This window comes from Candidatus Sarcina troglodytae (genome assembly GCF_015708635.1).
GTDB lineage: Bacteria > Bacillota > Clostridia > Clostridiales > Clostridiaceae > Sarcina > Sarcina ventriculi.
This window is the reverse complement of sequence record NZ_CP051754.1, coordinates 1,614,802-1,730,144: the sequence shown is the minus strand read 5'-3', so window position 1 is coordinate 1,730,144 and position 115,343 is coordinate 1,614,802. Positions and strand designations below refer to the sequence as shown.

Below are 115,343 nucleotides of genomic sequence, written 5' to 3'. Positions count from 1 at the left end.
TAATATAAACTGTAAACAATACAGAATAAACTGTGATAAAGAGAAGTAGAAATAGGAAGAGTTTTAAGAGAGAAAAACCCATAGGCTGTAAGGTTTTTTATACTTGATATTTTGAAGTAGCTTTTGAGTTTCTTTAGTGAAAAATAAAAAAGTAGCTAAAGACGGCATTTATTAGAGTCGTTATTAGTTTAAGAGCCTTTAAGTATTTTAAGGGAAAAAAGGTGGTACCGCGAATCTTCGTCCTTTTATGGAGGAGGTTTTTTTTATTTTATTTGGAAATATGATAAATTTAAGGAGGAAATAACAAAATGGAAGATAAAAATATCTCTACAACTTATAACCCAAAAGAATTTGAAGAAAGATTATATAATGTTTGGCAAGAAAAAAAATACTTTACTCCAAAAGTTGATAAGAGTAAAAAACCTTATACAATAATAATGCCACCACCAAATATAACTGGAAAACTTCATTTAGGGCATGCGCTTGACAATACTTTACAAGATATGCTTATAAGATTTAAGAGAATGCAAGGATATTGTACTTTATGGCTTCCAGGGGAAGACCATGCATCTATTGCAACAGAAGTTAAAGTTGAAAATGAACTTTTAAAACAAGGTCTTAATAAAAAGGAAATGGGAAGAGAAGCATTCTTAGAAAAAGTTTGGGAATGGACAGATGAGTATAGAGAAAAAATTAGAGAACAACTTAAAAAAGTTGGAGTTTCTGCTGATTTTACAAGAGAAGCTTTCACTATGGATGAAAATTTAAGCAAAGCTGTAAAGCATGTATTTGTTAAACTTTATAATGAAGGGCTTATATATCAAGGAAACAGAATAACTAACTGGTGTCCTAAGTGTCAAACAGCTCTATCTGATGCTGAAATTGAATATGCAGAAAAAGAAGGAAGCTTCTGGCATATAAAATATCCAGTTGTAGGTTCTGATGAATTTTTAGAAATTGCAACAACTAGACCAGAAACTCTTTTAGGGGATACTGCTGTTGCTGTAAATCCTAATGATGAAAGATATAAACACTTAGTTGGTAAAATGTTAAAATTACCTTTAACAGATAGAGAAATACCAGTTGTAGCTGATGATTATGTTGATTTAGAATTTGGAACTGGTGCAGTTAAAATAACACCTGCTCATGACCCTAATGATTTCCAAGTAGGTTTAAGACATAACTTAAAACAAATAAGAATTATGGATGATGCTGGAGTTATAAATGAATTAGGTGGAAAATATCAAGGGTTGGATAGATATGAGGCAAGAAAGGCTATGGTTGCTGATTTAGAGGCTCAAGGTTTACTTGTTAAAATAAAACCTCATACACATAACGTTGGAACTCATGATAGATGCGGAACTGTTATAGAACCTATAATATCAAAACAATGGTATGTAAAAATGGATTCTTTAGCAAAACCAGCCATAGAAGTTGTTAAAAATAAAAAAACTAAGTTTGTTCCTGAAAGATTTGAAAAGACATATTTTAACTGGATGGAAAACATTCAAGATTGGTGTATATCAAGACAATTATGGTGGGGACATAGAATACCTGTTTACTACTGTCAAGATTGTGGTGAAATAATGGTATCTGAACATGATGTAACTACATGTACAAAATGTGGTTCAAGCAAAATAGAACAAGAAACAGATGTTTTAGATACTTGGTTTAGTTCTGCACTATGGCCATTTTCAACTCTTGGTTGGCCAGATAAAACAGAGGATTTAGAGTATTTTTATCCAACATCAACATTAGTTACTGGATATGATATTATATTCTTCTGGGTTGCAAGAATGATTTTCTCAGGAATACACAACATGGGAGAAACTCCATTTGACACTGTATTAATTCATGGTATTATAAGAGATTCTCAAGGAAGAAAAATGAGTAAATCTTTAGGAAATGGTGTAGACCCACTAGAAGTTATAGATGAATATGGTGCAGATGCTTTAAGATTTATGTTAGTTACTGGAAATGCACCAGGAAATGATATAAGATATATCCCTGAAAGAGTAGAAGCTGCTAGAAACTTTGCAAATAAGATTTGGAATGCTTCAAGATTTGTTATGATGAACTTAGATAGAGATATCATGAACCAATATATAGATGTTAAAGATTATAGCTTAGCTGATAAATGGATTTTATCAAGAATGAATGGTTTGGTAAAAGAAGTTACTGAAAACATGGAAAAATATGAACTTGGAATAGCGCTTCAAAAGGTTCATGATTTCCTTTGGACAGAATTCTGTGATTATTATATAGAACTTGTTAAACCAGTTTTATATGGAGAAGATGAAAAATCTAAGGGAATAGTATTTAATGTTTTATATAAAGTTTTAAATACAGGACTTAAGCTTTTACACCCAGTAATGCCATTTATAACAGAGGAAATATATACTCACTTAAGCACAGAAACTGAATCAATAACTATAGCTTCTTGGCCAGAATATGATGAAAGCTTAGTAAATGAAAAATCTGAAAAAGATATGGAATTTATAATGGAAGCTATAAAGGCTTTAAGAAATCTAAGAGCTTCAATGAATGTTCCACCATCTAGAAAAGCTAAAATAATAGCTTATATTTCAGAAGAGGCTAAAGATGCGTTTATAAATGGTGCAGCATATTTAGAGAAGTTAGCTTCAGCATCTGAAGTAACATTTATAGATAATAAAGATAATTTAGCTGAAAATTTGGTTTCAGTAGTTGTTAAAGGTGGAGAATTATTCTTACCACTTTTAGACCTTGTAGATAGAGAAAAAGAATTAGATAGATTAAATAAAGAAAAAGATAAACTAGAAAAAGAGATAGATAGAGTAGAGAAAAAACTTTCAAATGAAAAGTTTGTAAGTAAGGCACCGGAAGCTGTTGTAAATGAAGAAAAAGCTAAAGGTGAAAAATATAAAGAAATGTTAAATGCTGTTCTAGAAAGAATAAGTGCTTTAAAATAAGTAGTTAAATATTAAAAAATACTTCCCTACATCTTTTAAAGATGTGGGGAAATTTTATAGGAGGAATTCTATGAATTACAATGAGGCTATGGAATATATTGAAAATACAGCTAAGTTTGGAATGAATCTGGGTTTAGAGAGAATTTTAAAAATACTTGAGTATTTAGATAACCCTCAAGATAAAATAAAGTGTATTCATGTAGGTGGAACTAATGGAAAAGGATCAACTACTGCTATGATATCCTCGATTTTAATAGAAGAGGGTTATAAGGTAGGCATGTATACATCCCCTTATTTAGAGGAGTTTGAAGAAAGAATTCAAGTAAATGGAGAAAATATAAAAAAGCAAGAATTAGCGTCTATAATAACAGAGATTAAAAGTGCTATATCAAAGGTTGATGTTATAAAGTTTGGAACTCCAACACAATTTGAAATAATAACAGCTTTAATGTTTTATTATTTTGCTAAAGAAGAAGTAGATTATGCGGTAGTTGAAGTTGGTCTTGGAGGAAGATTGGATGCAACAAATGTTATAAATCCAGTTTTAGTTGTTTTAACTTCTATAAGCTTAGATCATATGAACATACTTGGAAATACATTAAAAGAAATTGCAAGTGAAAAGGTAGAAATTATAAAAAAGGATTGTACAGTTATATCATACCCTCAACAAGAAGAAACCTTAAATGTTATAAGGTCTAAGTGTGAGGAATTAAATAATAAATTAATAGTAGTTAAAAAAGAAGATATAAAACAAGTTGTTATAGATAAAAATAATTTTACTCAAAAAATAACAGCGGATATTTTAAATGAAACTTATAGTGTAGAATTATCCCTTATAGGAGAGCATCAGATATTAAATTGTATAGTTTGTTTAAATGCTATAAAAGAGTTAAAAAACAAAGGGGTAATTATTAAAGATTCTTCAATAAATAGAGGATTATCAAATGTTAAATGGATTGGAAGAATGGAAGTATTAAAAAAGAATCCATTAGTTGTTATAGATGGTGCACACAATATAGATGGCATAGAAAAATTAAGAGTTAGTGTAGATAAGTATTTAAATTATAATAGACTTATTTTAATAGTTGGAATCTTAGGTGATAAAGAAGTTAGTAAGATGTTAAATGTTATAACAGATAAAGCAAGCTATGTAATAGTTACAGAACCACATAATTATAGAGCAGAATCGTCTAGTGTTTTATATGAAAAGGTTAAGGAAAAGGGAATTGAGTGTTTTGATATAGAAGATTATGAAGAGGCTTATAAAAAAGCATTATCTTTAGGGAATGATGATGATTTAATATTAGTTTGTGGTTCTTTATATATGATTGGAGATATGAGAAAAATTATAAGAAAGTGCAAATCTTGTACTTAGAAAAAGAAAAGATAAGAAGAGGAGGCTTCTTATCTTTTTTTATTACCATATTTTAAATCATATTCTTTTATTATAGATTGCATATTATGAGTGCTTGGCGTATAAAGTTTATCATTAAATATAAAATCTTTTAAGGCTTTAGATGTTTCTTTTTTATCAAAAAGTAAAACCCAACCCTTAGATGGATATAATCTTTCTTTAGAAATAGAATTTATAGGAATTTGAAGTTGCTCTATCGAAGAATTTTTAGAATAAATGGTTAACGTAGTTAAAAAATAATTTATTGCACTAGTTATGTTTATGTTAGTTTTTATATAGGGGAATAAATCTTTTACAAGTTGTACTGTTTTAAAAGGAGATAAAGTTTTTATTTTAGCTAAAATTAAATTAATTAGATTTCTTTGCCTTGTAGTTCGTTCATATTCGCCATCTCCGACTTTTCTGATTCTTGCATAAGATAAAGCTTGATAGCTATTTAGAGTATATTCTCCAGAAGATAAGATTAAATCTGATGTATTTCCACCACTATCTAAAATAAATTTATTAAGTTCTGAAACTTCATAATCTTTAATATTTACTGTTATCCCGCCTATAGTGTCGATGATTTTTCTAAAACTGTTAAAATCAATAATAATATAATTATTGATTTTTATTCCAAAGTTATTCTCTATTGTTTCAATGGTTTTTAAAGGGCCACCATATGCAAAGGAATGATTTAGTTTTTCTTCTCCATGATTATCAATATTAACCAACATATCTCTTAGGAGTGATGTGATTTTTAGTTTTTTGTTAACATTATCTATAGTAAGAATCATTATAGAATCAGCTCTAGATGTTGTATCATAAAATCTAGCATCACTGCTTAGTAAAAGAATATTTGAAATTCCTGAAACTTCTGTAAAGGGGATTAAATCTTTATTATTTTGAACATCATAAGTATCTGAAACTACGTCATATTTAGATAAATTGTTTAAATTTAAAAAAAATAAAAAAGATATAAGTAGAAATGTAAAAAAAATTAATATAGAAGAAGCTTTTGTTTTTATATTGAATTTTTTCATATGTAAAACTCCTTAGACAATAATTATAAAATTATATATTAATATTGTTTTTAAAGAGTAAAAAAAATATACATAAACCTCCTAAAATAAAAAGGAGGTATGTATTTAAGAATTTATTAAAGCTGTTATTATTTTATTATATATTTCAGAAGAATTCTCTTTCCATTTGTTACATAAAAATTTAGCTTCTTCTTTAGATGGAACGCTTATTGTGAAATCTATGATTAAAAAATCATTTTCTTTTGCTTTTAGATTTACCAAAAATGAATTGTTATTATCTATAGTGTAATCAGAGAAAATGCTAAATTCTTTTTTTATGCTTTCTCTTTTATTATTTACGCAGTTATCTATATATTTTAATTTATTTGCTGAAATTCTATCTTTAAACAGGGATAAAACTCTATCTCCTTTTTTAGTAAGTAGAATAACTTCCTTAGAATCTTTATTTTCGTATCTAAGGAAATCAGAATTTATAAGTTCTGAAATATATTGTTGTAACATAAAATAATTTATGAAACTATTTTCTAATACAATATCAGTTAATTGAGTATTAGAAATAGGATATTTTATAGATTTTATTATGTGTAAAAGTAGCAGTTTGTTCTCCGCTAACTCTAAAGTATTATCATTCATTTTTACTCAGCCTCCATAGATACTTTTGAATAATACTCATATTATAGCATATAACTTTTACTATAATAAAGATATTTGTATTTTAGATGGGAGTAAATATGATATTTATAAGAAAAAATAAAATAATAAATATTTTACTTTTGCTTTTGGTAATTGGATTTTATACAATTTTCAAGTCAGATATAGGAATTTTTAATAGTGATATAAAATCAATGCCAATTTATAAAGTAGATACAGATAGTAAAAATATTTCTATAACCTTTGATATTAATTGGTGCGATGAAGATTATTTATATGATATTTTAGATGTTTTAGATAAGCATAATGTAAAAGCAACATTTTTTATAATGGGAAAGTGGGTTATTTATCCTGAGGGGAATTTAGAAAAGTTACAGGAAATTTATAATAGAGGTCATGAAATTGGAAATCATAGTTATATTCATCCTAACTTTACGAATATAGATGAGCAAAGAATAAAAAATGAAATTCAAAAAACTGAAGATATAATAAATGAAGCCATAGGGATAAAAACTAATCTTTTTAGATTTCCAAGTGGAGCTTTTAATGAAAGTGCTGTAAATATTGTAGAGGGGTTAGGATATATACCAATTCATTGGAGTTCTGATAGTGTTGATTGGAAAAATACAAGCTTAGATATAGAATATAACAGGGTGTTAAAGAGTATAGAGCAGGGAGGTATAATGCTTTTTCATAATAATGGAAAATATACTGCTCAAAATTTAGATAAACTAATTCCAAAGCTTAAATCAGATGGTTATAATTTTGTGAAAGTGGGAGAATTAATTTATAACAATAATTACATTATAGATGAAAACGGAATACAAAGAAATAAATAAAATAAATTATATAAATATCTTGAAAAGGTTGATTAAAATGTATTATAATGGAAACAGTAATCGATTTGTATTGCAATAGATAATAATAAAAAACACTTAATTTAATCTTATTTTAAACACTAATGGGGAGAGGGGTTTAAGTTAAAATGGAAAATTTAATGAAAAATAATTCAATTCATTTAGAAGGGACTTTATTATCAAAGTTAGAGTTTAGTCATGAAATGTATGGGGAAAAATTCTATACTTTTGATTTAGAGGTTATGAGACTTAGCGATTCAAAAGATATATTAAGCATAACAGTTTCAGATAGATTAATAACTAATATGAGTTTAGAAATTGGAACAGAAATAATAGTAGAGGGTCAACTTAGAAGTTATAATAAATTTGTAGATGGTAGTAATAAACTTATACTTACTGTATTTGCAAGGGATATAAAGCCATGTGAGGAAAAAAGCAAAAATCCAAATGAGATTTTCTTAGATGGATATATATGTAAAGAACCTATATATAGAACTACACCATTTGGTAGAGAAATTGCTGATGTATTATTAGCTGTAAATAGAGCATATAATAAATCAGATTATATACCTACAATTGCTTGGGGAAGAAATTCTAGATTTTGTCAAACTCTAGAGGTTGGAGATAATATAAGAATATGGGGAAGACTTCAAAGTAGAGAATATCAAAAGAAAGTTTCAGATAATGAAATAGTTAAAAAAATTGCTTATGAAGTTTCAATATCTAAAATGGAAAGAGTGGTAGAACAACAAGAGCAAGAAATAGAAAATAATGAATTTGTAATTAGTTAAGTAAAAAAAGCTGTAGTATATAATATATACTACAGCTTTATGTATTAAATCTATTTTCTTAAATCATCAAGGATTTCTGTTTTTCCTTTTGTTTTATCATCAACAGATTTAATTATTTTAGCTGGTGTTCCTGCAACTACAACTCCTGCTGGTACATCTTCAACAACAACAGAACCTGCTGCAACAACAGAACCCTTTCCTATTCTAACACCTTCTAATATAACAGCGTTAGCACCTATTAAAACATCATCTTCTATGATACATGGGCTTTTGCTAGGTGGTTCTAAAACTCCAGCAACAACTGCTCCAGCACCTAAGTGAACTCTTTTACCAAGTTGTCCTCTAGCACCTACAACAGCATTCATATCAACCATAGTGCTTTCACCAATTTCAGCACCTATGTTTATAACGGCTCCCATCATTATAACGGCGTTTTTACCGATAGAAACTCTATCTCTTATTATAGAACCTGGTTCTATTCTAGCATCAAATTTTAATAAATCTAACATTGGTATAGCTGAATTTCTTCTATCATTTTCTAATCTAAAGCTTTCTATTTTAGATTTGTTAGAATTTAAAAAATCTAAAATTACATCGCTTTCGCCAAATAAAACATAAGAATTGTTGCTTCCGTACCATTCTATGTTTTTTAAATCATCTTCAGAAAAAGCTCCTTTAAGATAAACTTTTACTGGAGTAGATTTTTTTACTTCTTTAATGAATCTTGCGATTTCATATGGGTCAGTGAAATTATAATCCATAAAACTTACATCCTTTCAAAAACATAATACAAAATTATTATAAACAAAAATAAACATCAATAAAAGAGTAAATATAAGAAAGGTGAAAAGTTTTTGCGAAAGTTTGGCAAAATAATGTTCAAAATAAATTTAATACTGTAAAATATTATTTAAGGAGGGGATAGTGATGGGAAATTTAGAGAAGGGATATACTCAAATCTATACTGGAAATGGAAAAGGAAAAACAACAGCAGCTATGGGTCTTGGATTTAGAGCTTGTGGAGATGGAATGATTGTTCATGTTGTACAATTTTTAAAGTCTTTTAATACAGGAGAATTAAATTCTGCTAAGATTTTAGGAGAAAATTTTAAGATATATAGGTTTGAAACTCCAAAAGGTTTTACTTGGCAGCTTAGTGATGAAGAAAAAAAATTATTGCAAGAAGAAATTAAAAAAGAATATGATTTTGCTATGGAGGAGTTGTTAGGTAGAAGGTGTGATGTCTTAATATTAGATGAAATAATGGGAGTATTAAATGCAGGATTCATAAAAGAAGAAGATGTATTAAGACTTATGGATTTAAAGCCAAGTGATATGGAGCTTATTTTAACGGGAAGAAATGTTCCAGAAAAAATTTTAGAAAAGGCTGATTTAGTTACTGAGATGAAAGAAATAAAGCATTACTATAAACAAGGCGTTAATGCTAGGAAAGGAATTGAGTTTTAAAATGAATAAAAGTGTTGAAGCAATTGAAATATCAGGAATAAGAAAGTTTTTTAATAAAGTTTCTAAATATCCAAATGCAATTTCTCTAACTTTAGGTCAACCAGATTTTGATGTACCATCTAGGGTTAAGAATGCGATAATAAAAGCGGTGGAAGATGGAAAATCTAAATATACAGCTAATGCTGGTATAGTGGAACTTAGAGAAGAAATATCAAAATTTTTAAGGACTTTAGATATAAATTATGATAAAGATGAAATCATGATAACAGTGGGTGGAAGCGAGGCTCTTTTTTCTGTACTTATGGGGATTTTAAATAAAGGGGATAAAGTTTTAGTGCCATCTATAGGTTATCCAGCTTATGAGAGTATTACAAAAATGCTAGAAGGGGAAACTGTAGTTTATAACTTAAATGACGATTTTACAATAAATATTAATAGTTTAAAAGAAGGAATAAAAAATGGAGCAAAAGTTTTAATACTTTCGTATCCAAGTAACCCAACAGGGGCTTTGCTTAGCAAGGAAGATAGAGATTCATTACATAAAATTATAAAGAAAAATGATGTTACAGTAATAACAGATGAAATATATTCATCTTTATGTTTTGAGGATAATTATTATTCAGTTGCACAGTATAACGATATAAAAGATAAAATAATATATGTAAGCGGTTTTTCAAAAATGTTTTCCATGACAGGCTTAAGACTTGGGTATGTTGCGTGTAATAAAAAGTTTTTAAATGAATTTATAAAGGTTCATCAATATGGAGTATCTTGTGCACCTTCAATAGTTCAATGGGGAGCATTAGAAGGGTTAAAATATTGTTTAGATGATGTTGAAAATATGAAAAACTCTTTTAAAGAAAGAATGGAATACGTATATTTTGAACTTGTAAAAATGGGATTTCATGTTGTAAAACCTAAGGGAGCATTTTATATTTTACCTAGTATAAAAAAATTTAATATGACATCAGAAGAATTTTGTGACAGATTGTTAAGTGAGGGCGGAGTTGCTTGTGTTCCTGGAAGTGCTTTTGGAAATGGTGGAGAAGGATATATTAGAATTTCATATTGTTATAGTAAAGAGTCTTTAGAAAAAGCTCTTAAAGCTATCAAACAATTTGTAGATACCTTATAATAAAAAAGCATACTAAACAAAAAGATATAGCTTTAAAAAATTCTATAAAGCTATATCTTTTTTTGTTATATTTTATATTAAAGTTCTATATTCAAAACATCATCCATTGAATATTTTCCTGCTTTAGATACATTAGCCATATATTCGCAAGCTTTAAGAGAACCTATTGCAAAAACTTCTCTTGAAATAGCTTTGTGATTGATTTCTATAACTTCACCATCACCTGCAAATATAACTTCATGATCACCTATTATTCCGCCGCCTCTTACGGTATTAACACAAATTTCATTTTTCTCTCTTTTACCATAGCCTTCTCTTCCATAAATAAGCTTTGTTTCTTCATCTAAAGAATCTTGAATGGTATGAGCTAAATATAGTGCTGTTCCACTTGGAGAATCAACCTTTTGATTGTGATGTCTTTCCACTAATTCTATATCAAAATCTTTATATAAAACAGGGGCTATTTTCTTTAAAACTAGGTTTATTAAATTTACACCTATGCTCATATTAGCTGATTTAAATAAAGGTATTTCTTTAGAAGTTTTATCTATAAATTCTAAATCTTCTTTAGAGTAACCAGTAGAGCAAAGAACTAGAGGTTTTTTTGTTTTCTTAGAAAATTCAATTAATCCTTTAAGGGCATCTGCTCTTGAAAAATCAAGTAAAACATCATAAGAAACATTACATTCATCTAAAGTTTTAAAGATTGGATAATCCCTTTGAACTTCTGTAAAAGAATCTATACCAGCTACTATTTCTATATCTTTAAATTTAGTTTTTGCTAAGTTTGTTATAGTTGCTCCCATTTTTCCAGAACAACCATTTAAAATAACTTTAACCATTATATATTCGCCTCCTTTTTTATTTTAATTATTTTATAAGGTTATGATTTTTTAATTCTTGTTTTAAGACTTGTAAATGAGAAGGTTCCATATCGCATAAAGGAAGTCTTAAAGATCCACACTTAAATCCCATTAAGTTTGCGGCTGTTTTAACTGGAATTGGATTTGTTTCAATAAATAATGAATTAGCAAGACTTAAATATTTAAGTTGAATATCTAAAGATTCTTTAGTTTTACCATCAAAATATAATTTGCACATATCATGTGTTTCTTTAGGAATTACATTTGCTAAAACAGATATAACCCCAGCTCCTCCAAGAGATAAAATAGGAAGGATTTGATCATCATTTCCAGAATAAATATCAAAATGTGTATCTTTACAAAGAGCAGCCATCTCAGCTACTTGAGATAGGTTTCCGCTAGCTTCTTTTATAGCTACAATATTTTTAAACTGCATTAATTCTTTTAAAATGCTAGGTGTTATATTCATTCCTGTTCTAGATGGAACATTATATAATATTATTGGTATGTTTACGGAATCATTAACTGCTTTAAAATGTTCTATTAGTCCTCTATTTGATGTTTTATTATAGTATGGTGTTATAACTAAAACTCCATCAACCCCAACACTTTCACACCAAGTACTCATTTCTATTGCAGCCTTTGTATTGTTTGAACCAGAACCTGCGATAACAGGTATTCTTTTATTTACTGTGTCAACTGTAAATTTTATGGCTTCCTTTCTTTCATCTAAAGTCATAGTAGAAGCTTCACCAGTTGTTCCACAAATTAATATAGCATCAGTTTTGTTCTCTATGTGCCATTCTAATATTTTTTTAAGTTCAGCAAAATTAATTCCATTTTGATCAAAGGGTGTTAATAAAGCTACACAAGAGCCTTTAAAAATTGACATAAGTTTTTCCTCCGTATCTTTTATTTAATCATAAGCTCTGCAATTTGAATTGCATTAAGTGCTGCACCTTTTCTTATATTGTCAGCAACTACCCAAATATTAAGACCGTTATCAACACTAAAATCTCTTCTAATTCTTCCAACAAATACTTCATCATGACCTGAGAATTCTAAAGGTGTAGGATATTTAAGATTAGCTGTATCATCATAAACTACAAGTCCTTTAGAAGAATTAAATAAAGAGAATATGTCTTGAAGTTCAAAAGGAGTATTAAGTTCTATATTTATACTTTCGCTATGAGCATTTAAAACTGGTACTCTAGCTGTTGTTGCAGTTATTTTTAAAGTAGAATCATGAAGTATTTTTTTTGTTTCTTCAATCATTTTAATTTCTTCTTTTGTATATCCATTATCTAAAAATACATCAATATGTGGTAGAATATTTCCAGCTATAGGATATGGGAATTTTTTAGGGGCAACCCCTTGTAAGCCTTCTTCTAAGTCTTTAATACCTTGAATACCAGCTCCTGATACTGCTTGATAAGTAGAGTAAACTATTCTTTTTATTCCATATTTATCATGAAGTGGTTTTAAAGCAACCATGGCTTGAATAGTAGAACAGTTTGGATTAGCTATTATTCCATTGTGCCATTTTATATCTTCTGGATTTACCTCTGGAACTACTAAAGGAACTTTAGGGTCCATTCTCCATGCACTACTATTATCTATAACAATTGCACCTTCTTTTGCAAACGTAGGTGCAAATTTTAAACTTGTATCCCCACCTGCTGAAAATAGTGCAAAATCAATCTTCTTATTCTTTATATTTTCCTCACAAAGCTCTTCAACTATAAAATCTTGTCCTTTAAATTTCATTATTTTACCTTGAGATTTTTTAGAAGCAAACAGAATTAATTCTTTTATTGGAAAATTCCTTTCTTCAAGTATTTCTAAAAATTTTCTTCCAACATTTCCTGTTGCCCCAACTACTGCTACGTTATACACTTTGTTACCTCCAGTTATTATAATTTTTAATATAAATGTGTTTTATTAATATTAAATAATGCTTAAATTAAAAGTACATATTATTAATATATAATACTATTATATATTAACTATAGTGCAATTTATATTTAATTATCAAGTATATATTAAATATTTTATATAAAAATGCTATTTAGTTTTAATCTTTGAGAATAATATGTAACTAAAATTCAAATAATATATATTATTTGAATTAATAGTCAGGAGAGAAATATATGAGTAAAACACCATTAAAGAAAATAATAAAAAGTAAACTAAAGAAGCATAAAAAATTAACAGAAGCTGAGATTCTTAGAGAAAGAATGAAATATGAAATTGCACAAGAGCTTGGACTTAGTGAAAAAGTAAATGCTTTAGGATGGGGAGGACTTACAGCTGAAGAAACGGGAAGAATAGGTGGAATAATGACTAAAAGAAAAAAAGAAAGAAAAATACCAAGTAATGATGAAATACTAGGTAGAAAGAAACCCATTGACTAATAAATAAAAACTCTATAAGATTTATTTATAGAAAAATAGACTTTAGGAGTATACTTATGGAAAGTTATAAAATGATGGCTACGGTTTATGATGAACTTATAAGAGAAGATGTAAACTATGAATCTATAGCAGAGTATATTTTAGGTCTTTGTAATAAGTTTAACATAAGTTTTAGCAGTTATTTAGATTTAGCCTGTGGAACATGTAACGTAGGTTCTTATATAGGAAAAAAATTTAAAGAAAACTATTTTGTGGATTTATCTTCTGATATGCTTATAGAAGCTGACAAAAAATTAAGAGAATGTCGAATAAAAGGAAAGATAGTTTGTCAAGATATGAGTGACTTAAATTTAAATAAAACTTTTGATTTAATTACTTGTGTTTTAGATTCAACTAACTACGTTTTAGATGAGAATGATTTAACCAATTATTTTAGAGGAGTTTATAATCATTTAAAGGATGATGGATTATTTGTTTTTGATATAAATTCTTATTATAAAATATCTGAAATTTTAGGAAATAATATATATAGCTATAATAGTGATGATATATTTTATGTTTGGGAAAATATTTTCGAGGATGAAATTGTAGAGATGAATTTAAGTTTTTTTATAAAACAGCAAAATGGTCTATATAAAAGATTTGATGAGGTTCATGAAGAAAGAGGTTACAAAGATGAATTTATTGAAGAAATTTTAAGAAAAATAGGGTTTAATTTTATAGAAAAATTTGATGGATATTCAAATCTTAAAGCCACTAATAAAAGTGAAAGAATAACTTATATAGTTAGAAAGTAGGAGGAATTTTTATGGGTGATAAAATAGTAAGAGCAACAGCAAAAGATGGAATGATAAGAATAATAGCAGCAGAAACTAGTGAATTAGTTAATGAAGGTGTGAAAGTACATGGGTGTACGCCAACAGCAGCTGCTGCACTTGGAAGAATGCTTACAGCTGGTGTTATGATGGGAGCTATGTTAAAATCAGAAAAAGAAGTTGTAACTCTTAAAATAAATGGCGGAGGAGAGGCTAAGGGAGTAATAGTTACAGCCTACTCAGATTGTACTGTAAAAGGGTATATAGGAAATCCAACAGTTGATTTGCCTCTAAACCCTGAAAATGGAAAATTGAATGTGGGAAAGGCTATTGGTAAAGATGGTACCTTAATGGTAATAAAGGATTTAGGACTTAAAGAACCATATGTAGGACAAGCTCCTATCTTTAGTGGAGAAATAGCAGAGGATTTATCATATTATTTTACGGTATCAGAACAAGTTCCATCAGCTGTAGCACTTGGAGTTTTGGTTGACAGAGATTATTCAATAAAGGTTGCTGGCGGTTTTATTATACAATTAATGCCAGGTGCAGATGAACTTTTAGGAGACCTTATAACTTACAGATTAGAAGAGTTTACATCAGTTACAGGAGAGCTTGCAAAAGGGAAGACTATGGTTCAAATATTAGAGGATATATTTGATGGTATGGATTTAAAAATAAATAATGATACAGAAATTCCAAAGTATAAATGTGATTGTTCAAGAAGTAAGGTTGAAAGAGCATTAATTAGTATAGGGTATAAAGATTTAAAAGAGTTATATGATGATGGTAAGACAGAAGAATTGAAATGCCAATTTTGTAATAAGGCTTATGAGTTTACTCATGAAAATATAGGAGAACTTTTAAAAATAGCAACTCAAACTAAGAAAAATTAATATACTTTTAGAAATATTATAAAAAATATATTGACAAATAAATTTTTAATTTATATAATAATAAATATCTTCAACAAATAGAAGATATTTAGGCTCGATAGCTCAGTCGGTAGAGCAGAGGACTGAAAATCCTCGTGTCACTGGTTCGATTCCAGTTCGAGCCACCATTTTTGCGGAAGTGACTCAATGGTAGAGTGTCACCTTGCCAAGGTGAAAGTTGCGGGTTCGAGTCCCGTCTTCCGCTCCAAAAAGTATGGCGCTATAGCCAAGTGGTAAGGCAGAGGTCTGCAAAACCTTTATTCCCCAGTTCAAATCTGGGTGGCGCCTCCAAATAAAACCTGTGAGATAATTCTTACAGGTTTTTTGTATTAACTTATAAAAATAAATATGAGAAAGAGAGGGGTAATTTACAAAAAAATTGTTTAAATAAATTTAACGATTGAATTTGTAATAATATATTATGAAATTAGAAAAAATAGAAAAAATAACGAACTTTAAATATTTAAACTTATATAAATTAAAATTAAAAAATAAAAAAGGAAACCAAAAAGATTATTTTGTTGCAAGTAGGCGTGATAAGGAAGATTTAACTTGTGTGACAAAGGATCATAATAAAGCTGATGGTGTTATGATAATTCCAATAACTAAAGAAAATGAATTTGTTATAATAAAGCAGTATAGACCTGCAATAGATGGATTTATATATGAATTCCCAGCTGGTCTTGTAGATGAGGGTGAAACAGTAGAGGAAGCAAGTAGGAGAGAACTTTTTGAAGAAACGGGTTTAGAGTGTGTGGCTTTTGAATATTTAATAAAACCAAGTTATACATCAGTTGGCATGTCAGATGAAAATGTGGCGATTGTAAAAATGCTTGTAGAGGGAATTCCAACTTCAGAAAACACAGAAGAAGATGAGGAGATAGAAATATTAAAAATTCCTGTTAAAGACTTTAAAAAATTTGCTAAAGATAATATTGTTTCAATAAAAGTTGCGATGGTAGCTGCTTTTATTGATGGTATATAGATGAGAAAGGATGTGATTGTTCACATCCTTTTAATTTTATAGTATAAATATTTATTTTTAATTTTATCAAAATAAGGAAAATTATAAAAATGTAGTTAATTGAAAAAAGAATATATATTTATATGCTAGAGGGGTAACATTTATTACTTACTTGAGTAAAATAATACTATAATTATTGTTAAAATAAGGTTAAAATACTTCCTCTGTCTACAAGAGGTTTTTTAGATAGAAATATAGGCTTAACATCATGCTTTATCAAAAATTTTTCAATTTCTTTTCCGTATGGATGAAGATCATAATTTCCGAAAAAAGCTATTTTATTTTCACATAAAAGCCCACAAGTGCCACCAATAAATCCATAGTTTAAATAGGGTAATGATATATCTTTTGCTGATATACCTAAAACATCTATTGGATATTTTTTAAGTTCATTATATATTCCAACATCTGAAGTTATAATAGCATTATTGCTTATAACAGCACAGGAGCATTTGGTATATCCTTGTTTTACATTTATTAAATTTTTTTCTTTAACGCTATTTAATAGGTATTCATCTGTGTATTTTAAATTATGAATAAAAAAGTCTTTTAAATTTACTGCATTTAAAGAAATATCATAAGGATAAGTGTTTTTTAAATTTGTTTTTGCTTTTACTAGGTTTAAATTAAATTTGTTTAAAGAAGCATAGGATTTTAAATTTTTAAAGAGTTCTTCATGAGCTATTAATGTGTTATTAGACAGTATATTAAGTTGTATATCAGGATGTCCATCTATTGCTTTATATAAATTTTTAGATGGCAAAACTTTTATAATATCAAGGTTTTCAAGTGATAAGTTACTAATTTCTTCTTTAGAAATTCTATAATCTACAAAACATTTATTCATGGTCATTCTCCTATATAATTAATTATAAAAATAGTTTACTAAATATTTAAGCATTTTGTCGATTATTAAAATATTATTTTTGAATATTAGAAAAGTTTTAATACATACTAAAGGTAGAAAGGAGTGAGAGGATGCTTTTAATGAAGTTAGCTTATGAAGGTGAAGAAGCTTTTATGGATAATATACAAGAGATTAGAGAACTCTTAAAAAGTAAAGGAATAATTATTGGAATATCGGAAAGTATCGAGAAAAATACTCACTTCGTTAAAATTTTTTGCGATGATAAGGATTATAATGAAAAATTACAAAATAATATCTATTTATATATAAGTAATCTTATATATAAAACAATAATGGAAAATTTCAGAAGAAAGGAAATGCTAGAATATTTAACAGAAAATTATTTTTTCTTAAATCATGAAGAAATCATAGATATTGATAATGAAATAAATAAAATTGTATTTCAAAAAAATATTATAATGGATGAAACTTCAGTCTATTGTTTAAATAGAATTAATTCAATTGTTGAAAATATAAAAGCCTTTCTTAAAGAAACAGGTTATATAAATATAAATGGATTTATAAGATTTAGAATGAAGGCTATGATAGATACAATAGAGGAAATTATAGATAAAATTGTAGATAAATATATGGTTGAAAAAGAGTATAATGAGTTTATTAAGCTTTTAAAATATTTTGTAGATGTGCAAGAATGTAAAATAGAAGAAATAGATTTAAGAATTTTGAATAATGGATTGTATGAAATAAAAAATGGTTTAGGAGAAGATGTATTTAAAGAATTTTTAAATGAAATAAAAGATAATGCTGATGAAAATACCATAAATATAGAGGATGTCATTATAAGTGGATTAATAACTAATGCACCTAGAAAGATAAAAATTTTTAACGAAGTAAAATGCAATAATAAAGAATTTTTAAGGACAATAAAGAATGTTTTTGGTGAGAGAGTTGAGGTTTATTAATAATATAACTTAAAATAACAAAATTGTTTGACACAACTTATAACTTGTGATAGAATTTTATTCGTTAAGAAGAAACAGCCGTTTCTCACCTTTCAGCTTCGGTTAGTTGGGTTATTGAATTGTTTATTACGTTAAGTGTTGTAATAATAGAGGACGGCTTATGCCGTCCTTTTATTTTATAGAAGAGCAGTATTAGAAAAATCTATTAATGCTAAGAATCGTAAAGTTTGAGAGGAGGATATCACTATGCCAAAAATGAAAACTCATAGAGGTGCAGCAAAAAGATTTAAGAAAACAGGTTCAGGAAAGTTAAAGAGAGCTAAAGCTTTCAAAAGCCATATATTAACTAAGAAAAGTCAAAAGAGAAAAAGAAATTTAAGAAAAGCTGGATATGTTTCAGTAACTCAAGAAAAAACAATGAAAAAATTATTACCATACCTATAATTTATAATAAAACAGGAGGTCTAGAAAATGGCAAGAGTTAAAAGAGCGGTAAATTCTCGTAAGAATCATAAAAAAGTATTAAAACTTGCAAAAGGTTATTACGGTGGAAAAAGTAAGTTATTTAAAACTGCTAACGAATCAGTAATAAGAGCATTAAGAAATGCTTACGTAGGAAGAAGATTAAAGAAGAGAGATTATAGAAGATTATGGATAGCTAGAATAAATGCAGCTACAAGAATGAATGGTCTTTCATATTCAAAATTTATGAATGGAATAAAATTAGCAGGTGTTGATATAAATAGAAAAATGCTTTCTGAAATAGCTATAAATGATGCTAAAGCATTTGCGGATTTAGTTGAATTAGCTAAGAAAAATTTAAATGCTTAATTTTATTTAAATAATGCGGAGAAATCCGCATTATTTTTTTAGGTTTATCTTCATAAATATTACATAAATTCATTTTAAATATATTTATTTTAATATAAATTATTTTATTAAAATAATGTTAAAATAATATAAAAAAGTATTTATTGTGATATAATTATTTTATTATAATTTTGGAGGAACTTATGTATATCAATGTAAGTAGAAAGATAAAATTAAGTGCAGTACAAATATTGGCTATAGGTTTTTTATCTTTAATAATAATTGGTGGAATCATATTAAGTTTGCCTATATCATCAGCTAGTGGGACAGGTACTAACATTATAGATGGTTTTTTTACATCAACTTCAGCTGTTTGTGTAACTGGGCTTATAACATTAGATACTGCTACTCACTGGAATTATTTTGGAAAAACAGTTATAATAATTTTAATACAAATAGGTGGTTTAGGATTTATGTCTTTTACTACTTTATTTGCGTTAATACTTAAAAAAAAGATAACATTAAGGGAAAGATTGGTTCTTCAAGAAGCTATGAATACCTTTGGAATACAAGGGTTAGTCAGGCTTATGAGATATATATTAATTTTTACTTTTTCTATAGAGTTTATGGGAGCTTTACTTTATGCAACTCAGTTTGTACCTCAATTTGGAGTTTTAAAGGGTATATATTATAGTATATTTGCATCTATATCAGCTTTTTGCAATGCAGGATTTGATTTGATGGGGAATTTTTCAAGTATAACAAGTTATGCGACTAATATTACCATATTATTAAATACATCAGCTCTTATAATAATAGGAGGATTAGGGTTTGCAGTTTGGTCTGAACTTTATAGTTTTAAAAATTTAAAAAAGCTATCCCTGCATACTAAGATTGTATTATTAACAACTTTCATATTGATTGTATGTGGAATGGTTTTTATATTTTTATTTGAATATAATAATGCCAAAACTATAGGTAATATGTCTATAATAGACAAATTAACCAATTCTTTTTTTGCATCAGTGACTACTAGAACAGCAGGGCTTAATTCAATACCATTAAATGATATGACTGGAGCAAGTAAATTTTTAACTATTATATTTATGTTTATAGGAGGATCACCAGGATCTACAGCAGGTGGAATAAAGACATCAACTTTAGCTATAATAGTACTTATTATTATTGCCATTATAAAGGGAAGAGAAGATACCGAAGTTTATGGAAAGAGGATATCAAAAGATACTGTACAAAAAGCAATTCTTGTATTCATGCTTGGAATTTTTATAGTTTTAGTGGTAACTTTGATTTTAACAATTACAGAGAAAGCTTCTCTTGAATCATTAATATTTGAAGCGGTATCAGCATTTGGAACAGTTGGTTTAACACTTGGAGTAACTCCACATTTAAGTATAATAGGAAAAATAGTTATAATGATAACTATGTATTTAGGAAGAGTGGGCCCTATGACAGTTGTGCTTGCTATTACAAGAAAAAAAAGGAAAAGAGATTATAGATATCCTGAAGATAAAATATTAATAGGTTAGGGGTGTATTTTTTGGCTAAAAAACAATTTGTTATAATAGGACTTGGAAGATTTGGAGCATCAATTGCAAAGACTTTATATGCTCTTGGAAATGATGTTTTGGCTATAGATAAGAAGGAAGATTTAGTTCAAGAAATTTCAGATAGTGTAACTCATGCTATACAAATGGATGCGACAGATGAAAGTGCTCTTAGGACTTTAGGAATAAGGAATTTTGAAGTCGCAGTAGTTACAATAGGGGATAATATACAATCTAGTATAATGGCGACACTTTTAGTTAAGGAACTTGGAGTTAAATATATAATTGCTAAAGGAAATAGTGATATACATGCTAAGGTTCTTTATAAAATAGGAGCTGATAGAGTAATACTTCCAGAGAAAGATATGGGTGTTAGGGTTGCACATAATTTAGTTTCGTCTAATATTTTAGATTATATAGAATTGTCTCCAGATTACAGTATAATAGAAATAGATAGTCCAAATGAATGGTGTAATAAAACTATGAAGGAGCTTAATTTAAGAAGCAAATATGGAATAAATGTTATAGCTATTAAGAGAAATCATGATGTTAATATCTCGCCATATGCAGATGATCAAATACAACAGGGAGATATTATAGTAGCTATAGGTTTATCTGAAGATTTAAATAGGTTAGAATTTAAAATATCATCAAAATAATAAAAAGTTTAAGGCTCTAAAATCATTATATTTAATGGCTTAGAGCTTTATTATTTTTGTTATTAAAAATGTGATATAATTTTTTTATATGAAGAAAAGAGGAGAAAAAGTTGATAATTATAGAAAGTAAGAGCAATTCTTTATTTAAAAATTTAAAAAAATTAAAAGATAAAAAAAAATATAGAGATGAAAAAAAACAATACATAATAGAAGGATTTAGGTTTGTAAAGGAGGCTATAAAAAGTAACACCTGTTTAGAATGTGTAATATTTACGGAAGATTTTTATAAAAAAGAAAAAGAATTTATAGATTCTTTAGAAAAGTTAAATATAAAATTAGTAATAATGACAAAAATTTTATTAGATGAAATATGTGATACTGAAAATCCACAAGGAATAATTGCTGTAGCAGAATTTAAAGATAGTGTTTTAAATTTAGGAAATATGATAATACTTATAGATAAGGTTCAAGATCCTGGAAATATGGGTACAATTATAAGGACAGCACATGCTGTTGGGGCTTCTAGCATTATAATAACTAAAGGAACAGTGGATATTTATAATGATAAAGTTTTAAGATCATCTATGGGTTCTATATTTTATATACCAATTATTGAGGATTATAATTTAGATTTAGTTAAAAAATTAAAAAATCAAGGATATAGACTTTTAGTAAGTTCACTTCAAGGAGAAAATAATTTTTTTGAAGAAGATTTAAAAGGTAAGCTTATAATAGCGGTTGGAAATGAGGGAAATGGAGTAAGTGATGAAGTTTATAATATTTCTGATGTAAAAGTTAAAATACCCATGCCTGGAAATAGCGAATCATTAAATGTAGCTATTGCAACATCTGTTATGATGTATGAAAAGTTAAGACAAGATAGTATAAAGTAGTAATATAGGTTAAAAATAATATTAAAATATGATAAATACTTGTAATATTATATATGTATTAGTATAATATTAAAATGAATAACAACTAAAATTAAAAATTAAGCGTTGATAAAGAGAGTAACTATGAAAATCTTTTTAGGGAGAGGAAACCTAGACTGGAAGTTTTCTTAAAGAAAGTTATAGTGAAGTTCACTTTGGAGCTCTAGCTGTGAAATTTAAATTTAAGGAAATTTAACAAAAGTAGTAGCTAGCGGATTAAGCCGTTATTTAAATTAAGAGAACAAAAGATATATAAACTTAAAATAAATGTTTTTTGTTAATTAGGGTGGTAACACGGAAAAAACCCCGTCCCTTTTGAGGATGGGGTTTTTTATGTGCTTTTTTTAAATCTACTAATTTTTAAAAGGTTGTTGATTCTAACAAAAAATGTGTATGGTGACCTTTTAAAAAGATTTTTTAAAAATCTACAATAGATAAAGGTGGGTGAGACACACATGACAGAGATTTATGAAAATATAGTAGTTGCTGTATTTGTTGGTGGACTTGTTGCAGCATATATAGCTAATACTATAAGACTTCGTAAAATGGGAGAATAAATAAAAAATATAATAATTTTTATATAAAATATGAAAGGAGCTTAATTTATGCAAGAGCAATTAAAAAATATAGAAAATATTGCATTAGAAGAGTTAAAATTAGCTAAAGATAGTACAACTGTAGAAAATATAAGAGTTAAGTACTTAGGGAAAAAAGGTGAATTAACAACTATTTTAAGAAGTATGGGAGGACTTTCAAAAGAAGAAAGACCTATCATGGGTAAACTTGTTAATGAAGTTAAGGCAACTTTAGAGGCTAAACTTGAAGAAGTGTTAACTCAAATTAAAATCAAAGAAAAAAATGAAAAATTAGCACATGAAGTAATTGATATTTCAATTCCAGGAACTAAAAATCTTGTAGGTAAAAGACACCCATTAGAATTAACATTAGATAGTATGAAAGAAATATTTGTGTCTATGGGCTTTACAATAGAGGAAGGACCAGAAGTTGAAAAAGATTATTATAATTTTGAAGCTTTAAATATTCCTAAAAATCACCCAGCTAGAAGTGAACAAGATACATTCTATATAAATGATAATATAGTTTTAAGAACTCAAACATCTCCAGTTCAAGCTAGAGTTATGGAAAAGCAAGAGCCTCCAATAAAGATGATATCTCCAGGTAAGGTATTTAGATCAGATGCAGTTGATGCAACTCATTCACCAATATTCTATCAAATGGAAGGATTAGTTATAGATAAAGGAATAACTTTTGCAGATCTTAAAGGAACACTAGAATTGTTTGCTAAGAAGATGTTTGGAGACAAGGTTAAAACTAAGTTTAGACCGCATCATTTCCCTTTTACAGAGCCATCTGCTGAAATGGATGCAACTTGCTTTGTATGTAATGGAAAAGGCTGTAGAGTTTGTAAGGGAGAAGGGTGGATTGAAATATTAGGTTGTGGAATGGTTCATCCTGATGTTTTAAGAAATTGTGGAATTGACCCAGAGGTTTATAGTGGATTTGCCTTTGGATTTGGTGTTGATAGAATGGTTATGCTTAAATATGGCATAGATGATATTAGATTATTATATGAAAGTGATATGAGATTTTTAAATCAATTTTAAAATATAGGAGGATAGTTTATGAAAGTACCATTTAATTGGCTTAAGGATTATGTTGATATAGATATAGATGCAAAAGGTTTAGGGGATAGATTAACCCTTTCAGGTTCAAAGGTTGAGGGAGTTGAAATTGCAGGTGATACAATACAAAACGTTGTAACTTGTAAATTCGTTGAAATAGAAAAGCATCCAGATGCTGAAAGATTAAGTGTTTGTCAAGTTGATATAGGTAAGGAAGAATTATTACAAATTGTAACAGCTGCAACTAATATGAAAGTTGGAGATATAGTTCCTGTTGCACTTCATAAATCAACTTTAGCAGACGGAACAGAAATTAAAAAAGGTAAGTTAAGAGGCGTAATGTCTAATGGTATGTTTTGTTCTGAAGAAGAATTGGGAATAGCAGGAGATGAACCAGTTCATGGTCTTATGATATTACCTCCTGATACTAAGGTTGGTATATGTATAAAAGAAGCTTTAGGGCTTAATAAGGCTATACTAGATTTTGAAATAACTTCAAATAGACCAGATTGCTTAAGTATAGTTGGTATGGCAAGAGAAACTGCTGCAACTTTAGGAACAAGTTATAAGATGCCAAATTTAAATTATACAGTTAAATCATCTGACAATATAAATAATATATTAAAAGTTGAAGTTAAAGATGATTTGTGTAGAAGATACATGGTAAGAGGAGTTAAAAATGTAAAAATAGCACCATCACCTAAATGGATGCAAGAAAAACTATTTGATGCTGGGGTAAGACCAATAAACAATATAGTAGATATAACAAATTACGTTATGTTAGAACTTGGTCAACCAATGCATGCTTTTGATAAAAGACAAATATCTTCAGGAAAAATAGTTGTTGAAAGAGCAAAAGATGGTGAAAAGTTTGTAACTTTAGATGAAGTTGAAAGAAATTTAAATAGTGATTTTTTATGTATTAAAGATGGAGAGAGTATAGTTGCTTTAGCAGGAATTATGGGTGGTTTAGATTCAGGCATAAAAGATGATACAACAGAGATTATATTTGAATCAGCAAATTTTGATGGAACTAATGTTAGAGTAAATTCTAAAAAATTAGGTTTAAGAACTGAAAGTTCATCAAGATTTGAAAAAGATATAGACCCAAATCTTGCAGCTCTTGCAATAGATAGAGCTTGTGCTTTAATTGAAGAGCTAGATTGTGGAGAAATAATAGATGGAACTATTGATATTTATAATAAAAGAAAGGAACAACATACACTAACTGTTGATTCTGTATGGGTAAATAAATTTTTAGGAACTAATTTATCTAAGGAAGAAATGAAAAGATGTTTAGATAGCCTAGACCTAAAGACAAACATAAATGGCGATAATCTTGTTATAGATGTTCCAACGTTTAGAATAGATATAAATATAAAAGAAGATATAGCAGAAGAAATAGTTAGAATATATGGATATAATAATGTTCCTGCTACTATAATAAAAACTGTAACGGAAAGAGAGCCTAAAAATAAAAAACAAATATTAGATGACTTAGTAGCAAATATTATGATAGCTTCAGGATTAAATCAATCTATTAGTTACTCTTTTATAAGTCCTAAAACTTTCGATAAAATAAATTTATCTAATGATAGTTATTTAAGGAATGTAGTTAAGATTAAAAATCCTTTAGGAGAAGACTATAGTGTAATGAGAACAACCACTCTTCCTTCAATGATGGAATCTTTAGCAAGAAACTATTCAAGGAATAATGACTTAGTTAGATTATTTGAGATAGGTAAAACATATATTCCAGATGAGGATGAAAATAATCTTCCAACTGAAAAAAATATTTTAACAATAGGTATTTATGGAGAAGCAGATTATTATGCATTAAAGGGAGTAGTTGAGAACTTGTTTGATGCTTTAGGAATAAAGAGTGCATCCTTTAAGAGAATGAGTGAAAATCCAAGTTACCACCCAGGAAAAACTGCTGAAATTGTTATAGGAAGAAATTCTTTAGGAATTTTAGGAGAAATACATCCAGATGTTGCTGAAAATTACGGAGTAGAGGTTGATTGTTATGTGGCAGAGCTTGATTTAGATAGAATATACGAATTTGCTAAGACAGTGAAATCATATAAACCACTTCCAAAATTCCCAGCAGTAACTAGAGATATAGCTCTTTTAGTTGATGATGTTATTTTAGTTCAAGAGATAGAAAATGTTATAAAAAAATCAGGTGGAAATTTAGTTGAATCTGTAAAATTATTTGATATCTACAAAGGAGCACAAATACCAGAAGGTAAAAAGAGCATAGCTTATGCAATTATATATAGAGATCCAAGTAAAACTTTAACAGATAAAGATGTAAATAAAGTTCATGATAAAATTTTAAAATCATTAGAGCAAAAATTAAATGCACAACTTAGATAATATTAAGAGAGGGGAAACTTTAAGTTTCCCCTTTTTTCTTGTTTAAAAGCCATAGTTCACAAAGAATTATGCCTATGGTAAAATAAAGATAGTACATTTTGATAAGAGGAGTTATTAATAATTATGGTTACAAGTGTTCATGTTACAATTAATGGTTTTGAATATAATCTAAAGGGTAAAGAGAGTGAAGAATATTTAAAGCACGTTGCAAGTTTTGTAGAGGGTAAAGTTCAAGAGATAATGTCTAAAAATAAAAGTCTTACTATGGTAGGGGCTGTAACCTTAGCGGCTGTAAACATAGCGGATGAGTCTTTTAAGGGAAATAAAGAATATAATGATATTTTAGCAGAACTTGAGGAAATAGAAAGAGAAAACAAGAAGTTAAAAGAAGAGTTAGAAGAAGTAACTGAAAAATATAATAAAACAAATAGAAATTCTCCTGAATATTTAGAGGAACAAAGAAAACATGAGCTTATGAAAAAAGAATTAGAAACTCTAAAGGAAGAATTTAATAAGGCTAGTCAGCTTATATCAGAGTATGAAGTTAAGGATAAACAAAGTGAAATAACGAGAAAAGATTTAGTAGAGCTTAAAGAGGAATATAGAAAAGCTAAAGAAGTTGTCTTAAAATGTGAAAATAAAGAAAAAGAATACATAAGAATTAAAACAGAGCTTTCTGATTTTAAAGATAAATGTGAAAAATTAAATGAAAGGGTATTAGAGTTTGAGGAAAAGGAAAAATTAAATGAAATAACTAGAAATGATTATTTGCAACTCAAAGAGAGATATGGAAAATCAAATAAAATAATACTCGATTATCAAACAAAACAGAGGGAAGCTAATAAAAAGCTTGTAGAATTAAAAGATAGATACGCAAAGGCTAATAAGCTTATGGCAGAGTATGTAACAAAAGAAAAACAGGCAGAGATAACTAAAAAAGATTTAGCTAACTTGAAGGAAGAATATAAAAAACTTAATAATCGTGTAAGCGAATATGAAATAAAGGAAAAAGAAAATGAAGCTATAAAAGGTGAACTTGAAGCTTTAAAGGAACAACAGTTAAAAAATAATAAACTTATAGCAGATTATGAAGCTAAAAGTAAAAAGAAAGATATGATGCTTGGACAATTAAATAAGCTTAAAGAGGATTTAAAAAAATCTCAAGATTCAATAAATGAGTATAAAGAAAAAGAAAAGAAAATGGACGAACTTTTGATTCAAATTGATTTGTTAAAAGAAGAAAACAAAAAATCAAATAAGATTATAGAAGAATTAAAGGAAAAAGAGTTAGAGTTTAAAGAGGTTAAGGACGATTTAGATAAAGCTCAAAAGGAATATGAAGAGATAAGTAAAAAAGTATCAGAATATCAAATTAAGGAAAAAGAACATGACGTGGTTACTAAGGAGCTTGTAGATTTAAAAGAAGAATTTAAAAAAGCTCAAAGAACTATATCAAAATATGAAAACCAAGAAAAAGAGCATGATGGATTAGAAAACGAGGTTTTAGTTTTAAGAGAAGATATTGAAAATGCTAAAATGTTAATAAAAGAATATAAACTTAAAGAAGAAAAACAAGAAAATTTAGCTTATAAGTTACAAGAATTAAAGGAAAAATATGAAGATTCTAAATATCTTATAGAAGATTTGAGAAAAAAAGAGGCTGATTTTAATTCATTAAAGTTTGAAGTAAAAGATTTAGATGTTAAATATAAGGAAGCTAATGCGATAATAGCAAGATATGAGAGTCAAGAAAAAGAAAATGAATATATAAGATTAGAAGTTTCAAAATTAAGAGAAGATTATAATAGAGCCAAAAATGAAATAATAGCATATAAAAATGAAGAGGAACAAAGAAAAAGTATTGATAAAGAACTTAAGCTTTTAAAAGAAGAAAAAGAGAAATATGATGAATTAGAGAGAAAATCAAAAAATCTTACAAATGAATTGCAAAGATTAAATGAAAGATATAATATAGCTAATAAAATGGTTGAGGAGTATAGGATAAAAGAAAAACAAGAAGAGAGAAACAACAAAGTTTTAGATGAAACTAGAAACAATTATGAAAAAAAGAAAAAAGAAAATAATAAATTAAGACAAGAATTACAGGAAACAACAAATAGGTATAAAAATATTTCTAAAGAATTACAAAGACTAAAGGATAAGAATAAACGTGTAGTTAAAGATAATAACAACTTCAAAGTGTCTAATATAGATAAAAAGCAATTTGAAGATAAGGTTGATACTTTAGAAAAAGAGCTTTTGAGACAAAAAGAAATAAATAAAGGGTTGAAGTTTGACCTTCAAAGTAAAAGATATAGGGTATTAGACTTAGAAAGAAAAATTTTAAATTCTAAAGTAGAGATTATTAAAGATGCAAGATATGAAAATGCTCTTCTTTCAGAAAAAAAGATAATTGAAGAATTGAATAAAAATAAGGATGCTTTAAAATAAAAAAAGTAATTAAATGATTAAAAAATTACTTAAGGGATAGTTCATTATCCTTAAGTAATTTTTTTTTAAAAGGTACTTTTATGGAATAATTTTAGATATGAGGTGAAGGTATGAAAAAGCTTTATTATGAAAATCCATATATTAATGAATATAAAACTGAGATAATAGATATTAAGGAAAAAAATGAAAAATATCATGTGATTTTAGAGGAAACTATATTTTTCCCAGGAGGGGGAGGACAATTAAAAGATATTGGTTTTATAGAAAACCAGCAAGTTATTGATGTCTATGAAGAAAATGGTGTAGTTTATCACGTTGTTGATAAGAAGCCTGCAAAAATACATAAGGTTTCCTGTAAGATAGATTGGGAGCATAGATTTTGTGGAATGCAGCAACATTTAGCGCAACATGTTTTATCTGGATGTTTTTTTACCTTATTTAATAAAAATACATTTGGATTCCACTTAGGAAAGAGTGTATCTACTGTGGATATAGAAGGTCCTTTAACTCAGGAGGATATAAGAAAAGCTGAAAAGTTAGCTAATGATATTATATTTAAGAATTTAAAAGTTAACTGTTTTTTTCCAAGCAAGCAGGAACTTAAGAAATTAAAGCTAAGGAGAGCTCTTCCAAAAACTAATGAGAAAATAAGAGTGGTTGAAATAGATGATTTGGATATAAATGCTTGTTGTGGTGTTCATCCTTTACAAACTATAGAACTTCAAATGATAAAAATTAAGGGATTTGAAAAACATAAGCAAGGTTATAGAATAGAATTTTTAGCAGGAAAAAGGGCTATAGATGATTCTTTTAAAAATGATGATTTTATAAAAGATGTATGCTCTTATTTAAAAAGTGGAGAGCAAGATGTTATAAATAGCATAAAAAAATTATCTCAAAATTTCAAGGAGTTGACTAATGAAAACAAAAGATTAGTTGATGAAATAGGAGAATTTAAAGTGCGTGAAATGTTAGATAATTCCTATAAAATAGATGGTGTAACTATTGTGAAAAATATAGAATCTGATATAGAGGTTAAAAAGGCAAGTGCAATAGTTAAAAAACTTGTGGCAAATGAAAAAGTAATAGTTTTGTATGCGGTTAAAACAGATGAAAGAGTAAATATGATTTTTGCTTCATCTAAAGATATAAAAAATATAAATATGGGAGAAGTATTAAAAGATTCTATAAGTTTAGTAGACGGAAAAGGTGGAGGAAGCAAAATATTAGCACAAGGTGCAGGAAAAAATAATGGAAATTTAGAAGCTACATTAGATTATGCCGTAAGAAAGATAGAGAATTTTATATAGGGTAAAATAGCCATAGTGTATATTATGGCTATTTATATTTTATTTGTGTATAATATTTATTAGTTTATAAAAAATATACAATCTAAAATTGCATTTTAGGGGAGATAAATAAATGGAAAAAATAGAATTACTAGCTCCAGCAGGTAGTATGGATAGTTTAATTGCTGCTGTTGCAAAGGGAGCAGATGCTATATATTTAGGAGGAAGCAAGTTTTCAGCAAGAGCTTATGCTTCTAACTTTGATAATGAAGAAATGGAAAAGGCAGTAGATTATTGTCACGAATATGGCATAACTGTTTATGTAACAGTTAATACACTTTTAAAAGAAAATGAATTGCAAGAAGCAATAGATTATGTAGGATTTTTATATAAAATAGGTGTGGATGCTTTAATAATTCAAGATACAGGTCTTGTAAATAAAATAAGAGAAGAATATCCAGATTTTGAGATTCATGCATCAACTCAGCTTAGTATACATAATGGAGAGGGAGCATTATTTTTTAGGGATAATGGTTTTTTAAGAATAGTTTTATCTAGAGAACTTACTTTAGAGGAAATAAGACATATATCAAAAGATCTTAACATAGAAACTGAGATATTTGTTCATGGTGCTCTTTGTGTTAGCTATTCAGGACAATGTTTAATGAGTAGTTTAATAGGGGGAAGAAGCGGAAATAGAGGTAGATGTGCCCAAAGTTGCAGACTTCCATATACTCTAATTAGGGAATCTGATGGTAAAGAGATTAAAGGATATTTATTAAGTCCTAAGGATACTTGTATGATAGAAAATGTGGAGGATTTAATAAAGGCAGGAACAAGTTCTTTAAAAGTTGAAGGAAGAATGAAAAGACCTGAATATGTTGCTGGAGTAACTGAAAGTTATAGAGAAGCTATTGATAATGTATATAATAAAATAGATAAATCTCAGGAAAATAACAAGAAAAAACTTCTTAGACTTTTTAACAGAGAGGGTTTTGCAACTGCATATCTTTATAAAAATACAGGGCATGATATGATGGCTTATAAAAATCCTAAAAATACCGGTGTGTTCTTAGGAGAAGTGTTAAAGTCAGGAGAAATACTTTTAAGTGAAGATATAGCTCTTCAAGATGGTGTGACAAATGGTAATGATGGATTTACTGTAAATAAAATATTCTTAAATGGAAATGAAGTGAAAAAGGCTAAAAAGGGAAGTAAAGTTAAAGTTCTTCCAAGAAAATATAAGGCAAGTGATAAGTTATTTAAGACATTAGATAGTGAACTTTTAAATCAACTTAAAGGAGCTTATGAAAATAAATTTGAGAGAAAGATATTATTAGATGGAAAATGTACTTTTAAAGTTGGTTATCCTATCAAGCTTAGTGTTTCATATAATGGAAAAGTTTATGAAAAACAGGGTGATATAGTAGAGTCTGCTGTAAATAAACCTATTCTTAAGGAAAAGGTAGAAGATAATTTAAAAAAATCTGGAGATATAGCTTATAAGATAAATAATATTACCTTTTTAGAGTTTGAAGATGGATTTATAAGGGTATCAGCAATAAATAATTTAAGAAGAGAATTATTAGAAGAAATAAGATCATTTGAAGTTTTAAAGTTTAAGAGAAATGAGAGAAGAAAAGAATTTAGTTGTATAAAAGATATGGACAGAGATATTCCAGGGCTTTTAATAAACATAAATACGTATGAACAATTAAGGGCAGTTAAAGAAAAAAAAGTCGAGGCTGTATCTTTAGATATATTTGGAAAAAACAAAGGTGCTTTGAATAAAGAATCTTTGAAAGAATTACAAGATTTTAATGGAAGAGTATATTTAAAAATACCAACTATAATTAAAGAGGAATTTGAAATTATATGTAATTTAATAAATGAGAATTTAGAAAATGTAGAAGGTATAATTACAGCTAATGCAGGAATAATAAATAGATTTAAAGATAAAACAAAAATAGTTGGGGATTATAAACTTAATATATTTAATTCAAATTCTTTAAAATTTTATAATAAGCATATAGCAGCTTCATGTGTAAGTGTAGAATTGAACAGAAAAGAGATAAATTCTATGGTTAAAAAATACAATGAAGGAACGCAATTTTTAATTTATGGTAAAATAGAAGCGATGGTAAGCGAATATTGTCCAATAGGAAGTACTTTTGGAGGGAAAAATACTTTAAATGCATGTAGCAATGAATGTACAAGGAGTACCTTTATATTAAAAGATAGAGTAGGGCAAAATAATACTATAAAAACAGATATATTTTGTAGATCTCATATATTTAATACTGTTGCGATTAATTTAATTTCAGAAATAGAAGATATTAAGAGTATGGGAATAGAAAATTTTAGAATAGATTTAATTGATGAAAGTTATGAAGAGTCATTAAATGTTATAGACGCTGTAAAAAATAAAAAAAGATTAGTAGGAAATTATACTAAAGGTCATTATAGAAGAGGCGTTGAGTAAGAGAAAAGGGGAATAAAAAAGTTTTATGAATGATAAAGTTTTAAGAGTTTTAGAATTTACAAAGATAAAAAATGAATTAAAACAATATGCAATAACAAAATCAGCAAAAGATATGGTTTTGAATCTTAAGCCTTATGAATCTTTTTATGATGTAGTTGAGCATCTTGAAGAAACTAATGAGGCATTAGAGTTAATTACTAAAAAAGGTAATCCTCCTTTTGAAGGATTTTATGATATTAAGGATGGAATAGTTAGAGCCGAAAAGGGCGGAGTATTAAATGCTGGAACTCTTTTGAAGATAGGAAATATGCTAAGGGTTTCAAGAAGAATGTCTGAATTTTTAAATAGAAAAGAAGAAGAGGAATCTTATAAAATATTAGAAGATTTAGCGATTGGATTAGTTAGCATAAAAGGGCTTGAGAATTCAATTTCTAATGCAATAATTGGAGAAGATGAAATTTCTGATAAAGCAAGTAGTACATTATATGGTATAAGAAAAAGTTTAAAAGAAAAAAATTCATCTGTAAGAGAAAAAGTAAATGCAATAGTTAGAAGTAATTCACAATACTTACAGGATAATCTGTATACAATGAGAGGGGATAGATATGTTATCCCTGTAAAAGCAGAATACAAGTCTCAAGTGCCAGGTCTTGTTCATGACCAAAGTTCAACTGGTGCAACTCTTTTTATAGAACCTATGAGCATTGTTAATTTAAACAATGAAATAAAAGAGCTTATGTTAAAGGAAAGGGAAGAAATTAATAGAATATTAGGGGTTTTATCTAAGGCAGTTTATGAGAATATAACAGAAATAAGCAATAACTTTAACATTTTAGTTGAGTTTGATTTTATTTTTGCAAAAGCTAAATATGGAAGTTTTATAAATGGTACTATGCCAAATGTTAATGATAAAGGAATAATAGATATTATACAAGGAAGACATCCTTTAATAGATAGAGAAAAAGTAGTATCTTCTGATATATATTTAGGAAGAGATTTTACAAGTCTAATAGTTACAGGGCCAAATACAGGTGGTAAAACAGTAACTTTAAAAACTGCTGGTCTTATTGAACTTATGGGGCTTTCAGGACTTTTAATACCTGCTATGGAGAACTCAACTATAAGCTTTTTTAAGGAGATATTTGCAGATATAGGTGATGAACAAAGTATAGAACAAAGTTTATCAACATTTTCATCTCATATGAAAAATATAGTTGAAATAATGGCAGTTGCAAATGATGAAAGTTTTGTATTATTTGATGAATTAGGTGCGGGAACTGACCCAACAGAAGGTGCAGCTCTTGCTATATCAATTTTAGAAAACTTAAGAAAAAGAGGAACAAAGTTATTAGCAACAACACATTATAGTGAACTTAAAGGTTATGCATTAAAGACTACAAATGTAGAAAATGCTTCTGTTGAATTTGATGTAGAAACTTTAAGACCAACTTATAGACTTTTAATAGGAGTGCCAGGAAAATCTAATGCCTTTGAGATATCTAAGAGGCTAGGACTTCCTGACTATGTAATAAAAGATGCGAAGGAATCTATAGATAGTGAATCTATAAAATTTGAAGATTTAATACAATCACTTCAAGATAAAAGAATAAGAGCTGAAAAAGATGCAAGAGAAAATCAAATACTAAGAAGAGAAGCTAAGGCTTTAAGAGATAAGTATAAGGAAAAACTAGATAGAATAGAGGTAGTTAGAGAAAATGCTTATTCAGAGGCAAGAAGAGAGGCTAAAGAAATTCTAAGAAATGCAAAAGAAGAATCAGATGCAATTCTTAAAAATATGAGAGAGATGGAGAGATTAGGGATAACTAGTGATGCAAGAAGGAGGTTAGAAGAGGAGAGAAGTAAGCTTAGAGATAAGATAAATAATGCTGAAAGCTTTCTTCAAAAAAAAGTAAATGATAATAAAGGAGAGGCAATAGATAATATTACTCTAGGTATGGAAGCTATGCTACCTTCGTTAAATCAAAAGGTCATAATTCTCTCAAGACCAGATGCTAAAGGAATGGTTCAAGTCCAGGCTGGAATTATGAAAATAAATGTTAAAGCAGAAGAATTGAGAAAAATAAAACAAACAAAAGAAGAGAAAAAAATTAAAAAAAGAGAAGCAAAGCTTAATGTTAAAGTTGTTCCAACATCTATTGATTTAAGGGGAATGGATTCAGAGGAGGCTTGTTATGCAGCTGATAAATATTTAGATGATGCATATGTTGGAGGTCTTGGGGAGGTTACTTTAGTTCATGGTAAAGGAACGGGAGTACTTAGGAAAGCAATAAATGAAATGTTGAGAAAACATCCTCATGTAAAAAGTCATAGACTTGGAGAATATGGAGAAGGTGGAACAGGAGTTACTGTTGTTATATTAAAATAATGTGGGAAGTCAATATAAGACAGGATATATTATTATAATAAAGCTAAGTAATATCATTAAAATATAAAAAAAGAATCCTAATGAATAAGATTTTAAGTAGAAATAGAGAACTATAAATTTGACTTATAATTCTCTATTTTTATTTTAGCAAAAACTTTTTTTAGTTCTAGATTCTTTCAAGAATGAAGGGATTATTATAACTAGAGCTATTATGCTTAAAATTAAATATGTATAACCAAATATTGATATTCCAGTATATACACTTAAATATCCTGTGAATAAATTTAATATACTGGAAAAAATAGTTGGTATAACAACAACCTCAAATAAAAATGCAGTTGATTGTTGCTTTGTAGGAACTAATTCAGCAATTAAATTATTTTGTACTGGCATCATAATTCCAACTACTACTCCATGAACAAGCATTAAAAGTAATAAGAACATATAGTTAGGTATTGAAGCCATAAAGTACCATCTAAAACATAGAATAACCAAAGCTGTAAATGTAGCTAAGTAACTTTTTTTAGCGAATGGAAGTTTGTGAAATATAAATAAAAATACTATTTCCATAACAACCATAATAAATGGTACTGTACTTATCAAGCTAGTAGGACAACTAAGCTTTTCAAGAATAACTTGTATAGAATAATTACTTGTAGAATTACAAGTCGCCATTATTACATTTGTTGCAAATAATTGTATTAAAAATGGCTTGTTTTTTAGCAAACTAAAAAGAATTTCTTTTGCATTAATATCGTTTTTTTGTGCTTTTAAATTATTTTTTATTTGCTCTTCATTTTCTCCAGTTGTAAGCTCTGGAATAAATTGAAGTATAATAACTGTTGACAGCATTATAAAGCCACATATAAGAAGGGCGCCTGTTGTTCCCCATAAATCGATAAATACTGGAGAAATAAGACCAGAGATAGCATACCCTATAGCTCCCCATACACGAACTTTACCAAAAGGATAGCCTGTTTTCTTTTCAATAGCTAGTAGATATTCAGACATTAAACTAGTACTTGGGGCATAAAGACAGCTTCCGGCAATGGCTATTATAAAGAATAACCAAAAATTATTAGTAAATACTAGAATAATGATAGTAAGAGCGTTAGCTATGGTTACAAGTTTAGTTAGATGGATAAGTCTTTTAGATTTATCAATAATTTTTCCCCACAAAGGTGATACTGCTAACATTACAAGAGGAGGTATACTAGATATTAATGATATTTCATCTGTTGAAAAACCTTTAACAGAACTTAGAAAAACAACAAATATACCATAATAAATACCACCAGCTAATAAGTATATAAATAAATTACTAGAGTATAGACCTATTATTTTTTTATCTTTTGCATTCATTAATCCGTCCCTTTCTTTTGTACTTAATAGTATAAATATATTACTTGTATATTTTAAGACATTTATTATGTTAATAAGTTAATTATTTATTAAGATTTTGTATATAATTAATTTTAGTATAATAGTTCATAAATTAATTATGTTAGTAATATATGTTTACTTATTAAAATATAAAAAAATAATTCGTATAGACAAAATATAGTATTAGTGATAAAATTTATTTATGAAAACGAATACTCAAGTTGTGTGAAAGAGAATTAGAGTTAAGCACAAGAAAATATTTCTTGACTTAACTTTTTTTTCTTTTTTATAAAAAATAAAAGGGGGAAGTTTATGCTAGAAAAGTTTATGGCAGAGCTTATAGGAACCATGATACTTATTCTTTTAGGAGATGGGGTAGTTGCCAATGTAGTTCTTAAAAAAAACAAGGGAGAAGGTTCGGGATGGATTGTTATAACTACGGGATGGGCTTTAGCTGTTGCTATTCCAGTTTTCTTATTTGCAAACGTGAGTGGTGCACAGTTTAATCCGGCAGTCACAATAGCTTTAGCAGTAACAGGAAGTCTTCCATGGAATGAAGTATTAGTATATATAGGAGCTCAATTAATAGGGGCTTTTATAGGTGCAGTTTTAGTATTCGTATCATATTACAAGCATTTTGAAGAGACAGAAGATAAGGATTCAAAACTTGGAACATTCTGCACAATACCAGCGATAAGAAGTAAAAAATGGAATTTTATAACTGAGTTTATAGGAACATTTATACTTATGTTTGTTATAGTAGGTCTTGGAAAAGTGGACATGGTAAATGGTATATCACCTATTGCAGTAGGATTTTTAATATGGGTCATAGGTTTATCTTTAGGTGGTCCAACTGGTTATGCAATAAATCCAGCTAGAGATTTAGCACCAAGATTTGCACATTTTATTCTTCCTATACCAAATAAAAGAGATTCAGATTGGAGCTATGCTTGGATTCCAATAATTGCACCAATATTAGGAGGAATATGCGGAGCGATATTTTATTTACTACTATTTAAATAAATAATTTTTGAATTTATTAAAATTACAGTATTAAAGTCTTTATGAAAATAATTACAAGGAGTTGGAGTTATGGTTGAATTAAAAAATATATTAGAAGAAAGTCCAATAGTAGCAGCAGTTAAAAATGTTGAACAATTAGATAAGGCATTAAAAACAGATGTTAATGTTATATTTGTTCTCTTTGGAGATATTTTAAATTTAAACGAAATAAGTGAGAAGATATATAAGAGCAACAAAGTAGGGATAATTCATATAGACTTGGTAGAGGGATTAACAAATAAAGAGGTATCTTTAAGATATTTAAAAAAGAATACTAAATTTAAAGGTATAATAAGTACAAAATCTCAAACTATAAAAGCAGCAAAAAAATTGGGCTTTTATGCTATACAAAGAGCTTTTATTTTAGACAGTTTATCTCTTGCAAATACTAAAACTCATTTAGTTGATGAGTGTGATGCGATAGAAATGTTGCCAGGACTTTTGTTTAAAGTTATAAAAGATTTATCCAAAACATTAAATAAACCTTTAATAGTTGGGGGGTTAATATCTGATAAAGAAGATGTTATGGAAGCTTTAAAATCAGGTGCAACATGTATATCAGCTACAAAAGAGGAATTATGGAGTATATAATTAAAAGGTATGTATAAAAAGATAAGGCAACTTTTAAAAAATATTGATTAAGATATAGAGGTGAGTGTTTTATGAAAAAATATATAGTAGCGTTAGATCAAGGTACAACAAGTTCAAGAGCAATAATTTTTGATAAAGAGCAAAACATTATAGGGATGAGTCAAAAGGAGTTTACACAAATATATCCTAAAGAAGGTTGGGTTGAACACGATCCTATGGAGATTTGGGCAACTGAGTATAGTGTACTTCAAGAAGTTTTGGCAAAATCTAATATAACCCAAGAAGATATTGCAGCAATTGGAATTACAAATCAAAGAGAAACTACGATAGTTTGGGATAAAAATACTGGGAAACCAGTTTATAATGCTATAGTTTGGCAATGTAGAAGAACAGCTCACATTTGTAATGAATTAAAAAAGCAGGGTTTAGAACAATATATAAAAGATACAACTGGATTAGTAATTGATGCTTATTTTTCAGCAACAAAAATAAAATGGATATTAGATAATGTAGAAGGTGCAAGAGAAAAGGCAAATAGAGGAGAACTTTTATTTGGAACAGTTGATTCATGGCTTGTTTGGAAGTTAACTAATGGAAAGGTTCATATAACGGATTATACAAATGCAAGTAGAACAATGCTTTATAATATAAAAGAATTAAAATGGGATGAAAAAATGTTAGAAATTTTGGATATACCAAAAAGTATGTTACCCGAGGTTAGAAATTCTTCAGAAGTGTATGGGTATGCAAATTTAGGGGTAAAAGGTGGTGTTAGAGTTCCAATAGCAGGAATAGCAGGTGATCAACAAGCAGCTCTTTTTGGACAAGCAGCTTTTAATAAAGGTGATGTAAAAAATACTTATGGTACAGGTTGCTTTCTTCTTATGAACACGGGAGAAAAGATGGTAAAGAGTAAAAATGGATTAGTCACAACGATTGCAATTGGAATGGATAATAAAGTACAATATGCTCTTGAAGGGTCTGTTTTTGTAGGTGGTGCAGTTGTACAATGGCTTAGAGATGAACTTGAAATGATATCAGATTCATCAGATACGGATTATTTTGCAACTAAAGTGGAAGATAATGGTGGAGTTTATGTGGTTCCAGCTTTTGTTGGACTTGGAGCACCTTATTGGGATATGTATGCTAGAGGTACTATAGTTGGTTTAACAAGAGGAACAAATAAGAATCATATAATAAGAGCAGCACTTGAATCCATAGCATATCAAACTAAAGATGTTTTAGATGCAATGGTTGATGAAGTTAAGGAAGATATAAAATGTATAAAAGTTGATGGTGGGGCTAGTAAAAATAAATTTTTAATGCAATTCCAGTCAGATATAGTTGGTAAAAAAGTAATAAGACCTATAATAACTGAAACAACAGCACTAGGGGCAGCATATCTTGCTGGTCTTGCGGTAGGATTTTGGAAGGATAAAGATGAAATATCTAAATTTTGGTATTCATCAGAAGAGTTTAATCCAAATTTAGATGAAGAAAAGAGGGAGAAGTACTGTAAGGGGTGGAAAAAAGCAGTATATAGATCAAAAGATTGGATAGAAGAGGAATAAAACTAGATTATTAACATAAAATATGATATAATATAAATAAGTTAATAGGTTAGTTTAATTGTGCAAGAGAAAGAGAGTCAAGCACAAAAAGGCATTTAAATATGCTTTTTTGGGTTTGGCTTTTTTTGTTTTTCTGTATATTAGTGTATATTCTGATATGGATAATAAATAATTAAGGGAGAGATGGATATGTATGATGTAGTAATTATTGGAGCTGGAATTATTGGAGCTTCTATATTTAGAGAATTAACAAAATATGATTTAAGTGTTTTAACGGTGGAAAAAGAAAATGATGTGTGTATGGGTTCATCTAAAGCAAATTCAGCAATAGTTCATGCTGGGTATGATCCAAAACCTAATACTTTAATGGCTAAGTATAATGTAGAAGGAAATAAAATGTTTGACAAACTTTGTAGTGATTTATCTGTTCCTTTTAAAAGAAATGGTTCACTTATAGTAGCTTTTAGTGATGAAGAGTTAGAATCTTTAAATAAACTTTATAAGAGAGGAATAGAAAATAAAGTTGAAGGATTAAAAATTTTAGACAAGCAGGAAACTTTAAATTTAGAACCTAATCTTAAAGATGATGTGAAAGGAGCGCTTTTAGCCCCAACAGGAGGAATTGTAGGTGTTTATGAACTTACAATAGCTAGTGTTGAAAATGCACTATGCAATGGGGGAGAATTAAAGTTAAATTCTAAGGTTATTAATATAGAAAAAAATAAAAATTTTGAAATAACTCTAGAGTCAGGTGAGATTATAGAAAGTAAATTTGTAATAAATGCTGCTGGGGTTTATGCAGATGATATTCATAATATGATTTCTGAAGAAACATTTTCGATAGTTCCAAGAAAAGGGCAATATTATGTTCTTGATAAAAGTCAAGGTGAATTGTTTAAAAGGACTATATTTCAGTGTCCTACTAAACTTGGCAAAGGAATTTTAGTGACACCAACGGTACATGGAAACCTTTTAGTTGGTCCTGATGCTACGGATAATATGGATAAAGATAGTGTAAGTACGGAATCAGTTAACTTAGATTTAGTTAGAGAAACATCTTTAAAAACTACAAACAGAGTAAATTTTAGAGAAAGTATAAGAAATTTTTCTGGACTTAGAGCAGTTTCAAATAGAGATGATTTTATAGTTGAAGAATGTAAAGATGTATCAGGATTTTTTGATGTAGCAGGGATAAAATCGCCAGGACTTACATCAGCACCAGCAATTGCTATAGATATTATCAAAATGCTAGAGGATAGTGGATTGCAATTAAATAAAAAAGAGAATTTTAATGAAAAGAGAGAACAAGTAAATTTTATGGAACTTTCAAGTGAAGAGAAGGATGCACTTATAAAAAAAGACAGTAGATATGGAAGAATAATATGCAGGTGTGAAAATATAACTGAAGGAGAAATTGTGGATAGTATAAATAGAACACTTGGTGCTACAACAATAGATGGAGTAAAGAGAAGGTGTAGACCAGGGTGTGGAAGATGTCAAGGAGGATTTTGTGGACCTAGAGTACAGGAAATAATAGCTAGAGAAAAAAATATGAAGCTTGAAGATGTAATGTTAGATGCAAAGAATTCTTATGTTTTAGTGGGAAAAACAAAATAGGAGGTATAGGTTTATGAAATATGATTTAGTAGTGGTAGGTGGAGGACCTGCAGGTCTTGCAGCGGCTTATGAAGCTTATAATAATGGGATAGAAAATGTATTGATTATAGAAAGAGATAAGGAACTTGGTGGAATATTAAACCAATGTATTCATAATGGATTTGGACTTCATACGTTTAAAGAAGAACTTACAGGTCCTGAGTATGCTCAAAGATTTATAGATATGGTTAAAGATACAAATATAGAAATTAAATTAGATACTATGGTTTTAGATATAGAAGATAAAACTATTCATGCTGTAAATTCAAAGGATGGTTATATACAGGTAGAGGCTAAAGCTATAGTTTTGGCTATGGGTTGTAGAGAAAGAACAAGAGGAGCAATAGCTATGCCAGGAGATAGAGTATCTGGAATATTTACAGCAGGTGCAGCTCAAAGATTTATAAATATGGAAGGATATATGGTTGGAAAAAGAGTTGTTATTTTAGGTTCAGGAGATATTGGACTTATAATGGCAAGAAGAATGACATTAGAAGGAGCAAAGGTAGAAGCTGTAGTTGAACTTATGCCGTATTCTAATGGCTTAAATAGGAATATAGTTCAGTGTTTAAACGACTATAATATACCTCTTTATTTATCACATACAGTAGTAAATGTACAGGGAAATGGCAGATTAGAGAAAGTTACAATTGCAAAGGTTGATGAAAATAGAAAACCTATAGAGGGTACAGAAAAAGAATTTGATGTAGACACACTTTTATTATCTGTTGGATTAATTCCTGAAAATGAATTATCAAAAAATGCTGGGGTTATATTGGATAAAAGAACTAATGGACTTATAGTTTCTGAAAATATGGAAACATCAAAAAACGGAATATTTGCTTGTGGAAATGTTGTACATGTTCATGACTTAGTTGATTTTGTTACAGAAGAGGCTAAAAGAGCTGGTAAAAATGCAGCGAAGTATATAAAGGGGAAAAATAGACAAGGAAGAGTCATAGAAGTTAAAAATGGTAAAAATATAAATTATACAGTTCCACAAAAAATATATGTAAATAATTTAGATGAAAATATAAATGTATTTATGAGAGTTTCTAATGTGTTTACAAATAAAATAATAGTTGTACGTGACGAAGAAAAGGTTTTACAAAGATTTAAAAGAGCACATTTAGCACCGGCTGAGATGGAGAGAATATTAATACTTAAAGATAATTTAAAAGAAGTTAATGGAAATATTGAAATTTCTTTAGAGGATGGTGAATAAATATGGAGAGAGAATTAATATGTATAGTTTGTCCTAAAGGATGTCACTTAAAGGTAGATATAAATAATGAAAATGTAACAGGAAATGGTTGTAAAAGAGGCTTTATATATGGCTTAAATGAAGTTAAAGAACCTAAAAGAATAGTAACTTCAACAGTAAAAATATATGGGGTTAGTGGTAAGGTTGTTCCTGTTAAAACTGAAAAGGAAATTCCAAAAGATAAAATATTTGATATAATGAAGGAAATAAACAAAGTAGAGATTAGACTTCCTATAAAGGTTGGACAAGTAATAATAGAAAATATTTTAGAAACCCAAGTTAATATAATAGCTACAAAATCAATAACTTAAAATGAATTAAAGGGCTTTAAAGCCCTTTTTATGTGTCTTTAATCATTGACAAAGAATTTTAGTAGTGATAAATTTTACTTAAAAACTATTAAGGAGAAGATTGAATGTTTGATAAAAAATTTGAAACAATACATGTAGATGATTTAGATGAAATAATAAATGATATAGAATTAATAGATATTAGAGAAACATATGAATATAGAGCAGGGCATATTAAGGGAGCTAAGAATATTCCAATGTCAGAGCTTTTAAAAGATACGGGGAATTATTTAAAAAAAGATAAAGAATATCATATAATATGTCAAGGTGGATCAAGAAGTAAGATGGCTTGTGATAAGTTAGCACAAGATGGGTTTAAAGTTGTTGATGTAGCTGGAGGAACTGCTTCGTATTTAGGCTCTTTAGAAGTTTAAGATAATCAATTGTAATTTTAAATGAATAATAAGAAGCTGTTATAAGATAATTTTATAACAGCTTTTTATTAAATATTATTTTTCAGTTTTTTCATTTTCTAAAGTTGTTGCAACTTCTTTATTTAAATTAACATTTGAATTTTTAGAATTTAATACTCTAAATACCTTAGTGTTAATAATTCCAGCAGCGAATAAAAGGACTGCAATTCCTAAATAAGTAGCAACATAACTACATAATTGAATAATTAAACTAGGAACTAGGGAGTTGAAAACAGTATCGTATGGATAACCACTTGCTAAGTAAGTACTAAATTGGTTAACAAATATCATTAAGTAATCAACTAATGATATTATTCCAACTATAGCAACAATAATTCCTATAATATATAAGAATATTGAACTTTTAGGAGTAACTTTTTTTTTCTTTACTAGTGCTTTTGATTTTGACTTTTTGGTTTTATTAGCCATAGTATTACCTCTTTTTCTTAAATATTTTATAATTATTATAATTACCAGTAAAAAATAATTTTTTATTTAAAGTTATATTTTACTATGTAAATATAACACTAGTATGTGACAGTTTAGTGTTAAAATTGTATTTAAAATGAAATAAATATTTTAAAAAGAATGATTGGTAAAATATAAATGTAGGGAATTTTATATAATGACATCGTAATTATTATATGATATAATTTTAATGGTGATTATATTATATTTTTAAAAGTTAAGTAATTAACAATGATAATGAAAATGGTGAAGAATAAATATAAATTCTAAATATTTTTTAATTATTTATATTAATGTATTAATGCGAATATTTAAGTATATTGTTGCTTATTGTTTGTAATATTATGTATTTATATATTAAACTTATATTGAATTTGGAGTTTTATATTGTTAGGCTTATTGGAGGTACAGGTACGGATGAAAACTTTGATTATCAACGACAAGAAAATAGGATTTGAAGAAGGAAGAACCATATTACAAGTGGCTACAGCAAATGGTATACACATACCATCTCTTTGTTGTCTTGAAGATTGTAAAAATGGTGGGCAATGTGGAATTTGTGTAGTTGAAATAGAAGGGCAAGATAGATTAGCAAGATCCTGTTGTATAAAAGCTAAAGAAGGAATGGTAATTAAAACTGACAGTGAAAGGGTTCAAAATGAAGTAAAGTTTTTAATGACTAAACTTTTAGATAATCATGAATTCAAATGTGGTCAATGTAGAAGAAAAGAAGATTGTGAATTTTTAAAGCTTGTTATAAAGACTAAAGCTAGAGCATCAAAACCTTTTATAGTAAAGGATAAGTCAGAATATGTAGATAGTAGAAGTAAATCAATAGTTTTAGATAAAAGTAAATGTGTAAATTGTGGTAGATGTGTTGCAGCATGTAGAACAAAGTCTGGAACAAAGGTTATGAAATTCCATAAAGAAGATGGAAGAAGAATTGTAGGTCCAGATGAACTTAAGTGTTTTGATGATACTAATTGTATTTTATGTGGACAATGTATAATAGCGTGTCCAGTGGATGCCCTATCAGAAAAACCTCATATAGATAGAGTTAAGGAAGCTTTAGCTGATGAAAATAAACATGTTATAGTGGCTATAGCACCTTCTGTTAGAACAGCATTAGGTGAAAGATTAAAAATGGGTTATGGAGTAGATGTAACAGGAAAAACTTATGCAGTTTTAAGAAAGTTAGGCTTTGATAAGGTGTTTGATATAAATTTTGGTGCTGATATGACAATAATGGAAGAAGCAACAGAGCTTGTTGAAAGAATAAAAAAAGGTGGACCATTTCCAATGTTTACATCATGTTGCTCAGGTTGGGTGAGACAAGCTAGAAATTATTTCCCAGAGTTTTTAGAAAATTTATCTTCAGCTAAATCACCACAACAAGAATTTGGTGCAGCAAGTAAATCATATTATGCGACAATTTCTGGTATAAATCCTGAGAATATATTTACTGTAACTGTTATGCCATGTGTTGCTAAAAAATATGAAGCTGATATGCCTGAGATGCAAAATGATGGATTTAGAAATATAGATGCAGTAATAACAACAAGAGAATTAGCATTAATGATTAAAAATAATAAAATAGATTTTGCTAATTTGGAGGATGAAGAGGCAGATCCAGCTATGGGTGAATATACTGGTGCTGGAACTATTTTTGGAGCAACTGGTGGAGTTATGGAAGCTGCTTTAAGATCAGCTAAGGATTTTGTTGAAGGAACTGATTTAGATAAGATAGATTATAGAGAAGTAAGAGGATTAGAAGGAATAAAAGAGGCAACAGTTAATATTGATGGAAATAATTATAATGTTGCTGTAATAAATGGTGCAGCTAATGTATTTAAATTTATGGAAAGTGATGCTTTAAGTAAAAAGCAATATCATTTTATAGAAGTCATGGCATGTCCTGGTGGTTGTGTAAATGGAGGTGGACAACCTCATTTAAATGCTCATGATAGAAAGCATATGAATATAAAAACAGTTAGAGCATCAGTTCTTTATAATCAAGATAAAAATTTAGAGTATAGAAAATCTCATAAGAATAGAGCATTATTGAAGATGTATGAAACGTATATGGGCGAACCAGGATGTGGAAAAGCTCATGAGTTATTACACTTTAAATATACAAAATAATTTAAGTACAAATAGAGATAAAAAAGATACCTTGATTAAGGTATCTTTTTTTGAAACTAGATAGCAGAGGCTAAAAACTGACCAAGGATTACTCCTCCAAGGCTTAAGAATAAATTAAGTGCAGCATTTAGTGATCCAAGACCAATACTACCTGCTGAAAATAATGATATTGTTTCATAAGAAAATGTTGAAAATGTAGTAAGTCCACCCATAATACCAGTTGTTATAAATAGTTTAGCATTTGGTGATACAGTTCCTTTTAGGCTTAATGTCATTACAAATCCTATTAATATAGCACCTAATATATTTACTATTAGTGTGCCATAAGGAAAGGCACTCCCAAAAAGTTTAACTGCGTAGTTAGATATAATATATCTAGAGGCAGCACCTAAAAATCCTCCACATCCGACTAATAGTATTAAGTATAATTTTTGCATTTATTATTCCTCCTCTGTAATTATGTAGAAAATAAAAAAACTCCTACACAAAATATTTTATCGATAATTAAATAAAATATTTTGTGTAGGAGTCATTAGCTTTAAAATAAAGCGGTTTAGGGTTAACTCCATAACCCATTAAATTATACGCTTATATGATACTATGCTTATCAATTTATGTCAATAGAATTATATTGATATGTAATTATGATGGATTTGATAATAATTTTACCAATATATTTTATAAGAAATATAATACAATTTAACTATAATATACTTATTTATGAAATTTATAAACAAATTATAAATTTTCAATAAAACGTGATTAATATCACAGTTTGAAAGATTCTTGTATGATACCATCTAGTGGTAAAAGTTAATTTTTAAACAATAAAGTTAAAAAAATAACAAAATATAAAAGAAATGGAGGAAAATAATGAGTAATTATAATTTAAGAGGAAGCTCAACTAGAGGTCTTGTAGGAACGACTTTAGGGTTTTTTGTAGGATTTGCAGCAGTAGCTCTTTATGGTTCAACTGCAACTGTTTTTAAAGGTGTATTTCAAGATTTAAATCCTATATTATTGGCATTATTAGTAGCTGCACCTAATTTATCTGGTGCCCTTCTTAGAATTCCTTTTGGGGCTTGGGTTGATACAACAGGTGGAAAAAAACCATTTATAGTATTATTTATATTATCAATTATAGGAATGTCAGGCTTATATATTCTAGTTGCTTTCTTTGGAGATAGTTTGGGTAATTATTATTCATTATTATTTATATTTGGTATATTATCAGGATGCGGTATAGCAACATTCTCAGTAGGAGCTAGTCAAACATCATATTGGTTCCCTAAAAGTAAGCAAGGTGTAGCGTTAGGCGCTTATGCTGGATTTGGTAACTTAGCTCCAGGAATATTTTCTCTTATTTTACCTATAATAGCATTACCATTATTAGGATTATCAGGATCTTATTTAGCATGGTTAATATTTTTAATATTAGGTACAATAGCATATTGTTTTGTAGCAGAGAATGCTTGGTATTTTCAATTAATAAAAAAAGGTGTATCAAAGGAAAAAGCTAAGGAAATAGCTAATAAAGAATACGGTCAAGAGTTATTTCCAAATGATAAAGTAAGTGAAAGTTTAGTAACATCAGCAAAAACATGGAAAACATGGGCTTTAGTTATAATATATTTTGCAACTTTTGGAGGATTTTTAGCTTTAACAAGTTGGTTCCCAACTTATTGGACAAGTTTCTTTGGAACAAAAACAATTACAGCAGGTGTACTGACTGCAATGTATTCACTTTTAACTTCACTTATAAGAGTATATGGTGGAAAACTAGCAGATAAAAAAGGTGGAGAAAAGGTTACAATAATAGCATTAGTTATTGCACTTATTGGAGCAATCTTTATGACATTTGCAGGTTCTATAGGATTTGCAATAGTAGGTGTTGTAATTTTAGCTATAGGAATGGGTATTGCCAATGGTGGAGTATTTAAAATAGTTCCAAATGCTGTTCCACATGCTGTAGGAGGAGCTACAGGATGGATTGGAGGTCTTGGAGCATTAGGTGGATTTATAATACCAATTGTGATGGCAAGTTTTGTGTCAGGAACTGAAGGATATTCAACAGGATTCTCTGTGTTTATAGTTCTTATGGTTATATCTATTATAATAGTAGGTGTTTTAAGCAAGGGAAAGAAAAAAGCATAGATTATATGAATTAATAAGTATTAAAAAGGTAGTATCAATTTACTTTGATACTACCTTTTTATATTGAAATATAATTATTTCTAATGTTTATATGTATTTTTTTCCCATATAGAATATCCATCTATATCAGAAGCTAATTTTTTCATAACAGTTTTCCAATTCTCTTTATATTCATAACCTAAAGAGTTAAAGATAGCATTCATTTTTTTATTTTGTACTTTTGTTAATTCGTTAGCAAGTTTAGTTCCAGAAGAGGTTAGACGAAGTTCTTTTATTCTTTGGTCTTTTTCAGATTTAGAGCTTTCGACAAGATTCATATCAATAAGTTGTTTTAAAGGGGTTTGAAGGGCTTGCTTGCTTATATCTAAAAGTTTTAAAAGTTTATTAACACTAATTCCAGGAAATTTATTTATAAAAAATAAAATCCTATGATGAGTTCTTTGTATTTTATATTTTTCTAAAATTCTATCTGGTTCACTTGTGAATGTTTTATATCCATAATAGAATAAAACTAATAAATCATCTAAATCATTATTATTCATTATTTTCTCCTAAAATTCGCATAATAAATAATTATTAAAAGTAATATAGCCCCACTTATATATGATAAATGGGGTTTATAAATTTTACAACTATTTTTGTTATTTTATATTTTAATATTGATTTTGCTTAGAAAATTTCTCTGATAAATTCTTTAATAATTTTGGTGCGTCCATTTTTCCCATAACTACTTCAACTAATACAAGTTTATCTTTTATGTTATTTATTTTGTTTAAAACAGTATCTAATTCTTTAGCACTTGTAACTTTAAATGATACACTTTTAGAAGAACCATTAAATACTTGAGGAAGTGATTTATAATCCCACATATTTATATCATTATAGTGCCTATTTGCTCCATGTATATATCTTTCAACAGTATATCCATCATTATTTATAATAAACAAAATAGGGTTTAAGTTGTTGTATAGTATAGTTGATAATTCTTGCGCAGTCAATTGGAATGATCCATCGCCTATTAAGAGAATATTACGGCGAGTTTTATCAGCTATTTGAGTTCCAAGTAGTGCACCTAAGGTGTATCCAATTGAACCCCAAAGAGGTTGTCCAACAAACATACAATTTTCCTTAAGATTTAATGTACAAGCTCCAAAAAATGAAGTTCCTTGTTCAGCCAATAGTACATCATTAGGTTTAATAAAATTATTAATCTTATTAAAGAAAGATTTTTGAGTTAAGATTTCACTAGAATTTAATTCGTCACAAGGAATATCTTCTTCGATATTAATATTTTCCTTTTTAAAATTTCTAGATGTAACATTAGATGCTAATTTTGTTAATATGTCTTTCATGTAAATATTACTAAAGGTTTTATTATCAAGAGTTGAAAATAGTGGATGAATATTTATTATATCAATATCGTTTAGATTATGAATGAAGCTAAATCCAGCAGTAATTGAATCTGTAAGTTTTACTCCAATAAGTATAAAGCAATCAGCTTTTTCAACTATAGATTTTATGTAATCATTGCTTAAAGTTCCATTGTATGTTCCGATAAATTGGGAATGAGTTTCATCTATAACTCCTTTTCCAAGTCCTAGAGAGGCAACAGGTAAACCTGATTTTTCAACAAAATTTAAAAGTTCATTATTTAGACCATATCTATTAACTTCAAAATCAGTTAAAATCATAGGAAATTTAGCATTATTAATTTTATTAAGTAAGTTTTCAGTGAATTTTTCTAGAGTTTTTTTATCGCTTTCAAATTTGCTAAGAGAAAGTGGAGAATCATTATCTAAAATTTCAGCACCACTAATGTCGATAGGAAGACCTATATAAACTGGCTTTTTTTCATAATAACATTTGCAAAGAATAGAATCTATCTCTTTAGAAGCTTTATCTAGGTCATCTAATATACAAGTTCCAACAGTAACTTGTTTAAAGGCTTCAGAAAAATTATTAAATATTCCTTCACCTAGAGTGTGATGAACTAGTTTTTTATTATTTATAACTGTAGTAGAAGGCATTCCGACAATTTTTATAACAGGAACATGTTCTGCATAAGAACCTGCTATTCCATTTATGGCACTAAGTTCTCCTACACCAAAAGTTGTAACTAATGCTCCCATTCCATTTATTCTTGCATAACCATCAGCTGCATAAGAAGCGTTTAATTCGTTACAATTTCCTATCCAATTTAGGTTTTCAGCATCATCTATTTGATCTAAAAATAGAAGATTATAATCACCTGGGACACCAAAGACATCTTTAATTCCTAATTCTTTTAATCTTTTTATTAAATAATTTCCAACTGTTATTTTTTTTGTCATATTAACACCCCATTTTGTAGTTTTATGCGTTAACTTATCTTATATGCAATAAAAATAAGTTTAAATTTCATATTTTATATATTGGACAAAATTTAATTCAGTTTAAATTATAGCAATATCGATTATAATAGTCAACAATGTTGACCTAAAAATTATAATTACTATTTGAATAAAATAAAGGTTTTGTATAAAATATTTTTATGTAATAAAAATTAAAAGGAAGTGAAAAAGATGGGTCTTTTTTATAAACAAAAACAAGATAAATTCTTAGATTTTGAGAGTTTATCTGGGGATGATATGATATATATTGTTTTAAAAAAATTAGTAGCAGAGGGAAAGTTTAATGAGGGAGAAAATTTTCTTTTTGAAGAAGCTAAAAAAAATATTACACCAAGAGTTTTTAATATAGGAACTTGGTTTTATGAAACATTAAATGAGAAAGAAGATGAAGAATTATTAAAAGCAAATTTCACAAGAGAAGAAATAGAAGATGGCTTAAAAGATTTTAAAAAAATCTTTAAAGCCATGAATAAGTAAAAAGTTATTTAAGTTTTCCATCAACTGAAACAATAGATACTTTTAATGGGATATTTTTAGTGCTGTTTTCTATGGCTTTTTTCACTACATTAACCATGTTAGCACAGCATGGAACTTCCATTCGTAGAACTGTTATAGATTTTATAGCATTTTTAGTAAGTATTTCTGTAAGTTTTTCAGAATAATCAACTGCATCTAATTTAGGGCAGCCAATAAGAGTAACTTTACCCTTTATAAATTCATTATGTATGTTAGCATAAGCATATGCTGTACAATCAGCTGCGATTAAAAGATCGCAATTATCAAATTTGGGGTTTACAGTTCCTATAAGTTTAATTTGTATTGGCCATTGCATAAGAGTTGTGCTTTCAGATGGATTGTTTAGTTTATTATTCATTAATGACAAATTATTGTTCATAATTAGTACTCCTTTTTTTAGTTTTTATATTTAATCAATGTAATTTCTATTTAACATGAGTTAATTATAAAACTTAAAAAAAAAAAAAACGGTAATTTAAGTTACCATTTAATTTAAGGGGTATCTAAAATAAATGTTGATTTTAGAGAGATTGAATTAAATATTAAACTATTTTATTCTTTCTAAAATCAGCATTTTATAAAAGATAAATATATTTTAAAGAAGTTTAATGTTATTTTGTGAGCATTTTTCTAAAGTGAAATCGTCCCAGACAGTTGCTTGAACTTCTCCGATATGTGCTTTTCTTAAGAAAAACATGCATATTCTAGATTGTCCAATGCCTCCACCTAATGTTTGAGGTAGCTTATCATTTAAAAGAAGACTGTGAAATTCAAGATTAGCTCTATCCTCACAATTAGCTTTTTTTAATTGAGATAAAAGAGTGCTTTTATCTACTCTTATTCCCATAGATGATAGTTCAAAAGCTTTGTCTAAAACTGGATAATAAAAAAGAATATCTCCATTTAAATTCCAATCATCATAATCAGGGCTTCTATCATCATGCTTATAACCAGATGTTAGAGTGTCTCCAATACCTATTAAAAATACAGCTTTTTTTTCTCTACAAATAGCATTTTCTCGTTCTTTAGGTGATAAATTAGGATACATATTATAAAGTTCTTCAGTGGTTATGAATGTTATTTCTTCTGGCAATATTTTTTCTATATGTGGATAAAGTGTAGCTACATAATTTTCTGTATCTTTAAAAACTTTATATATAGCTTTAACGCTATCTTTTAAATAAGATAAATTTCTATCTTCGTTAGTTATTATTTTTTCCCAATCCCATTGATCAACGTATATTGAGTGTAGGTTATCTAAATCTTCATCACGTCTTATAGCGTTCATATCTGTATATAAGCCTTCATATGTTTTAAAATCATATCTTTTAAGCGCAAGTCTTTTCCACTTAGCTAAAGAATGGACTATTTCAACATCACCTTTTGTAGCCTTAATATCAAATAAAACAGGGCGTTCTACACCGTTTAAATTGTCATTAAGCCCAGAACCGTATGGTAAAAATAGTGGAGCTGATACTCTAGTTAAATTTAAAGCTTTAGATAAAGAATTTTCAAAAAAATCTTTAACCTTTTTTATTGCGATTTCTGTTTCTTTTAATGATAAAGTTTGTACATAACTATCAGGAATAAATACTTTTGATGTTGTTTGTTGTTTCATAAATTATCTCCTTTAAAATGTTTAATTATTAAATCTTAAATATATTTTTATATTCTATTTATTGCAAATATAACAATAATTATGCTTTTACAATATTATTTTATGTGGAAATTAAAAAAGACCTATTCATCCTATATAATAGGACGAAAGGTCTAAAAGTTTTCCGCGGTACCACCTAAAATTAGCTAAAAAGCTCTCTTAAACAATATTGAATAAAATGTAATTTTCAATATCTCTCTTTTTTAACGGTAAGACACCGTCTAAGCCTACTATCTAATGGAGAGATTTCGGTTAGAAATTCAAGGATGTTCTTCATAAAAGTTGCCTTTATGAGGCTTACACCATCCCTCATTCGCTTAAAAGGTTTATAACTTAAATTACTCTTCCTATCAATATTTTTACGTTTTAAAATTATTATATACAATATATCTTTAATAAATAAATTTGTCAATAAATTTTATAATATTAATTTTCAAAAATAATAATAATAAATAGAAGTACCAAACCTATAATACATGAAATTATCCCTAAATAAATGCCTTGAGGAACAAATTTAAGTAAAATATTTTGTGTTCCCTTTTGAAGACGAATTTCAGTTAAGTAATTGAAATTATAAGTTTTTACTTGTTTTCCGTTAATATAAGCTTTCCAGCTAGTATCATAAGGAATTGATAAAAATAAAGCTTGATTATCATTTGATACAGTTACATTTCCGCTAACTGTGGTATTAGTAACTTTTAAGTTTTGAATTTCTTGTTTTTTTAGCGTTGATATTGTTTTGTTAAATGTTTCTAAATTAAGACCATATAATTCTATGCTATCAAGATTAAAATCTACATCTTGATTAAAGTCTATGGCAAGTGTCATTTCCTGACCTTTTTTTAGATATCCAAGGTCTAAAACACTCCTGCAAAAGAAACTACCATAATCACCTAGATATTTATTGTTAGCATAAACATATGATGTTAATTTATCTGAGTTTGGAATATTTAAATAAAATTCTCCGCTGTAAGGAGCTGTATATTTTATTATAATGTTGCTTGATTTATTAGGATTTATATCCGTAACCATTTTATCATTATATTTAGCTAGATTATTCAGTTCAAGTGAATAATTAGTAATAGGTGACATATAATTTATAAAGTTAGGATTTGAAAGATTTATTCCTTCAAAAGCATTTAAAAGTATATTATCATTTTCTAAATAATTATTAGTAAAGGTTAGGCTATTATTTAATGTATAATCGCTTACCACAAAACCTAAAGAAAGAGCATAAGGATTTTCATTTATAACTCCAACTGGGCTATTTAGTTTTATGTAAGATGACCCTAAATAATCATTAGATAAAACATATTTCATATTTAAAACAGAATCTAATAAAAGATTACTATTCCAGTGCATAAGTGTTGTATATGAGTTATCATTTTGAACACCAAAATCATTTGTTAGAAATTTGTTTAATCCTTGATTAGAAAAAGTTGTGCTTATAGATAAACCATTTGCATTAAGAGCCATACCTGTATTTAAATCAGTAGTATTTGTAGTTGTTCTAAAAAATTCATTATTATTTAGATTATTTAAATAAGAAACATCATCTCTGTACTTAATTAAATCACTGTAAGTGTCGCTTTTATAAGAGCCAACTTCCCTATGTACATCAACTAAGTAGCATCTACAAGCTATAGTAGTTTCACATAAAACAGCAACAAATATAAGAGCTGAAATTATAATTATATCAGGTTTTGATAAATGGTTCTTGTTTTTATAAAGCAACAATAAAAACATATATATAATTATAAAAACAATATTTATAAGAATTATCAAGCTGTCATCATATATAAAAAATATACCAATGAGCATGCTAAGCAATATTGCACAAGATATAATGATAACTTTATTTGTTGTATATTCTATATTTATAAAAGCTTTGTACGCTATAATTAAGACCACAAAAGAAAATATAAACGAGTACCTAAACATATACCAAACAGGACTATTAAAACAATGCCAAGCAAAATTTATAATAGGCGTAGAAAAACTAAGTATAAATATAGCTAGTATTATAAAGTAAGTTAATTTTTCTTTATAAGATATTTTTTTATTTAAGAAAAATGGTATTACTAAAATAAGGGGGATAAGCCCACAATAAATATTAGGAGCACCAAAGGATATTTCATCATAAGTTCCTAAAAATAACTTTTCGGCAAATGTACTAAATCTAAAGGTATTTATAATAGGATTAGATTCAAGTCCTCCACCATTTTTAAGAGAAAAGTAAGCAGGTATTAATAAAATACAGGATATAAGTGCAGCTATTATTGCTCCTAACATAAATTTAAAAAAGTATCTAAGAAAATTCTTAAAACCTTTTTTAGATGTATCGTCTCTATTTATGTATATAGCTATAAAATATATGAAAGTAAAAATTCCTATCATATAAGATAAGTAAAAATTGGATATAAACATTATTGTTAAGAAAATAATAAAGAATCTAATTTTTTTAGTTTCTATGATTTTATGTACTCCAATTAAAATTAATGGCATAAAAATGAGTCCATCAAGCCACATAATGTTTAAAAAATATACTATTACATAGCACATAAGTGAATACATAACTGCAAACATGACAGTAAATATGTTTATATTTTTATGTACATATTTTATGTAAAGAGAGAAAGTTAATCCTTCAAAAGCTATCTTTACAAGAGTCATAACCAATAATGCAGTAGACATCATGCTACTTGGAAATAAAAGTACAATTAATGAAAATGGACTTGCTAAAAAGTAAGCAAAATTTCCTACAAAGCTTTGGCCGAGACCTATTTTCCATGTATAAAATATTTGAACAAAATTACCAGTTCTAAACATATCCTGATAACCAGTATAAAACTTAGCATATATTTTATACATATCGCCAACTAAAATACTTTCTTTACCTAAAGGGCCTATATTAGCAAAAGATAAGGCAATAAAAAGTATAATAGGAGGAATAACGAAGCTTAATAATAAATAAAGTTTTGTGTTTTTATTATTAACCATGTTTTAATCCTTTCAAGAATAATTAAATTTTTATAATAAACTATCTTTAAATTATACTTATTTATCAATAAAATTGCAAAAGAGTATGGAAAAATTCATCGAATTTTAAGAAAGAATATAAACTTATTTCATTATTAAAATTTATATAATATGTTAATAATTACAAATAATTTAGTTTGAAATTGTAGGTTAATATAATATGAGAAAAAATGTTATAAAGGTCATAAATTTTAAAAGTAAAGTTAGAAAAAAGCTATTTAAAATAGTGGCTATAATTACTTTAATATATTTTTTATTTTTTACTGTCTTTACTATAATGAGAAGAGAAGAAAAAGTGCTTTGGCTTAGAAATTGTTATTTTGCTCATAGAGGACTTTTTAACAATGATGATTTACCTGAAAATTCTATTAAAGCTTTTAAAAATGCGATAAAAAATGGTTTCGCAATAGAATTAGATGTTCAGTTTACAAAGGACAAAAAGGTTATCGTGTTTCATGATTATACATTAGAAAGACTTACAAAAGATTTAAGAAAAATAGAAGATGTAACATATGAGGAATTAGAAAGTTTAGATCTTTTAAATAGTAAGGAAAAAATCCCACTTTTAGAAGAAGTTCTAAATATAGTAAATGGAGATGTTCCTCTTTTGATTGAAATAAAAAATTGCAGTAATATTTTAGAACTTGGAGCGAGTGTAGCTGATTTGCTTGAAAATTATAATGGAAAATATGCTATACAATCTTTTGATACATGCGTGTTAAAATGGTTTAAAGAAAATAAGGGATGTAATGTATTAACAGGGCAATTAATAGGAAAGTACACAGGGATAGAAACGTTTAGACATTGTGAGAATTTAGTTTTGGATTTTAAAAAATTTTTTTTAGAATACAAGGTGGATTTCTTATCTATAGATAGTTATGATGTAGATAATTTAGCGATAAAAATATTTAGAATTCTAAGAGTTCCTATATTGTCTTGGACAATAAGAAATAATGATGAATTAGAAAATATAAAGGATTTGGCAGATGGATATATATTTGACAGTTTTGTTCCTGTAAATAATTAGATAGAAATTTGGAATGGAGATTATTTTATTAGTAAAATAACACCATATTTAAAGTGAATTTCATGATAAAAATTATTATCAATTAAATGTTATGATAAAATATAATTAAAAAATTTTATAAGTTTATAAATAAAATATTTTTTAGTGAATAGTACATTATATTTTAGGAGAATTAAGATGAAATTATTAAAAAAAGATATGACTTGGCTTTTAAATGGATATTTTGCGCATAGGGGATTATTTAATAAAGAATTTCCTGAAAATTCTATGGAAGCTTTTGATAATGCAATAAAATACGGATATGGAATAGAGCTTGATGTCCAATTTTCAAAGGATAAAAAATTAGTTGTTTTTCATGATGATAATTTAAAACGTGTTACGGGAGATAATAGGAATGTATGTGATGTAGAGTATAGAGAACTAAAAACTTTAAAACTTAGTAATACAGAAAAAACTATTCCGCTTTTTGAAGATGTTTTAAAAAAAATAGATGGAAAGGTACCATTAATAGTCGAAATTAAGCATGGAAATCAAAATGAAAAATTAGCAGAGGAAACATTTTTGCTTTTAAAAAAATATAAGGGTAAATATGCTATACAATCCTTTGATCCATTTATATTGAATTGGTATGTTAAAAATCAACCACAAATTATAAGGGGACAATTGTCTGCAAGTCCAAAAAATTATCTAGGATTTAAAGGATATGAAAAATTTATTTTAGCAAATCTTTTACTTGATTTTAAGAGTAAACCAGATTATATTTCTTATGAATTAAAAGGATTGCCTAATTTTATGGTATCATTTAGTAAAAAAATTTTTAAAACTCCTATACTTGTTTGGACTATTAAAAATGAAAATGAGCTTAGTAAGGCTAAGATATGTGCAGATGGTTATATATTTGATAGCTTTGTTCCTAGAAAATAGAATATATGGATTGCAAAAATAAATTACAATCCATATAGTGTAAAAAATTATTGCATAGAGTTGTTATTAGTTTGGCTAGTTATAGAATTTTCATTTTTATTTAATGAAAAGTTGTTGTCACTATGTGTAGCTGTAGGTTGTTGATGTTGGTTTGGCATAGAAGTATTTTTTATATTGTTAGTTATTGAATTATTATATTGATTTTCTTTTGAATTAAAGATTTTTTTTACTTCATTAGTAAAATCTTTAACTCCTTCGGCAGTATTACTACTAAATTCTTTAATTCCTTCTGTAATATCATGCTTAGCGGCAGAGGCACCGTTTTTTATGTGTGTCATAGCGTTAGCTGTATTATTTTTAATATTTTGAGCTGAGTTTTGCATTTGATTTTTTATTAACCTAGAGCTATCTTTTATATCTTGTTTCATGTTGTTTAGATTATTTTTTATTTCATTCATATTGTTTTTTTTCATAATTTTAAACACCCCTAAACTTATATTTTTATTTCAATGCTTATTTAAATAAACTAGAAACATTTGTTAGAAAATATAAAACTTATTTAAGATATTTAAGCATTGTGTAATAATATTTTGTGTTTATTGTATTTTTATATTCTATATAGACATAAATTTTAAGAGGTGATAATGGATGTTTTTAGTAAGTGCTTGTCTTTTAGGGATTAATTGCAAATATAATGGTGGCAATAATAAAAATAAGAAGGTTATAGAATTTTTAAAGAATAAAAAATTTATTATGGTATGCCCTGAGGAATTAGCTGGTTTAGGCACTCCAAGAATTCCTTGTGAGTTAATTCAAAAAGAGAATGGAGATATTGAAATAATAAATAAAGAAGGTAAAAATTTAACAAAAAAATTTTTAAATGGTGCTAATGAAGTATTAAAGATAGCAAAAAGTAATAATGTAAAAAAGGCTATTTTAAAAGCAAAAAGTCCTTCTTGTGGAAATGGTTTAATATATGATGGTTCCTTTACATCTACGTTAGTAGTAGGGGATGGTATAACTACTAAACTTTTAAAAGAAAATAATATAGAAGTGTTTACAGAAGATGAAATTTAAGGAATGATTAAAAATGAAAATTATGAGTTTTATAAATAGAAAAAACTAAAATTATAATTAAATTTGATATAATAAGATTAATATTTAATAGTTTAGGAGTGGTATTAAAAATGAAAGAAGAACAAATAAAAAAAGCAAGAGAATTATATAATGGAACTTGTAGAGTATGCAAAGTTTGTAATGGAGTAGCTTGTGCAGGTGAGGTTCCAGGAGTTGGTGGAAAAGGAACAGGAGATTCTTTTAAGGAAAATGTGAAGGCATTAAATGATATAAAAATAAATATGAGAGTTATACATAACGCTAAAAATCCAAATACTGAAACAGAATTGTTTGGGAAAAAAATGAGTGTACCAATATTTGCAGCTCCAATAACTGCGACATCCCTTAATATGGGAGGAATAGTTTCGGAAGAGGAATATATAACATCTGTTATTGAAGGATGTTTGGATTGTGGGATTTATCCAATGGTTGGAGATACAGCCATAGATGAATGTTTAGTTACGAATTTAGAGATATTAAAGCAACATAATGGACAAGGTATAGTATTTATTAAGCCAAGAAAAAATAATGTTATAATTGAAAAGATAAATATGTCCCAAAAAGCCAATGTTTTTGCTATGGGAATTGATATAGATGGTGCAGGTCTTTTAACTATGGCACTTCATGGGAAAGATGTAGAACCTAAAACTGTTGAAGAACTTAAAGAGCTTAAGGCAAGTACTAATGTTCCATTTATATTAAAAGGAATAATGACAGTAGAAGATGCTAAGTTTGCAGTAGAAGCTGGAATGGATGCTATTGTTGTGTCAAATCATGGAGGACGTGTTTTAGATCAAACACCTGGAACAGTTGAAGTTTTGCCTAAAATAGCTAGAGAGGTAAAAGGGAAAATTAAGATTTTAGTAGATGGGGGAATTAGAAGTGGAGTGGATGTATTAAAATGCTTAGCACTTGGAGCTGATGGCGTTTTAATAGGACGACCTTTTGTAACAGCAGCATTTGCAAATGGAAAAAAAGGGGTAAAAGAATATGTAGACTCACTTCAAAATGAATTGAAATCAGCTATGATACTTACAGGATGCAATACAATTTCTGAGATAGATGAAAAAGTTATATATATAAAATAGTAAAAATAAAAGATTAATTACAGTCTTATTTTGAGATGTAATTAATCTTTTTATGTTTTATAAATTATTATTAGTAGTCCATGTAGAATAAGGAATTTTATAATTATTTTCTTTATTTTCTTTGACGTATTTATAAAAGTTATCCAAAAATTCAGCACGCTCTTTAAGGTTTGTTAAATCTGCTCCGCCTTTTTTTATTTGATATTCTAATATTTCTTTTAATGATAAATTACCATCATTATTCATAATTTGATAAAGAACCATAAATTGGGTTGTTCTACCTATTCCGTGAGCACAATGAAAGTGAATATGTAAATTTTTCGGTTTATCTTTTATAAGTCTAACAAAATTATCAACTATTTCTAAAGATGGAATACCTTCATCTTTAACAGGAAGTCTTAGATAAGTAGAGTTGGAGTTTGTTATTAAAGTTTCTTCATCAAATACGGTTTTAGATTTTATGATTTTATATATTTCGCCAGTTTTTTTATAGATAGTAACATTAGTGTTGATAGGTACAGAGGATAAGAGGATTTTTTCATTCTTTAAAACATTTGTAGTATTTAATCCAGAATTTAGAACATCTGAATTGCCAAAATAACTAAAAGCTAGGTTATTTATAAAGCCATGAGATTCCTGTCTTAAATCCACAAATAAAATATCTTTAGCATTAATATCTTTTATTATGTGATTAACTTGTTTAGGGTTAAATTGGGCACTTCCTGATATATTTAAATTTTTTATGTTTCTATAATTAGCAGGTAAACTTTTTTTAGAATCAGTATCTATTATCTTTAAAGGTTCAGATATATTATTCGTTTTAGCAAATGTAATATTGGAAAAGCAAGAAAAAAATGTTGATATTATTATAAAGGTAGATAAGTATTTTAAAAATTTTTTCATAATATTCTCCTATATAGTTTAGTATTATTGTTAGTTTTTCTTATAATGCTTTTAGATATACAAATTGTATGATTTATTAAGAATTATTTTATAAATAATATGAATTAAAATATATTTGAGATAGCTAACAAAAACAATATTATATTTTGTTTTAAATATTTAAATATAGAAAAATATGGTTTTATGTAGTATTATTATAAATAAAGATATGTTTTGGGGGGAGTGAATTATGGTGTATTTAGAAAAATATTTAATTTTTTTAATACCAATAATTATTATTATAGCTTTGATTTTAGCTACATGGAAGAAAGCTCCACAGGATAAAGCTATAGTAGTAACTGGGTTAAAGAGAAGGGTTATAAGTGGAAGAGGAGGAATTGTGATTCCGTTTTTTGAGCAATGCGATAGAATATCATTAGAAAATATGAAAGTTGAAGTTAAAACTCATGAATCATTAGATAAAAATGGTGTTCCTATTGATACAGATGGTGTTGCAATAATTAAAGTAAAATCGGATACAGAAGGTGTCCTTTCAGCTGTAGAGCAATTTAATACAGGTAGAGAAAAGGAAACCATAGAAGTGATTAAAGAGACTGTTCAAGATGTTTTAGAAGGAAAACTTAGAGAGATAGTTTCAAAAATGTCTATTGAGGAAATTTATAAGGATAGAGAGATGTTTGCAAATGAGGTAGAGGATGTTGCTAAATCAGATCTTCAAAAAATGGGTCTTGAAATTAAAACATTTACTATTAGAGATATAGATGATACAAAGGGATATTTAACAGCACTTGGAGCAAAGCAAATAGCAGAGGTTAAGAAAAATGCATCAATTGCAGAAGCAGAAGCAAGACGTGAAGAGATGGAAAAAACTGCAGAAGCTAAAAAAAGAGGAACAGAAGCTCAACTTAAAGCAGAAACTGAAATTGCAAGAGCTACTAAAGAAAAAGAATTAAAGATTCAAAGTTACAAAGAAGAAGAAAAAAAGGCACAAGCAAAAGCTGATTTCGCTTATGAAGTTGAGAAAAATACTGTTCAAAAACAAGTTATAGAGGCTCTTAAAAATGCTGAGCTTTTTGAAGAACAAAGGCAAACAGAAATAGCTAAGCAACAAGCAATTAAAAAGGAAAGAGAGCTTGAAGCAAATATTAAAAAAGTTGCAGAAGCAGAAAAATATAAGGAAGAGCAAGAGGCAGATGCTGACAGATATAAGCTTATAAAACAAGCAGAGGCGGAGGCAGAATCAATAAAGATAAAAGGATTAGCAGAGGCTGAAGCTATAAGGTTAAAAGGTGAAGCAACAGCAGATGCTATGAAAGCAGAAGCCAGTGCCATGAAAGAAAAGGCAGAAGCATATAAAATGTATGGTGAGGCAGCTATAGTTCAAATGTTAGCAGATAAGTTGCCTGAGGTTGCAAAATATATTTCAGAACCAATAGGTAAAACTGAAAAAATGATAATTATTGATAATGGAGGAGATGGAGGAGCATCAAAGATAACTAAAAATGTTACTAGTATAATATCAGAAATTCCAGAAGTTATAAATTCATTAACTGGAATAGATATGATTGACATAGTTAAAAATTTGAAAAATAATAATGTGGAAAATAGTATTGATGCAAAGGACAACATAGATTGTAAAGAAGAGATTTAAATAAAATTATAAGATAATGTAAGTTAGTTACTATTTTAGTATTAGATTAATTTTAGAAGGGTCTAGAGTTTATATAGATATTTATGAAAGTGATAAAAATATAGAACTAACTTAAAAAAATATAGCAAAAGAAGAAATAAAGTTTAATTCTAAAGATACAATGGAGCGATTTGTAAGAGGAGATAAATCAAGAAATGCAGAGGGTACAGGTCTTGGTCTTGCAATAGCAAAGAGTTTTATCGAAGTTCAAGGTGGAACTTTTAATATAGTGTTAGACGGAGATTTATTTAAAGTTACAATAAAATTTAATAAATAATTTTATAAAGTAAAAGCTATGTTTTAATTATGATTATTTAAAGCATAGCTTTTTATAATGTTAATCAAATAATTTCCCTTCAATATATTTATCTATTATTTTTCTAGCAATAGTAAATTTAGGTGGTAAAACAGGTAAATTATTTTTATCAAACCAAGCAGCATGAGATATCTCAATACCATCAACATTTATTTCGCCACTAGAATATTCTGCTAGAAATCCAATCATTAATGAATTAGGAAAAGGCCAAGGTTGGCTATTTAAATATTTTATATTTTTAATTTTTATCCCTATTTCTTCAAAAACTTCACGTCTAACACAATCTTCTAAAGTTTCGTTAGAATCAACAAATCCTGCTATAAGACTATATCTATTATTATTAAATTTAGAATTGTGAGCTAATAAAAGTTTGTCATTTTTGATAACTGCAACAATAATAGCTGGAGAAATTCTTGGGTAGTCAATAAGATTGCATTCTGGACAAATTTTAGCTCTTTCATCATTTTTAAAATGTGTTTTAGAACCACATCTTCCACAATAATTGCTTTTATTATCCCAATCAAGAATTTGAGATGATTTTCCAGCCATAGAAAAACAAATATCATCTAAGTAATTGCTAGCTTCTCTAAGGTTTATTTCAATTAAATTATTATTAATAGAAATATTAGAATTTAATTCTCCACAAAAATAAGAATTATTTTCTAAACAACCTATTGGATATTTTCTGTTTAGGTAAGGAAGTAAATTTTTTATATCAAAAAAAGTAGTGAATGTTAAGGTGTTATTTTCTAAAGATTTTAAGATAAGTTTATTATCCTTAAATATAAACCATATATCGGAAGGATTGTTTTTTTCATTAAACAATATTTGGGGTTTAAATATTTCGTAATTATTTTCCATAAAAGATTATAGCAATTAAAGTAAATTGCTAAATGCACCTGCCTTTCTATTTATAATATTTATTGTATAATATCTCTTAAAAAATAAAAAGTCTATAACATTAATTACAAGTATTTAAAAAAATATGTTGCATATTTTAGGTTGCTATGTTATTCTTAAGAGGCAAGGAGATACCTTGTATAATAAATTATAAAAATTTAAGGTAGATAACTAAATTTCTCCATTAAGAGAGTTTGTTCATCGAAGTAAATTTTTAAATGGAGGAATTAAAATGGCAGATAAAACAATAGTATGCAAAGATTGCGGAAAAGATTTCGTATTTACTGAAGGAGAACAAGCATTTTACAAAGAAAAAGGATTTGATAATGATCCAGTAAGATGCCCAGAATGCAGAAGAGCAAGAAAGCAACAAAATAGAAGATAGTTAATTCAGACCATCTAAAAATTAGATGGTCTTTTTTATATTAAGATTATTTTAAAAGAGAAAATATTATTATATAATTGAGTAAATCTTATTTATATAATATTAATTTAGAGAAAAGGAGAAAATTTCATGAGAATATTTGCACATAGAGGATATAGTGGGAAATATCCAGAAAATACAATGTTAGCTTTTGAAGGAGCTTTAAAACTTAATGTTAATGGCATAGAATTAGATGTACATAAGACTAAAGATGGAAAATTAGCTGCTATTCATGACGAGAGCATAGATAGAACATTTTTAGGAAAGGGATTAGTTAAAGATTATGATTTAAGAGATCTTAAAAAATTAGAAAATAGGGATGAAAAATTTAGAGAGAATATAGATTCTATAATAGGAACTTTAGAAGAAGTTATACTTCTTGTAAGTTTTAAAGATGATTTTGTCTTAAATATAGAACTTAAAACAGATGTAATTCATTATAATGGAATTGAAGAAGATGTATTAGAGATGTTAGATAGCTATGATATGATAGAAAATACAATAATATCTAGCTTTAATCATGAATCATTAAAGATATGCAAAAAAATAAATAAAAATATAAAAACAGCAGCACTTTATAGTGAACCAATAGAGGATATAGTAAATTATGCGAAAGAGTTGGGAGTTTATGCAATACATCCTGATTATAAATTAGTTGATAAAAGTTTAATTAAAAAGTGTCATGAAAATAATATATTAGTAAATGCATATACAGTAAATGAAAAAGAAGATATTGAAAGACTTATAGAAGAAGGAATAGATGGAATAATTACAGATTATCCTAATATTGCTTTAGAAATTTTAAAAAGATAAAATAAAAAATATATTATTAAATTCAAAAAAATGGATTTTTGGAGGATTTTTAAACTATTAAGTTTAAATTAACGTTTTCTAATAACGTTTTCTGAGTAAAAAAATATAATATTTGGAAAATAAATATTTTCAAGCATTATATTTTTGTAGTATAATGTTTTAAAAAGATATTATGTTATGAAAAGGGGAGCAAAAGTGGTGTACAGAGAAAAGTATAATGAATGGATAAGCTCAAGTACAATTTCAGAAGAAGTAAAAGAAGAATTAAGAGCGATAAAAGATGAAAAAGAAATAGAAGATAGATTTTATAAAGAATTAGAATTTGGAACTGGTGGCTTAAGAGGAATAATAGGTGCTGGAACTAATAGAATGAATGTTTACACTGTTGGGAAAGCTACTCAAGGATTTGCAGATTTTATAAATGACACATATAAAGGTGAGAAAGCAATTGCAATAGCATACGATTCAAGAAATATGTCTAAAGAGTTTGCAAAAGCTGCTGCTTTAACTCTTTGTGCAAATGATATAAAGGTATACCTTTATGAAAGTTTAAGACCAACACCTATGCTTTCTTTTGCAGTTAGACATTTAAAATGTAAAGCGGGTATTGTTATAACAGCTTCACACAATCCAAAAGAATATAATGGATATAAGGCTTATGGAGAAGATGGATGTCAGTTAACTGATGAACCAGCAAAGGAAGTAATAGGTTATGTAAATAGAGTTGAAGATTATAGCAAAATAAAGACTATGAGTGAAGAGGAAGCTTTAGAGAAAGGTCTTTTAGTTTATATAGGAGAAGATGTTGATAAGGCTTATATAGAATCTTTAAAATCTTTGACTATAAGAGAAGAATTAGTAAAAGACCATGCTAAAGATTTAAAAATAGTCTATACTCCAATACATGGTTCAGGAAATGTTCCAGTTAGAAGAGTTTTAAGTGAATTAGGATATGAGAATGTTTTAGTAGTTAAGGAACAAGAATTACCAAATGGAAACTTCCCAACAGCACCATATCCAAATCCAGAAAATCCAGATGTATTTAAAATAGCTATGGAGATGGCAAACAAGGTTAATGCAGATGTTATATTTGGAACTGATCCAGATTGTGATAGAATTGGTGTTGTTGTTAAGGATAATAAGGGTGAATTTAGAGTATTAACTGGAAATCAAACAGGAATGCTTTTAGTTAATTATGTATTGGGTTCATTAAAAGAACTTAACAAACTTCCTAAAAATGGAGTTGTAATAAAGACAATAGTTACAACTGAATCAGTAAGAAAAATGGCAGAAGCATATGGCGTTAAACTTATTGATGTTTTAACTGGATTTAAATACATTGGAGAAAAAATTAGAGAGTTTGAAGAAACAGGATCTAATGAGTATTTAATAGGTTTTGAAGAAAGTTATGGATATCTATTTGGAACATTTTCTAGAGATAAAGATGCAGTTGTTGCATCAATGCTTATAGCTGAAATGACTTTATATTATAAAAAGCAAGGAAAAACTTTATATGATGCTTTAGTAGAAATATATGAACAATATGGATACTTCAAAGAATCTTTAGTATCTGTAGAACTTAAAGGAAAAGAAGGTCAAGAAAAAATAGGAAGATGTTTAGACCTTTTAAGAGCAGACGAAATAACAGAAGTTAATGGAGTTAAAGTTGTTAAATCTTTTGATTATAAATCAAGTACAGAAAAAGATTTAATAGCAAATACAACTTCAAAGATAAATCTTCCAAAATCAAATGTTTTAAAATACATTTTAGAGGATGATTCATGGTTTGTTGTTAGACCATCAGGAACAGAACCTAAAATGAAAGTTTATTTAGCTGTTAAAGGAAATAGTCTAGAAGATGCTGATAAGCAAACAGAAAGATTTAAATCATCTGTAATGGCTATTGTGAATGAAAAATTAAACTAATTTAGCATGCTTATATAAGTTGTATAAATTTTAAATTTTAATTTGACCTATGGGATTTTCCATAGGTCATTTTAAATTTAGATATATTAGTGACATCATTTTAAATGTATATTAATAACATTTCACATTATAGGTGATTTAGTTTATAATTCCATATGTAGATTTGTTATGATGCTTATTTTTAGTAAAAGATTAATAAGTATAAAGATAATTTTTAAAGAAATGGAGAGATATTTATGGAATTTGATGTATTATGTAAAGAAAAACTTTCTAAATTATTATTTTTAGAAATTGATAAAGATAAATTTATAAATATGTTAGGAGCGGATTCTAAGAATATTAATATAGATGAATTGTATATCCCTATAAATCCCAAATATATATCAAAAGATGTAGCAAAAGGATATAGTTTAGATAAACTTCCTATGAATTATTTACTTGAAGGGATGTTTTTTGCTTTAGGTGCTGATGAAAATTTAAGATTTAATAAAGAGTATAAAAAGATAATACCATTTATAAAAGACGCTATTTTATGTATTAAAAAAATTATATCTGACAAAATAAAAGAGAAAAGTTTAATAGAGGCTTTAATTCTTTTAAAAGGATTAAGTGAAATTGTAAAGGATGAGGAAGTTTATTCAAAACTTTTACTTGTTTGTGAAAGCATAAGGGAAAAAAATAAAAATTATAATATGCTTCAGCTAAGCTTAAGTGAAAAATATAAAGAAGCATGCCCAAAGAGTGCTATGCCATATATATATGCTTCTTTAGCTTACAATGACTTAGAAAATTATGATAAGGCTTATTTGGAAATAAATGAATATTTATCAAAAGGTGGAGAAAAAACAGAAGAGATTCAAGTGTTATATGATGAAATAAAAGACTCTTTAGACTATGAAAAAGGAAAAGATGAGCTTTTAGAAGAACCAGAAATTGCACTTAAAAGACTTTTGCCACTTTCTGATAAATTCCCTGAAAATGCAATAATAAAGTATTATATAGCAACAGCTTATAGAAGGCTTGAAAATTTTGAAAAAGCAATTTATTACTTAAATGAAAGTATTGCTCTTGATAACAATATGGTAGAGCCAATAAATGAACTTGGAATCAATTATGCTTATTTAGGGGATTTTGAAAATGCCTTAAAATGCTTTAAAAAAGCCTTCGAAGCAACAAGAGATATAGAGATTTGCACAAACATAATAATGTGTTATTTAAATTTAAATAAATTAGAAGAGGCTAAAAAACATTTAAATATAGCAAAGGCAATAGATAAAGATGATGAAGTTTTAGTTGATATAGAAAGGTATATGAAAAACTTAAGTAAGTAATCTTAAAAGGGAGGCTTATGTGTATCGGAAACTATTAGATTATAATATATTTTCAGGAAATAAAAGTGAACTTATGGATGAAATTTTAAAAAAAGCTAGAGTTAATATAATATCTGGAAATCCAGAAGTTTTATATAATGGATTAAATAATAAATTTTTGAAGGAAAGTTATAATTCAAAGGATAGTATAATAATACCTGATGGGATAGGAACAATAATAGCATCTAAGGTATTTGGAAAAAAGATAAAAAATAAAATTGCTGGTATAGAAGTTATGGATATGTTATTAGATTATTGTGATAAGAATGAAAAAACAATATATCTTATAGGAGCAAAAGATGATATTATTAATAAATGAACTAAGAGTATAAAAAATCTACATCCAAAATTAAATATTTTAGGCTGTAGCAATGTTTTTTTTGATATTGGAAGTTGTGATAGTTTAATTGATGATATTAAAAAATAAAAACCTTTTGCATTGTTTGTCGCTATGGGTACTCCAAAACAAGAATTGTTTATAGAAAAATACAAAAATAATAAACAACTTATCCCAAAAGAATGAAGTGCATCTTTTAACAGTTAATTTTCCTAAGGAATCTGTTTATTATGATAAAGAAATTTTATCACTTTTAAACAAAAATATTGTTATTTATAAAAAATGAGAGAAATCTTTTTATAATATCTAGAGGTTATGATAAAGAACTTTATGAGAACATAGAAAAGGAAGAAAAACCTAAACTGTTACTTAAAGATAAAATAAATATTGTATATACAGGAGAAATAATAGAGAAGATTAAGGATATAAATCCTTTTACAGAAGCAGTTAGAATGTTAGAAAGCAAAGATAACGAATTATTTAATAGATTGAACATATTATTCTTTGGAAATATAGATAATAATTCATTAGTCGAACAATTAAAAGAGTTTAAAAACATTAAAATTAATAAAAGAATAGATTTTAAAGAGGCTTTAAGATATATTATACATAGTGATATTTTATTGTTTTTGGGGAATAAATCATCTATGCAAATACCAGCAAAAATATATGATTATTTAGGTGCTAAAAATCCTGTAATAGTTATTAAGGGAAATAAATATGATAAAATAGAGGGGTTAACTGAGGATTTAGAAAAATGTTTTGTTACAGAAAATACTTCTTATGAAATTATTAGAACATTAAAAGAGGTTGTAAGAAAAATAGACAATAAAGTTAATTTTAAAGAGGAAGAAAAATATAGTTTAGCTAATATTAATAAAAATTTAAACAATATTTTTTTATTTTGTAAGAATGGAGATGGTAGTAATGGAAGAAAATATTCAAAAACAATTAAGTAAGGATATGAAAATAATTGATTTTATAGAAGATTTAGCTTCTAGTTCACCAGCCCCAGGTGGAGGAGCAGTAGCGGCTTTATCAGGTGGACTTTCAGTTGCGTTAGCTTCTATGATATATAATCTTACAATAGGAAAAAAAACATATAAAGATTTAGATGACGATATAAGAGTTAAATTAGATAAAAATTTAGAAGAATGTAGAAATATTTATATACAAATGTTAAATTATATAGACAAGGATGAAGAAGCTTTTTTAAACCTTATGGCGTGCTATAAAATGCCTAAGGAAACACAAGAGGAGATAGTTGTAAAAAATGAAGCTATGGAAAAGGCTACTTTAGAAGCTATAAATGTACCTTTAAATTTAGCTAAATTAGCTATGAAATTTTATGATAATATATATTTTGCAGTAAAGTATGGGAATAAAAATCTTGTATCAGATGGTAAAATTGCAGCAATAATGTTAAATGCTTGTATAGAAAGTTCAATGGTGAATGTTGAGATAAATTTAAATTTCTTAAAAAATCAAGATATTAAAAGAAAAATAGAAAAAGAAATGGAACAGTTAAACTCAATAAATAATAGTTTAAAAAAAGATATAATGGCTGTACATTATTATAATTAAAAAATAAAAATTCTTAGGGATTACTTTCTCTAAGGATTTTTATTTTTTAAATTTTTTACTTAAGAAAAATCGTTTAATGATTTAAATTCATAACCTTGATTTTTAAGTTCTTTTATAATATCACCTAAGATAGCTAAATTAGTATCAGATACAGCATGAAGAAGCATAACCTCACCATTATGAGCTTTTTCTAATATTTTCTTTTTACCATCTTCTTTTGATGGTTGATTATCTGTAAGCCAATCTTTATAAGCAAAGCTCCAAAATACAGAAGTATAGCCTAAATCATCAGTATATTTTAAGGATAAATCACTGTATTTACCCATAGGAGGCCTAAAAAATTTTGGCATTTCTTTATTTGTAACTTTAGTGTACTCTTGTTCGACATCGGTAAATTCTTTGTTAAATTTTTCTTGATCCGTAATTGATGCCATAGATGGATGATGTGATGTATGATTGCAAACTAGATGTCCTTCATTCTCCATTCTTAAAATTAAATCTGGATAATCAACTATATATGGCTTTGTAACAAAAAAAGCTGCTGGTACATTATTTTCTTTTAATACATCTAATATTTTTCCTGTATTTCCATTTTCATAACCTTCATCAAAGGTTAGAAATATTTGTTTTTTTGTTTGGTCGCCCACAAAATATACATTATGGTTTTTTAAAAAAGGAGTTTCTTTTGGTGGCGTAACTTCTTTTGTATCTTTATTTAAATTATAGTACCAATTAAATTCTTTACTATCGTATTGTTCTATATTATTTAAATATAGAAAGGCAGATTTATTTGTATGTAATATCCCTAAAAGAGGATTTAATAACATAGAACTTGATAATAAAAAAGCTATTAGTCCATTAAACATAAAATATCACCTCAAGGTTATTATGCCAATAAAGTTAGAATAAATTTATATAATTTTATGGATTAATAGTAAATAAAATGAAAATCAGTTGAAATAAATAATAACCTAGAGTATAATTTTAACGTATAAATTAGAGATAATTACTTTATGAAAGAGAGGATTTTACATATATGAAGCTTGGAATAGTTGGATTACCTAATGTTGGGAAAAGTACTTTATTTAATGCTATAACTAAAGCTGGAGCAGAGTCAGCAAACTACCCATTCTGCACCATAGAACCTAACGTTGGAGTTGTTAGTGTACCTGATAAGAGATTAGATGTTTTAGAAAAAATATACCAAACAAAGAAAAAAGTTTATACAGCAATAGAGTTTTATGATATAGCAGGTCTTGTAAAAGGTGCTAGTAAGGGAGAAGGTTTAGGAAATAAATTCTTATCTCACATAAGAGAAGTTGAAGCAATAGTTCATGTTGTAAGATGCTTTAATGATGAGAATGTAGTTCATGTTGAAGGTTCAGTAGATCCAATTCGTGATATAGAAACTATAAATTTAGAACTTATATTTGCTGATTTAGAAGTTTTAGAAAGAAGAATGGAAAAATCAATTAAACTTGCAAGATCTGGTGATAAGGTTGCTAAATTTGAATATGGTATAATGGAAAAAATAAAAGCACAATTAGAAGCTAATAAGCCAGTTAGAACTTTAGAGTTTACAGAAGATGAAGAAAAGTTTGTAAAAACATTATTTTTAATAACATCAAAGAAAGTTTTATATGCTTGCAACATATCAGAAGATGATATGGTATCAGGTAATATAGAGAATGATTTTGTTAAAAAAGTTCAAGCATATGCCAAAGAAGAAAACTCAGGATGCATGGTAGTTTGTGCAAAACTTGAAGAAGAATTATCAGGTTTAGATGAAGAAGAAAAAAATGAAATGTTAAAAGAGTATGGATTAGAAGAATCAGGTCTTGATAAACTTATCCAAGCAAGTTACACTCTTTTAGGTCTTATGAGTTTTTTAACAGCTGGAGTGCAAGAAGTTAGAGCATGGACTATAAAACAAGGTACAAAAGCTCCTCAAGCTGCTGGTAAAATTCATACTGATATAGAAAGAGGTTTTATAAGGGCGGAAATCGTAAGCTATGATGATTTAGTTGAATGCGGATCAGAAGCTGCAGCTAAAGAAAAAGGCCTTTATAGATTAGAAGGTAAAGAATATGTAATGAAAGATGGAGACATTGTTAACTTTAGATTTAATGTATAGAAAAACTTTTTATCCATTTTGAATTTATACAAATGGAAATTTACCACAATGTATTGAATTTATAAAATAAAAAATTTCAATATGTTGTGGTTTTTTATTAGTTTAATGTATAAAGATTCTTTATGTTTAGACAAAATAAAATAAATTGTATTAAAATATATAATAAAAAAATAATATTTAGTAATTAGAAGACTATATATGTTGTAATTTATTTAAATTTGGTTAAATATTTGGATTGAAAATTTTAGATTAATAAAGGTTTTAACTTATAAAAATAGAATTAAATTATATCTAACTTTAATTAATATGAGTAATAAATAAAAAATATGATAAAAAACTAATGATTTAAGGAGAAAAATATGGAGTTTAAACATATTTCAGTTTTATTAAATGAATGTATAGAAGGTTTAAATATAAAGGAAGATGGAATATATGTAGATGGAACGCTAGGGGGAGCAGGTCATTCTAGTGAAATTGTAAAAAATCTTTGTGAAAGAGGAAGATTAATTGGTATAGATCAAGATAAAGATGCATTAAAGGCAGCAAAAGAAAAATTAAAAGATTATAATAATGTAACATTTGTTCATAGTAATTTTTACAATATTGAAAATATATTACATGATTTAAATATAGTAGGGGTTGATGGAATACTTATGGATCTTGGTGTATCTTCTTATCAATTAGATAATGGTGAGAGAGGATTTAGCTACATGCAAGATGCACCTTTAGATATGAGAATGAATAGAGAAAATTCATTATCAGCTTATGAAGTTATAAACAGTTATTCAGAAGAAGATTTGTTTAGAATAATAAAGGATTATGGTGAGGAAAAATTTGCTAAAAGGATTGCTAATTTTATAATTAATAAAAGAAAAGAAAAAAATATAGAATCCACTTTAGAATTAGTTGATGTAATAAAGGCGGCAATTCCTGCTAAGGCGAGACGTGAAGGACCACATCCGGCTAAGAGAACATTTCAAGCTATAAGAATAGAAGTTAATAAAGAACTTGAAATAATAGAGAAGACTATAAGAGATGGTGTAGAAAAGTTAAATGTAGGAGGAAGGATGGCTATAATAACATTCCATTCTTTAGAAGATAGAATTGTAAAGACAGTTTATAAAAATTTGGCTAATCCATGTACGTGCCCAAGTAGTTTTCCAGTATGTGTATGTAATAAAAAGCCGGTAGTCAAAATTATTACTAGAAAGCCAATAGAAGCATCAAAGGAAGAATTAGATTATAATCCAAGAAGTAGAAGTGCAAAACTTAGAATAATAGAAAAAATTTAATTAAATGTATTGGTCAAGGGGGGACTTATATGATTTTTAAAGATTATGATTACGTAGATGAAAATTGTTTTTTAGATAATGGAAGCAATGCTGTTAAAATACAGGAAAAAAGCTATATAGATAAGAAGCAGGGTGGAAAAAGAACTAATAAAAATAAAAAAAAGAAGGGATTAATATATTTTTTAATAAAAAACAATATGTTAATAATAATATCTTTAATATTTGTTTTAGGTTTCACTATAATATCTAGGGATGGGAAAGTTTATGAAATGCAAAATCAACTTTCAAAAATAAATAGAGATATATCTAGTACAATTAGTGATAATGAGGCTTTAGAAGTGAAAATATTAAAGTCAATTTCTTTAGACGACATTGCAAGTATAGCTAAAAATAGATTAAGCATGATATTTCCAACTAAAGATGATATTTTAAATTTAGAAGGATAAAAGTTAAATAGTGTTTTATTTTAAAGCTTAACATATTGTTATGCAACTTAACATATTAATTAGGGATGGTTTATTAAATCCCTAATTTTTTTTATTTTATGGAGGTTGCAATTTATGAGAGGAAATTATACTGACAGTGCAAAGATGAAAAAGAGAATGTATATAGTTTTATGCTTTGTATCCGTTGTTCTTTTAGTTTTAACAATAAGACTTTCTTACATAATGATATTTAAAAGTGATGAATATTCAGAACTTGCTGTAGAACAATGGACGAGTGAAGTTAAGATATCAGCTAAAAGAGGAAAAATTTTAGATAGAAATGGAGAAGAACTTGCTATAAGTGCTAATGTATATAGAGTGGATTTTGATTTAAATGCCATAAGAGATTATAACAAAGAAAATGGGACAACTAATGAACAATTAGCAGAGAAGATAGCAAATGCTTTAAATGTTGAGTATGATACTGTTTTAAAAAAATTAGAATATAGACTTCCGTCAGGAAAAGCGGCAGGTGCTGCAATAATGTCTAGGAGAATTGAAAAAGAGTATGCAGATAATGTTAAGGCATTAGATATAACAGGGGTTATAGTTTCACCAGATACTAAAAGATATTATCCTAAAGGTGCTTTTTTATCCCATGCTTTAGGAACAACAAATTCAGATGGGGTAGGGTTAAATGGAATAGAACTTCAATATGATTCAATTTTATCTGGAACACCAGGAGTTAGAATAACTGAAATTGAAGATAGTAATTTAGAAACAACGAGTATAATATCTAAATTTACGGCACCAGTGGATGGAAAGGATGTGGTTTTAACTATTGATAGTACCATTCAGTATTTTGCAGAAAAGATAGCTGAAATAGCCTTAAAAGAGCATAATGCAGATGCGGTAACAATATTAGTTATGAATCCTAATAATGGAGAGGTGTTAGCTATGGCTAATATGCCAGATTTTGATCCTAATAAGCCTTATGAGGGAGCAGAAAGTTTTACTGGAGAAACGGTAGCTGAAAAGGTGCAAAAAATGTGGAGAAATAGAAGTGTTTCAGATTCTTTTGAGCCAGGTTCAATATTTAAGATAGTTACAGCTTCAGCAGCTCTTGAGGAAGGTCTTGCAGGTGGAGATGAAACATATGAATGCAGTGGAGGAACTCATATTTTAGGGAAATACGTTAGATGTTGGAAACATGGAGGACATGGAACACAAAGTTTTGATGAAATCCTTCAAAATTCATGTAATGTTGCTTTTATGCAACTTGGAGAAAAACTTGGAGCAGAAACTTTGAATAAATATATAAAGTTATTTGGTCTTGGATCTAAATCAGGTGTTGACCTTCCAGGAGAGACACCAGGTATAGTTAAAAAAACTGAAAAGATAACAGAACTTGATTTAGCAACGATAGCATTTGGACAAACAAACACAGTAAATTGCATTCAGTTTTTAAGTGCAGTTAATACAGTTGCAAATGGAGGGAATTTAATTCAGCCTCATTTAGTTAAAGAAATAAGTCATATAGATTCAACTGGAAATACTGTTACAGATGAGACTTTTGAACCTAATATAACTAGTGGTTTTTTAAGTGAGGAAACTATAAATAGAATGAGAAGTGCTTTGGAGAAAACAGTTCATTACGGTTCACCAAAAGCAACCTATATGGAGGGGTATGGAATAGCTGGAAAAACAGGAACAGCCCAAAAAGTAAATTCTGAAACTGGAGGATATGGAGCAGGGTATATAGCATCATTTGTTGGTTTTGCACCATATAATGATCCACAAATTTCTGTATTGATATCAGTTGACAATCCAAAAAATGGAGAATATTATGGAGGAAGAGTTGCAGCACCACTTGCAAATATGTTATTTACAGAATTATTTAATTATATTGATTTAACAAAGTTTAACTTAGATGAATCTTTAAAAATTGAAAAAGCAGTAGTTCCTGAGGTTAGAGGTCTTGATTATAGTGAAGCTAGGAAGATGTTAATGGACAATGGATTTGAAGTTGAATTGGGTGAAAATGATGGAGAAGATGCAGGAAGTGTGGTCACAGATATGTTGCCAAAGCCAGGATATTCAATAAGCTCAGGATCTAAGATAACACTTTACACAGGTAGTGGTACAACATATAATAAAGATATTATAGTTCCAGATTTTACAGGGTATTCTAAAGAAGAGGCTCAAGAAATATTGCAATCTCTTGGAATAAAAGGGGAATTTCAAGGAGAGGGAACTGTTATAGTGGGGCAAAACGTAGAGTTTGGAGAAATAGTAAAGGATGGAGATACAATAAACTTTACTTTGGGGAAATTATAATAAACATTTAGTGATAAATAAGGGGTTAAGGTTAGGTGAAGCTAGTGAGTAACATGAATAAAAAGAAGATAAATAAACATCCAAAAAAGTACAAAAATATAAAAAAAAGGCGTATAGCCATTGTATTAGCTAGTTGTGTATTAACATCAAGTGCTCTTATTGTGAGGCTTGGGTATATTATGACTAGTAAGCAAAAGGTATATGCAAGTATGGCTAATGAACAGTGGACAAGTGAGGTGAAAATTAATGCTAAGAGGGGTAGAATACTAGACTCTGAGGGTAATGAATTAGCCGTAAGTGCAAATGTGTATAGGGTGGATTTAGATTTAAATACATTAAGAAGTTATATGAAAAAAAATAAATTAAGCAATGATGATATAGCTAAAGCTTTAAGTGAAGTTTTAGATATGGAATATAATAGTATATTAGATAAGTTAGATTTAAAATTATCAAGTGGAGTTCCAGCAAATTCAGTAACATTAGCTAGACAAATAGAAAAAGATAAAGCAGATAAGATAAAACAGCTCAATTTTTCAGGTGTTGTTATATCAGAAGATATAAAAAGATATTATCCCAATAATAATTTTTTATCTAAAGTTTTAGGTGTTGTCAATTTAGATGGGGTTGGTATAACTGGAATCGAGGCTTATTATAATACACATTTATCGGGAACCCCTGGAATACTTATAAGTCAAGTTGATAAAATAAATAATGATATACCGTATGATACTTCAAAACTTACAGATGCTGTAGATGGAAAGGATATAAATCTTACTATAAACAGTAAAATACAATATATTTGTGAGGAGATTGCGCAAGAAGCAGCAAATGAGCAAAAAGCAGATGGAGTAACAATAATAATTACAAATCCAAAGACCGGGGAAATAATAGCAATGGCTAATAAGCCAGATTTTGATGCTAATTACCCATATAGTGTTGAAGAGAGTTTTTTAGGAGAAACAGTAGCAGAAAAAATTCAAAGTATGTGGAAAAATAACGCAGTTTCTTTTTCGTTTGAGCCAGGATCTATATTTAAAATGTTATTAGGTGCAATTGCTATTGAAGAGGGGATTGTGGGAGATGATGAAACATATACTTGTAATGGAGGACTAAATATAGATGGAACTTACGTGAAATGTTGGAAAGAAGGGGGACACGGGATTCAAACTTATGCACAAACTCTTCAAAATTCATGTAATGTAGCCACTATGCAAATAGCTAGTAAACTTGGGAAGGAAACTTTAAACGAATATTTAGAAAAATTTGGACTTGGGCATTCTTCAGGTATTGATTTACCAGAAGAAGTAACAGGAGTTATAAAAAGTAATGAAAATATTACAAACCTTGATTTAGCAACAATCTCTTTTGGTCAAACTAATACAGTAAATCCGATTCAATTTATGGCGGCTTTAAATTCAGTTATAAATGGTGGAAGATTAATTCAGCCACATCTTATGAAAAATATAAGTCACTTAGATAAAATAAGTGGAGCTTGTGTTATTGATGAAAAGTTTGAACCTAATATTAAAGAAAATGTAATAAGCAATGAAACATCTGAAAAATTAAGAGAAATTTTAAGAACTGTGGTTACTGAAGGAACTTGTAAAAATGTTGAAGTTTCAGGTCTTGAAATTGCGGGTAAGACAGGAACAGCTGAAAAAATAAATTCAAGCACTGGAACTTATGGAGCAGGATATGTATCATCATTTGTTGGATTTGCACCATATAATGATCCAGTAATATCAGTAATGGTTATGATTGATAATCCTAAATCTGGAGAATATTTTGGAGGAGTAATAGCAACGCCAGTTGCACAAAAAGTTTTTGATTCCATATCAGATTATATCGAAAATATTGAATTAAATAGTAAAAATGGTACTAATGATGTTATAATTCCTAATATTATAGGCAAAGATGTTGAAAATGCTGAGAAAATTTTAGAAGATTTAAATATTCAATTTACAGCGGAAGGAGATGGTGGTAAGATTGGTAATGTAAGTCCTATACCTGGGACTTTAGTTAATTTAGGTTCTAAAATAACTATAGAGACAAGTGATACTTCATATTATAATAACTCTGTAATTATGCCTGACTTTACAGGATATAGAAAAGATGAGGCAGAAGATATTTTAACATCTTTAGGGTTAAAATGTTATTTTAAAGGTAATACAGATGGAGTGGTTGCAGGGCAAAATATAGAAGCTGGAAGTCTTATAAAGACTAGTTCATATATAAAATTAACATTACAATAAAAAATAGCATGTGCTTTAGGTCACATGCTAGTATTTTGAATAGATATTTTGCTTTACTAAAACTTTAAGGAGTGGATTAAATGATTTTAAAAGATGTACTAAAAGGATTAGATTATATTGTATTAAATGGAGATATAAATAGAAAAATTAATAGAATATGTTATGATAATAGAAAAATAGAGCAAGAAGATGTTTTTGTATGTATTAAAGGATTTAAAGTAGATGGACATTCTTTTGTAGAAGATGCTATAAAAAAAGGTGCTAAGACTATTATAGTTCAAGAAGATGTGAGTATAACTTCTGATGTCTCTGTAATAAAGGTGAAGAATACTAGACAAGCTTTAGCAGTAATTGCTTCAAATTTTTATGATAATCCAAAAGATAAGCTAAATATAATTGGAATAACAGGGACTAATGGAAAAACAACATCAGCCTTTATAATAAAATCTATATTAGAAAAGGCAGGATATAAGACAGGTCTTATAGGAACTATTGCAAATTATATAGGAAATGAAAAAATAGATTCTGTAAGGACAACACCAGAATCCTTAGAACTTCATGAATTATTTAATAAAATGGTAAAAAAAGGTGTAAAATATTGTGTTATGGAGGTGTCTTCTCATTCTTTAGCACTTGATAGGGTTTATGGGGTCAAGTTTATATGTGGAATATTTACAAATCTTACACGTGATCATTTAGATTTCCACAAAACATTTGAAAATTATTATATGGCAAAAGCAAAACTTTTTGAAAGATCTAATTATTCAATAATAAATATAGATGATTCATATGGTAGAAATCTTATAGAAGATATAAAAAAGAAAAATATAAATACTTTGATAAAAACAATATCAATAGAAAGTGAAGCAGATTTTAAAGCTTGTAAAATAAATGGAGATTCTTTAGGTTCTAGGTTTAAAATGGAAGCCGAAGGGAATATTTATAATATAGAAATAAATATTCCAGGACTTTATAATGTGCACAATGTTTTAGGATGTATTGCATGTGCAAGAAATTTAAATATATCTATGGAAACTATAAAAGAAGCTGTTTTAGATATAGTGGTTCCAGGTAGATGTGAAATGGTAGCAAAAAATAAAAATCTTCCATATACAATAATTGTAGATTATGCACATACTCCAGATGGATTAGAAAATATACTAAATACTATAAGAGGATTTGTTAAAGGGAAAATAATTACAGTCTTTGGTTGTGGAGGAGATAGAGATAAAGTTAAAAGACCACAAATGGGTGAAATTGCTTGTAAACTATCAGATATAGCAATTATAACTTCTGATAATCCAAGGAGTGAAGAACCTATGGCAATTATAGAAGATATTAAAAATGGTTTAGCTTATAATAATTATATTGTAGAAGAAAATAGAGCAAAAGCTATAGAAAAAGCAATAGATATGGCTAAACAAAATGATGTGATATTAATTGCTGGAAAAGGTCATGAGACATATCAAATACTAAAGGATAAAACAATACACTTTGATGAGAGAGAAGTTATTGTTGATATATTAAATAAAAAAGAAAAATAGAGGTGTTTACAAATGTTAGAATTAAGTCTAGACGAAGTAGTAAAAGCAGTAGATGGTGAACTTTTAAAATCACCAAAGGAATACACTGTAAAAAAAGTTTCAACTGATACTAGAAAGATAGAAAAGGATACTCTCTTTGTAGCATTAAAAGGTGCTAAATTCAATGGAAATACTTATGTTAAAGAGGCTTGTTCAAAGGGTGCTAATCTTTGCATAGTTGATGAATTACTTTTTGATTTAAAGGAAATTGGAGATGATCCTGGAATAATAATAGTAAAAGATACAAGAAAAGCTCTTATGAATCTTGCTAAGTTTTATAGAGAAAAATTAGGGCTAAAAGTTATTGGAATAACAGGTTCTGTTGGTAAAACATCTACTAAAGACCTTTTAGCTGCACTTTTAAGTAGTAAATATAAAGTGTTTAAAACTAAAGGAAATTTCAATAATGACATTGGTCTTCCACTTATGGTTTTAGAACTTGATAAGAGTTATGATATCGCTATTTTAGAAATGGGAATGAGTGCTTTAGGAGAAATTGAAACATTAGTTGATATAGCTAGACCAGATATGGCGGTAATAAGCAATATAGGGATATGCCATATAGAGAATTTAAAAACTAGAGAAAATATATTAAAAGCTAAAATGGAAATTACAACATTTTTTAATGAAAATAATGTGTTAGCTATAAATGGTGATGATGATATGCTTTCTAAAGTCTCAAGTAATAAGTTTAAAGTTATAAAGGCTGGAATGAGTGAAGAGTTTGATATTTATGCAAAAGATGTGGTTGTAAATCAATTATCTTCAGATTTCACAGCAGTAACTCCAGAAGGAAGTATAAGGCTTCATTTAGACATGCCAGGACTTCATAATGTTCAAAATATAATGCCAGATATTGCAATAGCTAGAGAACTTGGTGTTACTTTAGAAGAAATGAAAGATGGATTAAACAACTTAGAAGCAACTTCAATGAGATTTGAGATTATAGATATGAAAGATTATAAAGTAATAGATGACTCCTATAATTCAAGCCCTATAGCTTGTAGAACTTCTACAGATATAATGATGAATCTTCCAGGAAAAAGAAAAATATGTGTTTTTGGGACAATGAAACAACTAGGGGATGAATCTGAAAAGGAGCATAGAGGAATTGGAGAGTATGCTAAAGAAAAAGGAATTGACTTAATGTTATGTTGTGGTGATTTCTCAGAAAATATAGCAGAGGGATTTGGAGATAGATGTAAAGTTTATAAGGACAAATTATCTTTAATACAAGATTTAAAATCTATAATTGAAAAAGATGATTTAATATTAGTTAAAGCATCTAGAGGAATGCATTTTGAAGACATTGTTAAGGAAATATGTTCTAAATAAATTTTACAAAGGAGGTATAGCTACTTAGATAGTAGTAATTAGGATTATGGAATTAAAATCATTAATAGACCCTAATATAATAATAGCACTAGTTATAAGTTTTGCTATAGCGTCGATACTTGCGCCAATTATAATACCAGTGCTACATAAACTTAAATTTGGACAAAACATAAGAGAAGAGGGACCAAAAAGTCACCAAAAAAAATCAGGAACTCCAACTATAGGAGGAGTAATATTTATAGCATCAACTATTATAACAATGATTATAATGACATTTGTTATGAAGGGTACTTTTAATAATGAGGCGATGGTTGCTTTATATGCATTTATAGCTTTTGGAATCATAGGTTTCTTAGATGATCTTTTAAAGATAGTAAAAAAGAAAAACGAAGGGTTAACGTCAAAACAAAAGATGGTATTACTTTTAGTAGTGTCAATTGTATTAGCATTCTATTGTTATTATACTTTTGGAAGCAGTATAAGTTTCCCATTTACAAGTTATCATATAAATCTAGGTTGGATTTATATACCATTTGTAATAATATACTTTGCTGGTGCAACTAATGCTGTTAATTTAACAGATGGTTTAGATGGTCTTGCAACATCAGTTACAGTTTTAGTAATTACATTCTTAGCAATTGTTTCTTATAGTATGGGACACGCAGAACTTGCAGTATTTTGTGTAGCAATAGCTGGTTCACTTTTAGCATTCTTAAGATTTAATGCATTTCCAGCTAGAGTATTTATGGGGGATACAGGTTCATTAGGTCTTGGGGGTGCAGTTGCAGTAGTTGCATTAATGCTTAATATGCCTTTTGTTCTTGTTATAATTGGGATAGTATATGTAATAGAAACATTATCTGTAATATTACAAGTTTGGTCTTTTAAAACAAGAAAGAAAAGAATATTTAAAATGGCACCAATACATCATCATTTTGAAGCCTGTGGATGGAGTGAAACTAAAGTTGTCGCAGTATTTTCAATAGTAACAGCAATTTTTTGCTTCATAGGGTTTGCATCTATATAAAATATATTAGGAGGCGTTACGTAAATTAATGGTAAAACAAAGGGGTAAAAATGGTTCAGTAGATATTTACTTAGTATATGCTGTAATGTTACTTTTAGCCGTAGGAATAATAATGGTTTATAGTGCTAGTTCCTATGTAGATATGATTAATCATAATGGAAATAGTGCATATACATTTACAAGACAATTAATATTTGCAACTTTAGGTTGTATAGCTATGTATATTATGTCTAGATATGATTATCATAGGCTAAAAAATAAAAGATTAGTGTTTATTTTGATGATAATAACAGTGATATTGCTATTTGCAGTATTTTTGTTTCCTGGAGTAAATGGTGCTAAAAGATGGATAATGCTTGGTCCACTATCTTTCCAACCTTCAGAACTTGCTAAATATGTAGTTGTTATTTATTTATCTATGGCTTTAACAAATAATATGAAAAATATAACAAGTTTTTGGAAGGGGATAGTTCCTGCTCTTATGATGGGAGGAATATTTGCAGCTATTATACTTAGTCAAAAAAACTTAAGTATAGCAAGTGTAACATTAATAGTTACATTTATAATGCTTTTTGTAGCTGGCGGAAGGAAAAAGCATCTATTTGGAATAGTAGCACCAGCTATGCTGTGTGCTGCTACAACATTTACGTTGATAGAGCCATATAGAAAGGCAAGGCTTTTAAACTTTATAAATCCTTGGAAGGATGCCGCAGGAAATGGGTATCAGCTTATTCAATCATTTTATGCATTGGGAGCTGGTGGACTAACAGGTCTTGGTCTTGGGCAATCAAGACAAAAAACTCTGTATATGCCAGAACCTCATAATGATTTTATATTTGCAATAATAGGAGAAGAGTTAGGTCTTGTAGGATGTATTGTAATAATTGCCTTATTTATATTCTTTATAATAACAGGAATAAGGATTGCCATGAGGGCAAAAGATAACTATGGGACACTTTTAGCTATTGGGATAACATCTATAATAGCTATTCAAGCAATTATAAATATAGCTGTTGTAACAGGGTCAATGCCAGTTACAGGAGTTCCACTCCCATTTATAAGTTATGGAGGTTCTTCACTTGTTGTAAATTTAATGGCAATGGGGATACTTATGAATATATCACGACAAATAGATAAAAAACCAAAAAAGGTGCTATATAAATAGCATCTTTTTTTATTTATAAAATAATAAAAATATAATGCAAAAAATGTAAAAAAATGATATTATTTAAATATAAAACAAATTTAAGGGGTATCGTTGAAGATGAGAATAACACCTAAAGAATATATAAAAAAAAATAAAACTAAAAAAAATAAAAGAAGTATATTAATACTAGGTATTTTTATAATTTCAATAGGATTATTTGTTCTTTTAAAAGCTGAAATTTTTAATATAGTGGAAGTAAATGTTGAAAATAATAAAATTCTTTCAAATGAGGATATTTTAGATGAAAGTAATCTTTTAGGGAATAATATATTTTTGGTAAAATTAAATGAATTAGAAGATAAAATTTTACTTAATCCATATATAGAAGAAGTTTCTATAAGGAGAAGAATTCCCAATAAAATATCTGTAATTGTCAATGAAAGAGTAGCATCTTATAAGATTATTGAAGATAATAAGAGTTATATATTAAATGATGATCTTGTTATAATGGAAAAAAGAGAAGATTTAGATGGAATAGTCCTTCCAATTTTAGAAGGAGTGGATATAGAGGGGAGAGAACTTGGTGATAGTGTTACTAAAAATAAAGAAAAAGCAGAATTTTTAAAATTACTAAAGCGTGCATTAGATACTTATGATATGAAAATAGATAGTGTAAATGTATCTGATATAAATAACATATATTTATATTTTGATGATTGCAAAGTAATATTAGGAGGAAATAATGATATAGAAAACAAGTTAACTAAAGCTATAAATATATTAAAAAGTGATAAAGTTGATATTTCTAATGGGTATATAAATGTAAGTTTTAGTGGAAATCCTGTTATTTATAAGAAGCAAGATGCTAATAATTAATTATAAAATTAATCTTGTGAACTATTCCTGATAATGATATTATAAACTAGTAAACGAATTAAAAAATAATTTATAGGTTAATAAAGAGGGTGTGATAAGATTGAATATTGATATTAAAAAAAGAATAGAACATTTAAATAATAAAGTATCAGATAAGGTAAAAATTATTGCAGTATCTAAAACTAAGCCTATAGAAGATATGGAAGTTGCGTATAATTGTGGAATACGTGATTTTGGTGAAAATAAAGTACAGGAAATATTGTCAAAGTATGATAATTTTCATAAGGATGTTAGATGGCATCTCATAGGACATCTTCAAACAAATAAGGTTAAATATATAGTTGGAAAGGTAAGTTTAATACAATCTTTAGATAGTATTAACCTTTTAAAAAAAATAGATAAAGTTTATGGAAACAATGGAAAAATAGCTAATGTACTAATACAGATAAATATTGGACGTGAAGAACAAAAGTATGGAATTTTAGAAGAGGATTTAGATGAACTTTTGCAAGAAATAGAAAAATGTGAATTTGTAAGAGCAAAAGGAATAATGGTTATAATTCCAAAAGGGAATACCGAAGAAAATAGAATGTATTTTAAAAGGACATATGATATTTATAATAGACTGAAGACGAAATCTTATAAAAATACTACTATGAACATACTTTCTATGGGAATGTCAGGCGATTATGAAGTTGCTATAGAAGAGGGAAGTAATATGATAAGAATTGGTCAAGGAATTTTTGGAAAAAGAGATTATAATAACTAGGAGGATAAAAGATGTTTGAAAGAATTAAGGGATTTTTAGGATTTAATGATGCTATGGATGATGAGATTGAGGATATAGAAGAGGCAGTTGTAGAAGAAAAAGAACAACATCACCATCATCATGTACAAACAGCTAATGTACTTGCACAACAACAAAGCCAACCAGTAAAAAAACAACCTAAGGTTGTTAATATTCATAGTACAAGCCAAGCAAAGCTTACAATAACTAAACCGCTAAAATATGATGATGCAACAGAAATATGCACAGCTTTGAAAAATAGAAAAATAGTAGTTGTAAATACAACAGCTTTAGAACTTAAAGTAGCACAAAGACTTATTGATTTTATAAGTGGTGCATGTTATGCATTAGAGGGTGACTTTCAAGAGGTTGAAAAAGGGGTATTTATAGTAACTCCATCTAATATAGATGTAAGCAATGAGTTTAAAAATGAATTAACAAATAAAGGCTTGTTTAATTGGTCTAGATAGAAATGAAAAAAGAAGAATTTTTAGGTCTTTTAAGAAATAGTTTAGATGAGTATAGTTTGCTTAAGCTTTATAATAAAATGCAATTAGCTATAAATAAAGGAATAACAGTTTTTACTGATGAATTTTATACACCTGATGTTTGGATGGTTTTAGAGGAAAAATTTAAAAATATAGTTAAGGTAGATAGTTATGGTATATTTTTAGATAGTGATAGGAGAATTATAGCATTTAATAAAGAAGAATATAATGAATTTCCTATAAGCTTAGTGGAAATAAAGTGTAATACCAAGTTTTCTAAATTAGCTCATAAAGATTATTTAGGAGCATTAATGTCTCTTGGAATAAACAGAAATAAAATGGGCGAAGTTATTTTAAGTTGTGATAGAGCTTTTGTTGCGGTGTCTTTAGACATGGTTGATTTTATTATAAATAACTTAGATAGAGTTAAAAGTTTATCATGTAAATGCACAGTAATAGATGATTTTACTAATCTTCCTACAATTAACTATGAAGAAAAGTTAGTAATATCAACATCAAAGAGGTTAGATTCTATAGTATCTGCTATTTCAAATATATCAAGGAGCAAGGCATGTGACTATATAGAAAACCAGAGAGTTTTAGTAAATTATGTTATGATAAGAGAGAAAAGTTATTGCATTAATGAAAATGTGAAAATAACAATAAAAGGAATTGGTAAGTTTAAAATAGGTGAAATTTTTGGTACAAGTAAAAGTGGTAGATTAAAAATTAAAATATATAAATACACATAGGAGTGAGGGGAACTTATGAGACTTATGGCAAAGGAAATAACTAATAAAGAATTTAAAAAAGTGGTAAGAGGATATGATGTAGAATCTGTTGATGAACATTTAAATCTTATTGAGGAAAGTTATCAAGCTTTATTTCGAGAAAATCAAGATTTAACTAAGAGGGTCGAAATTTTAAATGAAAAGATTGAGCATTATGTAAAAATAGAAGATACTATACAAAGCGCATTAATACTTGCTCAAGATACATCAAAACAGGTAAAATTAAGTGCAGAAAAAGAAGCAGAACATATAATTAAAAATGCTAATGAGTCAGCGCAAAAAATACTAGATAAAGCTCAAGAAGATATAATAAAATTAAAGTATGAGTATGATAAAGCAAAACAAGAATTTAGTTTGTTTAGGGCAAAATTTAGAAGCTTTATGAGTATACAAATGGAATCATTTAATGATTTAGAGAAAGATTTTTATAAGGATTTTAATATATCCAAATTAGAAGAACCAGAATTTGTTGAAAGTATTCATTTAGTTGAATCGGCAAATACTGTTGATACACAAAAAGAAGATAATGATATATACGTAAAAGATATATTTGACGATGAGTATAGTGATGTAGATGATATAAAGAGCTTTTTTGCAGAGGGCTAAATAAAAGAAATCTCACTTAAAAATAGAGTGAGATTTTATTATTTTTTATTGCAAAAAATGTAATATTTATATAATATAAAGTAAGATAAAATTTTTAAATACAAGTTAATGTAACAGGGTGTTTTTTTATATTATTTTAGATTGGAGAAATTAAAATAATGACTATTGAAATAAAGGAAATTGTGATAGAGGAAAAATACAACAATGTTAGGGCTGATAAGGCTTTATCTGTTATTTTTGATAATCTATCTAGAAATTTCATTCAGAATTTGTTTGAAGAAGAAAAAGTCTTAGTAAATGGGAAAATTGCAAAGAGTAAGGTTAAATTATTGACTGGCGATATGATAAAAATAGAGATACCAAAACCGAAAGAGTTAAAAGTAGAAGCAGAAAATATCCCTCTTGATATAATTTATGAGGATAAAGATATTATTATAGTAAATAAACCTAAAAATATGGTGGTTCATCCAGCACCAGGGAATTATGAAGGAACTTTAGTAAATGCACTCCTTTATCATTGTACTGATTTATCAGGAATAAATGGAATTATAAGACCAGGGATAGTACATAGGATAGATAAAGATACATCTGGTATATTAGTTATTGCTAAAAATGATTTGGCTCATAATGATTTAGCAGCTCAGTTTAAAGAACATAGCATAAAAAGAGAATATTATGCATTAGTTGAAGGTAGAATTAAAAAAGATGGTGGAACGATAGATGCACCTATTGGAAGACATGTTAATAATAGGTTGAAATTTGCTGTAAGCGATGGAGGAAAAAGAGCAGTTACGCATTATAAAGTGTTGGATGTTTTTAACTCTTGTACTTTAGTTAAATGTACTTTGGAAACAGGAAGAACTCATCAAATAAGAGTTCATATGGCATTTATTGGTCATCCTTTAGTTGGGGATACTGTATATGGGCTAAAAAAACAAAAAATAACTAATAATGGGCAAGTGTTGCATGCAAAAACTTTAGGATTTATTCATCCAACTAAGAAGGAATATATTGAATTTAATTCAGAGCTTCCAAAAGAATACAAAGAAATTTTAAAAAAATTAGGAGGAAAAGAAGAATATGAAACTTAAAGCAATGTTATTAGATGACAATTCTATAAGAAGAGCTTTAGTTAGGATATCTCATGAGATTATAGAAAAAAATAAAGGGGTTGAAGATATTGTATTAGTAGGTATAAAGAGAAGAGGTTATCCACTTGCTAAAAGAATAGCAAGTCAAATAGAAAAAATAGAAAATGTCAAAGTGCCTGTAAGTTGCGTTGATATAACTTTATATAGAGATGATTTAACGAGTTTTGGAGATTTACCAAATATAAATCATTCGGAGTTAGACATTTCCATAAAAAATAAAAAAGTAATATTAGTTGATGATGTTTTATATACTTGTAGAACTGTTAGAGCCGCGATAGAGGCAATTATAGACCAAGGTAGACCACAGTTTATACAATTAGCTGTTTTAGTTGATAGAGGTCATAAAGAGCTACCTATAAGAGCAGATTTTGTAGGGAAAAATGTACCAACATCAAAAGATGAGATAGTAAATGTGATGATTACAGAAATAGATGGAGAAGATTCTGTTAAAATATATGAAAAATAAACTTAAGGAGAAGCTTTAATGAATTATAAGTTAATTGCTACCACAACTTTTGGTATAGAAGCTGTTGCGGCAAAGGAATTAAAAAATTTAGGTTATGAAAATTTAAAGGTTGAAAATGGAAAAGTCGAATATGAAGGCGATGAAATGGATATAGCTATTTCTAATGTTTGGCTTAGAACAGCTGAGAGAGTGTTAATAAAGGTTGCTGAATTTAAGGCTGAAAGTTTTGAAGAATTATTTAATGGAACTAAGGATGTGGATTGGGGTAAATATATTCCAGTTGATGGTAAAATGCATGTAGTAGGAAAGTCTATTAAATCAAAACTTTATAGTGTACCAGATTGTCAATCAATTGTAAAAAGGGCAATTGTTAAAAGTATGGAAGAAACTTATAATAGAGAGTGGTTTTCAGAAGATGGTCCAGTTTATAAAATTGAGGTAGCTATATTAAAAGATATTGTAACTTTAACAATAGATACATCTGGAGAAGGTCTACATAAAAGAGGATATAGACAAAATTCTGGAGCAGCTCCAATTAAGGAAACATTAGCAGCAGCTATGGTTTTATTATCTAGATGGAATAAGGATAAAGTTCTTATTGATCCATTTTGTGGATCTGGAACCATTTTAATAGAAGCCGCACTTATTGCAAACAATATAGCACCAGGTTTGAAAAGAAGATTTGTTTCAGAAACATGGCCTTCTATGAATAAAGTTATGTGGATGCAAGTTAGAGAGGGTGCTCTTAAAGCTGTTAAAAAGAGTCCGGCTAAATTTATAGGGTATGATATAGATAATTGGGTTTTAAAAACAGCTAAAAATAATGCTATAAAGGCAAGTGTAAGTAATTTTATTGAATTTCATAAATTAGATTTTAATGAATTCTCTTCAAGTAAAAAGGATGCGATAATAATAACTAATCCTCCTTATGGGGAACGTTTAGGAGAAAAGGAGCAAATAGAAAAACTTAATAAAAAAATGGGAGATGTAATAAGAGAGCTTAACACCTGGGATATAAATGTGTTTACTGCATATACAGATTTTCAAAAAGTAGCTAAAATTAAAGCTTCTAAAAATAGAAAATTATATAATGGAAGACTATTATGCTATTATTATCAATATTTAACAAATAATAAATAATTCAATTAGGATATCTTATGTAATCAATAAAGGTTTATAAGATATCCTGTTTTTATGGTATATATGTTAATAATTTACTAAAGGAGAATAATTATGATATGCACATACTGTGGTAAAGACATAAAAGATTTAGATAATTTAAAAACATTAGAATATGAGGAGGATAAAGTTTTAGTTTGCTCTGATAAGTGTGCTAATGATTTTAGAAAATATAAAAAAATTAGTGAGAGGAATAGGATTAAATTTCTAGGGTTGACGATATTAAACTCTGTAATTGCAATTATTTTATATATTATAGGATTATTTTTTAATGATATATTAGATGTTATTGCAACATTTTACATATTTGAAACTATTGGAGTAGTGAGTCTTAAATATCCTCATGTATCTATAAGTAAGGTAAAAAATTATGGCATGACAAATGGGACAAAAGTTGTAAAGAAAAGAGGAATTATATTATTAGTATTAGGCTTTTTACTTTCTATAGGGATGTTTTTCTTTATAAGGGAATTTAAATTTATATAATTATTAAGTTTTTTACTTGTTGAAATAAAGCTATATAATAGTATAATAGAGTTAACTATATAGATGAAGTATTTTTAAAGAGGGAGAAGAGGTATTATGGGCAGCAATAAAAATATCGATCCTGTAAAAAAAAGAAGAGTTTTGTTAACAAGACTTATAGGACTTTTTTTAATAATAGCAATGACAGCACTATTTACAGCAGGTATAATGTTAGGTGGAAATTAATAAATTCAAGGTTATAAGATATGCTTAAATTTACTTAGGTATATCTTTTATTTATAGTTTTAATATTTAAATATATTATGATAAAAAATTTCTATTGTTATTTTAGATTAATTATTTCACTTTAATACAAAAAGTAGTAAAATGATATTTAAGTATTTAAAATATAGATAAGGGAGTGTAATAATGAAAAATTATAAGAAAAGAATAATGTCTGAAGGACTCTTTATATTATTATTCTTAATACTTTTAGTTGGTGCTAGGGGAAAAGCTAGTATTGTCACTGTAGCTATAATTGGTCTTGTTATATCATTTGTAATCTCTACATGGTGTATAGTTAAAGAAAGTAAAAGAAAAAAAGTTACTAATTAAAGCTTGTGTATAAATTAAAATTAAAACAATTACAATTTTAAATAAGATTATTAAATTTTAAATATTTTTAGTAAATAAAACAACTTAGATAGTGTTAATTATAGATAAAAGATAAAAGATATTATGTGTATCTTTTATCTTTTTTATTAATTTTCCTTAGTTAAATTTATATTTTTAGGTGGATCTATATAAAGTGTTTTATTTGTTGAGTAAATTACCATACCAGGCTTTGCACCAGATGGTTTTTTTACGTTTTTAACTAAAGTGTAGTCAACAGGAACTTTAGTAGAATTCTTTCCTTTGCTGTAAAAGGCAGCTAAAGTTGCAGCTTCTAAAAGAGTAGATTCAGGAATGTTTTTTCCTTTAATTATAACATGGGAACCTGGAATTATTTTTGTATGAAGCCATGTATCAGTTTTTTCAGCAAATTTTAAAGTTAGATAATCATTTTGTATATTATTTTTTCCAACATAAATATCTATTCCATCAGAAGATATAAAGTGAAGAGGTTTATTAGTTTTTATTTTGTTTTTATTTTTTTCTTTTCTAAATCTAACATATCCAGTTTCAATAAGTTCCTTTTTTATTTCTTCTATATCAGCGTAATTATCAGCAGTTTCAAGACTTGTTAGGACAGAGTTTAGATAATTTAGCTCATCTTCATTTATTGAAAGTTGATTTATAGAAGCTTCTTCAGCATTTTTAAGCTTGTTATATTTTTTAAAATAGAATTGAATATTTTCAGAAGGAGTTTTATTTTCATCTAAATATATTTTTAAATATTCTTCATTTTCACTATAATAATTTAACACAGAAACATCTTTATCACCTTTTTTAAATCCATATATATAAGAGGTTAAAAGTTCTCCCTTTATTCTATAATCTTCTTTTGTTTCACATTCTTTTAAAGTTTTTTCTAAGATTTTAATTTTTTTTAAGCATCTTTCGATATTAGTATTTATAAGCCTTTGAATATCTAAGCCTTTGCTGTGAAGTCTATCTTGTTTGTCTTTTGTAGCGTAAAAATTATCTAAAGTATCGCTATGACTTTCAAAATATTTTTTTTCACAATTGTTTAATGATATGAGGTCTTTAAAATAAAAATCAACAACTTTTCCATCTTTAAAAAATAAAATATTTTTATTATCTTTTAATATATTTTTGAAATAGTCAGTAATAAATAATGATAAATTATCGATAGTTAAATCATTAAATTTATTTTTATATTCTATAAATAAGTCATTTGAAAGATTTTTTCCAACCCCTGTTATAATTTTAGAAAATATACTTTCATTAAAGTTTATATTTTCTTTTAAAAGATTTTTAAGCTCTTCTTTAGTAAAAGAAAATGGATTTAATTTGTTAGATGTAGGTGGCATTATAAATGTAGCACCAGGATATAACACTCTATAACTATTTTTATTAGAATGAATATGCTTTATAGATTCCATAATTTTATTATCTCTTTTTCTAACTAAAGTAATATTACTATGCCTTGCCATTATTTCAACTATTAAAGAATATTTGCTATCAAATCCTAGTTCATCTTTATTTTCAATGTCTATTGAGATTATTCTGTCCGTAGAATATTGAGTTATATCAATAATTTTACCACCTATTAAATATTTTCTAAGTACCATACAAAACACAGGAGCTTTTAATGGATTAATTTTGTTTATTGTAGTAAAATGTAGTCTAGGATAGTTTGAACTTGAGGAAATTAGTAGTTTTTTTGTTACTTTACCTCTAAGTGTTAAAATTATTTCATCCTTTTCAGGTTGGTTTACTTTATCTATTTTAGAGTTTATAGCAAAATCTTTAAGTTCATTTATTAAACTATATAAGTAGATTCCATCTAAAGCCATATATAATCTTCCTTTCTATATGTTAAGTTAAAGATAGTATAACATTTTAAAGGAAAGTCTATCAACAAGTATAATTTTAGAGGTGATGTTATGAATTTTGTTAAAATGCATGGAAACGGTAATGATTTTATAGTAATTGAAGATTTAAATAATAAATTAAAGGGAAAAGAAAGTTCTTTAGCAAAGAAAGTTTGTCATAGAAGATATGGAATTGGTGCTGATGGAATATTATTAGTTAGAAGACAGAATGCAACAATTGAGATGGTAATAATAAATTCAGATGGTTCTTATGCTGCTATGTGTGGTAATGGAATAAGATGTTTTGCTAAATATGTTTATGATAACTCTTTAGTAAAAGATAAAGAATTTGATGTTATAACAGGAGCTGGAATAAAGAAAATATCTTTAACAGTAGATGAAGATAATAAGGCATTTGAAATAAAGGTTAATATGGGGTTCCCAGAATTTAAACCAGAGTTAATTCCATGTACTGTTAAGGGTGAAAATGTTATAGGAAAGGTAATAAAAGCAAACAATAAGGAGTATAAAATAAACTCATTGCTTATGAATATTCCTCATACAGTAATTTTTGAAGAAGATGAAACACTAATAAGTGAAGGTAATGAGATAGAACATCATGAAATATTTCCTGAGAGAACAAATGTGAACTTTTGCAAAGTTTTAAATGAAAATACTATAAGAGTTAGGACATGGGAAAGAGGTGCAGGAGCAACTTTAGCTTGTGGAACAGGAAATTGTGCATCAGCAGTTATTGCTAATAAATTAGGTTTTGTAGGGAATAAGGTAAACATCATAGTGCCTGGTGGAAAGCTTAAGGTTTATATAGAAAATGATGGTGTTTATATGATTGGAAATGCAGAGTATATATGCAAAGGTGTTTATAAATTTTAATAACATTTAAAAGGGAGTATTCTTAAAATATTTAAGGATACTCCCTAATTTTATTTCATAAACCTATATCCAGTATCCAAATTCAATAAGACTATATAAAATGTAAAAAATAATTATAGTTTATTGATTAGTAAATAAATTATAAGGATATAATTTTTTTATAGAGGAGGTGGGTGTTATAAAAATAGATTTAAAAGATATAGATTTATCCTTTATGAAAGGTATAACAAAAGAGATGGCAAGAGATATGAATATAATATCGGCAAGGGGAGAGGAAAATAAAATATATTTTTATACTGATAAAGAAACAGAAGTGAAAAAGAGTTATTTAGGCCTCTTATTTGATAAAAAAATTGAGTTTATAAAAGGAGATAAGGATGAAATAAAATTCCTTATAAATAAATGTTATAGCATAGAAGCTTCAAAAAACATAAAAGAGGATAATTTTTATATTTTAATAGAAGATGCTATAAAAATGAGGGCTAGTGACATTCATATAGAACCCAAAAGTCAATGGACAAATATTAGATTTAGGATAGATGGGGATTTAAGATTAATAAATAAGATTCAAAAAAGTGAATATGAAATTTTAGTAAATAAGATAAAAGTTAAAGGAAATATGAATATATCAGATAAATTAAAAGCCCAAGATGGGAAAATATCTTTTTTTAGTAATGGAAATTTAAGTTATGATTTACGAGTATCATCACTTCCAACGGTTTATGGAGAAAAAATAGTTATAAGAATTCTTTATAAAAGAGAAGACCTTTTATCTATAGAAAAACTAAATTTTACAGATTATCAAAAAGAAAAGATAAAAAGAATTTTATCTTTTAAAAATGGAATGGTAGTTATAAATGGTCCAACAGGAAGTGGAAAATCTACGACATTATATGCACTTTTAAATTCTATAGATAAAGATGGCATAAATATAAGTACAATAGAAGACCCTATAGAGTTTGAATTAGATGGAGTAACTCAAACTAATGTAAATGAAAAGGTGAACCTAACTTTTTCAACAGGGTTAAAATATATATTAAGACAAGACCCTGATGTAATATTAATTGGAGAAATAAGAGATGAGGAAACAGCTAAAATTGCAGTAAGAGCATCTATAACAGGACATAAGGTTTACTCAACTATTCATGCAAATAATGGTTCTAATATTTTTAGTCGCCTTTTAGATATGGGAGTTGAAAAATATTTATTAGATGAGGCACTAAAAGGTGTTATAACTCAAAGGTTAGTTAGAACATTATGTGAAAAATGCAAAGAAGAAGTCAGTATAAATGATGATAAATATAAATTTTTAAGAGGAAAAACTATATTTAAAGCTAAAGGATGCATGGAATGTAATTATACAGGAATTAAAGGTAGAACTATGGTATCTAAAGTAACTATAAGTGATAAAAAGTTAAGAAAACATTATAAAAATGATGAAAATGAACTTTTAGAAAGTTGTAAAAATCTTTTGTTACAAGGACAAATATCTTTAGAAGAATATATTCTATTTAAAGAAAGTGAGATGTTAAATGATGAAGTTTTTTCTTGATAATAGCCTAATTGTATTTTGTTCGAATTTAAATAGCTATATATCTTCAGGGATACCTATAAAGAAAGCACTAAGTCTTGTAAAGCTTTCCCTTAAAAATAAAACTTATAAAGAATCAATGGATAGAGTAATAGAGGGGATAAGCCAGGGTAAAACATTATCTAAAAGCATTAAAGATGAAGGGGATATATATGATGATATTTTAGGTGATTTAATAAGTATTGGAGAAGAAAGTGGAAATTTAGAACTGGTTTTAAAAAAGCTTAGTAATCATTATGTAAGACAAAAAGAGTTTTTTAATAAGCTGATGAAAATATTAATATATCCGATATTTTTAACATTTATCGTAATCTTTGTTATCATATTTTATTTACTTGTAATATTGCCAAGCTTTAAAAGTCTTTATGATGATTTAGAAGGTGAACCATCTAAATTTTTAAATATAATAATTAACTATTTAAACTTTATAGAGAATGTTAAATATTCTAAATTTATAGTTTTAATTTATGGAATTATATCTTTAATGCTAGTAGGTATTATTCTTAATTTTATAAGAAAAAGAGAATTTATAAGGAACAATAAGTTTTTAAAGCTTTATTATGAAAATAATCTTATTTTTATAATTGAACTTATAGTCACAAGTGGTGTTTCACTTAATAAAGCATTAGATTCATTAAGTTATAGTTTAAAATCAATTTATTTAAAGGAAAATATAATTTTATTAAAGGAGGCTATAAATAAGGGGCAAACTTTAAGTGGAGCTTTAAAAGATTTAAATTGTATATCGGATATAACTATAAGTTTTATATTTAGTGGAGAAGAGTCTGGAAGATTGGAAGAAAATATAAAAATTTTAAGTAACATATTAGAAAAAGATTTTGATGAAAAAATAAATATAATTACAAAACTTTTAGAGCCTATGGTAATGATTTTTTTAGGAGGTATAGTGGTTTTTATGATGATGCTAATATTTGTTCCTGTATATGAGTGTATTAAATATGTATAAAAAGAAAAGAGGTTTTACCTTAGTTGAAACAAGCATTTATTTAAGTATTTTAGCGGTAGTATTAACTATTTTTCTTCAAAGCTTTAATTTTTTGAAAGCCATTAAAGATAACATTATTATAGAAAAAGATATAAACAAGATACATTCATTTTTGATGCTTGGCAAATCTATATCAAAAGAAAAAGAGGTGGGAGGTAAGATTGAGTATGATGAAGAAAAGAAAGTTTTATTATATAAAACAAGATACTCCTTTGATGAAAGAGATGAACAAGTATCTGTATCAGAAAGTTTAGAAAATGTAGCTATAGAAAACATAAATGGAAAAGCTAAATCTCTATTGATAAATGAAAAAGGTTCGATTACAACACCTTGCACTATAAGTATTAAAGACAATAGAGGAATAGAACATAAAATAACAATTAATATAGGAGGAGGAAGCATTGACGTCAAAGAGTAGGGGATATCTTTTGGTAGATTTATCAATAGCTTTAAGCATATTTTCTATATTATCCTTTGGGATTTTTACATTTTATAGAACCTATAAAAGAATAGATAAAGATAATAAGAAAAAAATAGAGTGTTTAAACTATATAGACTATATTTCTATGGAGTTAAAGTATAATTTAGATTTTAGTATCTTAGAAAGAAGATTAGATAAGGAATATATCTTAGATATCACAAATATCTCAAGTATAAATGAATTAATAGAAAAAGGTGAATTGTTAATTGAAAGTATTGAAGAAATAGATAAAACAATAAATGATAATCATGATTTAAATGGATATTATATGATACTTAGTATAGTTAATGAAAGCAGTAATAATAGCATTAATAAAGATATTTTAAATATTAAAGTTAGATTTATGAAGAATAAAGAAGAATGTATTTATGAAAATATTATAAAAAAATATAGGTATATATTATGAAAAAGAAAGGATACTTATTAGTTGAATGTGCTTTATATATTTGGTTTTGTGCCATATTTAGTACTATGATTTTAACTCTTTTTTTACCTTATATAAAGGAATTTAGAAATGAAATAAAGGCTTCTACTAGTTATAATTATATGTTATCTGCATCTATCTATATAGAAAGTGTTATATATAGTGATAATATACATGATATTTTAGTAAATGATAATAACCTTAAAATATATATCGATAATGAAGGCAGTTTAGAAATAAATGAAATAAAGATAAAGGAAATAGGTAAGGTTAATAAACTTGTAGTTGAACGTTATAGATTAAATAGTAGTGGAATTTATGAAAGAGTAGCAACTAATACTATTTTAAAAGATATAGAAAGTTTTTTTGTTGCACAAAATGGGAATGTTATTTCTATTGTTATAAAGCAATATGATGGTGAGGAGAGGGTATTTTGTTATGAGAATAGATATAGAAAGTAAAAAAAGAGGTTATGCATCTTTAGAGGTTATAGCTATGTCTTTAATAGGGTTTACTTTAGTACTAGCTCTTTTAAGTATTGCACTTAATAAAAGAATACTTATTAAAAATGAAATAAAAGCTTATGAGAAGAAATTAGATAATGATGATGAGAGAACTAGATTTTTAGCAGAGATATTATCTTCAATTAATAAAGAAAATTATAGTGATGAAGAGAGTTTGAGGGTATCAGAGGATAATAATGTAGAAGATGATGGTTTGTATAAATTAAGTCTTTTAACACGGAAGAATGATAAGTTTAATTTATATTTTAATGAGGAAAATAATATTTTTATGTTAGAAGACAATACCAATATTTATTATTATGATTATGAAATAAGAAATACAGATGTTTATTTAAGGGAAAGGAGTCTTTATGTTAAATAGAAAAACTCTTTATGTGTGTAGTGATAATGAAGAAGATTTAGTATACCAAAAAGAAAAAAGAAAGTTAAGTATAATATTGTTAAAGGAAGATGTATTTATAAAGATAATACAAATAAATAAAGAGGATAGATTAGAAAAACTTTTAAAAGAAAATATAAGCAGTACATTTAGCTATTGTGATATTCTAACTCATTATGAGAGGGTAAAGTATAATGGAGAAAGTTATTTAGTAATATACTTTTTAAAGTATTATAACTATTTAAAAGATATTATAAATAAGGCTAAAGATGTAAAAATAAAGCCTTATGAGTTTACTAAAAAATTTAAAATGAAAAATAAGGGGATAAATATTATAGTGAGAGAGTTTAAAGATGAGATATATCTAGTAGCATCTGTGAAGCAAACCATAATATATACAAAACATTTTAAGCAAGGTGAAGAAGTAAGTTATTATGTAGATAAGTGCTTAGAACAATTAAAAGAAACATTTAATATAGAGAGTTTTAAATTATTTATTCAGGAAAATCTTTATAATAATAAGCTTTATGAATTAACTAAAAATATAGAATTAATCAAAGGTAAGGTGAGGTAACATAATATATTTAAAGTATAATAAAGACTTTTTACCTAAACAATATGTAGATAACAAAAATAAACAAACGGAACAATTTATAAATTTTCTCATAATAATATTTTTGATTCTTAATTTACTTTTATTTTGTGAGAACTTAAAGAGTAAAAGTAGTTTAAATAATGAAAGCATAGTAGAGTATACAGATATAGATTATAGTCACAATAACACTAATACATTTAAAAAGATTAAGACTGCAATAAATTTAGCTTATTTTAATGGAACTAACAAGTTAGAGGTAATAGAGGATGAAATAAGTTTAACTTTAAATAAAGAGTATTTTAAATATGTTCTAGATGAGTTAAATGAAATAATAGAGATATTTTCTATAAAATATTTAGATGATGAACTTGTTTTATTAGAGGGGTTAATAAAATGAAGAGAATAAAAAAAGAAAGTATTCTTATAATATTATTTGTAGTTTATTTATTGCAAGGAATGATTCTATTTATAAATAATGAAAAAATAGGTACTATAAAAAGTAATAATGAAGAAAATAAAATTTTAAATGAAGAAATTTTTGATAGTGATATAGGAATTATTATAGGAGAAATTAATAATTTAGGATTTGATATAGAAAGTATAGAAAAAGGGGCAAATAAAATAAATGCAGATATTTTTATTAATTCATCAAAAGATAGTATAGTAAATTCTTTAGAAAATTTAAAACAGTCTAATTATTTTATAGAAAGTTATACAATAAATAAAAATGATGGTATACATATAAAGCTTAAGGTTAAAATATCGTAATACTAGGATTTAGTTGAAAATAATTGCATTTATCATTATGTTTTGATAAAATATGATTGTTGTTTTAAAGAAATTTTAAAAGGATAGGTAGCTTAACTTAAGCATTTATTATGCAAAAACGGGCTATATTATAAAACGAATATTAAATTTTGGAGGGATAATAAATGTTATCAGCAGGTGATTTAAGAAAAGGAACTACTTTTGAATTTGAAGGAAAAGTATTTACAGTTATAGACTTCTTACATGTAAAACCAGGTAAAGGGGCAGCTTTTGTAAGAACAAAATTAAGAAATGTTATAGATGGGGGAGTTACAGATAAAACTTTTAACCCAACTGAAAAATTCCAAGAAGCAGTTATAGAAAGAAAAGAAATGCAATATTTATATACTGATGGAGAATTATACTACTTCATGGATCAAGAAACTTTTGAACAAATTCCACTAAATCATGAAAAGGTTGAAGAAGCAATAAAATTCTTAAAAGAAAATATGTTTGCTATAATCAAATTCTACAAAGGAAATGCTTTCTCAGTTGAAGCTCCAAACTTTGTTGAATTATTAATAACAGAATGTGAACCAAGTGTTAAAGGAAATACAGCTACAACTGCTATGAAAACTGCTGTAGTTGAAACAGGAGCAACTGTTATGGTTCCAATGTTTGTTGAAGAAGGTCAAACTATAAGAATAGATACAAGAACAGGAGAATACATGGAAAGAGTTTAATTTTTCTAAGTGTTTGTTTTGTTATTTTAAATAAGTTTAAGATATTACTACCATCATAAATTTTAAAGATGGTAGTTTAATTTTATTCTAAATATTTAAAAATAAACTTCATAGGAGGTAGAATTTTTCTATGGAAAATATATATAATACTGTTTCAAATCTTAGAATTTTAATAAATGATGATTCTTTAGATAATAAAATGTTTAAAGAAAAGGTATTAGATTTGATTGAAAGTTTAGCAAATAAAATAGAAGAGATGCAAATTAATATAGAGACATTGGATGAAAATGTATCTCTTATAAATGATGATTTAAGTGAAGTTCAAGATGAAATTTTCGAGGAAGTAACTTTTGAAGAGTTAGAAGAATTCGAAGATGATTATGTGGAAACTATTTGTAATAATTGCAAAAAAGTTCTTTACGTTGAAAGATCGGTTTTAAAAAATAATGAGGAAATTCCGTGCCCTTATTGCAATAATAAATTCAAACCTTAAAGACTTAGGTAATTTACCTAAGTCTTTTTTTTATAAAAATTTATGTAAAGTAGAATATTTTGTTATGTAAAGTAATATTAATAAATTATAGGAGGGAATCTAAATGAGAGATATATTAAATATATTATCTAATAATATATATAGTAAAATATGTAAAATGGAAAGCTTAGAAGATATACAAGAGATAAGATTGAACGTAAATAAACCTATAATAATTTTAAGTAATAACAAAGAGATAATTTTAAATTATAAAGTTTTAGATAGTGATATAAAATCTATTATGCAAAAAATAAGCAATTATTCTTTGTATGCTTTTGAGGAGGAGATAAGACAGGGATATATAACCATTGAAGGAGGGCATAGGGTTGGACTTTCAGGGCAATGTGTTATGGAGAGAGATAGAATAAAAACAATAAAAAATATATCTTCAATGAATATTAGAATATGTAAGGAGATTAAAGGTTGTTCGGAACATATTATAAATAACATAATAGCAAATGGACAAGTTTTAAATACTTTGATAATATCTCCACCTAAGTGTGGTAAAACTACCATGTTGCGAGATTTAGCTAGAAATATTTCAAATGGAATAAGTTCGATGAATTTATTGGGAAAAAGAACAGTTATTATAGATGAAAGAAGTGAGATTGCAGCTTGTTTTAGAGGAGTATCTCAAATGGATGTAGGGCTTAGAACATGTGTTTATGATAGTTGTGCAAAAAGTGAAGGAATGTTGATGGCAATTAGAAGTATGGCTCCTGAGGTTATTGTATGCGATGAAATAGGAACTTATAAAGATGTTGATTCTTTAGTTTTAGCTTATAATTCTGGGGTTAACATAATAGCTACAATACATGGAAATGATATTGAAGACCTTTATAAAAGACCAGTATTTAATAGCCTTTTAGAAAATAAAATTATAAAAAGAGTAGTAGTTCTTAGTAATAAAAAAGGTGTAGGCACTATAGAAAAAATACTTTCAATTTAAGAAGGAGGTATAGCATTGAAATTAATACTTCTTTTATCTATAGTTGTGATTTGTAGCTTTATAGGATTTAGCTATGGAGAAGAATTTTTAAAGAGAACTAATCAGTTAAAAGAACTTTTAAGGATAGTGATAGAACTTGAAAATGAAATAGTATATTCACACACACCTCTTCCTGAATGCTTAAAAAAAATAGCATTAAAAACCAAAGAACCTCTTAAAAAGCTTTTAGAGGTTGTTGAAGAAAAACTTATTAAAAATGAAGTTTTAGATGTGTATGATGCTTTTTCAAGAGGAATTAATGATGAAAAAGAAAATCTGAGTTTAAAACAAGAACATTATGATATAATTTTAGATCTTTCTAAATCTTTAGGGGAAACTAGCATAGATAATCAACATAATATATTCTCTTTAGCTAAAGAAAAACTTAAAAGAGAGATTGAGGAAACTGAAAAGGAAAGTAAAAAAAACACTAAAGCGTATAGAAGTTTAGGGCTTGGAATTGGTCTTATGATAGTAATATTTTTAATGTAAGGTTTGGTGAAATTTATGTTAGATGTAAGTTTAGTGTTTAAAATAGCAGGAGTTGGAATAGTTCTTCTTATAATGGATAAGATTTTAGAGAATAATGGGAAAAAAGATATTGCGACATTGGTAAACCTAGTTGGATTAATAATAATATTAACAGCAGTAGTAACATTAGTTTACAATCTCTTTGATACTGTAAAAACTATGTTTATGCTTTAGGTGAAAAAATGGATGCAGTTATACAAGTTGTAACATTTTCTTTAGTTGTAATGTTTTTATATCTTGTCTTAAAGGAAAGTAAAAGTACGGTAGCATCTATGTTGCTTTTAATATCAGGAATAATAATATACATATTTATATTTCCTTATGTAAAAGAAATTATGGGATTTGTGAAAACTATGACAAATAGTTCTGGAATTGATGTTACCTATATTCAGATAGTTATGAAAATAATAGCTATATCTTATTTAGCAACTTTTTCTTCTGTATTGTGCAAAGATGTAGGAATTAATAGTATAGCAACTAAAGTTGAATTTACAGCTAAAATAATGATATTACTTCTAGCTATGCCAATTATGAAGAATGTATTAGATTCTATATTAAAAATATTGTAGGAGGAGTTTATGAAAAGACTAGTTAAAATAATGATTTTATGTTTAACATTTATATTGTTTATAGCAACTCCTGCATATGGAACTGATGTGGATGATGAAGATATAAACAACATGCTTATAGAAGCACAAGAAGAGTTAAATAGTGACTCTAGAATGGAAAAGTTTTATAAATATATAAATAACTTAAAAATAGAAGATGAACTTTTAAGTGGACTAAATCCTAAAGAATATATAGTAAGTTATTTAACCAGTAAAGAAGATCCTATATCTTTTAAAACTATTGGAAATTCTATAATAGGTTTTTTATTTAAGGAAATTAAAGTAACTATGTCTTTAGTTGTGTCTATATTAGTTATATCACTTTTAAGTGCTTTACTTAAAAATATACAGGATGCTTTTTCAAACGATGACGGTATAACTTCAATAGCTTTTTTTGCATGTTATGCAGTGCTTATAATGCTTTTATCAAAAAGTTTTTTAATATCTTTAGATGTAGCTAAAGAAGTTTTCAAAAACATAGTTGAATTTATGAATGTTTTGGTTCCAGTTCTTATATTTTTAATAAGTTCTGCAGGGGGAATAACATCAGCCCTTACAATAGATCCAATAGTACTTGCAGCAATTTCTATAACACCTAGAATATATACAAATTTTATTTTTCCGCTTATATTAATTTATTTAGCATTATTATTTGCAAATAATATAAGTAAAGAATTTAGTATTGCTGGTCTTTGCAAATTTTTAAAGCAAACGATAATGCTTTGTCAGGGATTTATTTTAATGATTTTTGTAACAATTTTAGGTATAAGAGGAATGACAGCAAATACATTAGATGCAGTTACTAAAAAAAGCATAAAATTTGCTATGGATAATTTTATACCTGTGGTTGGTAAAGCTTTTTCAGATGCTATAAGTACTTTAGCTGCTTGTTCTTTAGCTATGAAGAGTGTTATAAGCACTTTAGGCGTTTTAATATTAATTTTAATTGCTGTGTATCCGATAATAAAAATATTTATAGTATCGATAAGTTTAAAGCTTACAGGAGCTATATTAGAGCCTGTAGTTGATTCAAAGATTTCAAGCAGTGTAAGTATGGTAGGAGAAGCTTTAACACTTGTTATGTCTTGCGTGATATGCATAAGTATAATGTTTTTTATAATGATTTCTATGATGGCATCATCTGGTAAATTTATTGTAGGAGGTTAATGTGGAAATTTTAAAAAGTTTAGCAATAACTCTTACAACATTAATAATATTTGTTTCTATGGCAAATGTAATACTTCCAAGAAATTCCATAAAAAATCATATTAAATTTGTTTTGTCATTAATAGTTTTAGCAGCGATGGTGATTCCTATAACTAATATACTCTCCTTAGGGAAAAATTTAGATAATTATGATTTAGAATCCATAGTTTTAGAAGATGAGTCTTATGAAAAAACTTTTAACGAAAAGGAATATAATAGCGATTTTATGATGAATAGTTTAAAAAAAACTATGCAAAATTCATTAAATAACAAGTTTAATGGTAATAATTTTACTGTGGAAATGGAGGGAGATATAGATATAGGAAATGCTATAGTTGATATAACAAATGTTTTAATAGAGGTTTCAAGTAAGCAAGTTAGCAAAATACAAAAGGTTATAATAGGGGATATAGATAGTAATTATGCTGATGAATCTGATAATTTTAAAAATGAAATTAAAGATTTTTTATCAGAGGAATTTGGTATAGATAAAGATGTTATAAAGATTAATTATGTATAAATCTTTAAGGGGAGATAAATAATGAATATAAGTGATCTTAAGGACAAGCTACAAAAATCTTTAAGGCAAAAAAATATTAAGAATTTAATATTAATTTTATTAGTTACTATAATGTGTTATTTAAGTTTGTCATATTTTACAAATGTAAACAATATATCTAATAGTGAAGATTTAAATAAGTCTAATGTATCCACATATAGTTTAGAGGGGGTTGAAAGTATATCAGCTTATGAAGAAAAACAACAACAGGATTTAAAAAATTTGCTAGAAAAAATGGATGGTGTAGGTAGTGTGGAGGTTAAAATAAACTATGAAAGTAGTGAAATTAAAGTTCCAGCTATAGATAGTAATACTCAAAAAAATACTACAGAAGAAGCTGACACAGCCGGTGGTGTTAGAAATAATACAGAAGTTAGTAGTGATGATTCCATAGTTATGACAAATGGAAATGAGCCATTAGTGCTTCAAACCAATAAACCAAATATAACAGGAATAATAATTGTTGCAGAAGGTGGTACAGACAGCAAGATAAAATACAATATACAAAAGGCTGTGTCCAGTCTTTATGATATAGGTATGGATAAAGTTAATGTGTTATCTATGAAAGAAAATTCTAGTAATTAATGGGGAGAGGATAGAATGAATAAAAAACAAGCAGGGATAATAGTTACATTATTATCATTAATAGTATGTGTAGGAATATTAGCGGTTAGAGTAAATAGTGGAATGGGAGGTTTAGATTTATCAACACTTTCAACAGACGGAAATAGTCAAAATGAAGATGATACAGATACAACTGTTTCAGATACTAGTGCTAATTATTTTTATGATTCAAAAAGTGCAAGAGAACAATCAGATTCTAACTATATAAAAGGTTTAGAAGCAATAATCGAAGCTGATAATACAGATGCCACACAAAAGCAAGAAGCTAATGCTAAATTAGAGGCAAAGACAACTGCAATGGCAAACGAATCAAGAATAGAACTTAGTATAACAGGTAAGGGATATGAAGAGGCTTTATGTTATATAGACGATAATAAAGCTAGAGTAATTGTTAAAAATGCAAGTAAGTTAACTCAAGATCAAGTAAATGAAATACAAGATATAGTTTTAAATATAGCTAAGATATATGATGTAAGTATAGAATGTAAATAATTATTTGTATTGATTTTATTTATTTGCTATAATGAACCTATAATTGAGTTTTAATGGAAGTTATAGGAGGGTTCAACTTTATGAGTGAAGTTAATAAGGATGATGTTAATTTAGGTATAGTTAAGATATCCGATGAAGTTATAAGTGTTGTAGCAGCAGTAGCATCCTCGGAAATAAAAGGAGTAGTTGAAATTGGACATTGCCTTGTTTCTGCAAATAATAAATTCTCTAAGAAGGGGCTAGGCAAGGGTGTTAAGGTTTCTGTTGATAATGAAGAAGCTGTAATAGAGATGGCTATATCAGTTGAATATGGAATAAAAATACCAGATTTGGTATATAAGGTTCAAGATAATGTAAAAAACACGGTGCAAGCTATAACAGGACTAAAAGTATCAATGGTGAACATATATGTACAAAATATAGTTATCTTAAAGGATAAAAATGAAATATTAGATAAATAATGATCACCCTCTGTTTACAGAGGGTGTTTCTTTATGTTAATGTTATAATGCTATGATTAATAAAGTTTATTAAGATAATAATATAAACGAAGGAAAATAATTAGGAGGATAAATATATAATGAACAGAGCAAAATCAAGAGAGTACTTACTACAATTAGTTTATCAAATGGAGATTACAGGGGATACTCCTGAAGAAACTTTTAATGGTTTTATGGAAAATAATGAAGATAAAAAAGATAATTTAGATTTAGATTATATAAAATCAGCATTAGAAGGAATAAAATTAAATAAAGAAAACATAGACAGCAAAATATCTGCTCAATTAGTAAATTGGAAATTAAACAGAATATCTAAGGTTAATTTAGCGATACTTGAGGTTGCGGTTTATGAGATGTTATTTAAGGAAGATATACCAGAGAAAGTTTCTATAAATGAGGCGATAGAACTATGTAAAAAATACTCTGATGATAAATCAGTAGCATTTATAAATGGGGTATTAGACAAGGCATATAAAAATCTTTAGTTTTAATTAGGGGGATTGATTATTTTGGGAAATATAATAAATGGAAGAGAAATATCCAATAATATTAAGGATGAAATAAGGAAATATGTAAAAAATGGAAAATCTAAAGTTCCTAAAATAGTATCAATATTAGTTGGAAATGACGGAGGCTCTATCTATTATCAAAATTATCAAGAGAAATGTTCAAGAGATTTAGGTATTGATTTTGAAAAAATAATAGTAGATGAAACTACAGATGAAAAAAATTTAGAAGATATTGTTTTAAAACTAAATAATGATGATAATGTAGATGGAATAATGCTTCTTCTACCTCTTCCAAAGCACATAGATGAAAAAAGAATAACAAATTTAATAAGCTATAAAAAAGATTTAGATTGTTTATCTGATGTAAGCATAGGAAGATTTTATAAAGGAGAAAAATCATTTATTCCATGTACACCGTATAGTGTTATAACGCTTCTTAAAAGATCAAATGTAGAATTATTAGGAAAACATGTGGTTATAATAGGTAGAAGTAATATAGTAGGAAAACCGTTAATTCAAATGTTTTTAAATGAAAATTCAACAGTTACAGTATGTCATTCTAAAACTAATAATTTAAAAGAAATAACAAAATGTGCTGACATATTAGTAGTTGCTATAGGAAAACCTAAATTTATAGATGATAGCTATGTAAAAGAAGATGCAATTGTTATAGATGTTGGGACATCTAATGTAGATGGACAAATAACAGGAGATGTAGATTTTGACAAAGTGGTTTCTAAAGCATCTATGATAAGTAAAGTTCCAGGAGGAGTAGGCGCTTTAACTACGGTGTTATTATTTAAAAATCTATGTGAAGGATTGAAATAACTATGAAACTAAAAACACTTACTGTTACAGAGGTTAATGAATATTTAAAAAAAACTATAGATAATAATTTTATTTTAAACAATATACTTTTAAAGGGAGAAATTTCTAACTTTAAGCTTCATTCAAAAGGACATATATACTTTTCTTTAAAGGATAAGGAGAGCAAAATTAACTGCATCATGTTTAAAAGTGATGCAGTTAATTTAAATTTTATTCCTAAAGATGGTATGGATGTAGAGGTGAAGGGAAGAATTTCTATATATATTCAAGATGGAAGTCTAAAGTTATATTGCTCTTCTATGAGGGAGATTGGGGTAGGTGAACTTTTTGAAGAATTTAATGCTCTTAAGAAGGAATTAGAAAGAGAAAGAGTTTTTGATACTTTCTTTAAAAGAAAGATTCCTAAGTATCCTAAAAGAGTTGGAGTTGTAACATCACCTACAGGGGCTGCAATACGTGATATAATAACAATAATTAAAAGGAGAAGTAAAGGTATTGATATAGTTCTTTATCCATCATTAGTTCAAGGTGTTGATGCTCCTAAAACAATAATAGAGGGAATAAATTATTTCAATAAAAGAAATTCTGTAGATGTAATAATAATAGGAAGAGGTGGAGGCTCGATAGAGGAATTATGGGCTTTTAATGATAGAGACCTTGCCTATGAAATTTTCAATAGTAAAATTCCTATAATATCAGCTGTCGGTCATGAAACGAATTTTAGCATATCAGATTATGCAAGTGATTTAAGGGCAGCAACTCCAAGTGCAGCGGCAGAAATAGTTTCAGCAGGCATTGAGGAAATCAATATAAAATTAGATCATTATAGAAAAATTTTATACAAAAATATTACAGATGATATAAAATATAAAAAAGAGGCTTTAGATAGTTTAAATAAAATTTTAAAAAGTAATAATCCAGAAAAGTTGTTAAGCAATGAAAAAAGTATATTAGAACAATTAAATCATAGAATGAATACAAAAATTTATTCTTTGGTTGAAGAAAACAAAGAAAAAGTTAGCAAATTAAATCATATCCTTATGACGTTAAATCCATTAAACGTATTAAGTCGTGGGTATTCAATAATCTTAGATGAAGGTAATGATATATTAAATTCAATCGAAGAGTTAGAGAAAAAAGATAATATAACTATATTTATGAAAGATGGAAACATTAACATAGATATAAAAATAAAAGATAAGGAGAAGAGAAATGGCTAAGATAGAAAATAGTTATGAGTTTATGCTTAATAATTTAAATACTATAGTTGACGATTTAGAAAATGGTAATTTAACACTAGAAGAGGCTATAAATAAGTATGAAGAAGGAGTTAAACTTATAAATAAGTTATATAAAAAGTTGAATACTCTTGAAGGAAAGATTAAAATAGTTAGTAACGATATAGAAAAAGATGCTGGAGATGAACTAAATGGTTATAGATAGTTTGAAAAATTTAGTAGATAATAATCTAAAAAATTATTTCTTAAAAAAAGAGAAAACATATAATAATATTTTAAATGAAGCTATGTCTTATAGTTTAAATACTGGAGGGAAAAGAGTAAGAGCAATACTTTGCTTATTATCTTATAGCGTATATAAAAAAGACTATGAAAAGATTTTAAATGTAGCATTAGGCATTGAAATGATTCATACATATTCTTTAATCCATGATGATTTACCTTGTATGGATAATGATGATTTAAGAAGAGGAAAGCCTACAAATCATAAGGTTTATGGAGATGCTATTGCAACCCTAGCAGGAGATGCTCTTTTAAATGAAGCAATGAATATATTTTTCGATTTTAGTTTGAAAAATGGGGAGAATTCTTTGAGGGCGTGCAGTATTATATCAAAAGCATCTGGAGCGGATGGTATGATTGGTGGACAAGTAGTAGATATAATAAATGAAGGAAATAAAGATATATCTATAGATGAATTAAATTATATGCATACTAAAAAAACTGGAGAGCTAATAAGGGCAGCAGTGGTATCTGGAGCAATACTTGCAGGAGCTAATGAAGATGATATAAAAATTTTAAGTGACTATGGATATAAGCTTGGTTTAGCATTTCAAATAAAAGATGATATTTTAGATGTTACAAGTAGCACTGAAGTATTGGGTAAAAATGCCAAAAGTGATATAGAAAATGATAAGACAAATTACATATCTCTATTTGGAATAGAGAAATGTATAAATCTCTGTGAAAGTCTTACAAATGAATGTTTAAGTCTTTTAGAGAGCATAAATGGAGATACAAAGGCATTAAGTGAATTAACTAATTTGTTAGTTAAAAGAAAATATTAATTTAAAAAGGATTTGATATAATGGGAAATATTTTAGAGGGGATAACAAATCCTGAGAAGATACAAAAGCTTAATAACAATAAAATTGAAAAATTAGCTAAAGAGATTAGAGAATTCTTAATAGATAATGTATCTAAATCAGGGGGACATTTAGCATCAAATTTAGGTGTGGTAGAATTAACATTAGCCTTATTTAAAAATTTTAATTTTGAAGAGGATAGAATAATATGGGATGTTGGGCATCAAAGCTACGTATATAAAATGCTAACAGGAAGAAGACATAAATTTAGTACATTGAGGCAATTCAATGGTCTTAGTGGATTTCCTAAAAGAGAAGAGAGTAAATATGATTATTTTGATACAGGTCATAGTAGTACTTCATTGTCTGCAGCATCAGGTATGGCAAGAGCAAGAGATATTTTAGATAAGGATTATAATGTAGTTGCAGTTATTGGAGATGGAGCATTAACTGGTGGAATGGCTATAGAGGCATTAAACGATATTGGATATAATAAAAGTAAAATAATTATAATACTAAATGATAACCAAATGTCTATTTCAAAAAATGTTGGTGGAATGTCTGCATATCTTAGCAATGCAAGATTAAATCCTAAATATAATAAAATAAAATTTGAAATAAACTCAACACTAAATACAACAGATGTTGGAAAAAATATAGCTTCGTCTATAAATAAAATAAAAGGCAGTATAAAAAGATTAGTTGTTCCTAGTATGCTTTTTGAGGATATAGGAATAAAATATTTAGGTCCAATAGATGGACATAATGTAAAAGAGTTAAGCAAAGTAATAGCAAAGGCAAAAGCAGCAGAAGGACCAATAATGATACATGTAGTTACTAAAAAGGGTAAAGGATGTGCTTATGCTGAAAAAAATCCTAATAAATACCATGGAATAGGTCCTTTTAATCATGATAATGGAGAAGTTAAGGCTGTATCTGGTAGAACTTATTCTAAGGTATTTGGAGAAACGTTAATTTCTTTAGCAAAAAAAGATAGAGAAATCGTTGCAATAACAGCAGCTATGCCAGATGGAACAGGATTAAAGGAGTTTTCAAAAGAATTCCCTAAAAGGTTTTTTGATGTTGGAATAGCTGAAGAACATGGAATGACATTAGCAGCTGGTATGGCTGTTGAGGGATTAAAACCTTTTTTTGCTTTGTATTCAACATTTTTACAAAGATCTTATGATCAAGTTATTCATGATGTTTGCATACAAAATTTACCTGTTAAAATATGCATAGATAGAGCTGGGATTGTTGGTGAGGATGGAGAAACTCATCAAGGAATATTTGATATATCTTTTTTAAATACTATACCTAATATGACTATTATAGCTCCTAAGTGTATGGAAGAACTTCCTCTTATAATGAAGTGGTCACTGACGTATAATAGACCTCTTGCTATAAGATATCCAAGGGGTGGTGATATTAAAGAAGTAATTTTAGAACCATTAAAAACTATAGAGTATGGTAAATGGGAAAAAGTGAAAGATGGAAATAAAATAGCTGTGATTGCAACTGGGAAAATGGTTCAACATGCTGCAATTGCTTGTGAAAAAATTAAAAAAGAATTTAATTTAGATATAGAACTTATAAATGCAACGTTTATAAAACCTGTAGATAAAGATGTTATAAAGAAATTAGCTGAGGATAAAGAAGGTATCATAACAATAGAAGATAATACAATTATAGGAGGATTAGGTTCTATTATTTCTCAAGAACTTAATAATTTTAATTATAAGGGTAAGGTAATAAATCTTGGATATAAAGATAAATTTATTCCTCATGGAAAAGTAGATATTTTATATAAGCTAAACAAATTAGATTCAAATGGAATAAAGGAAAGTATAGTTAGTTTGTTATAAGGAGGACATATGTCAGATAAAAAAGAGAGATTAGATATATTATTAGTGGAACTTGGAATTGTGGAGTCAAGGGAGAGGGCTAAAACTTATATAATGGCTGGCAAGGTATTTGTGGATGGTCAAAGAGTTGATAAAGCTGGAGAAAAGATAGCAAGAACTGCTAATATAGATTTTAGAGGAGAAAAAATACCTTATGTTAGTAGGGGGGGATTAAAGCTTGAAAAGGCAATAAAATCATTCTCTATAGACTTAAATAATAAAATATGTATGGACATAGGTGCATCAACTGGAGGATTTACTGATTGTATGCTTCAAAATGGAGCTAAAAAGGTTTTTTCCATAGATGTTGGATATGGTCAATTTGCTTGGAAGCTTAGAGTTGATCCAAGAGTTGTGTGCATGGAAAGAACAAATATAAGATATGTAACATTAGATGATACAAAAGAGTTATGTAATTTTGCGTCAATAGATGTGTCATTTATATCATTAACTAAAGTTATACCACCTGCAATAAATCTTTTAGATGAACATGGGGAGATAATGGCACTTATAAAACCTCAATTTGAAGCTGGAAAGGATAAGGTGGGTAAAAAAGGTGTAGTTCGTGAAGCATCTACTCATAAAGAAGTCATTGAAAAAGTCGTAAATTTTGCGAAAGAAAATAAATTAGATATTTTAGGATTAGACTACTCCCCTATAAAAGGCCCTGAAGGGAATATAGAATATCTTATATATTTAAAGAAAACAAATAAGGAAATAAACTTCGATGCAACTAAAATAGATACTGTTGTAAATGCATCGCATAATTTACTATAGGATAACAAATTATGAATAATATAGGAATAATTATAAATAGAATAAAGGATGAAAATGGTATAATATTAAATCATGTAGAAACTTTAGTAGAAAAAATATTAAATCCTAAAAATATTACTATTATAGACCATTTTTTAGATGAGGCAAAACAAAAATATAAGAGTATTGATTTGCTTATAGTTTTAGGAGGAGATGGAACTCTATTAGGAGTTGCAAGAAGATTTTCTAAATTTATTGATGCACCTATTTTAGGTGTAAATATAGGAAATTTAGGTTTTTTATCTAGTATAGAGATTAATGAATTAGAAATAGCTTTAAAAGCGATAAAGAATAAGGAATATAAAGTAGAAAATAGAATGATGTTAGAGTGCTTTATAGATGGCTTAGAAGAAAAAGGGTTTAGATTTTTAAATGATGTGGTGCTAGCAAGAGGAACATTGTCTAGAATAGCAGAATATAGAGTTTATATAAATAATGATTTCTATACTTCATTTAAAGGAGATGGAATAATAGTTTCAACTCCTGTTGGATCTACAGCATATTCATTATCAGCAGGAGGACCATTAATAACTCCAGATTTAGAAATAATAGCGATAGTTCCTATATGTGCCCACACGCCAAGCACTAAACCTATAATAATAAGTGGAAGTAGTAATATATCTATAATTCCTTATTTTGATGATGAGGAAATATTTATAACAATAGATGGGCAAAAGTCATTTAAATTAGTGAAGGATAATATTGTAAATATAAAAAAGTGTAGTGATAGTTTTAAAGTAATAGTTTTTCAAAAAAATAATTATTTTAATATGTTAAGAAAAAAGATATTTAGAACAGCAAAAGAGAGAGAGGGAGAATAGATTTTATGAAGTCCAAAAGGCATTCTAAAATAATAGAAATAATAAATTCAAAAGCTATAGAAACTCAAGAGGAATTAGCAGAAGAATTAAAAAGCGCTGGATTTGAGGTAACTCAGGCTACAGTATCTAGAGATATAAAAACTTTAAGGCTTATAAAAATTCAAGGGTCAGATGGAAAGTATAGATATTCAATAATTAATCAAAACAAAAATGATATGTTAGAAAAGTTAAGTAGTATATTAATAAATACTGTTATTAGTGTTGAAAATATCGATAAGATAGTAGTTGTAAAGACAATATCAGGTTCGGCTTCAGCAGCTGCAGAAGCTATAGATAGATTAGAACTTGGTGAAATAGCAGGAACAATAGCAGGAGATAATACCATATTTATTCTTGTTAGAACTTTGGAAAAAGCACAAGAATTAGTTGAGCGAATATCTAAAATGTTAAATAATTAAGTTTTGTTATAGGGGGAAAAATATGCTTCTACAGTTATCTATTAAAAATTTTGCTTTAATAGAGGAAATTACTTTAGATTTAGATGAAGGTTTTACTATTTTAGCAGGAGAAACTGGAGCGGGAAAATCTATTTTAATAGACGCTATTAATTATGTTTTAGGAAGTAAATTTAATAAAGATTTAATAAGAACTGGTGAAGAAAAAACTTTTGTTGAGGCAATATGTTCTATTGAAGATAATAAGAGTCTTAAAGAGATTTTAGATTTTTATGATATAGAATATGATGATATTTTAATAATATCTAGAGAAAGTTTTAAAAATGGCAAGAGTGTTATAAGGGTTAATGGAAAAGCCATTATATTATCTAATCTTAGAAAAATAAGTGAAAAACTTATAGATATACATGGACAACACAGTAATCAAAATCTTTTAAATAAAGATAGGCACATAGAATATTTAGATTCTTTTGGAAAAATAAATTTAGAAAATGATTTTATAAAATATAAAGAAAGTTTTGTAGAATTTAAAGATATAAAAGATAAAATATTAAGCCTTAATAAAAATGAAAGTGATGAAAAGTTAGTTGATTATATAAAATACCAAATAGAAGAAATAGATAATGCTAGCTTAATTGCAGGAGAAGAAGAAAGGTTAATAGATAGATATAATATTTTATCTAATCATGAAAAAATAAGAAATTCTTTAGCTAGGAGTTACTCTTATTTGGATTCTTCAACTGGTGAATATTCTGTTTTAGACAGTTTAGATTTTGTAGTTAGAGAAATAAGTGCTATTGAAAAACATTCAGAAAAGGCTAAATTAATAAAGGAGAGAGTAAATAATACTTATTATGAACTTCAAGATTTAACAAAGGATATAAAGAGTTTACTAGATGAGTCTTACTATGATGAAAATGAATTAGATGAGATAAATAGTAGAATATACAAAATAGGTCTTTTGAAGAAAAAATATGGCTCTTCCATAGAAGAAATATTAAAATATAGAGAAAATTTGGATAAGCAGTATCAGGAGATTATAAATAGTGAGGAAATAATTAAAGAACTAAAAAATAAGCTTATAGTTATTGAAAAAAGACTGGATAAATATTCTAAGAACATACATGAGAAAAGAGTCATTTTAGGTAAAGCAATAGAAGAAAAAATAGAAAAAGAATTTAAGTATGTGGGGCTTGGAAAGTGTACATTTAAAATATCTATTGAATATGATGATAGCTTTAATTTAAAAGGAAAAGATAAAGTTCAGTTTATGATTTCTACAAATTTAGGAGAACCAATAAAACCTATGGAGAAAATAGTCTCTGGTGGTGAATTATCTAGAATAATGTTGTCGTTAAAAAGTGTATTTATAGATAAAGATAATACACCAACTATAATCTTTGATGAAATAGACACAGGAATTAGTGGAAGGATAGCACAATGTGTAGCTGAAAAGATGTATGAAATATCAAATAAACATCAAGTGCTTTGCATAACTCATTTACCTCAAATTGCTAGTATGTCAGATAATCATTATATGGTCAAAAAATATATAGAAAATGAAAAAACTTTTACTAAAATAGAA

At 27.4% G+C, this 115,343-nt stretch carries 115 protein-coding genes, 3 tRNA genes, 1 pseudogene, 1 riboswitch and 4 other annotated features (1 of these 124 running past the window's edge); of the genes and pseudogenes, 99 read left to right on the top strand and 20 right to left on the bottom strand.

From position 1 onward, the window contains the following. Positions 1–23: 23 nt before the first annotated feature. Positions 24–248: a binding site (T-box leader), on the top strand. 60 nt (positions 249–308) lie between these two features. Both HH195_RS07865 and HH195_RS07860 read left to right on the top strand, forming a co-directional pair. Continuing rightward, positions 309–2,951, top strand: coding sequence for a valine--tRNA ligase (locus tag HH195_RS07865; RefSeq protein ID WP_196370656.1), 2,643 nt, complete (start codon positions 309–311; stop codon positions 2,949–2,951). A 70-nt stretch (positions 2,952–3,021) separates the two neighbouring features. Then, positions 3,022–4,326 carry a bifunctional folylpolyglutamate synthase/dihydrofolate synthase gene (locus tag HH195_RS07860; RefSeq protein WP_196370647.1) on the top strand — a complete coding sequence of 435 codons (1,305 nt, stop codon included), beginning with the start codon at positions 3,022–3,024 and terminating at the stop codon, positions 4,324–4,326. A gap of 29 nt (positions 4,327–4,355) precedes the next feature. On the opposite strand, the gene HH195_RS07855 is transcribed toward HH195_RS07860, so the two are convergent. Then, positions 4,356–5,387, bottom strand: a complete 1,032-nt coding sequence (locus HH195_RS07855; RefSeq protein ID WP_196370645.1) for an LCP family protein — start codon at positions 5,385–5,387, stop codon at positions 4,356–4,358. Positions 5,388–5,492: 105 nt separating this feature from the next. Continuing rightward, the gene (locus HH195_RS07850) at positions 5,493–6,020 is read right to left on the bottom strand and encodes a DUF4364 family protein (RefSeq protein WP_055259203.1); all 528 of its coding nucleotides are present in this window, start codon (positions 6,018–6,020) and stop codon (positions 5,493–5,495) included. Between the two features lie 98 nt (positions 6,021–6,118). Here HH195_RS07850 and HH195_RS07845 point away from each other — a divergent pair, with 98 nt between their 5' ends. Both HH195_RS07845 and HH195_RS07840 read left to right on the top strand, forming a co-directional pair. Next, positions 6,119–6,877 carry a polysaccharide deacetylase family protein gene (locus HH195_RS07845; protein ID WP_055259201.1) on the top strand — a complete coding sequence of 253 codons (759 nt, stop codon included), beginning with the start codon at positions 6,119–6,121 and terminating at the stop codon, positions 6,875–6,877. Between the two features lie 146 nt (positions 6,878–7,023). Beyond that, positions 7,024–7,686: a single-stranded DNA-binding protein gene (locus HH195_RS07840; RefSeq protein ID WP_055259199.1), complete on the top strand. Its 663-nt coding sequence runs from the start codon at positions 7,024–7,026 to the stop codon at positions 7,684–7,686. Between the two features lie 50 nt (positions 7,687–7,736). On the opposite strand, the gene dapD is transcribed toward HH195_RS07840, so the two are convergent. Next, positions 7,737–8,447, bottom strand: a complete 711-nt coding sequence (gene dapD / locus HH195_RS07835) for a 2,3,4,5-tetrahydropyridine-2,6-dicarboxylate N-acetyltransferase (protein WP_058992148.1) — start codon at positions 8,445–8,447, stop codon at positions 7,737–7,739. A 166-nt stretch (positions 8,448–8,613) separates the two neighbouring features. Here dapD and HH195_RS07830 point away from each other — a divergent pair, with 166 nt between their 5' ends. After that, positions 8,614–9,153: a cob(I)yrinic acid a,c-diamide adenosyltransferase gene (locus tag HH195_RS07830; RefSeq protein WP_055259195.1), complete on the top strand. Its 540-nt coding sequence runs from the start codon at positions 8,614–8,616 to the stop codon at positions 9,151–9,153. Between the two features lies 1 nt (position 9,154). Then, positions 9,155–10,288 carry a pyridoxal phosphate-dependent aminotransferase gene (locus HH195_RS07825; RefSeq protein WP_196370643.1) on the top strand — a complete coding sequence of 378 codons (1,134 nt, stop codon included), beginning with the start codon at positions 9,155–9,157 and terminating at the stop codon, positions 10,286–10,288. 77 nt (positions 10,289–10,365) lie between these two features. Here HH195_RS07825 and dapB read toward each other — a convergent pair whose 3' ends face one another. The 3 genes from dapB to HH195_RS07810 are packed head-to-tail and all read right to left on the bottom strand — an operon-like array spanning position 10,366 to position 13,047. Continuing rightward, positions 10,366–11,130 carry a 4-hydroxy-tetrahydrodipicolinate reductase gene (gene dapB, locus HH195_RS07820; protein ID WP_196370641.1) on the bottom strand — a complete coding sequence of 255 codons (765 nt, stop codon included), beginning with the start codon at positions 11,128–11,130 and terminating at the stop codon, positions 10,366–10,368. 28 nt (positions 11,131–11,158) lie between these two features. Next, entirely contained in the window at positions 11,159–12,043 is an 885-nt protein-coding gene (gene dapA / locus HH195_RS07815) for a 4-hydroxy-tetrahydrodipicolinate synthase (RefSeq protein ID WP_196370639.1), read from the bottom strand. Positions 12,044–12,063: 20 nt separating this feature from the next. Beyond that, positions 12,064–13,047, bottom strand: coding sequence for an aspartate-semialdehyde dehydrogenase (locus HH195_RS07810; protein ID WP_196370637.1), 984 nt, complete (start codon positions 13,045–13,047; stop codon positions 12,064–12,066). 254 nt (positions 13,048–13,301) lie between these two features. Here HH195_RS07810 and HH195_RS07805 point away from each other — a divergent pair, with 254 nt between their 5' ends. The 7 genes from HH195_RS07805 (at position 13,302) to HH195_RS07775 (ending at position 16,300) form a co-directional block, all read left to right on the top strand. Continuing rightward, positions 13,302–13,565, top strand: coding sequence for an alpha/beta-type small acid-soluble spore protein (locus tag HH195_RS07805; RefSeq protein WP_055259189.1), 264 nt, complete (start codon positions 13,302–13,304; stop codon positions 13,563–13,565). Positions 13,566–13,621: 56 nt separating this feature from the next. Then, on the top strand, positions 13,622–14,362 hold the full coding sequence (locus HH195_RS07800; protein ID WP_196370629.1) for a class I SAM-dependent DNA methyltransferase: 741 nt from the start codon (positions 13,622–13,624) through the stop codon (positions 14,360–14,362). An 11-nt stretch (positions 14,363–14,373) separates the two neighbouring features. Next, complete coding sequence (hslO, locus tag HH195_RS07795; RefSeq protein ID WP_196370627.1) at positions 14,374–15,276, top strand: Hsp33 family molecular chaperone HslO; 903 nt, start codon at positions 14,374–14,376, stop codon at positions 15,274–15,276. Positions 15,277–15,367: 91 nt separating this feature from the next. Continuing rightward, positions 15,368–15,443 (top strand) — tRNA-Phe (locus HH195_RS07790). A 5-nt stretch (positions 15,444–15,448) separates the two neighbouring features. After that, a tRNA-Gly gene (locus tag HH195_RS07785) sits at positions 15,449–15,523 on the top strand. 8 nt (positions 15,524–15,531) lie between these two features. After that, a tRNA-Cys gene (locus HH195_RS07780) sits at positions 15,532–15,606 on the top strand. A gap of 130 nt (positions 15,607–15,736) precedes the next feature. After that, positions 15,737–16,300, top strand: coding sequence for an NUDIX hydrolase (locus HH195_RS07775; protein WP_196370625.1), 564 nt, complete (start codon positions 15,737–15,739; stop codon positions 16,298–16,300). A gap of 178 nt (positions 16,301–16,478) precedes the next feature. On the opposite strand, the gene HH195_RS07770 is transcribed toward HH195_RS07775, so the two are convergent. After that, complete coding sequence (locus HH195_RS07770; protein WP_196370623.1) at positions 16,479–17,186, bottom strand: DUF6873 family GME fold protein; 708 nt, start codon at positions 17,184–17,186, stop codon at positions 16,479–16,481. 131 nt (positions 17,187–17,317) lie between these two features. Between HH195_RS07770 and ytxC the strand changes: the two genes are divergently transcribed. From ytxC to HH195_RS07710, 12 genes are all read left to right on the top strand, one after another. Beyond that, positions 17,318–18,169 (top strand): putative sporulation protein YtxC, encoded by an 852-nt coding sequence (gene ytxC, locus HH195_RS07765; protein ID WP_196370621.1) that lies wholly within the window; start codon positions 17,318–17,320, stop codon positions 18,167–18,169. 60 nt (positions 18,170–18,229) lie between these two features. Then, positions 18,230–18,350: a sequence feature (ribosomal protein L20 leader region), on the top strand. Between the two features lie 65 nt (positions 18,351–18,415). Then, positions 18,416–18,613: a 50S ribosomal protein L35 gene (gene rpmI, locus HH195_RS07760; protein ID WP_055256897.1), complete on the top strand. Its 198-nt coding sequence runs from the start codon at positions 18,416–18,418 to the stop codon at positions 18,611–18,613. A 27-nt stretch (positions 18,614–18,640) separates the two neighbouring features. After that, positions 18,641–19,000 (top strand): 50S ribosomal protein L20, encoded by a 360-nt coding sequence (gene rplT, locus HH195_RS07755; RefSeq protein ID WP_055259178.1) that lies wholly within the window; start codon positions 18,641–18,643, stop codon positions 18,998–19,000. A gap of 182 nt (positions 19,001–19,182) precedes the next feature. Beyond that, positions 19,183–20,526: a TrkH family potassium uptake protein gene (locus HH195_RS07750; RefSeq protein WP_196370619.1), complete on the top strand. Its 1,344-nt coding sequence runs from the start codon at positions 19,183–19,185 to the stop codon at positions 20,524–20,526. Positions 20,527–20,537: 11 nt separating this feature from the next. Further along, positions 20,538–21,203: a potassium channel family protein gene (locus HH195_RS07745; RefSeq protein ID WP_196370617.1), complete on the top strand. Its 666-nt coding sequence runs from the start codon at positions 20,538–20,540 to the stop codon at positions 21,201–21,203. A gap of 110 nt (positions 21,204–21,313) precedes the next feature. After that, positions 21,314–22,096 (top strand): TrmH family RNA methyltransferase, encoded by a 783-nt coding sequence (locus HH195_RS07740; RefSeq protein WP_196370615.1) that lies wholly within the window; start codon positions 21,314–21,316, stop codon positions 22,094–22,096. Positions 22,097–22,192: 96 nt separating this feature from the next. Further along, positions 22,193–22,452, top strand: a binding site (T-box leader). A gap of 288 nt (positions 22,453–22,740) precedes the next feature. Then, entirely contained in the window at positions 22,741–23,760 is a 1,020-nt protein-coding gene (gene pheS, locus HH195_RS07735) for a phenylalanine--tRNA ligase subunit alpha (protein WP_196370613.1), read from the top strand. 18 nt (positions 23,761–23,778) lie between these two features. After that, positions 23,779–26,157, top strand: coding sequence for a phenylalanine--tRNA ligase subunit beta (gene pheT / locus HH195_RS07730; protein ID WP_196370612.1), 2,379 nt, complete (start codon positions 23,779–23,781; stop codon positions 26,155–26,157). A gap of 123 nt (positions 26,158–26,280) precedes the next feature. Further along, the gene (zapA, locus tag HH195_RS07725; protein ID WP_055257342.1) at positions 26,281–28,608 is read left to right on the top strand and encodes a cell division protein ZapA; all 2,328 of its coding nucleotides are present in this window, start codon (positions 26,281–26,283) and stop codon (positions 28,606–28,608) included. A 110-nt stretch (positions 28,609–28,718) separates the two neighbouring features. Next, a complete protein-coding gene (locus tag HH195_RS07720) occupies positions 28,719–29,918 on the top strand; it encodes an alanyl-tRNA editing protein (protein ID WP_196370610.1) in 1,200 nt (399 codons plus the stop codon). 112 nt (positions 29,919–30,030) lie between these two features. Continuing rightward, positions 30,031–32,379 carry a U32 family peptidase gene (locus HH195_RS07715; protein ID WP_196370608.1) on the top strand — a complete coding sequence of 783 codons (2,349 nt, stop codon included), beginning with the start codon at positions 30,031–30,033 and terminating at the stop codon, positions 32,377–32,379. A gap of 25 nt (positions 32,380–32,404) precedes the next feature. Then, positions 32,405–34,765, top strand: coding sequence for an endonuclease MutS2 (locus HH195_RS07710; protein WP_196370606.1), 2,361 nt, complete (start codon positions 32,405–32,407; stop codon positions 34,763–34,765). 144 nt (positions 34,766–34,909) lie between these two features. Here the strand turns inward: HH195_RS07710 and HH195_RS07705 are convergent, their stop codons facing one another. Continuing rightward, entirely contained in the window at positions 34,910–36,127 is a 1,218-nt protein-coding gene (locus HH195_RS07705) for an MFS transporter (RefSeq protein WP_196370604.1), read from the bottom strand. A gap of 333 nt (positions 36,128–36,460) precedes the next feature. Between HH195_RS07705 and HH195_RS07700 the strand changes: the two genes are divergently transcribed. The 7 genes from HH195_RS07700 to HH195_RS07670 all read left to right on the top strand — a co-directional run bounded on the left by HH195_RS07700 (position 36,461) and on the right by HH195_RS07670 (position 43,016). After that, positions 36,461–37,171, top strand: a complete 711-nt coding sequence (locus HH195_RS07700) for an MIP/aquaporin family protein (protein ID WP_196370602.1) — start codon at positions 36,461–36,463, stop codon at positions 37,169–37,171. Positions 37,172–37,240: 69 nt separating this feature from the next. Beyond that, positions 37,241–37,801, top strand: coding sequence for a glycerol-3-phosphate responsive antiterminator (locus tag HH195_RS07695; protein WP_196370600.1), 561 nt, complete (start codon positions 37,241–37,243; stop codon positions 37,799–37,801). 71 nt (positions 37,802–37,872) lie between these two features. After that, complete coding sequence (gene glpK / locus HH195_RS07690; RefSeq protein WP_058992127.1) at positions 37,873–39,372, top strand: glycerol kinase GlpK; 1,500 nt, start codon at positions 37,873–37,875, stop codon at positions 39,370–39,372. 189 nt (positions 39,373–39,561) lie between these two features. After that, a complete protein-coding gene (locus HH195_RS07685) occupies positions 39,562–40,989 on the top strand; it encodes an NAD(P)/FAD-dependent oxidoreductase (protein WP_196370598.1) in 1,428 nt (475 codons plus the stop codon). A gap of 13 nt (positions 40,990–41,002) precedes the next feature. Beyond that, entirely contained in the window at positions 41,003–42,253 is a 1,251-nt protein-coding gene (locus HH195_RS07680; RefSeq protein WP_196370596.1) for an NAD(P)/FAD-dependent oxidoreductase, read from the top strand. 2 nt (positions 42,254–42,255) lie between these two features. Next, a complete protein-coding gene (locus HH195_RS07675) occupies positions 42,256–42,603 on the top strand; it encodes a DUF1667 domain-containing protein (RefSeq protein WP_196370594.1) in 348 nt (115 codons plus the stop codon). Between the two features lie 104 nt (positions 42,604–42,707). Then, positions 42,708–43,016, top strand: coding sequence for a rhodanese-like domain-containing protein (locus HH195_RS07670; protein ID WP_058992122.1), 309 nt, complete (start codon positions 42,708–42,710; stop codon positions 43,014–43,016). A gap of 75 nt (positions 43,017–43,091) precedes the next feature. On the opposite strand, the gene HH195_RS07665 is transcribed toward HH195_RS07670, so the two are convergent. Next, positions 43,092–43,484: a hypothetical protein gene (locus tag HH195_RS07665; protein WP_196370592.1), complete on the bottom strand. Its 393-nt coding sequence runs from the start codon at positions 43,482–43,484 to the stop codon at positions 43,092–43,094. 456 nt (positions 43,485–43,940) lie between these two features. Here HH195_RS07665 and HH195_RS07660 point away from each other — a divergent pair, with 456 nt between their 5' ends. Beyond that, complete coding sequence (locus HH195_RS07660) at positions 43,941–45,665, top strand: ferredoxin hydrogenase (RefSeq protein WP_196370590.1); 1,725 nt, start codon at positions 43,941–43,943, stop codon at positions 45,663–45,665. Positions 45,666–45,721: 56 nt separating this feature from the next. Here the strand turns inward: HH195_RS07660 and crcB are convergent, their stop codons facing one another. Further along, positions 45,722–46,102: a fluoride efflux transporter CrcB gene (crcB, locus tag HH195_RS07655; RefSeq protein ID WP_196370588.1), complete on the bottom strand. Its 381-nt coding sequence runs from the start codon at positions 46,100–46,102 to the stop codon at positions 45,722–45,724. A gap of 79 nt (positions 46,103–46,181) precedes the next feature. After that, a riboswitch (Fluoride riboswitch) is annotated at positions 46,182–46,247 on the bottom strand. A 291-nt stretch (positions 46,248–46,538) separates the two neighbouring features. Here crcB and HH195_RS07650 point away from each other — a divergent pair. Beyond that, positions 46,539–47,819: an MFS transporter gene (locus HH195_RS07650; RefSeq protein ID WP_055257328.1), complete on the top strand. Its 1,281-nt coding sequence runs from the start codon at positions 46,539–46,541 to the stop codon at positions 47,817–47,819. An 80-nt stretch (positions 47,820–47,899) separates the two neighbouring features. On the opposite strand, the gene HH195_RS07645 is transcribed toward HH195_RS07650, so the two are convergent. Both HH195_RS07645 and HH195_RS07640 read right to left on the bottom strand, forming a co-directional pair. Beyond that, on the bottom strand, positions 47,900–48,361 hold the full coding sequence (locus HH195_RS07645; RefSeq protein WP_196370586.1) for a MarR family transcriptional regulator: 462 nt from the start codon (positions 48,359–48,361) through the stop codon (positions 47,900–47,902). Positions 48,362–48,472: 111 nt separating this feature from the next. Then, a complete protein-coding gene (locus HH195_RS07640) occupies positions 48,473–50,149 on the bottom strand; it encodes an alpha-keto acid decarboxylase family protein (protein ID WP_196370584.1) in 1,677 nt (558 codons plus the stop codon). 231 nt (positions 50,150–50,380) lie between these two features. Between HH195_RS07640 and HH195_RS07635 the strand changes: the two genes are divergently transcribed. Then, entirely contained in the window at positions 50,381–50,686 is a 306-nt protein-coding gene (locus HH195_RS07635) for a DUF6483 family protein (protein ID WP_055257325.1), read from the top strand. A gap of 4 nt (positions 50,687–50,690) precedes the next feature. On the opposite strand, the pseudogene HH195_RS07630 reads toward HH195_RS07635, so the two are convergent. The 3 genes and pseudogenes from HH195_RS07630 to HH195_RS07620 all read right to left on the bottom strand — a co-directional run. After that, positions 50,691–51,062 (bottom strand): annotated as a pseudogene (locus tag HH195_RS07630) (ferredoxin); the annotation flags it as partial. 258 nt (positions 51,063–51,320) lie between these two features. Beyond that, positions 51,321–52,343 carry an aspartate--ammonia ligase gene (gene asnA / locus HH195_RS07625; RefSeq protein WP_196370582.1) on the bottom strand — a complete coding sequence of 341 codons (1,023 nt, stop codon included), beginning with the start codon at positions 52,341–52,343 and terminating at the stop codon, positions 51,321–51,323. Positions 52,344–52,479: 136 nt separating this feature from the next. Next, positions 52,480–52,745: a binding site (T-box leader), on the bottom strand. Between the two features lie 63 nt (positions 52,746–52,808). Further along, on the bottom strand, positions 52,809–55,382 hold the full coding sequence (locus tag HH195_RS07620; protein WP_196370580.1) for a YfhO family protein: 2,574 nt from the start codon (positions 55,380–55,382) through the stop codon (positions 52,809–52,811). A gap of 199 nt (positions 55,383–55,581) precedes the next feature. Here HH195_RS07620 and HH195_RS07615 point away from each other — a divergent pair, with 199 nt between their 5' ends. Then, positions 55,582–56,448: a glycerophosphodiester phosphodiesterase family protein gene (locus HH195_RS07615; protein WP_196370578.1), complete on the top strand. Its 867-nt coding sequence runs from the start codon at positions 55,582–55,584 to the stop codon at positions 56,446–56,448. Positions 56,449–56,625: 177 nt separating this feature from the next. Next, on the top strand, positions 56,626–57,372 hold the full coding sequence (locus HH195_RS07610; protein ID WP_196370576.1) for a glycerophosphodiester phosphodiesterase family protein: 747 nt from the start codon (positions 56,626–56,628) through the stop codon (positions 57,370–57,372). Between the two features lie 47 nt (positions 57,373–57,419). Here the strand turns inward: HH195_RS07610 and HH195_RS07605 are convergent, their stop codons facing one another. Continuing rightward, on the bottom strand, positions 57,420–57,845 hold the full coding sequence (locus tag HH195_RS07605; protein WP_196370574.1) for a hypothetical protein: 426 nt from the start codon (positions 57,843–57,845) through the stop codon (positions 57,420–57,422). Positions 57,846–58,020: 175 nt separating this feature from the next. Here HH195_RS07605 and HH195_RS07600 point away from each other — a divergent pair, with 175 nt between their 5' ends. Together HH195_RS07600 and HH195_RS07595 are read left to right on the top strand one after the other, a co-directional pair. Next, positions 58,021–58,449 carry a 2-thiouracil desulfurase family protein gene (locus tag HH195_RS07600; RefSeq protein WP_058992105.1) on the top strand — a complete coding sequence of 143 codons (429 nt, stop codon included), beginning with the start codon at positions 58,021–58,023 and terminating at the stop codon, positions 58,447–58,449. Positions 58,450–58,559: 110 nt separating this feature from the next. After that, a complete protein-coding gene (locus tag HH195_RS07595; protein WP_196370572.1) occupies positions 58,560–59,576 on the top strand; it encodes an alpha-hydroxy-acid oxidizing protein in 1,017 nt (338 codons plus the stop codon). A gap of 57 nt (positions 59,577–59,633) precedes the next feature. Here HH195_RS07595 and HH195_RS07590 read toward each other — a convergent pair whose 3' ends face one another. Continuing rightward, entirely contained in the window at positions 59,634–60,479 is an 846-nt protein-coding gene (locus tag HH195_RS07590; RefSeq protein ID WP_196370570.1) for a fused DSP-PTPase phosphatase/NAD kinase-like protein, read from the bottom strand. 229 nt (positions 60,480–60,708) lie between these two features. On the opposite strand from HH195_RS07590, the gene HH195_RS07585 reads away from it, so the two are divergent. Continuing rightward, positions 60,709–62,130, top strand: coding sequence for a flotillin family protein (locus HH195_RS07585; RefSeq protein WP_196370568.1), 1,422 nt, complete (start codon positions 60,709–60,711; stop codon positions 62,128–62,130). A 121-nt stretch (positions 62,131–62,251) separates the two neighbouring features. Further along, on the top strand, positions 62,252–62,446 hold the full coding sequence (locus HH195_RS12590) for an ATP-binding protein (protein WP_371811691.1): 195 nt from the start codon (positions 62,252–62,254) through the stop codon (positions 62,444–62,446). Between the two features lie 60 nt (positions 62,447–62,506). Here the strand turns inward: HH195_RS12590 and nudC are convergent, their stop codons facing one another. Continuing rightward, a complete protein-coding gene (gene nudC, locus HH195_RS07575; protein ID WP_196370564.1) occupies positions 62,507–63,346 on the bottom strand; it encodes an NAD(+) diphosphatase in 840 nt (279 codons plus the stop codon). Positions 63,347–63,617: 271 nt separating this feature from the next. On the opposite strand from nudC, the gene HH195_RS07570 reads away from it, so the two are divergent. The 7 genes from HH195_RS07570 (at position 63,618) to HH195_RS07540 (ending at position 69,839) form a co-directional block, all read left to right on the top strand. Then, a complete protein-coding gene (locus tag HH195_RS07570) occupies positions 63,618–63,770 on the top strand; it encodes a zinc-ribbon domain-containing protein (RefSeq protein WP_055257311.1) in 153 nt (50 codons plus the stop codon). A gap of 129 nt (positions 63,771–63,899) precedes the next feature. Continuing rightward, positions 63,900–64,622 carry a glycerophosphodiester phosphodiesterase gene (locus HH195_RS07565; protein ID WP_196370562.1) on the top strand — a complete coding sequence of 241 codons (723 nt, stop codon included), beginning with the start codon at positions 63,900–63,902 and terminating at the stop codon, positions 64,620–64,622. A gap of 195 nt (positions 64,623–64,817) precedes the next feature. Continuing rightward, positions 64,818–66,548 carry a phospho-sugar mutase gene (locus HH195_RS07560; RefSeq protein WP_055257309.1) on the top strand — a complete coding sequence of 577 codons (1,731 nt, stop codon included), beginning with the start codon at positions 64,818–64,820 and terminating at the stop codon, positions 66,546–66,548. A gap of 236 nt (positions 66,549–66,784) precedes the next feature. Beyond that, positions 66,785–67,879, top strand: coding sequence for a tetratricopeptide repeat protein (locus tag HH195_RS07555; protein WP_196370560.1), 1,095 nt, complete (start codon positions 66,785–66,787; stop codon positions 67,877–67,879). A 19-nt stretch (positions 67,880–67,898) separates the two neighbouring features. After that, positions 67,899–68,237, top strand: a complete 339-nt coding sequence (locus HH195_RS07550) for a WecB/TagA/CpsF family glycosyltransferase (protein WP_196370557.1) — start codon at positions 67,899–67,901, stop codon at positions 68,235–68,237. A 284-nt stretch (positions 68,238–68,521) separates the two neighbouring features. Continuing rightward, the gene (locus tag HH195_RS07545; protein WP_196370555.1) at positions 68,522–69,214 is read left to right on the top strand and encodes a glycosyltransferase family protein; all 693 of its coding nucleotides are present in this window, start codon (positions 68,522–68,524) and stop codon (positions 69,212–69,214) included. After that, positions 69,183–69,839, top strand: a complete 657-nt coding sequence (locus HH195_RS07540) for a cyclodeaminase/cyclohydrolase family protein (protein ID WP_196370553.1) — start codon at positions 69,183–69,185, stop codon at positions 69,837–69,839. The genes HH195_RS07545 and HH195_RS07540 overlap by 32 nt, the downstream gene beginning before the upstream one ends. Positions 69,840–69,898: 59 nt before the next feature. Here the strand turns inward: HH195_RS07540 and pdaA are convergent, their stop codons facing one another. After that, positions 69,899–70,705 (bottom strand): delta-lactam-biosynthetic de-N-acetylase, encoded by an 807-nt coding sequence (gene pdaA / locus HH195_RS07535; protein WP_055257306.1) that lies wholly within the window; start codon positions 70,703–70,705, stop codon positions 69,899–69,901. Positions 70,706–70,875: 170 nt separating this feature from the next. Between pdaA and ychF the strand changes: the two genes are divergently transcribed. From ychF to HH195_RS07440, 20 genes are all read left to right on the top strand, one after another. Further along, complete coding sequence (gene ychF / locus HH195_RS07530; protein WP_196370551.1) at positions 70,876–71,973, top strand: redox-regulated ATPase YchF; 1,098 nt, start codon at positions 70,876–70,878, stop codon at positions 71,971–71,973. A 359-nt stretch (positions 71,974–72,332) separates the two neighbouring features. After that, complete coding sequence (gene rsmH / locus HH195_RS07525; RefSeq protein ID WP_196370549.1) at positions 72,333–73,265, top strand: 16S rRNA (cytosine(1402)-N(4))-methyltransferase RsmH; 933 nt, start codon at positions 72,333–72,335, stop codon at positions 73,263–73,265. Positions 73,266–73,294: 29 nt separating this feature from the next. Further along, positions 73,295–73,711, top strand: a complete 417-nt coding sequence (locus HH195_RS07520; RefSeq protein WP_196370547.1) for a cell division protein FtsL — start codon at positions 73,295–73,297, stop codon at positions 73,709–73,711. A 114-nt stretch (positions 73,712–73,825) separates the two neighbouring features. Further along, positions 73,826–76,027, top strand: coding sequence for a stage V sporulation protein D (locus HH195_RS07515; RefSeq protein ID WP_055257302.1), 2,202 nt, complete (start codon positions 73,826–73,828; stop codon positions 76,025–76,027). Between the two features lie 35 nt (positions 76,028–76,062). Further along, positions 76,063–78,279: a stage V sporulation protein D gene (locus tag HH195_RS07510; protein ID WP_196370545.1), complete on the top strand. Its 2,217-nt coding sequence runs from the start codon at positions 76,063–76,065 to the stop codon at positions 78,277–78,279. 80 nt (positions 78,280–78,359) lie between these two features. Then, positions 78,360–79,823, top strand: coding sequence for a UDP-N-acetylmuramoyl-L-alanyl-D-glutamate--2,6-diaminopimelate ligase (locus HH195_RS07505; protein ID WP_196370543.1), 1,464 nt, complete (start codon positions 78,360–78,362; stop codon positions 79,821–79,823). A gap of 12 nt (positions 79,824–79,835) precedes the next feature. After that, a complete protein-coding gene (locus tag HH195_RS07500) occupies positions 79,836–81,197 on the top strand; it encodes a UDP-N-acetylmuramoyl-tripeptide--D-alanyl-D-alanine ligase (RefSeq protein ID WP_196370541.1) in 1,362 nt (453 codons plus the stop codon). A 46-nt stretch (positions 81,198–81,243) separates the two neighbouring features. Further along, a complete protein-coding gene (mraY, locus tag HH195_RS07495) occupies positions 81,244–82,224 on the top strand; it encodes a phospho-N-acetylmuramoyl-pentapeptide-transferase (protein WP_196370539.1) in 981 nt (326 codons plus the stop codon). 28 nt (positions 82,225–82,252) lie between these two features. Beyond that, positions 82,253–83,389 carry a putative lipid II flippase FtsW gene (gene ftsW / locus HH195_RS07490; RefSeq protein ID WP_196370537.1) on the top strand — a complete coding sequence of 379 codons (1,137 nt, stop codon included), beginning with the start codon at positions 82,253–82,255 and terminating at the stop codon, positions 83,387–83,389. A gap of 99 nt (positions 83,390–83,488) precedes the next feature. Beyond that, on the top strand, positions 83,489–84,247 hold the full coding sequence (locus HH195_RS07485; RefSeq protein ID WP_196370535.1) for a cell division protein FtsQ/DivIB: 759 nt from the start codon (positions 83,489–83,491) through the stop codon (positions 84,245–84,247). A 106-nt stretch (positions 84,248–84,353) separates the two neighbouring features. Continuing rightward, positions 84,354–85,016, top strand: coding sequence for a YggS family pyridoxal phosphate-dependent enzyme (locus tag HH195_RS07480; protein WP_196371921.1), 663 nt, complete (start codon positions 84,354–84,356; stop codon positions 85,014–85,016). A gap of 11 nt (positions 85,017–85,027) precedes the next feature. Further along, entirely contained in the window at positions 85,028–85,504 is a 477-nt protein-coding gene (locus HH195_RS07475; protein ID WP_196370533.1) for a cell division protein SepF, read from the top strand. A gap of 2 nt (positions 85,505–85,506) precedes the next feature. Next, positions 85,507–86,274, top strand: coding sequence for a YlmH/Sll1252 family protein (locus tag HH195_RS07470; RefSeq protein WP_195925329.1), 768 nt, complete (start codon positions 85,507–85,509; stop codon positions 86,272–86,274). Between the two features lie 15 nt (positions 86,275–86,289). Continuing rightward, positions 86,290–86,919: a DivIVA domain-containing protein gene (locus HH195_RS07465; protein WP_055257294.1), complete on the top strand. Its 630-nt coding sequence runs from the start codon at positions 86,290–86,292 to the stop codon at positions 86,917–86,919. A 158-nt stretch (positions 86,920–87,077) separates the two neighbouring features. After that, on the top strand, positions 87,078–88,010 hold the full coding sequence (locus HH195_RS07460; RefSeq protein ID WP_196370531.1) for an RluA family pseudouridine synthase: 933 nt from the start codon (positions 87,078–87,080) through the stop codon (positions 88,008–88,010). Beyond that, positions 88,000–88,536: a bifunctional pyr operon transcriptional regulator/uracil phosphoribosyltransferase PyrR gene (gene pyrR, locus HH195_RS07455; protein WP_055257292.1), complete on the top strand. Its 537-nt coding sequence runs from the start codon at positions 88,000–88,002 to the stop codon at positions 88,534–88,536. Before HH195_RS07460 ends, pyrR begins: the two co-directional genes overlap by 11 nt. Before the next feature lie 18 nt (positions 88,537–88,554). Continuing rightward, complete coding sequence (locus HH195_RS07450; RefSeq protein WP_196370529.1) at positions 88,555–89,676, top strand: THUMP domain-containing class I SAM-dependent RNA methyltransferase; 1,122 nt, start codon at positions 88,555–88,557, stop codon at positions 89,674–89,676. Positions 89,677–89,769: 93 nt separating this feature from the next. Beyond that, positions 89,770–90,201 carry a hypothetical protein gene (locus tag HH195_RS07445; protein WP_196370527.1) on the top strand — a complete coding sequence of 144 codons (432 nt, stop codon included), beginning with the start codon at positions 89,770–89,772 and terminating at the stop codon, positions 90,199–90,201. Positions 90,202–90,297: 96 nt separating this feature from the next. Further along, the gene (locus tag HH195_RS12660) at positions 90,298–90,426 is read left to right on the top strand and encodes a hypothetical protein (protein WP_256437740.1); all 129 of its coding nucleotides are present in this window, start codon (positions 90,298–90,300) and stop codon (positions 90,424–90,426) included. A gap of 183 nt (positions 90,427–90,609) precedes the next feature. Continuing rightward, entirely contained in the window at positions 90,610–90,795 is a 186-nt protein-coding gene (locus HH195_RS07440; RefSeq protein ID WP_055257289.1) for a hypothetical protein, read from the top strand. 146 nt (positions 90,796–90,941) lie between these two features. Here the strand turns inward: HH195_RS07440 and HH195_RS07435 are convergent, their stop codons facing one another. Continuing rightward, on the bottom strand, positions 90,942–92,660 hold the full coding sequence (locus HH195_RS07435) for an Rqc2 family fibronectin-binding protein (protein WP_196370525.1): 1,719 nt from the start codon (positions 92,658–92,660) through the stop codon (positions 90,942–90,944). A gap of 90 nt (positions 92,661–92,750) precedes the next feature. On the opposite strand from HH195_RS07435, the gene dapF reads away from it, so the two are divergent. The 31 genes from dapF to recN form a co-directional block, all read left to right on the top strand. Further along, positions 92,751–93,572 (top strand): diaminopimelate epimerase, encoded by an 822-nt coding sequence (gene dapF, locus HH195_RS07430; protein ID WP_055257287.1) that lies wholly within the window; start codon positions 92,751–92,753, stop codon positions 93,570–93,572. A 214-nt stretch (positions 93,573–93,786) separates the two neighbouring features. Next, positions 93,787–95,124, top strand: a complete 1,338-nt coding sequence (locus HH195_RS07425; RefSeq protein ID WP_243278494.1) for a GspE/PulE family protein — start codon at positions 93,787–93,789, stop codon at positions 95,122–95,124. Next, entirely contained in the window at positions 95,105–96,130 is a 1,026-nt protein-coding gene (locus HH195_RS07420) for a type II secretion system F family protein (protein WP_196370523.1), read from the top strand. Before HH195_RS07425 ends, HH195_RS07420 begins: the two co-directional genes overlap by 20 nt. Continuing rightward, positions 96,123–96,587 (top strand): prepilin-type N-terminal cleavage/methylation domain-containing protein, encoded by a 465-nt coding sequence (locus HH195_RS07415; protein ID WP_196370521.1) that lies wholly within the window; start codon positions 96,123–96,125, stop codon positions 96,585–96,587. The genes HH195_RS07420 and HH195_RS07415 overlap by 8 nt, the downstream gene beginning before the upstream one ends. Then, on the top strand, positions 96,571–97,056 hold the full coding sequence (locus tag HH195_RS07410; RefSeq protein ID WP_112365613.1) for a hypothetical protein: 486 nt from the start codon (positions 96,571–96,573) through the stop codon (positions 97,054–97,056). The genes HH195_RS07415 and HH195_RS07410 overlap by 17 nt, the downstream gene beginning before the upstream one ends. Next, on the top strand, positions 97,053–97,535 hold the full coding sequence (locus HH195_RS07405) for a hypothetical protein (RefSeq protein ID WP_196370519.1): 483 nt from the start codon (positions 97,053–97,055) through the stop codon (positions 97,533–97,535). The genes HH195_RS07410 and HH195_RS07405 overlap by 4 nt, the downstream gene beginning before the upstream one ends. Next, complete coding sequence (locus tag HH195_RS07400; RefSeq protein ID WP_196370517.1) at positions 97,513–97,959, top strand: hypothetical protein; 447 nt, start codon at positions 97,513–97,515, stop codon at positions 97,957–97,959. The genes HH195_RS07405 and HH195_RS07400 overlap by 23 nt, the downstream gene beginning before the upstream one ends. Further along, a complete protein-coding gene (locus HH195_RS07395; protein WP_196370515.1) occupies positions 97,949–98,551 on the top strand; it encodes a hypothetical protein in 603 nt (200 codons plus the stop codon). Before HH195_RS07400 ends, HH195_RS07395 begins: the two co-directional genes overlap by 11 nt. 103 nt (positions 98,552–98,654) lie before the next feature. Further along, the gene (locus HH195_RS07390; protein WP_196370513.1) at positions 98,655–98,969 is read left to right on the top strand and encodes a hypothetical protein; all 315 of its coding nucleotides are present in this window, start codon (positions 98,655–98,657) and stop codon (positions 98,967–98,969) included. Beyond that, entirely contained in the window at positions 98,966–99,340 is a 375-nt protein-coding gene (locus HH195_RS07385) for a hypothetical protein (RefSeq protein WP_196370511.1), read from the top strand. The genes HH195_RS07390 and HH195_RS07385 overlap by 4 nt, the downstream gene beginning before the upstream one ends. A 164-nt stretch (positions 99,341–99,504) precedes the next feature. After that, positions 99,505–100,062 (top strand): elongation factor P, encoded by a 558-nt coding sequence (gene efp / locus HH195_RS07380; RefSeq protein ID WP_055257278.1) that lies wholly within the window; start codon positions 99,505–99,507, stop codon positions 100,060–100,062. Between the two features lie 130 nt (positions 100,063–100,192). After that, positions 100,193–100,555, top strand: a complete 363-nt coding sequence (locus HH195_RS07375) for a CD1247 N-terminal domain-containing protein (RefSeq protein ID WP_196370509.1) — start codon at positions 100,193–100,195, stop codon at positions 100,553–100,555. 103 nt (positions 100,556–100,658) lie between these two features. After that, positions 100,659–101,543 carry a stage III sporulation protein AA gene (gene spoIIIAA / locus HH195_RS07370; protein ID WP_196370507.1) on the top strand — a complete coding sequence of 295 codons (885 nt, stop codon included), beginning with the start codon at positions 100,659–100,661 and terminating at the stop codon, positions 101,541–101,543. Between the two features lie 15 nt (positions 101,544–101,558). Further along, entirely contained in the window at positions 101,559–102,074 is a 516-nt protein-coding gene (gene spoIIIAB, locus HH195_RS07365) for a stage III sporulation protein SpoIIIAB (RefSeq protein ID WP_196370505.1), read from the top strand. Between the two features lie 15 nt (positions 102,075–102,089). Continuing rightward, a complete protein-coding gene (gene spoIIIAC, locus HH195_RS07360; protein ID WP_055257274.1) occupies positions 102,090–102,287 on the top strand; it encodes a stage III sporulation protein AC in 198 nt (65 codons plus the stop codon). Between the two features lie 8 nt (positions 102,288–102,295). After that, positions 102,296–102,682, top strand: coding sequence for a stage III sporulation protein AD (gene spoIIIAD, locus HH195_RS07355; protein WP_196370503.1), 387 nt, complete (start codon positions 102,296–102,298; stop codon positions 102,680–102,682). A gap of 9 nt (positions 102,683–102,691) precedes the next feature. Beyond that, on the top strand, positions 102,692–103,888 hold the full coding sequence (spoIIIAE, locus tag HH195_RS07350) for a stage III sporulation protein AE (RefSeq protein WP_196370501.1): 1,197 nt from the start codon (positions 102,692–102,694) through the stop codon (positions 103,886–103,888). A gap of 1 nt (position 103,889) precedes the next feature. Further along, the gene (locus tag HH195_RS07345; RefSeq protein ID WP_196370499.1) at positions 103,890–104,447 is read left to right on the top strand and encodes a stage III sporulation protein AF; all 558 of its coding nucleotides are present in this window, start codon (positions 103,890–103,892) and stop codon (positions 104,445–104,447) included. Between the two features lie 21 nt (positions 104,448–104,468). After that, complete coding sequence (gene spoIIIAG, locus HH195_RS07340) at positions 104,469–105,071, top strand: stage III sporulation protein AG (protein ID WP_243278493.1); 603 nt, start codon at positions 104,469–104,471, stop codon at positions 105,069–105,071. Positions 105,072–105,086: 15 nt separating this feature from the next. After that, complete coding sequence (locus HH195_RS07335) at positions 105,087–105,602, top strand: SpoIIIAH-like family protein (RefSeq protein ID WP_055257270.1); 516 nt, start codon at positions 105,087–105,089, stop codon at positions 105,600–105,602. Positions 105,603–105,682: 80 nt separating this feature from the next. Further along, positions 105,683–106,063 (top strand): Asp23/Gls24 family envelope stress response protein, encoded by a 381-nt coding sequence (locus HH195_RS07330; protein WP_196370497.1) that lies wholly within the window; start codon positions 105,683–105,685, stop codon positions 106,061–106,063. A gap of 119 nt (positions 106,064–106,182) precedes the next feature. Beyond that, a complete protein-coding gene (gene nusB, locus HH195_RS07325) occupies positions 106,183–106,587 on the top strand; it encodes a transcription antitermination factor NusB (protein WP_055257268.1) in 405 nt (134 codons plus the stop codon). Between the two features lie 24 nt (positions 106,588–106,611). Then, positions 106,612–107,439 carry a tetrahydrofolate dehydrogenase/cyclohydrolase catalytic domain-containing protein gene (locus tag HH195_RS07320; protein WP_196370495.1) on the top strand — a complete coding sequence of 276 codons (828 nt, stop codon included), beginning with the start codon at positions 106,612–106,614 and terminating at the stop codon, positions 107,437–107,439. Between the two features lie 2 nt (positions 107,440–107,441). Then, positions 107,442–108,659, top strand: coding sequence for an exodeoxyribonuclease VII large subunit (gene xseA / locus HH195_RS07315; protein ID WP_196370493.1), 1,218 nt, complete (start codon positions 107,442–107,444; stop codon positions 108,657–108,659). After that, positions 108,652–108,882 carry an exodeoxyribonuclease VII small subunit gene (locus HH195_RS07310; RefSeq protein WP_055257265.1) on the top strand — a complete coding sequence of 77 codons (231 nt, stop codon included), beginning with the start codon at positions 108,652–108,654 and terminating at the stop codon, positions 108,880–108,882. Before xseA ends, HH195_RS07310 begins: the two co-directional genes overlap by 8 nt. Beyond that, on the top strand, positions 108,869–109,744 hold the full coding sequence (locus HH195_RS07305) for a polyprenyl synthetase family protein (protein WP_196370491.1): 876 nt from the start codon (positions 108,869–108,871) through the stop codon (positions 109,742–109,744). Before HH195_RS07310 ends, HH195_RS07305 begins: the two co-directional genes overlap by 14 nt. A gap of 20 nt (positions 109,745–109,764) precedes the next feature. Further along, positions 109,765–111,627 carry a 1-deoxy-D-xylulose-5-phosphate synthase gene (gene dxs / locus HH195_RS07300; RefSeq protein ID WP_196370489.1) on the top strand — a complete coding sequence of 621 codons (1,863 nt, stop codon included), beginning with the start codon at positions 109,765–109,767 and terminating at the stop codon, positions 111,625–111,627. A 9-nt stretch (positions 111,628–111,636) separates the two neighbouring features. Continuing rightward, a complete protein-coding gene (locus HH195_RS07295) occupies positions 111,637–112,443 on the top strand; it encodes a TlyA family RNA methyltransferase (RefSeq protein WP_196370487.1) in 807 nt (268 codons plus the stop codon). Between the two features lie 11 nt (positions 112,444–112,454). Continuing rightward, positions 112,455–113,303: an NAD(+)/NADH kinase gene (locus tag HH195_RS07290; RefSeq protein ID WP_055257261.1), complete on the top strand. Its 849-nt coding sequence runs from the start codon at positions 112,455–112,457 to the stop codon at positions 113,301–113,303. Positions 113,304–113,308: 5 nt separating this feature from the next. After that, positions 113,309–113,761 carry an arginine repressor gene (locus tag HH195_RS07285; protein WP_055257260.1) on the top strand — a complete coding sequence of 151 codons (453 nt, stop codon included), beginning with the start codon at positions 113,309–113,311 and terminating at the stop codon, positions 113,759–113,761. Positions 113,762–113,783: 22 nt separating this feature from the next. Beyond that, positions 113,784–115,343, top strand: partial view of a DNA repair protein RecN gene (gene recN, locus HH195_RS07280; RefSeq protein ID WP_196370485.1) — the 5' portion only. The gene runs 144 nt beyond the window's last position; the window shows 1,560 of its 1,704 coding nt (coding positions 1–1,560); it begins with the start codon at positions 113,784–113,786; its stop codon lies beyond the right edge, outside the window.

Excerpts from the sequence above, each read along its gene's own strand:
- HH195_RS07865 (WP_196370656.1), top strand. The coding sequence starts at position 309 with ATGGAAGATAAAAATATCTCTACAACTTATAACCCAAAAGAATTTGAA.
- HH195_RS07860 (WP_196370647.1), top strand. The coding sequence starts at position 3,022 with ATGAATTACAATGAGGCTATGGAATATATTGAAAATACAGCTAAGTTT.
- HH195_RS07855 (WP_196370645.1), bottom strand. The coding sequence starts at position 5,387 with ATGAAAAAATTCAATATAAAAACAAAAGCTTCTTCTATATTAATTTTT.
- HH195_RS07850 (WP_055259203.1), bottom strand. The coding sequence starts at position 6,020 with ATGAATGATAATACTTTAGAGTTAGCGGAGAACAAACTGCTACTTTTA.
- HH195_RS07845 (WP_055259201.1), top strand. The coding sequence starts at position 6,119 with ATGATATTTATAAGAAAAAATAAAATAATAAATATTTTACTTTTGCTT.
- HH195_RS07840 (WP_055259199.1), top strand. The coding sequence starts at position 7,024 with ATGGAAAATTTAATGAAAAATAATTCAATTCATTTAGAAGGGACTTTA.
- dapD (WP_058992148.1), bottom strand. The coding sequence starts at position 8,447 with ATGGATTATAATTTCACTGACCCATATGAAATCGCAAGATTCATTAAA.
- HH195_RS07830 (WP_055259195.1), top strand. The coding sequence starts at position 8,614 with ATGGGAAATTTAGAGAAGGGATATACTCAAATCTATACTGGAAATGGA.
- HH195_RS07825 (WP_196370643.1), top strand. The coding sequence starts at position 9,155 with ATGAATAAAAGTGTTGAAGCAATTGAAATATCAGGAATAAGAAAGTTT.
- dapB (WP_196370641.1), bottom strand. The coding sequence starts at position 11,130 with ATGGTTAAAGTTATTTTAAATGGTTGTTCTGGAAAAATGGGAGCAACT.
- dapA (WP_196370639.1), bottom strand. The coding sequence starts at position 12,043 with ATGTCAATTTTTAAAGGCTCTTGTGTAGCTTTATTAACACCCTTTGAT.
- HH195_RS07805 (WP_055259189.1), top strand. The coding sequence starts at position 13,302 with ATGAGTAAAACACCATTAAAGAAAATAATAAAAAGTAAACTAAAGAAG.
- HH195_RS07800 (WP_196370629.1), top strand. The coding sequence starts at position 13,622 with ATGGAAAGTTATAAAATGATGGCTACGGTTTATGATGAACTTATAAGA.
- hslO (WP_196370627.1), top strand. The coding sequence starts at position 14,374 with ATGGGTGATAAAATAGTAAGAGCAACAGCAAAAGATGGAATGATAAGA.
- HH195_RS07775 (WP_196370625.1), top strand. The coding sequence starts at position 15,737 with ATGAAATTAGAAAAAATAGAAAAAATAACGAACTTTAAATATTTAAAC.
- HH195_RS07770 (WP_196370623.1), bottom strand. The coding sequence starts at position 17,186 with ATGAATAAATGTTTTGTAGATTATAGAATTTCTAAAGAAGAAATTAGT.
- ytxC (WP_196370621.1), top strand. The coding sequence starts at position 17,318 with ATGCTTTTAATGAAGTTAGCTTATGAAGGTGAAGAAGCTTTTATGGAT.
- rpmI (WP_055256897.1), top strand. The coding sequence starts at position 18,416 with ATGCCAAAAATGAAAACTCATAGAGGTGCAGCAAAAAGATTTAAGAAA.
- rplT (WP_055259178.1), top strand. The coding sequence starts at position 18,641 with ATGGCAAGAGTTAAAAGAGCGGTAAATTCTCGTAAGAATCATAAAAAA.
- HH195_RS07750 (WP_196370619.1), top strand. The coding sequence starts at position 19,183 with ATGTATATCAATGTAAGTAGAAAGATAAAATTAAGTGCAGTACAAATA.
- pheS (WP_196370613.1), top strand. The coding sequence starts at position 22,741 with ATGCAAGAGCAATTAAAAAATATAGAAAATATTGCATTAGAAGAGTTA.
- pheT (WP_196370612.1), top strand. The coding sequence starts at position 23,779 with ATGAAAGTACCATTTAATTGGCTTAAGGATTATGTTGATATAGATATA.
- zapA (WP_055257342.1), top strand. The coding sequence starts at position 26,281 with ATGGTTACAAGTGTTCATGTTACAATTAATGGTTTTGAATATAATCTA.
- HH195_RS07720 (WP_196370610.1), top strand. The coding sequence starts at position 28,719 with ATGAAAAAGCTTTATTATGAAAATCCATATATTAATGAATATAAAACT.
- HH195_RS07715 (WP_196370608.1), top strand. The coding sequence starts at position 30,031 with ATGGAAAAAATAGAATTACTAGCTCCAGCAGGTAGTATGGATAGTTTA.
- HH195_RS07710 (WP_196370606.1), top strand. The coding sequence starts at position 32,405 with ATGAATGATAAAGTTTTAAGAGTTTTAGAATTTACAAAGATAAAAAAT.
- HH195_RS07705 (WP_196370604.1), bottom strand. The coding sequence starts at position 36,127 with ATGAATGCAAAAGATAAAAAAATAATAGGTCTATACTCTAGTAATTTA.
- HH195_RS07700 (WP_196370602.1), top strand. The coding sequence starts at position 36,461 with ATGCTAGAAAAGTTTATGGCAGAGCTTATAGGAACCATGATACTTATT.
- HH195_RS07695 (WP_196370600.1), top strand. The coding sequence starts at position 37,241 with ATGGTTGAATTAAAAAATATATTAGAAGAAAGTCCAATAGTAGCAGCA.
- glpK (WP_058992127.1), top strand. The coding sequence starts at position 37,873 with ATGAAAAAATATATAGTAGCGTTAGATCAAGGTACAACAAGTTCAAGA.
- HH195_RS07685 (WP_196370598.1), top strand. The coding sequence starts at position 39,562 with ATGTATGATGTAGTAATTATTGGAGCTGGAATTATTGGAGCTTCTATA.
- HH195_RS07680 (WP_196370596.1), top strand. The coding sequence starts at position 41,003 with ATGAAATATGATTTAGTAGTGGTAGGTGGAGGACCTGCAGGTCTTGCA.
- HH195_RS07675 (WP_196370594.1), top strand. The coding sequence starts at position 42,256 with ATGGAGAGAGAATTAATATGTATAGTTTGTCCTAAAGGATGTCACTTA.
- HH195_RS07670 (WP_058992122.1), top strand. The coding sequence starts at position 42,708 with ATGTTTGATAAAAAATTTGAAACAATACATGTAGATGATTTAGATGAA.
- HH195_RS07665 (WP_196370592.1), bottom strand. The coding sequence starts at position 43,484 with ATGGCTAATAAAACCAAAAAGTCAAAATCAAAAGCACTAGTAAAGAAA.
- HH195_RS07660 (WP_196370590.1), top strand. The coding sequence starts at position 43,941 with ATGAAAACTTTGATTATCAACGACAAGAAAATAGGATTTGAAGAAGGA.
- crcB (WP_196370588.1), bottom strand. The coding sequence starts at position 46,102 with ATGCAAAAATTATACTTAATACTATTAGTCGGATGTGGAGGATTTTTA.
- HH195_RS07650 (WP_055257328.1), top strand. The coding sequence starts at position 46,539 with ATGAGTAATTATAATTTAAGAGGAAGCTCAACTAGAGGTCTTGTAGGA.
- HH195_RS07645 (WP_196370586.1), bottom strand. The coding sequence starts at position 48,361 with ATGAATAATAATGATTTAGATGATTTATTAGTTTTATTCTATTATGGA.
- HH195_RS07640 (WP_196370584.1), bottom strand. The coding sequence starts at position 50,149 with ATGACAAAAAAAATAACAGTTGGAAATTATTTAATAAAAAGATTAAAA.
- HH195_RS07635 (WP_055257325.1), top strand. The coding sequence starts at position 50,381 with ATGGGTCTTTTTTATAAACAAAAACAAGATAAATTCTTAGATTTTGAG.
- asnA (WP_196370582.1), bottom strand. The coding sequence starts at position 52,343 with ATGAAACAACAAACAACATCAAAAGTATTTATTCCTGATAGTTATGTA.
- HH195_RS07620 (WP_196370580.1), bottom strand. The coding sequence starts at position 55,382 with ATGGTTAATAATAAAAACACAAAACTTTATTTATTATTAAGCTTCGTT.
- HH195_RS07615 (WP_196370578.1), top strand. The coding sequence starts at position 55,582 with ATGAGAAAAAATGTTATAAAGGTCATAAATTTTAAAAGTAAAGTTAGA.
- HH195_RS07610 (WP_196370576.1), top strand. The coding sequence starts at position 56,626 with ATGAAATTATTAAAAAAAGATATGACTTGGCTTTTAAATGGATATTTT.
- HH195_RS07605 (WP_196370574.1), bottom strand. The coding sequence starts at position 57,845 with ATGAAAAAAAACAATATGAATGAAATAAAAAATAATCTAAACAACATG.
- HH195_RS07600 (WP_058992105.1), top strand. The coding sequence starts at position 58,021 with ATGTTTTTAGTAAGTGCTTGTCTTTTAGGGATTAATTGCAAATATAAT.
- HH195_RS07595 (WP_196370572.1), top strand. The coding sequence starts at position 58,560 with ATGAAAGAAGAACAAATAAAAAAAGCAAGAGAATTATATAATGGAACT.
- HH195_RS07590 (WP_196370570.1), bottom strand. The coding sequence starts at position 60,479 with ATGAAAAAATTTTTAAAATACTTATCTACCTTTATAATAATATCAACA.
- HH195_RS07585 (WP_196370568.1), top strand. The coding sequence starts at position 60,709 with ATGGTGTATTTAGAAAAATATTTAATTTTTTTAATACCAATAATTATT.
- nudC (WP_196370564.1), bottom strand. The coding sequence starts at position 63,346 with ATGGAAAATAATTACGAAATATTTAAACCCCAAATATTGTTTAATGAA.
- HH195_RS07570 (WP_055257311.1), top strand. The coding sequence starts at position 63,618 with ATGGCAGATAAAACAATAGTATGCAAAGATTGCGGAAAAGATTTCGTA.
- HH195_RS07565 (WP_196370562.1), top strand. The coding sequence starts at position 63,900 with ATGAGAATATTTGCACATAGAGGATATAGTGGGAAATATCCAGAAAAT.
- HH195_RS07555 (WP_196370560.1), top strand. The coding sequence starts at position 66,785 with ATGGAATTTGATGTATTATGTAAAGAAAAACTTTCTAAATTATTATTT.
- HH195_RS07540 (WP_196370553.1), top strand. The coding sequence starts at position 69,183 with ATGGAAGAAAATATTCAAAAACAATTAAGTAAGGATATGAAAATAATT.
- pdaA (WP_055257306.1), bottom strand. The coding sequence starts at position 70,705 with ATGTTTAATGGACTAATAGCTTTTTTATTATCAAGTTCTATGTTATTA.
- ychF (WP_196370551.1), top strand. The coding sequence starts at position 70,876 with ATGAAGCTTGGAATAGTTGGATTACCTAATGTTGGGAAAAGTACTTTA.
- rsmH (WP_196370549.1), top strand. The coding sequence starts at position 72,333 with ATGGAGTTTAAACATATTTCAGTTTTATTAAATGAATGTATAGAAGGT.
- HH195_RS07520 (WP_196370547.1), top strand. The coding sequence starts at position 73,295 with ATGATTTTTAAAGATTATGATTACGTAGATGAAAATTGTTTTTTAGAT.
- HH195_RS07515 (WP_055257302.1), top strand. The coding sequence starts at position 73,826 with ATGAGAGGAAATTATACTGACAGTGCAAAGATGAAAAAGAGAATGTAT.
- HH195_RS07505 (WP_196370543.1), top strand. The coding sequence starts at position 78,360 with ATGATTTTAAAAGATGTACTAAAAGGATTAGATTATATTGTATTAAAT.
- HH195_RS07500 (WP_196370541.1), top strand. The coding sequence starts at position 79,836 with ATGTTAGAATTAAGTCTAGACGAAGTAGTAAAAGCAGTAGATGGTGAA.
- mraY (WP_196370539.1), top strand. The coding sequence starts at position 81,244 with ATGGAATTAAAATCATTAATAGACCCTAATATAATAATAGCACTAGTT.
- ftsW (WP_196370537.1), top strand. The coding sequence starts at position 82,253 with ATGGTAAAACAAAGGGGTAAAAATGGTTCAGTAGATATTTACTTAGTA.
- HH195_RS07485 (WP_196370535.1), top strand. The coding sequence starts at position 83,489 with ATGAGAATAACACCTAAAGAATATATAAAAAAAAATAAAACTAAAAAA.
- HH195_RS07475 (WP_196370533.1), top strand. The coding sequence starts at position 85,028 with ATGTTTGAAAGAATTAAGGGATTTTTAGGATTTAATGATGCTATGGAT.
- HH195_RS07470 (WP_195925329.1), top strand. The coding sequence starts at position 85,507 with ATGAAAAAAGAAGAATTTTTAGGTCTTTTAAGAAATAGTTTAGATGAG.
- HH195_RS07465 (WP_055257294.1), top strand. The coding sequence starts at position 86,290 with ATGAGACTTATGGCAAAGGAAATAACTAATAAAGAATTTAAAAAAGTG.
- HH195_RS07460 (WP_196370531.1), top strand. The coding sequence starts at position 87,078 with ATGACTATTGAAATAAAGGAAATTGTGATAGAGGAAAAATACAACAAT.
- pyrR (WP_055257292.1), top strand. The coding sequence starts at position 88,000 with ATGAAACTTAAAGCAATGTTATTAGATGACAATTCTATAAGAAGAGCT.
- HH195_RS07450 (WP_196370529.1), top strand. The coding sequence starts at position 88,555 with ATGAATTATAAGTTAATTGCTACCACAACTTTTGGTATAGAAGCTGTT.
- HH195_RS07445 (WP_196370527.1), top strand. The coding sequence starts at position 89,770 with ATGATATGCACATACTGTGGTAAAGACATAAAAGATTTAGATAATTTA.
- HH195_RS12660 (WP_256437740.1), top strand. The coding sequence starts at position 90,298 with ATGGGCAGCAATAAAAATATCGATCCTGTAAAAAAAAGAAGAGTTTTG.
- HH195_RS07440 (WP_055257289.1), top strand. The coding sequence starts at position 90,610 with ATGAAAAATTATAAGAAAAGAATAATGTCTGAAGGACTCTTTATATTA.
- HH195_RS07435 (WP_196370525.1), bottom strand. The coding sequence starts at position 92,660 with ATGGCTTTAGATGGAATCTACTTATATAGTTTAATAAATGAACTTAAA.
- dapF (WP_055257287.1), top strand. The coding sequence starts at position 92,751 with ATGAATTTTGTTAAAATGCATGGAAACGGTAATGATTTTATAGTAATT.
- HH195_RS07425 (WP_243278494.1), top strand. The coding sequence starts at position 93,787 with ATGAAAGGTATAACAAAAGAGATGGCAAGAGATATGAATATAATATCG.
- HH195_RS07420 (WP_196370523.1), top strand. The coding sequence starts at position 95,105 with ATGATGAAGTTTTTTCTTGATAATAGCCTAATTGTATTTTGTTCGAAT.
- HH195_RS07415 (WP_196370521.1), top strand. The coding sequence starts at position 96,123 with ATGTATAAAAAGAAAAGAGGTTTTACCTTAGTTGAAACAAGCATTTAT.
- HH195_RS07405 (WP_196370519.1), top strand. The coding sequence starts at position 97,053 with ATGAAAAAGAAAGGATACTTATTAGTTGAATGTGCTTTATATATTTGG.
- HH195_RS07400 (WP_196370517.1), top strand. The coding sequence starts at position 97,513 with ATGAGAATAGATATAGAAAGTAAAAAAAGAGGTTATGCATCTTTAGAG.
- HH195_RS07395 (WP_196370515.1), top strand. The coding sequence starts at position 97,949 with ATGTTAAATAGAAAAACTCTTTATGTGTGTAGTGATAATGAAGAAGAT.
- HH195_RS07385 (WP_196370511.1), top strand. The coding sequence starts at position 98,966 with ATGAAGAGAATAAAAAAAGAAAGTATTCTTATAATATTATTTGTAGTT.
- efp (WP_055257278.1), top strand. The coding sequence starts at position 99,505 with ATGTTATCAGCAGGTGATTTAAGAAAAGGAACTACTTTTGAATTTGAA.
- HH195_RS07375 (WP_196370509.1), top strand. The coding sequence starts at position 100,193 with ATGGAAAATATATATAATACTGTTTCAAATCTTAGAATTTTAATAAAT.
- spoIIIAA (WP_196370507.1), top strand. The coding sequence starts at position 100,659 with ATGAGAGATATATTAAATATATTATCTAATAATATATATAGTAAAATA.
- spoIIIAC (WP_055257274.1), top strand. The coding sequence starts at position 102,090 with ATGTTAGATGTAAGTTTAGTGTTTAAAATAGCAGGAGTTGGAATAGTT.
- spoIIIAD (WP_196370503.1), top strand. The coding sequence starts at position 102,296 with ATGGATGCAGTTATACAAGTTGTAACATTTTCTTTAGTTGTAATGTTT.
- spoIIIAE (WP_196370501.1), top strand. The coding sequence starts at position 102,692 with ATGAAAAGACTAGTTAAAATAATGATTTTATGTTTAACATTTATATTG.
- spoIIIAG (WP_243278493.1), top strand. The coding sequence starts at position 104,469 with ATGAATATAAGTGATCTTAAGGACAAGCTACAAAAATCTTTAAGGCAA.
- HH195_RS07335 (WP_055257270.1), top strand. The coding sequence starts at position 105,087 with ATGAATAAAAAACAAGCAGGGATAATAGTTACATTATTATCATTAATA.
- HH195_RS07330 (WP_196370497.1), top strand. The coding sequence starts at position 105,683 with ATGAGTGAAGTTAATAAGGATGATGTTAATTTAGGTATAGTTAAGATA.
- nusB (WP_055257268.1), top strand. The coding sequence starts at position 106,183 with ATGAACAGAGCAAAATCAAGAGAGTACTTACTACAATTAGTTTATCAA.
- xseA (WP_196370493.1), top strand. The coding sequence starts at position 107,442 with ATGAAACTAAAAACACTTACTGTTACAGAGGTTAATGAATATTTAAAA.
- HH195_RS07310 (WP_055257265.1), top strand. The coding sequence starts at position 108,652 with ATGGCTAAGATAGAAAATAGTTATGAGTTTATGCTTAATAATTTAAAT.
- HH195_RS07305 (WP_196370491.1), top strand. The coding sequence starts at position 108,869 with ATGGTTATAGATAGTTTGAAAAATTTAGTAGATAATAATCTAAAAAAT.
- dxs (WP_196370489.1), top strand. The coding sequence starts at position 109,765 with ATGGGAAATATTTTAGAGGGGATAACAAATCCTGAGAAGATACAAAAG.
- HH195_RS07295 (WP_196370487.1), top strand. The coding sequence starts at position 111,637 with ATGTCAGATAAAAAAGAGAGATTAGATATATTATTAGTGGAACTTGGA.
- HH195_RS07290 (WP_055257261.1), top strand. The coding sequence starts at position 112,455 with ATGAATAATATAGGAATAATTATAAATAGAATAAAGGATGAAAATGGT.
- HH195_RS07285 (WP_055257260.1), top strand. The coding sequence starts at position 113,309 with ATGAAGTCCAAAAGGCATTCTAAAATAATAGAAATAATAAATTCAAAA.